The organism is Paenibacillus faecalis (assembly GCF_900289175.1).
Taxonomy (GTDB): Bacteria; Bacillota; Bacilli; order Paenibacillales; family Paenibacillaceae; genus Paenibacillus_AQ; species Paenibacillus_AQ faecalis.
The window spans coordinates 4,634,089-4,749,431 of record NZ_LT985747.1 but is presented as its reverse complement, the minus strand read 5'-3'; the positions used below and the strand labels follow the sequence as shown (position 1 = coordinate 4,749,431).

Below are 115,343 nucleotides of genomic sequence, written 5' to 3'. Positions count from 1 at the left end.
TCCTTATTGAGCTTTAACAGTTCTTTGGTCGGTCCGGTAATCACAACGCCGTAAATTTGAACACCACTTGATTCAATGTATTCGATCGCTTTATCAATCTTCAGGAAAGGAGCAGCCTGTCGGGTAATGGATGAATACTTCTGGAGCAGCTTTAGTGTTTTGATAAAATTATCATTACGCAATTCCCCGCTGCCGTATGTTTCTACAGCAGGGTACACCCCGCTTCGTGAAACTATTTTACCGCTCTTTCCAAATTCCTCAGTAGAGCTTGTAATCGTTAGATCATCGTGATGCCACATTGGGTTATACGGAAAGCCAATGGGATGCTCGTTCAGATCGAAGCCGGCGTCTACGGCAAACCAGACAGGCTCCATATTTTTGCCTTCAAACTTCTGCAGTATTTCATCGGTAGTATAATAGTCATCCAAAGATACATATACTTCAGCTACTGTTCCTTCCGGAAGCTTCTCCAATGTGCGCCAATCCTGCTCTATCACCGCATTGGGATCATCGGGATAATTGAAAAAATACGTCACGTTATCACTAAACCATGTCATCTGCTGAGAATTTGGTCTTCCAAACCAGAAAGACAGTGAGTAATCACCGATATTGTAGCTTTCATCACCTACTTGCTTTTTCATGTCCCCATACAGTTCATAAGTAAAGAATCCGCCCATACTGCTGTTTAAATGAACACTCACATTTGGATAAGTCACTTTAATGGCAGAGGAAGCCACGTCCGAGTATATGTCCATTCGGTTCGGCTCCCCTTCGCCAAAATAAAACGAATTAAATATATTGCTCGCCCACGAAACCAGAATCAATATGACCAAAACACTTAAAACTGTGTTCAGCCGTGCTTTCCATTTGCCGCGCCGTATAATTTTCGCTTCACGCCGCACATCTTCTTTTCTCGAAAATGCCCCGCTACCTTCCTGCCCAAGCAATTCATCCAAATGCGCCTGATACATTTCCAGCTTCTCAAGCTCTTTCTCTATTTCTAGCCGCTCATCTTCAGACAGTTTACCCGCCTCATAATCCTTCAGCTTTTGGCGAAATTCATCACTCATTCTGAATCAACCTCCCTTTTCTGCTGACGAAGATTTTGTCTTGCCCGAAACAGCAGTATTTTAAAATGAGACAGACCCACCTTCATCAATTCAGAAGCTTCCTGATACGAAAACTGATGAAATTCATACAGCACAAGAGCCTGCTTCTGCTTCTCCGGCAATTGTTCGATCGCAAGTACGAGCTCATTCCACCGCTCTTGATCCATCACCTGGTTTTCCAGCGTGCCAGGCTGAGTTAATGAATTGAAAAATCCGATATCCTGAACGGTGGTGCGCTTGTTTTTCCGAATTGCATCGATAAAGGCATGGTAAGCTACCCGAAGCAGCCATGGTTTGACCTGCTCGTCTTTACAATTTTCCAAGTGTAGATATGCACGGTAGAAGGTCTCCTGCAACAAATCCTCCGTTAAATGATGATCACGACAGAGAGAGTACAAATAACGATATACGTCTTTCATATATTTTTGATAGATCCGGTCCAGATCCTCCCGCTTCATTGCCTCCCTCCTCACCCAATACACGTTCAGCACCTGCCAAAAGTTACACTAAAAAACCGTCTATTCGAAAACCTCCATGAATTTATACATCAAAAAAAGACACGGTCAGCCTAAGACCATGTCTTCTTTTCATTAGTGCCTGTTCCTGCTTGCCTAAACGTCTTTTTTGCAAAAATCTAGCGCATCAGCTCTTTGACCAGCTCACGATTGCGCCGATATGATCGGACGCAATTTAGTTGAGCCTGACGGCATCCCAGCTGGAATTATGGTCGCGCTAATCGGCGGGCCTTACTTCATGTACTTGCTGCTGAAAAGAGCGTGAACGGCCTATTGTTTGCTGGTACAAGTATTCGAGCAGGGTAAGAACATAGCCTTACTAAGAGTTTAAATGACAGCCACTTGATATCATCCATTGCTTACACTCTACTTAAGTAAGGTCACATAAAACACCTCACTATCGATTTTTAGCGCATGGTTCCGATTGGTAGTGAGGTTAAAATTCTGAGGGATTCATATTTTAATGGCACATTCGTACTCATCTGCACTTTTTTGAATAGAATCAATTGCATAGATAAGAATTTCTTCCTGACGATGGTCCATAAGCTGATAAAGCCATTTTTTTGAATGCTGTAAGTGCCTCCACTGCGTGTCAATCTGTTTTCCTTCTGCATACTGAATGATCGCTTCCGCCAGATAGCAAAAAGATCTGCCATAGGTATAATTAATATTTTTAATCCGCGTTAGAGTGTCTTCATCAATGTCTGATTTAGACGCCCATCGTAATAAGCCACAATAAAAATAAATCAGATTTTCCATAATCGGACCATCCTCTTTTGTAAGCTTACTACTCAGTTGATCAATTATTTGCAAGGCTCGCTCATAGTTAAGATTTTGTGCGTGGTAATGTATAAGCATCAGGCCCAGGTTATAGCATTTGGAAAGCTGGGGCGTTTCATTAAGTTGCTGCTCGAAATCATCATTGACAGCTTGAGCAGTTAATTTAAAATTCGGATTCAGATACTGGTTGTACATACGATAAAACGACATATTTCGTCCACGAATCAGTTCCCATATTTTTGCTCCATCTGTATATCCACCAAAGGGAATCGCTGTGGCCAAAAATATTGCTATATTCAAAATAATGAAATAACTAGTTATATCCCATAACCAATCGTTTTCAATCGGCATGAATCTGACCAGGAAGGACAGCCCAATGGCAAACAAATTAGCAAGTGGACCACCCAGATAAAGAGGAATCATTTTCTTTTGCAGCACTTCATTAGACAAATTGTTCGAAGGGATGTAGCTGCTTTCCATGCCAAACATCATACTTGGATCGGAGTTTAGAGCAACTCTGAATTTGCCCTGCTTGCCTGGTAAGAGCAAAATCGGGCCAGCTGACATGAAATGAAGCTTTGATCCTACTACATAACCGCCAAAAACATGACCTAGCTCGTGAATTGTTATACAAGCGAAACCTAATACATAACAAGTAACGACAACAAATAAGGCGTCTTCCTTCGTCCACCAAAAAAACAAAAGTAAAATAAGCGGATAAATGATAGTTATCGTAAGAGGATGTAAGAAAAACTGCTTAAGCTTTAACATATTTGTTTACAAGCTCCTCGTAAAATTTGCAATCAAAAAAACCGTGATCCTTTCAAAGTAACGATACTCAAAAAGGTCGCCACTTCATTTTATCACCAATAATTCCATAAAACACAAAACAACTATAAAGAGTAAACAAGTTGATTATCTTGAACTCAGCAGATAAAGCGGTACAAAACTATAACATTCAGGTATAATAGGCCTATATTCTGATTGGATGACTAGATTCGGACTCAATCGTTAAAGCAGCTTGAAAGGGATGATAGCTTGAGTAAGCAAAAAGTTTATTACGGTAAACATATTGAGGTTATGTTTGATTCAGATGTTTGTACGCATTCGGGCATTTGTGTCAAAGGGCTCCCTTCTGTATTTGATTTAAAGAAGCGGCCTTGGATAAATGCTGATGCGGAAAGCGCGGAGGCCATTGCCCGTCATATCGACAAATGTCCAAGCGGTGCACTTACATATAATCGCCTTGACAAGGATAATGAATAGGCAGAAAAGAGGCAGTGAACATGCATATCGTTGAACATGATGCGACCAATAAACGATTTCAAATTATGGATAACGGCAAACTGGCGGCCGAAATGACTTATGTGACTTCCAGTCCTCAGCTTTATATCATTGATCATACCTTTGTAGATGATGCTTATCGCGGACAAGGATTAGGGGACAAGCTATTTTCAGCGATGATCCATCATGCGCGGGAGAACAGCATTAAGCTGATGCCGCTGTGCCCGTTTGCTAAAGGACGTTTTGAACGGCATCCAGAGCACGCAGATTTACTTTTATAATTCATACGAAACAAAAACACTATCCTTTTCCCTTCACAGAAAAAAGAGTAGTGTTTTTTTATATTTAGACACAGCATAATTGTCGTTTCTCCTCTTTTAAAACTAAACATTCTTCCCTCTCCCCCTACTATTTGATATACCATATCATTCAACACCAATGATACATGATATGTACATTCATGTTTTCGCAAGCACCTTACAAATATCCTTGAAATCTTCTGCACATAAATATAGTATGAAACTAATAGATTTTCCGAAAAAAAATGGAGAAATCGACTGTTAGTGAACGCTTAATGGACGAAAAATCATGATAAGGCCCTATAATATTGTTTTTTTGATAACAACACAATTATTATTTTGACATCTTCCACAATAAATGATATATCAAATTTAGGTAAGGGGATCGCATATGGGAAACATTCCACTATATCAACATATCGTGATGGATTTAAAAGCAAAGATTGAATCAGGAGAATTGAAAAGCGGTGACCAGCTTCCAACGGAAGCTGAAATCTCCAAGCAATATAACGTAAGCCGAATTACATCCAAAAGAGCGCTCACCGAGCTGGAGAATGCCAATCTCATCTATCGTATACAAGGCAAAGGCAGCTTCGTCAATTCTTTACCCTTGCTCAAACGCTCTACAGATCAAGCTAACAAAGAGATTCTGCTGATTTTGCCGTTCAGCCATAATCCAGGTCTGGGCGACTATGAAAAGGGGGTTAACGAGTATCTAGAAGATACGGAATATATTCTGAATATTCAATCCAATCGAATAACCGGACAAAGAAAACTGTTGCAGGCTGCGCTGCAAAGCTCGAATTCGGGCATCATTTTCTATCCGATCAACAGCATTACGGACCTTGATATTTTGTACCAATATCATTTATCCCAATACCCGTTTGTAACGATGGATAAATGCATTGAAGGCATTCCGTTTTTGTCCGTTATGTCGGATAACTTTGATGGTGCTTACCAGGCAACCAAACATCTGATCGATAACAATCACAAAAAAATAGCCTTTGTATCATCGCTTAAGATTGAAACTTCTTCTCCCATACGCGAGCGATACTTAGGCCATTTGAAAGCGCTGCATGATTATAATCTGATCGACCAACAAGTAAATGATTTGACCGAGCAATATTTAAAACATGATGATGACGATAACCAAAAAGAGTATTATATCCGTTTCATCCAGGCGATTCAGGAACAAGGAGTTACAGGAATCGTCACCGAGAATGACATTATCGCCATAGAAATCATTCAAATCGCCAAGGAGATGGGACTGAGCGTGCCGGATGACTTCTCCATTATAGGATTTGATAATATTGATCTCGCCAGCTTTATAGAGCCTAAACTGACGACGATTTCACAAGACTTTGTCCAAATGGGGTATCTGGCTGCCAAAAGCCTGGTACAGCTTATTGAGAACCCTCATGAATCATCGGCGAAGAACCTCGTCGTTCCAGTCAAGCTCATTGAACGCCAGACGGTGAAGAAACTATAACACCTATTGCCAACATAAAATAAACACAATTAAAGGAGACTCTAAAAACATGCTGCACTATATCGATACCAGACAAGGCTCCAACAACAAGCATTCATACTCTAACGGCAACACGCTTCCCTACACAGCGGTACCTTTCGGTATGAACCATTTTGCCGTTCAAACCCACCATGAAGGAAGCTGGTTTTTCAATCCAAATGACCGCGTTTTCCAAGGCATACGATTGACACACCAGCCGAGTCCCTGGATGGGGGATTTTGCTCATTTTCTAATGACACCTATTGCCGATCACAGGATCAGAGGCTCCGTATTCACTTGCCAAAGTTCTTATCGTCCGGAAGAAGCCATCTTTAAACCGCATTATGTTCGCATCAAGCAGCAGCGATACAACATAACAACCGAGCTGGTTCCATCCTGCTATGGCGCAGCGCTTCGAATCAAATACAACTCTGCCCAGCAAGCGGGATTTGTGCTGAACGCCAATGGAAAAAGCTCATTGCAGTGGGATGCGGCCAATCGAAAGGTTACCGGCTTTATTAGCAATTTCTCCGGATGCCAGGACGAGAACTTCGGCATTTACATCGTGATGACGTTTAACAAAGATATCGATCTATCGACTTCCGGCTATTATAATGCCGAGGGACAGCTGGTAAACGTGACCGAGCTGGAAGGAACGGATCAACATGCGGTCATCCGCTTTAAAGACTGTGAGAAGGACACACTGGAAGTTAAGCTTTCAACCTCTTTCATTAGCATTGAACAGGCCGAGCTCAACCACGAGCGAGAGATTACAACTTCCTTTGATGAGATGAAGGAAGCAGCGGATGACGCATGGAATCACTATTTGAACAAAATCAAAGTGAGTCATCACAATGAGGAATACTTAAAAACCTTCTACACTTGCTTATACCGTATGTTCTTGTTCCCGCAAAAGTTCTATGAGCTGGATGAGCATATGGAACCGATCCACTACGATACGACAGCCAAAGCCGTCAAAAAAGGCATTCTGTACACGAATAACGGGTTTTGGGATACGTATAAGACGGTTTATCCGCTCTATTCCATTATTGCCCCTGAGGAATACCGAGAAATGCTGGAGGGCTTCCTGAACTCATACCGCGAATCTGGCTTCCTGCCAAAATGGTTGTCTCCAGATGAGCGCGGATTGATGCCGGGCACACTGATCGACGCTGTTATTGCCGACGCTGCTATTAAAGGCATTGCCGATGACATACTGCCAGAGCTTCTTGAAGCGATGCTGAAATCTGCCACAACGCAGAGCGAGATGAGCATTTATGGCCGCCAGGGTACACTGGACTATCTGAAATACGGTTATGTTCCGAACCATCATCACGAAAGCGTCAACCATACGCTGGATTATGCGTACAGTGATTACTGCATCAGCCGGGTGGCCGACGTACTTGGAGATGCTGAACTCGCGGAAAAGTACAGACAAAGCTCGCTGAACTATCGTAATATTTTTGATCAGGAAACCGGGTTTATGCGGGCCAAGGACCAGCACGGACAGTTCCGCCCGGACTTCAAAGATACAAGCTGGGGACTTGATTATGCTGAGGGCAGTGCATGGCAGAACAGCTTTGCGGTCTATCATGATTTTGAAGGATTGATTCAGGCCTATGGTTCCAAGGAGCGCTTCTTTGACAAAATCACCGAGCTGTGCAACAAAGCTCCCGATTTTGATGTAAAGGGCTATGGGTTTGAAATCCATGAAATGAGTGAAATGGCTGCGGTCGATTTCGGACAGCTGGCGATCTCCAACCAGCCAAGCTTCCATATCCCGTACTTGTTCAGCTATGTCGGTCAGCCAGCTTCGTCACAGGTTGTGATTAAACAGCTTCTGACCAACCTGTTCAACAGCGGCTTTGATGGATTCCCGGGAGATGAGGATAACGGCAGTATGGCCGGATGGTATGTATTCAGCTCGATGGGCTTCTATCCGGTATGCCCAGGAAGCGGTGAGTATGTGCTTGGCATCCCGCTTTTCGACAGCGTGACGATCGAGCTGCCTAACGGCAAGCAGATGCAGATCCATACCGACAACAATAACCCTCAGTCTAACTTCGTCACAAGCGTCAAGCTGAACGACGAGGAATACACAAAGCTATTTATCAAGCATGACGATATTATGGCTGGCAAAACGCTGGATTTCCAACTGGGGCTTGCTCCAAGCTATCGTCAATATGAACAGGACGAGATTCCGTTCTCGATTACTAAAAAATAATATAGAGATGAAAAAGGGACTTCCGATACCAATCAGAGCTTTTCTGATCTTGTCGGATGTCCCTTTCTTTTCGAATACAATTGTTTTATCCTGATGCATTAAAGCGCCAAGGTTATTCATCTTCACCATGCAATATGTATCCTTTTCCTCGAATGCTTTCAATCGTAAAAAGCTGGCGAGTCTTCTTCCTTACCCGGTAGATTAAGGCATTCAGCTCCTCTGAACTCACATCCGGTATATCCCCCACGCTGTAACTTCGTTCAGGCCATACCTCCAGCTTCAGCTGTTCTTTCGACACGAACTGCCCTTTATGCTTGATTAACAGTTCAATGCATCTGTACTCTTTTTCCGAAAAAGCGTAAACGTCTTCCCCAAAAACAAATTCCTGCTTGAACGGGTCAAGTCTGACCTTTGCTGGCGCCTCTACGAGCTCCTTATGCTTCATCAATGGTGTAATTTCCATCGTTTCATCCATGCTAAGGATCGAGAACGACAATAGAATCAAATCGCCCGCGAGCGCAATCGAATCGGCATGTTGAAGCGGAGCTTCCCCGCCCGGAACGAGCCGCTCCTGATTCAAAAATGTCCCATGCTTGCTGTTTAAATCTCTGATGAAATAACGCCCGTTTTTATACAATAAAGCTGCATGTTTTCGAGATACAAACACATTATCAAAGGAAATATCGGGGTCCCACTGCTTTCCCTTTCTGCCCAAGATCATCATCTTACTTGTTAGCGGAATCATATCTCCCCTTTTATAGGGATTTCCCCGTTCCACCAACAAAAAGGAGGACTTATCCATCACTTTCCCTCCCCTTTTCTTTATCATTTTACCGCTTTTATCAGATCGTTATCATGTAATTGTTATGGTTCAGCTATTGAGTAAGCTCCATAAATAGATAAGATCAAATAAGAGAGTGTTTACTACTGTTCATTTTAATCAGTTTGCGGAGGATCGGATAGTGAAAAACAAAAAAAGATGGAAGAAACTATTACCATTTTTCTTTATATTGATCATATTTTTATTTTTAAACAATACAACTCTTCTGACAAAAGAGCGTACAGCCGAGCCTTTGCTGCTCGCCCATCGCGGTCTTGGCCAAACATTTCCGATGGAGGGCATCGAGTCGGACACCTGCACAGCCAAGCGGATTTACGATCCAGAGCATAAGTATTTGGAAAACACCATTTCGTCGATGGAAGCCGCGTTTCATGCAGGGGCTGATATTGTCGAGTTCGATATCAAGCCGACAAAGGACGGACAATTTGCCGTATTTCATGACTGGACCCTGGATTGCCGGACGAATGCACAAGGCATGGTCATGGATTATACCATGGAAGAGCTGAAAAACATAGATGTCGGTTATGGATACACAGCCGATCAAGGGGAAACGTATCCTTTTCGGGGAAAGGGAGTAGGTCTCATGCCTTCCTTGGGGGAAGTATTATCCACATTTCCGGAACAATCTTTCCTGATCCATATCAAAAGTAAAGATGCCAAAGAAGGTGAACAGCTGGCGAATTATCTGCAAAGCTTGCCTGAAGAGCAATTAAACAAACTGACCGTTTACGGTGACGACGCTCCAATCGGTGCCCTGAAAGCCCGACTCCCATCTTTACGGGTCATGTCTATGGGTACACTTAAAAGCTGCCTCATTTCTTACATGGGTGCTAGCTGGACAGGGTATATCCCTTCGGTCTGCCGCAACACGCAGCTCCACATCCCCGAGAAATTCGCTCCCCTCCTGTGGGGATGGCCGGATAAATTTCTGAATCGGATGGATAGCGTAAATACGAGGGTCATCCTGGTGGCCGGCAACGGCGGATGGTCGGAAGGATTTGATTCAGCACAGGACTTGGAAAGACTTCCTCACGATTATAGCGGCGGACTCTGGACAAATCGTATTGATAGGGTCGCTCCGATCCTGAAACCAAACGCCCCCAATCCATAGATAACTTTGTAAAAGAGTGCAAAATAAATGGTATAAAACTCAGCGTTGTGGCTGAGTTAATTGGAGCGCTGAATTCACAGTGAAGTGAAGGAGCGCTCTTTTTTCTATCATTATGCGAAATTAGATTACAAACGGACTAGATTTTATCACTACTTCTGGGTAATTATCACCATAAAAAGAGTTGTGCTCTAATCGTGTTCGGTAATTTATGTAATAACTATGAAGTTTTTCTCATGACTTTCTGATACGATATGAAATATAATAAAGAAACTTTAGTACTTTAAAACATTCGACTGGGGGTTATTTTATGAGTTTACAACAAGGGAATCCGTCCGCTCCCGGTAATAATGATCGTTTTTCATCAGCGGGCTTTATTCTGGCTGCGATCGGAAGCTCCGTGGGTCTGGGCAATATGTGGAAGTTCCCGTATATTACCGGAGAGCACGGGGGAGCAGCTTTCTTCCTTCTCTTTATCATCTGCCTGATCATCATCGGCCTGCCTGTGCTTCTGGCTGAGCTCGCTATTGGTCGTGCCGGACGAGGGAGCGCCGCTACTGCTTATGTGAAAGCGGGAGGGCCGAAAGCTTTTGCACCGTTCGGATTGCTGCAGGTCATCGCACCTTTTATCATATTGTCTTTTTACGTCATTATTGCAGGCTGGACGCTTCATTATGCCGTTTTATCTTTTAGCGGCAAGTTATTTTCGGATTCCAATTTTTCAGCACAATTCTCTGCCTTTACCGGTGGGTATATGCCGTTGATATGGCAGCTGATTGCTCTTGCATTAACAGGCTTTGTTGTGGCACGCGGGATATCCGGCGGAATCGAGAAATTCAACAAAATAATTATTCCGGGTCTTATCGTACTGTTGATCGTACTCATGATTCGAGCTGTAACACTGCCGGGAGCCGAAGCCGGTATATCTTTCTTTCTGAATCCAGACTTCTCCAAGCTGTCTGCCGAAGCCGCATTGGTTGCTCTCGGACATGCCTTCTTCTCCCTCTCTTTGGGGATGGGCATACTGCTTACATACGGTGCTTATGTAGATAAACGCCAGTCGCTCGGTTCTGCAACGCTTGCCATTGGGGCCGGTGATCTTATTTATGCATTCATTGCAGGTCTTATTATTTTCCCAACTACCGCGTCCTTCGGTATTGCACCGGATACTGGGCCATCACTTGTTTTTATCGCCCTTCCGGCGGCCTTTTCAGCCATGCCGCTTGGTGCATTCTTCGGCGGTCTTTTCTTTGTCCTGTTAGCATTTGCTGCATTAACTTCAACGGTATCACTGCTTGAAGTACCCGTTTCTTACGTCATGGAACGCTTTGGTTGGGGCCGCACAAAATCAGTGGTCGTGGTTACTATATCCCTTCTGCTCGTCGGTCTTCCATCCATTTTATCCTTCGGTATGGTGCCATGGCTTGATAATATCGCAGGTAAATCGTTCTTTGACTGGTTGGATTTCATCACGTCCAACATTCTGCTTCCGATCGGCGGGCTTGTAACTACGATCTTTGCAGGGTATTACTGGAAGGGGGCAGCCGAAGCCGCAGGGCTAAAATCCGGCTGGTTCAAGGTATGGATCTTCACTATGCGGTATATTGCTCCGGTTCTCATGCTCCTTGTGCTGCTGCACACATCAGGGATTATCAAGTTTGAATAGATAAGAAGCTGGTTAAATCAACGCTAAAAAAAGCAATAGATGCAGGTTATACACACTGCGTCTATTGCTTTTTGTTAATTGTCGTCTGACGGGAATGCCCTCTTGGTCAAATTCGGAAAAACCTCGGGTACAGGCGGTTTTGACGGAAATAAGCCAATTGCATAGCGAATCATTTCATGCCCCTGATAGCGAGAAAGGCATTAGTATCCCGGTTGTGAACGCACTTTCTGAAAAGCTTACTGTTGAAATTCGGCGCGAAGGCAAGATATTCCGTCAGGAATACAAACATGGAATCCCACAAACACCTGTAATGACGGTAGGTATAACGAATGAAACAGGTACAAGTGTTACCTTCTTGCCTGATACCGAAATATTTGGCTCCGCTTTCGACCCTGCCAAAATATCCGAATTAACAAATGAGATTTCGATCAATTATCCTCGCTTATCCGTACAATTTAACGGGTAAGACATGAAATGGGAGCGCCCTAAAGGTCATTGACCAAGGCACTCCCATGTTTAGCTTTTGCTACTGTCCATTACACGTCTCTTGCACTCATCGATCGCTCATGCTCAAGCAACCATTCCTTTCTCCACAAACCACCTGCGTAACCTGTCAATTGTCCGTTTGAGCCGATAATCCGATGACAAGGAATTACGATCCACATCTTATTTTTACCATTTGCATTTCCGACCGCCCTGATGGCTTTCTCTTGGCCAATGGAAACCGCAATATCTTTATAGGAAGCCGTATTGGCGTAAGATACTTCTGTTAAAGCACCCCATACTTTTTTCTGAAAATCAGTTCCTGCCAATCGATAGGGAAATGTAAATTTACGGCGTTTCCCTTTGAAATACTCATCTAGTTGACGATAGCAATCGACCAGCACTCTAGGAGTCTGCTGCTGTATCATATGGACAGCTATATCCCGCTCCTTGAACATCATGGAATGGACCGCTTCACCCGTTCCTATGATTTCGATAACTCCAATAGGTGATTCATAATCTAACCGATATCGTTCATTCATACAGAGACCTCCATAAATAAAAGGTCGCATAGGCCTGCCAGCCTTCCCATTGAGTTGCCAGCTCCCTGATTTCTTCGATCGACGGTTTACGCTCAAGTCCTAGTTGTATTTTCAATGCATTATGAAGCCCTACATCCGTTATAGGAAGTGCTGCAGGCTGTTGCAGGCACTTCATCATCACATAATCAGCTGTCCATGCCCCGACCCCTCTAATCTTCATCAAAGACTGCTTGATGTCTTCATAATCCCGTTTCTGAAGAAGCGATGGTTTCATCAAGTCACCATTCGCCATCGCCCTTGCAATACCGATAACATATTCAGCCTTTCTCGTCGTGAATTGAAGATTTCTTAAATCCTGTACATCTAATGCTGCGATCCGTTCATATTTCGGATATAGCCAATACACATCTCCCCCGAAAGAAAGAGATTGTCCAAAATGCTTCGTAAAACGTTTCTTCAACGTGTAAGCAAAAGTCAGATTGATCTGCTGCCCGATAACTGCCCATGTTAAAGCTTCAAACAAATCTGGAATACATATCATCCGTAATCCGTAATATTTCTGGACAAGCGGCCCAAGTATCGCATCCCGACGGGCCAGGTCATAAAAACCACTTAAGTCTTGGTCCAAATCAAACCATTCACGGACATATGAAGCAATCTCTTCGCTGGCCTGCTTGGATGGCGCTCCCATCGGGAAGTGCACCTGAATCGCTTCTGAGGTACCGACAACTTTCAATAAAATCATTCCGTCATTTGTTTCGACCAGTTTATATACGCAGCCATCTCTAATCTGATGAAGAATGCCATGCTCAGACCTATCCAAGAACGCTAAACACTCAGAAAAAGCAAACTCCGTTGGTGGACAAATCTCTATATAGTATGGTGTGCCGCTCCCCTTCATAGTTGCTCCCCCTTTCTGTTCGAACTTCGATATTCACTGGGCGTGCAATGATGCACTTGGCGAAACACTTTATAAAAATGAGATGGACTCTGAAATCCAGCTTCATAACAAATCTGAAGATTCGTCCCGGATGTGTTCGTTAACAGGTAGGCCGCCTTTTCAGCCCTTATTTTATCCAGATAGGTGCGTGGAGTTTCTGCGGTTTCTTGTTTAAATAGTCGTTCAAGATAGTAAGGACTTACCCCCACATGCTCTGATATATCTTTTAATTCCAGCCGTTGTTTATAATGATTTACTAAAAAAGCAACAACCTCTCTAACAAGTCCAACATGTGGAGAGTAATCAGCTTTAGGCTGACATCTTTTGCAGGCACGATAGCCCGCCTTTTCAATTTCTTCAATATCATCAAAGAACTCCACATTGGTCTTTTTCGGTTTTCTCGATCTGCAAGAAGGGCGGCAGTAAATTTTTGTCGTTCTCACCGCTACATAAAATATCCCGTCATAACTGCGGTCACATGCCACGAATTTCTCCCACATTTCATCAAACGAAAGATGGATATAGGCCACTATTTTACTTTCGCCTCCCTTCGTTATATTGAACCTATTGTATCAAGAAATCTTTGCGAAAAGCGTCCTCATTTTTGCTCTTATGGTCCATCAGAAGCTGCACCCTTATATAGTCATTCGCATATATTGCAACTATGGATAAACACCCAGAGATGGAGGATTTAATGATGAGCATTCAATATACCGCCCCCGGTCCAAGAGAGCACATTTTGTATCAAGCTGGAGAGAACTACTCTCACGGTTTAAAATCTACACGAGATCATATACACCATCTATGCAGAAAACATATGAATCAACTTGTTCGCGTCGAAACGATGGACGGAGATGTTTTCGAAGGGATCATCGTCCATTGTGATCGAGGTATTATGCACCTGAGTTTACCCGCAAGCAACAGTTATCGAGGCTTTAACCCCTTCTTTTATTCGGATGTTATTTTACCGCTCGTCCTTTACGAACTGCTCGTAATTACTCTGCTGTACACCTAGATTCGAAAAGCAGCAGGCTCTTTACACACAAAAAAAGCGCATCTCGGTATCGTATAACGATATCGGGTGCCGCTTACTGGATTCATTTATTTCACATGCTGGGTTTACAATACGTCTTTTAAAGGAGTGATTATTGATGGCATTTATGCCACCACAAGGTCCACAGGGACCGCAACAGGGACCGACATCTCCGCCTCCACAAGCCCCACCTCCGAAGCCGATGACGTCAACACTTGCTGTCGATCCTGGTGCCATTTTTCGCTGTTTGTACCGATACACTTACATTTGGCCGAGATTTGGAATGGGCTTTTGGTTTTTCCCCACGTTTATCGGCCGCACCTCTATTGCCGGCTTTAGATGGACCGGAAGAAGGTGGGTTTACTCCGGGTTCGATTTAAGAAGAATTGAAGCTTTTACTTGTTTCTAATATAACTAGAAAAGCGCCATGCTTGAATGTAAGAATTCAAGCATGACGCTTTTTATTTAACGATATACGGTTTACTGTAAAGCTTTATCCAGCTCTGTAAAAATAACGCCCAAGGCGTAAGCTCCCGCGTCCGGATAACCGATACTCCGCTCACCAACGGTACCTGCTCGTCCCATGCGGGCAACGATGCTTTCCGTCTGCTTTGCTCCTTGAACGGCCGCTTGTGCCGCCTTCGCTGATGCCGTTTTCACATCTTCAGATTGGCTCGCACTTTGTTCCCAAGACTCGGCAAAAGGAACTAACGCATCGATCAAGGTTTTGTCGCCAACGACCGCACCCCGGCCGAATGATCTTTCTCCAGTATCCTGAATTCCCTTGACCACAGCGGACATCATGCCGGCAAACTCCTGCACCGACAGTTCCTTCTTATCCCCGGCATATTTGCTGGCTGCCCGGAAAGCAGAGCCCCAGATCGGACCGGACGCTCCTCCGCAATGCTCCATAATAATCAGAGAGCAAGCATCGAGAAACTCTCCTATATTTCCGGTATGATGTGTGACGATATCCTTCCATTCGGTCTTTAACTGCTTGAAGCCTTTGGCCACACTCATGCCGAAATCGCCATCACCTGCGTGCGCATCCAGCTCACAGAACGGAACCTCATTTTCGATAATGACTTCACTCATCTTGTCGATGAGATATACCAGGTTATTTAAAGAGAACTTATTATGATCAATCGCAGCATATTGCTCATGAGTCTCCACCTTGAAGGAAACTGCTTTATTCTCTTCCGGTTTCAATACAACCTCGGTGTAATTGACTGGCTCAAAAGGCTCTTGAACAACCAGGGCAGGTGTATGACACGGCTCCGCCAGCAATTGCTTCAACTGATCATCAAGCTTCATCAATGTAACCGAAGCGCCGGCCATATCGATACTTGTCATGAAATTGCCGACAAAAACTTTATATACCCGTTTGTTCCGGGATGACAACTCACGGATAACCGAGTTATTTAACAAATACAGCTCCTGCATCGGGGACGCTCCAAAGCCATTGATCATAACAGCCAATTCATGCTCCTGATCGTCCTCTATTTTCAAGCTTTCCAGCAGTTCTTTCACCATGCGTCCGGCCAGTTCATCGGCTGAAACGATCTTTTCCCTGCGAATTCCTGGTTCACCATGGATGCCGACCCCATATTCCATTTCATCTTCCTCCAAGGTGAACATCGGGGTTCCCTTGGCAGGAACGGTGCAGGACGTATACGCGAAACCGATACTTTTGGTATGGTCGATCGCATTCTGAGCAGCTTCTTTCACCTGATCCAACGCCATGCCAGCTTCGGCAGCTGCACCTGCAATTTTGTGAACAAGAACGGTTCCAGCCACTCCCCGTCTACCCACCGTATAGAGGCTGTCTTCTACCGCGATATCATCGTCAACTTTGACAAAATCGACCTGAATGCCGTCTTCGCTGGCCAGATGAGCCGCATTTTTAAAGTTCATAATATCGCCGCTGTAGTTCTTGATAATTAACAGCGTCCCTTTATTGGAAGCCGAGGAGCGGATCGCTTGGTACACTTGAATCTGGGAAGGAGATGCAAACACATCACCTGCAACGGCTACATCGAGCATTCCTTTCCCGACAAACCCCGCATGAGCCGGTTCATGTCCGCTGCCACCACCGCTGATCAGCGTTACCTTTTCCGGGTTGATCTCTTTTTTCTTGATGATTTTATACTTGCTGTTAAACTCTAGTTCCGGATGGGCCAGTACGATCCCGTTGCACATCTCCCTCACTAAAGTTTCCGGTTGGTTCATAATTTTTTTCATCTTATACCTCCTTGCTTGCTTTATACTTCCGACCGAGCTGATCGGCTACCATAATGGCTGCTGCCACCGCTTCCTCCGTGATTGGGAATGGCATGGAATGAATCGATTCCTCCGGAATACAAGCTTTCTTCGCTACTTCCAGCAATTCTTCGTGCGTGACGTTATCAACTCCAAGGTCTGGAAGACAGACAGGAAGACCTATCGCTGTGCAGAACGCCAAGACTTCATTTAGCTCTTCTTTCGGTGCATTTTCAAGAACCAGCTGGGCAATCGTTGAAAAGGCTACTTTTTCCCCATGGTAATAATGATGGGTTCCTTCGAGCGAAGTTAAACCATTATGAATCGCATGAGCCGCAGCCAGCCCACCGCTCTCAAAACCGAGCCCGGACAATAGAATGTTCGCCTCAATAATGTTCTCCAGTGCAGGGGTAACCATATTGTGGTCACAGGATACCTTAGCCTGAACACCATCCTTAAGCAGCATTTCGTAACAGAACTTGGCCAGTGCAAGCGCCGTATTGGTTCCTTTTGCCTCACCGCAAATTCCTTCACGAACACCGCATGGCAGACCGGCATTCACATTCGAGTAAGATCTTGCCGTAGCTCTGGCTTCAAAATAGGTAGATAGCGCATCACCCATACCAGCCACCAAAAATCTCGTAGGCGCATTAGCAATTACGGTTGTATCTATCATTACCACACTAGGGCTTTGTTTAAAATAAGCGTAGTCATCAAATTCCCCATCCGGCGTATACAGAACAGCGGAATGGCTCGTTGGCGCATCGGTTGCTACAATCGTTGGAACGATGATCAAGGCATCGCCTTCAGCCACACATTTTGCGGTATCAATCGCTTTTCCTCCACCCAATCCGATCGTGCAGGCACAGGCTTTTTCTTTAGCCAGCTCTTTCAGCCTTTTCACTTCTTCGCGAGAACACTCTCCTTGGAATCCGCTTTCAACCAATGTGATATTGAATTTATCTATAGTAGATTTCAGTTTATCTTTGACCCGTTTTACATCATCTGAATGGGCAATAAGTAAAGCGGAATCCCCGAATTCTTTTACAAAATAACCCAGGTTTAAAAGCTCATCTTCTCCCTGTACATACTTAGTTGGACAAATAAATGCTTTTCTCATCATTAAATTCCTCCCTTACTTTCTTGGTTTCATTATAGGCTTTCTATAAATTTTAATCATTGGACGAAACATTTTAATTAAAGCGCTTTCAGATGGAGTTTTTTTGTCATATAGCTGATAAATTGTATAATCTTGTCCTTTGTACAAGTGGTCATAGTATAATGAAAGAGGTTGTACCATACAACCGTACTCGCACAGCAAGTTTACAGGGAGTGAGTCAAAGTGAAAAGTTCATTGTTTCAATTGGATAAAATCATTGATTTAGAAAAGTGGCATAAGCTGCAGGACTCCCTTGCGCTCGTTACCAAAATGGCTATTATTACAGTCGATTACAAAGGGGTCCCTGTTACGAAGCACAGCTATTGTCAATCCTTCTGTCAGTCCGTCAGAAAAGATCCGTCACTGTCCCCGTACTGTCAGAAATGTGATGCCAGAGGCGGTTTGGAAGCGGTACGTCTCAATAAACCATACATTTACTTATGTCATTTCAACATTATTGATATCGCTATACCGATCATTGTTGATAATCAATACATCGGCGCACTCATGGCAGGGCAAATCAAGCTGCGTGATGCCGGCCAGCCTCCGCAACTTGAACAGATCGTTACCCGTCCCTCAAATTCAGAAACGAATAAAAAAATTAAAACGTTAAAGCAGGACTATCATTCTCTGCCAACCTTATCTTACGAAGAAGTAACAACCATCGCCGACATGTTGTCTCACTTATGCAATTATATTGTGGAAGAAGCGATAACCAAGACCTCGACCATCGATATGTACAAAAAAGCTCTATCCATGGACGTTGCAGAGCATCCGGTAAAAGATTCGGTGATTAACTCCGATCTTCCGCTCCGCAACATACAAGCGATTCAGCATGAACTGTCCAACACGCTTATTGAAAATAAGATCAAACAGACGACCACCAATGAGTTCCGTTCTACCAACACACTGCTGCAGCCGGCATTTGACTATATTTATCATCATAAGAATAAAAATATAACCCTCAGTGAGATGGCTAAGCTCTGTCATATTAGTCCAAGTTATTTCAGCCGGGTTTTTGTCAAAGAAACCGGTGAGAACTTCTCCGTCTTTGTTTCACGTCTGAAAATTGAATGGGCCAAACAGCTTCTGGAGACAACCGATCTGCCGATTCACCAGATCAGTGATGAACTGGGCTTCTGTGATTCGGGTTATTTTATTAAAACTTTCAAAAAGTTTGAAGCTATAACGCCTACCGTTTACCGTACGGTGTATCAGGAAAAGCATACAGGAGTGAAATAATATAAGTTTGAAAAACGAAAAATATCGGTCATGATGACCGATATTTTCATATAAAAGACCTGTATTATATTGGCGTTACAGGACTATAGCTTTTTTACGAACTCAGATTTTAGCTTCATCGGACCGAATCCATCGATTTTGCAATCAATATTATGATCGCCTTCAATCAGCCGGATATTCTTTACCTTTGTACCGATCTTCAAAACAGACGAGCTTCCCTTTACTTTCAGATCTTTAATGATGGTGATAGAATCACCGTCGTTTAATACGTTGCCGTTGGCATCTTTGACAACCAGGGTCTCTTCACTATTGTTCTCGTCTTCCACGCTCCATTCATGAGCACATTCCGGGCATACCAGAACATTTCTGTCTTCATATGTGTATTCTGAATTACATTTCGGGCAGTTTGGTAAATTAGACATTGTTTTAACTTCTCCATTTCTTTGTTGTTCATATTTCATACTATTCTGCCATAGTCCTATGTGAAAGACAATGAACGCACCCACATAGGGCGACCACGATTTTTTAGCAAAACATTTCAAGTCAGCAGATGCCGATAGTTCAGGCTGATTGCAATGGCAAACAAGCTTTCTCCTAACTCTGATCTCCCGGAAATACATTTCTACTAAGGAGTGGAAAAATGAAAAGGAAATGGACTGCTTCTGATAAGACAATTATTGTAGGTGGCCTTCTACTTGCTGGAATTTTCGCTGTAACAGGTATCCTTTTGCTGTTAGGTATGAAGTACAATATTATTCGATTGAATTAGCGAACTGTTCAAATAATTTTAGGAAGGCGCTAGATCATGAACGCGATATCTTATCGGAAATCCGTGGCATGGGGTAAAGCACTTGGCAGTTTACTGTTTGTGCTGGCCTGCCTGTTTCTGCTGTATGCAGCTTTTTTCATGGATACTTCCTTTATTCGTAAGTTTTTTTGTATCACATCAGCTATAATAGGGATTCCGTTTTTCGGAGGATACTTGGTTATCAGCTTGCCAAAGGCGCTAAAATCAGACACGCAGTTGCTGGCCTACGATCAAAATTCCATTTCAGATGGTACGCGGACCGTAGCCTGGGCGGAGATTACAAGTATTAGCTACAGCGGCCCTTCCATTCGGAAGTGGCTGCTTCCGAAATTTCCTATGCTGATTTTTCATTTGAAAAACAGAGAGACCTGGACTGTGAATACGTATTATTTGTTGACCGATACCGAAATTCAGTCTGTCATGAAGCACCTGCGGGGGCTGATCAGCCGTAACGGAAAGGAAATGAAATAGATCTGTATTGAAGGATTTGCTTACATGAGCGAGCATTCCTAGAGAAACATATCTAGTTAATATGTAACATAATGAGCGTCTATTAGGCGCTTTTTAATATGGTATAATATCCCATGTCGATAGAATGGCTATATGGGCGGTCGGCTAATCTCCCGGAAGGGAGGTGATGCCTGTGGAGGTTAAGGATGCTTTGACACTCATGATTCAATTCGGTACGTTGATTATGACGCTTATCGGGTTGATAATCACACTTGTCATAGCATTGAACCAAAACAAAAAGAAATAGACCGCCCTCGACAAGGAAAACGGTCTATTTCTTGACTTGTTTCCGAAGCCACCGCCCTTATAAGCGGCTGTTGTCAAGGAGTGAAAGATGTTAACGCATCTTCGCTCCCTTTTATTATATACATATTGTACCATAATATTATCCTGTTTCAAGCATTGTCAATACGGGAAACTTCAAAAGACAAGATGAAATACCACATCGCCCTTCGGATTAAAACATCATCATACTTTAGACATGCTTTTCTGTAGCAAACAGGGTTTTAGTGGGTGCTGCTTTGTAATGGATAAGCCTGGTTTCCGAGGATACACTAGGATTATTCCATATTATTAGTCGCGCCAATAACACGCCATATATTGCAAGTACTCACATAAACCAAGAGGATGTTATAATCGTTCCCGACACCTGTTGAGATCATATTATTCAAGGAGGAAAAGCGATGGATAATCAAGTAATACCGGAAATTCGCAAAACGATTGTGCTTAACGCGCCAATCGAAAAAGTATGGAAGGCTGTTGCAACATCAGAGGGTATTGCGGCGTGGTGGATGGAGAACACATTCGAGCCTGTTGCTGGATACGAATTCATCCTTCATGCAGGCCAGTTCGGTGATTCCCCATGTAAAGTAACTGAAATTAGCCCACCGCATCGTGTCTCGTTTGATTGGGATCAAGATTGGCATCTCGCCTTTGAATTAAAGTCGGTGGACGCCGGAAAAACAGAGTTCACTTTAATTCATTCCGGTTGGGACCCGGAAAAAGTTACAGCATTTGGACAACCCCACTCGGTCATTCGTGAAGTGATGAACGGCGGATGGGAAAGCATTGTGAAAGAAAACCTTGTGAAATACGTGGAAGCATAAGATTGCTTCGGAGGATCATCTCCACAGCATGATGAGTTGCCCGCCGACATGTGGCGCACCGCGCTTTGGAAGCATCGCGCGGTGCGAAAAGCTGTCTTTTAAACGATATCAGGCTTTGCCTGAAGCCTCCCATTTCGAAACTTCCTCACGAACACGCGGGGCCACTTCTGTCCCGAGCAGCTCAATGGCCCTCATCACATCGTTATGCGGCATCGTACCAAGAGGCACATGCAGCATAAACCGCGTAATCCCGACGTTTTTCCGAAGATGAATGATTTTCTGGGCAACGGTCTCCGGATCGCCAACGTACAGTGCCCCTTCAAAGCTGCGTGCTAAATCATAGGTGGAACGATCATAATGCCCCCAGCCCCGCTCGCGCCCGATGACGTTCATACTCGCTTGAGTGGATGGAAAGAATTTGTCAGCTGCTAGCTCGGTATCTTCTGCAATGAAGCCATGGGAATGAGACGCTACCGGCAGTTTGGAAACATCATGCCCTGCATGAGCGGCTGCTCTTTTATAAAGCTCCACAAGCGGCGCGAACTGTGTCGGTCTTCCCCCGATAATCGCAAGAACAAGCGGCAATCCAAGCAGACCGGCGCGAATGACAGATTCCTGATTCCCTCCACTACCAATCCATACCGGCAGCGGTTCCTGAACGGGACGCGGATACACGCCCAGATTGTTGATCGCAGGCCGATGTTTGCCCTCCCATGTTACTTTCTCGGATGCCCGGATTTTAAGCAGCAGATCCAGCTTCTCTTCGAACAGCTCATCATAATCACCAAGATCATAACCAAACAGCGGAAAAGACTCGATAAATGAACCTCGACCCGCCATAATCTCTGCACGTCCATTCGAAATTCCATCAAGGGTAGCAAAATCCTGAAACACACGTACCGGATCATCAGACGAGAGCACGGTCACCGCACTGGTAAGACGTATCCTCTTCGTCTGCGGCGCAGCTGCCGCCAGCACCATAGCAGGTGAAGAAGCCGCATAATCCTTCCGGTGATGCTCTCCTACACCAAATACATCTAGCCCGACTTGATCGGCAAGAACAATCTCCTCAACGACCTCACGCAACCGCTGCGCGTGACTTATCACCTCACCAGTATGAACATCTGGCGTTGTTTCCACAAACGTACTGATTCCTATTTCCATGGGCTAACCCCTCCTGTTATCAATATAAAGAAGAAATTTAAAAGAGTAATGAATATTCAAATCCATATATCTTTATATTGAACTATTCGAAAGCAATTTTCAAATTTTATTAGCAGCACAAAATGGACACCCTGAAGGTGCCCAAAACGGGTCTAAACGATTAGCCAAACATATTTAAAAGCCAAGTGGCAACCTACGATAATAAGTTGCCCCTTGGCTTTATAAAAATCGTCACATCTCGCTTTATGATTTCCAAATAGGTGACTCGAACATTTCCTTGGTGCTTGGATAAACCACGTCAGCCCCCGATTGCTTCAGCAAATTGGCATCACCGATACCAATCGCATACATGCCTGCAGCTTTAATCGCTTCGATTCCCGCCTGCGCATCCTCAATGCCTACACAAGCTGCCGGATCAGCTCCTACTGCCGCTGCACCACTCAGGAAGATGTCCGGTGAAGGTTTTCCAGGAATGCCTTCCGGATTCACAATCACTTTAAACAGCTCCGTCAAATCCAGAGAATTAAGAATTTTCGGTGCGTTTTTGCTGGCAGAAGCTACGATAGCAGGAATATTGCGCTCCTGCAGGTAAAGTAGCAATTCGCGAATACCCGGATACGTGTGATCCGGCGTCAAATCAGACAGCAAGGACACGTAATGGTCATTCTTCTCCTGAGCAAGGCGTGCCTTGTCCTCATCTGTATACTTATCCTGAACTCCGCCATGGACAAGAATTCTCTCTAGCGATTCCATGCGGCTAATCCCTTTAAGCGACTCGTTAAATTCCCGGTCTATCGTAATGCCAATGCTTTCAGCCATCTGCTTCCAAGCGATAAAATGATGCTCTGCCGTATCTGTGATAACTCCATCAAGGTCAAATAAAACTGCTTGAATATTCATATCTATGTATCCACTTCCTATTCAAATATGTTCATCTAACTGTTTCATTGTACAACAAAAATAGCCTTTATGGACATACACCGTAACCCATCAGCAATTGAATCACTGCTGCTGAACAATATATTGCATTTTCAAGATACCCCAGGTCCATGTCCATTGACTATGAGATAACATACTCTATTTATTCTAAGAATGATCTTTGCGATATAGTTCGCGACTCTTGTACCCTGCCCGAAGAATCATCTTCATCTCTTCTCGGCGCTTGGCTCTGGTTGCCTCTTGCTTGGCGCTATACACATAACGTGCCCAGTCCTTGCGGTATCCTGGAGTAAGCGACTGGAAGAAGGCCAGCAGCTCCGGCGTATCCTCCAAATCCTTTTCTACACTAGGAATCAGAGAAATATAATCATCGACGCACTGACTTGATCTTGAAGAAGATTTATTCTTTCCTGCTGCATCCTCCTTGAATCCTACAACCGTAAAAACATCATCCAATCCGACCATTCGTGCAAATTTGATATCGCTCGTCCCAATATATCCTTCCTGATCACTGCCGACACCTTCCAACAGGTCATCGCGGTGAATAAAAGTGGAATATACCTTGTTTCCTTTTTTAGGGTATGCCGCAAAGAGATACCCGTTTTTACGGAGAAGATTCTGAGCAATCACATGGTTTACAAGTTCTTTTAAAGACTTTAGATCCAGTACAAACGCAAAAATCAGATTATATGCATCCTTCTTGAGTGTTGTATCATACCCTGTCATCCCGGCAAAATAATCAGAGCCTTCCGGCTCGTTCAAAATAGCAACCTGCTCAAATTTATGCAAATTCAGCTTTTCTACGATCGATTTCGACATAACGCTTGATCCCCTAACTGTTGGTTGAATGTTCTTCGCTGATCCATGCTTATTATATCCAAAAAGGAGAAAATGAAATAATTAGAGGACTGTCATATCGATTTTACGTGAAATGGCATACATCGATGAAAATGTCATTTCCTATTTTGATTACGCATTGGTATGATGAGAATAATTTCCCGCTTCAGGCTGTTCATGTATCGGCTCAAATACATACCGATTCCGCCCGGCTCCGACACCTGCCGCCACTGTTATTACTAACACAACAAGCAATAGCACGATCGACAGAGTCCAGGTTCCGGTATAATCAAACAGCCAGCCCATCAAGATCGGGCCAGTTGCCGCAAGCAAATACCCAATCGACTGGGACATACCTGACAATACAGCTGCTTGTTCTGCATTCACAGATCGAAGTCCCATGAACGCGAGGGCAAGACTGATGCAAGCACCTTGACCTATACCGATAAGAATGACAGATATCGACAAGGCAATCATATTTCCGCCGACGAACAAACCGGCAATTCCCATTCCGTACAAAACCCCAACAACCGCTACAAGGCCTTTTTGGTCACGAAATCTCTCCGCTAATACCGGAGCCAAAAATGTAGCTGGCAATCCGCAAAATTGGGTGATCGACAGCATCCAGCCTGCCGTTGCAACACTCATCCCATAGCTCCGCAAAATTTCAGGCATCCACGCGATAACCGAGTAGAACAGAAATGACTGCAGACCCATAAATACGGTAACTTGCCATGCGATAGCTGATTTCCAGAGTGGAGGGGTTGCCTCCGCTGAAGAATGCTTGTTGTGTTCTATTTTTCTCCCGGCATTGCCAAGCTGAGGAATCCAGATCAACATAGCAGTGATCGCAAGTACAGACCATGTGGATAGAGATAGCTTCCACCCAAGTCCCAAGCCTACAGCTAACGGTATGCTTATCCCCGATGCAAGGGCGGCAAACACATTCATCGCCGTCGTATACATGCTTGTCGTTATTCCAATTTTCGTCGGATATTTCTGCTTCACAAGACTGGGCAATAACACATTTAAGATGGCAATGCCTATCCCGATCAGAACAGTGCCTGTAAATAAAAGAACAGTTCCACCCGCCGACCGAACCAGCAATCCAATCAACAAAATAAGCAGACCCGCAAACAACGTTCTTTCATTTCCAAATCTCACTCCAAACTTCGGAGCTAATATGGAAAATAACCCAAATGAAATGAGTGGCAATGTCGTTAAACTGCCGGCCACCCCATTGGATATCAGTAAATCTTCTCGAATCTCTCCAATCAGAGGACCGACAGCCGTAATAGCAGAACGCATGTTAAATGCGATAAAAATGATACCTAGCATCAACAGTCCCCTGCGGAACATTAACGATTCGGATGATGATCCAGGCAGCTTCACAGATCCCTCACCTCCTCTTATGCCCTAACAACCCATTTTTCGGACTCGATGAAGGACTCGAATTGAGTGAATAAACTTGTCTCGACAGGGATGATCGAACAGCTTTTTTCAACTTCATATCCTACAAAACCTCCCATCAATTAGGCCGCCTCAAAAAGGAACACGTTCTGTTTAACAACCATGCATCTATGTTGGCTGGACCAGCGAAACCAGACACCCTATCATCCAAGCAAAGGAAGTTTGATTTTGCTAAATCTTAACATATCTAACCCGTAAAATACCCCCGGTATTTTAAAAATACATAATAAAAATATTGTGAAAAAATAAACTAGGAAAAAGGATTCATTTAATCAACAAAAACAAGCCCCGAAATGATCGGGGCTTGTTGCATACGGATATGTTGACTTACTTACTGTCTTTAGATGCTTGACCTTCGCTGTATGCTTTTTGGAAGCTTTCAATGAGAAGACCGTAATGTGGCATAATTTCTGAAAAAATCTTGGCAAATTCCTCAGCATCTGGGCGGTTCCATGTTCCCTGAATTTCAGAGATGAGTGCCAGGGTATCAGTCGGAATAGCTCCTGCTTGCACAACGCGAGCAAGCGTAATATCTGTAGCCATTTTACTCCAGTTTCCAGATGCATCAACGACCGTATACACTTTATAGCCGGCAGCAAGTGCGGATAATGTCGGGAATGCCATGCACACGCTAGTCAGTGTACCCGCAATGATCAATGTTTTCTTGCCGGTTTCTTCGATGGCTTTAACAAAGTTTGGATTGTCCCAAGCATTGATTTCCCCGTTACGAGGTACATATACGATATCTGGCAAAATCTCCTGGATTTCCGGAATCAACGGGCCATTCGGACCTGTTGGAACAGAATCGGTGGTAATAGCAGGGATGTTAACCAGCTTTGCCATTTTCGCAAGAGCGATCGCATTTCGGCGCAGCGCTGTCACGTCCATATCCTGTACGGTTTGGAACAGCCCGCTTTGGTGGTCAATCAATAATAAAAGTGCATCATTTGGATCAATAAATACGTTTTGCTGTTGGTTTGTCATAACAAAGACCTCCTTATTTTTTAAAAAATATTCACTTATTAATACCCATTTCATGTTGAGCTATAACTTGTTGTTTAATCCTTGAACTAACTTCCTCCTTCAAATGAAAAACAAATTTACGTTGTTATTCATCACTTTCTTTATGGAATATAGTGCGAATAGGCAACATCACCTTTCATTTGAGTGATTATTATCTTAATATTAAGATATACTACATCAAGCTGTATGTCAACACCTATTTTGTTTTAATATACAAATAGCACCAGAAATAACCTACCTCCGAAAAAGCAGATTACTCCTGGCGCATATCATGAACGAGCTATAGTTCGTTTTATTCTGTTGTAGATGAAGTGGGTGCTATATCACATGAGGATGTACATGTTTTGGATAAAGAACAGCCAGCGCATTTCCCTTTTTTCGTCTTTTTCACATAAGAGAACAGTGTCCATCCGGTATAACCGAAGATCAGAGCACCGATCAAAATGCTTGCCAGCATGACGGTCACTTCCTTTCTTGATCAGCTTTTACTTAAAAGCCAAAAGCCCTTCCGATTGTAACAATCGCCAGAGAAATACTGTACGCAATGACCAGAGAATAAAGGACCGAAAACCAGGTCCAGCGCGCGGACATCGTCTCTTTGCGAATAACCCCGACTGTAGCAAGACAAGGTACATACAGCAGAATAAATGCCATAAAGGCATACGCCTGTAGCGCCGTAAACTGTCCGGCGAGCAAGTCCTGCAAAGCCTGCGTATCCGGAGCGGCATAAATAATGCTCATGGTGGATACGACAACTTCCTTAGCGAAGAAACCTGTGATTAAAGATGCACCAGCTTGCCATGTACCAAAACCGAGCGGTGTCAGCAGGTATCCAACCCCTTTTCCGATCATAGCCAAAAAGCTTTCGTTCATCGGAACATCAAATCCCCCAGGACCCATATAACTTAACAGCCAGATCATAACTGATCCACCGAAAATAAACGTTCCCGCTTTCCGAATAAAGCCTTTTCCTTTATCCCAAGTACTGCGAACGAGCGTCTTCCATTGCGGAATTCGATACGGCGGCAGCTCTACAACAAACATGGATTCCTGCTGCTTTAGTATGGTGGAAGAGAACAGTTTCGCGAGCAGCAGCGCTAAAACAATCCCCATTACATATAGAGACAAAACAATCAAAGCTTGATTCGATTTGAAAAAGATACCGACAAACAGGCTGTACACCGACAGCCTTGCCGAGCAAGACATCAGCGGCGACAAAATAATCGTCAATAATCTTTCCTTCGGCTGTTCAATGGTTCGGGCAGCCATAATACCCGGTACGTTGCAGCCAAAACCGATGATCATCGGAATGAACGCTTTACCGTTCAAACTGACCGCTTCCATCAGCCGATCCATCACCGATGCAATCCGGGCCATATAGCCGGAATCCTCAATAAAGGAAATGATTAAAAATAAAATGAGAATCTGAGGTACAAATACTAGCACTCCGCCAACGCCAGCAAAAACTCCGTCAAATATCATTGACTTAATAAAAGATGTAGCCCCAACACTATTCAACAGCTGCTCGGTAATATTCTTTAGCGGACCATTAATAAATCCGTCCACCATGTCGGATAAGGGAACGCCCAGCCATTCAAAAGTCAGCTTAAACGCCACATACATAAACAGCAGAAATATCGGAATACCTAGATACTTGTTCGTAACAACCCGGTCAATCCGCTCCGTCAGCGTGCTGCGCCCTTCCTTTGTCCGCGTCAGACATTGTGCAACAATTTCTTTGATATACTCGCTCCTCTTGTTGCGAATATAATGGGAAAGTTGTGATACACCATAAGTTTCCCTAACAGACTGCTCTGTGGAATGATAAAATTGTGCCAGCCACTCGGCATCGATCACGTCCTCCAGCACAGCACGCACAACTGGATTGCCCTCCAGGAACTGGACAGCCATCCAGCGCGGGGAGCAGATTTGCTCCGGCAGCTTGGCAGTCAGCTCAGCGAACGCCTTCTCCAGGACCTCCCCGTAAGAAATGTAGTGATTTTTTTCACATATGTTTCCGAACGAATTGTCTGTATCCTCTGTAATCGTACGAAGCAATACATCGCAACCTTTTCCGCTACGAGCTACTACAGGAATAACAGATACATCCAGCAGCTCGGACAATCGTTTTACATCGATCTCCATCCCCCGCTGCTTCGCCACATCCATCATATTCAGTGCAATAACAACAGGCTTGCCATATTCCAGCAGCTGCATGGTCAGGTTTAGATTTCTTTCTATCTGGGAAGCATCCACGACGTTTAGAATACAATCCAAAGAATCATTCAATAAAAAACGGGAAGCTACCTCCTCATCATGTGACAAAGGATTAAGCGAGTATAGACCCGGAAGATCGATAAGCTGACCTTTTCCTTCTTTCAGCTGTCCGACCTTCTTTTCAACCGTAACCCCGGCCCAATTGCCCACATATTCATAGGAACCTGTCAAAACGTTAAACAATGAGCTTTTGCCAGTGTTCGGGTTACCTGCTAAAACGATCTCTCTCATACAGCTTCCACTTCAATCTGATGAGCTTCTTTACGGCGTATAGCAACCTTCTGTCCGTTCGCCTCCAATGTAATAGGTCCGCCAAAAGGCAGCCGTTGTTTAATGCAAATCTGGCAGCCCTCCACAATGCCAAGATCACAAAGCCGTCTTGAGACCAACGGATTTCTGCATCCCAGCTGTACAACCGTAACCAGTGTGTTGATATTCGTGTCAGTTAGCTTCACTTTAAACACTCCATTGAGAATAGTTATCAATTACTTTGGATTATAGAACAACTATTCTCGTATGGCAACAACTTTATATTATAATAATTACATATAAATAATGAGTTTTGACCGTTCCGTAGAAGATTCCTAAATATTTCGACCATTGATTGTAACGAAACACCTATTTACAGGTCTTATATACAAGGAGGTGAACTAGTGACTGACCTGCAGCATATATACGATAAATATTTTCATGAGGTATATCTGTTCGTACTGTCATTAAGTAGAGATGAACATATTGCGGAGGAGATCACGCAAGAAACATTTTTTAAGGCGTTGAAAAGCATTCATTCGTTTAATGGCTCTAGTAAATTAAGTGTTTGGCTGTGCCAAATTGCTAAAAATACATACTTTTCTTATCTCGATAAACAGAAGCGTTATACACCCCATCATAGTTATGACCAGGCCAGTGATCAGGACATAGAAAAACAAGTGATCAATAAGACAGAAGCCTTCCGCATTCACAAATTGGTACACGAGCTGCAAGAGCCATATAAAGAGATTTTTATGCTCCGGGTATTTGGCGAACTCTCTTTTTATCAGATTAGTCAAATTTTTGGCAAAACCGAAAGCTGGGCCAGAGTCACTTTTCACCGAGCCAAACAAAAAGTACAAAACCTTTACAGGGAGGATGAGCTATGAATCGAATCTCATGTGATGTCATTAAAGATGTGCTGCCGCTGTATTATGACAATGTATGCAGTGAAGCGACCAGAGCTATAGTAGATGAGCACATTGCGGAGTGTGAGGCATGCCGCGATTTGTTGCAAAAGATGAGCATAGACATAGCCTTGCCGACAGAAGGCGTTGAGCAGTATAAACGGGAAGGTATGGAGCTGCAGCAAATCGCCAAACGCTGGAACCGTTCCAAGCTCATCGCTTTTGCGAAAGGATTGATTATAGCTACTTCGATTTGTGGTATTTTAATCTTGGGGTATGTCGGTTTATTCAAGTGGAACTTTATAAGCGCACCTACCGATGTCTTTGAGATCACGGATGTCAGCCAACGAAAGGATGGAAATATTTATTTTCAAGCAGCACAAACCGACGGATACGATTTAAACCGAGTCAAGTATACGCTTACTGACGACGGAAATTTTTACATGACTCCACTTCGTCCAGTTGTTAAATCTAAACATCAACAAAAATTAGGGATTTTCCTTATTGGAAATTATAACTTCGATGTCAAACAACAGAGTGCCAGTCGTAACAAAGAGATACAGGCCATATATTGGGGCACTCCTGAAGATCGCATTCTGATCTGGGAAAAAGGAATGCAGCTGCCTCCGGCCAGCGAAGAAGTTGAAGCGGAATATAATAATTAAGATAAAGAACAGGCTCCATACTTTGAGCCTGTTCTTGTTTCAAACCGTCGCTTACTTGATTAACTCGTCAATTGATTTGTGTTAAAATAGTGCAAAAACCGCTGAATAAACATTTGTGACAATTGAGAAACTTTATTCGTATCCGCACGCGCCCACCCTAATTCAATCGGTTTTTGCTTCACACCGTCCATCTCAAGGGTGACGAAATCACCGTTCAAAATACTTGGGCTATTTATGAAAGAGAAATCATACCCAATGGTTGCTGCCAGGTTTTCCTTTAATGCTGTAGTCAGTGCAAACGGATTATTACTTATGAAAAACAAGTCCAACGGACCATGCATTTCATTAAAATAGTGAACGAAATCATGAACATACGTCTCGTCATAAAGTGCAAATAAATAATTTCTCATTTCCTCCGGGGTTACCCTCTTTCTGGAAGCTAGTGAAGAGCTCTTTCCTACCGCAACTACCATCTTCCCTTCCCAAATCGGTTCAAATATCATCCCTGGTCCAATAGGCTCGGAATCTTGACTCATACCAATCAGTCCAATATCAACCTGATTATGCCGTATCTCATCAAGCACTTTTTCGGAGCCCCTTTCATTAATTTGAAATGTAATACTCGGGTACTCTCGTTTAAAACTGGATACCGTTTTTATCAAGGTACTCATCACTCCAGGTATTGCAGAGATCCGCAACTCCGCGTGCATCATTTCCGATAGCTTTAAAGCTCCGTCCTTCATATCCTGCAGCATGGCAACGACATCTGCCGCCTTTTTGATGATCTCCAGACCCTCTTTCGTAGGGACAGCTCCTGCCCGTGAACGAACGAATAACTGAAGGCCCAGTTCAAACTCCAGGTTGGCAATCGATTGACTGACAGCTGACTGTGTAATATGCAAGTTGTTAGCTGCCGTAGAGAGAGATTTGGTTTTGGCTACTTCGATAATGTAATAGAGCTGATCGAGATTCATATCAAACTCATCCTCTTTCGCTTTATATTAATTTTTTTAATATTTCAATAATTATTATTAATTATATTAAAATTAAGACTTGTTGTACAATAGAATCATTCCATGGAAATATTCAAACTAAATAAAATAAAAAATGCGTAATTCATTGACTGCCCCGAATTTGATGAGTACGTATCATTTGTGTAGGTAAGCGCTAACAGTTCTGGCGATATCGCGTTAATCAATGCAGATAAAAATAAACTATAAGGAGTTTAATTAGAATGAAGTTATCCGAAAAAATCGCAATTATTACGGGCGGAGCTACAGGAATCGGGAAAGCAACCGCTGAGCTGTTCGTTAAGCACGGTGCCAAGGTCGTCATTGCTGATCTTTCCGATCAATCGGAAGCAACTGTAGAAGAATTAATCAGCTTGGGCGGAGAAGCCATTTTTGTGAAGACGAACGTATCCAATGAAGCGGAGGTACAGCATGTTGTCGAAGAAACGGCTCGTCATTTCGGCAGACTTGACATCATGATCGCCAATGCGGGGATCGGGCATCCAAGTACGCCTATAGCTGAATACAGCCTGGAGAGCTGGCAGCAAATGATCGATATCAACCTGACCGGTGTATTCCTCTGCAATAAATATGCGATCACGCAAATGCAGAAGCAAGGCGGCGGAGGTACAATCGTCAATACTGCCTCCATCATGGGGCATGTTGGAATGCCGTATACAGCGTCATACAATGCGGCAAAAGCCGGCGTTGCCAATCTCACCCGCTCACTCGGCGTGACCTATGCCAAAGAAGGCATTCGTATTAATGCAGTATGTCCTGGTTTTGTCGATACGCCGATTTTAAACAACGCAGATGAGGCCAAGAAAGCTCAACTTGTCGCCCTTCATCCGCTGGGTCGTCTTGGTCGTCCGGAGGAAATTGCCAATGCCATGCTGTTCCTGGCTAGTGATGATTCTTCCTTCGTCGTAGCTTCTAACCTTCTCGTAGACGGTGGTTATACAGCCCAATAATAAACAAACTGGAGGTATAAAAATGAAGTTCGATTTTTCAAATAAAGTGGCAATCGTTACGGGTGGCGGCGGCGGTATCGGCCAATTAGCTTCTATAGAACTCGCCAAACTGGGAGCTAAAGTATCTGTTGTTGATTTAAACCCCGATCTCGGAACACAAACGGTCGAGACGATTAGAAATAACGGCGGAGAAGCTATGTTCATTAAGGCTGATGTATCCAGCGAAGACGATGTAAAGAACTACGTCAAGGAAACGGTAGATGCATACGGTACAGTTGACGTATTCCTGAACAACGCCGGATGGGAAGGTATGATGAAGTCTCTAGTCGATTACCCGGTAGAAAGCTTCGACAAAGTGATGAATATTAACGTGCGCGGCGTCTTTTTAGGCCTAAAACATGTACTGCCGATCATGACGGCACAGAATAGCGGAACGATTGTAAATACCGCCTCGCTTGCAGCATTGCAAGCCACTCCCAATCTTTCCGCTTACGGTGCAAGCAAGCATGCGGTGCTCGGATTAACGAAAACAGCAGCCGTTGAATCCGCTCCACATGGTGTTCGCGTAAACGCTGTATGTCCGGGTTTCGTGAACACCCGGATGTTCAACTCGATCTCGGAAGGACTCGCTCCGGGAGCTGCCGAGAATGTAAAACAGAAGAGTGTAGCATCAGCTCCTAACGGAAGATACGCTGAACCAATAGATATTGTACAGACGATGATCTATTTGGCATCAGACTTATCTAGCCATATCGTGGGTCAGGGTATTGTCATCGATGGCGGCCGGATACTTATTTAATAGACTCCTCTTTGCAGTAGAAAAATTCAAAAATCACCAATATCTTAAGATGTTGGTGATTTTTTTATGATAAATTCAATCTTCAGGTTCAAGGATTCTAATCCCCCATCCCATAAACTCACGCGGCGGTACCCCCGTAAAAGATGACAAAGCTATAGTTTATAGAACACATTATGGATAAACTATTGGTTATCAGCAGTAAAAGCACGGAGTCATAACCGCCTGTGAGCATTCACAGCTAACGTTATATATGGGAAGGGAGCAAGTGGCATGGAGAAGGAGTTTATGTTGGCAAGTCAGCTGCTGACGATGCTGGATTCAGAGGATCGCTGGTTCACTTTGGCTGAAATTGAAGAGCAGATCGGTGTTTCAGATAAAACCATCCGTAAACTGATCGATGAGACTAAAAAAGAATTACCCCCGTCTATAAAGATTGAAATATCACGCGGAAAAGGCGTACTGCTTCAATATGAGAGACGAAATATAGCGATCGGCGAAGTCATCTCCGCTATGTTCAGACAGAAAACGTTCTTTCAATTGTTTGATTTATTGTTCGCTGAAGGCGGCCGCTATTCATTGGAGGAACTGGCAGATAAACTGTTCATGAGCTCATCATCCCTCAAGAAGTTTATTATCCGCCTAAATAACTCTGGATTAAAACATTATAATCTGCGCCTTACATATGCTGCCCCTGATCTTAAAGGGAAAGAAGTCAACATTCGCTATTTTTACTGGAGACTATATTATGATGCTTACGAGTTTTCCGGATGGCCGTTTCCCAATATAGACGATTCCATAATCCATCAATTGATTACGGATGTAGAAGCGGATAAGGATATCGTTTATTTTCTCAATTCCAAGAGAGGACTGTCTTTTTGGGCAGCCATTATCATCACGCGAACGCAGATGAAGAAATACGTTACCGTTCCTTATGGAAAATATGATTGGAAGAACAATATGTTTCACATATCCATGATCAAATTGGCGGAGGCGCTTGAGCAGCATTTTTCCGTTCACTTGCCCCAGGATGAGATACGATTCTTTCAAGCGTTGTTCAGCCACAATCAATACAACTATTATGATGAGGCCAAAAAGGCAGCGATGTTATCCATAGAAAAGGAAAAGCTAACCCGTCTCACAGAGGAAAAATATCAGATGGTGAATCATTTTTTAATGTTTGCACTAGAGGCTTACCCAGCTATTGATGCAACAGATCGACTCATCTGGGAGATCAGCGAATTTTTTGAGAAAATGCTTGTGGAAAATGCCATTCCGGATTTTGTATATATCTCAACAAGCAGCCTAACCGAATATGTCAAAAGAGAATGCCAGCCGATGTATCAAGGCATCTGGGCTTGTATGAACCGATTGGGGCAGATTTATCCCGAAATAATGTATAACGAATACCACTTAACCAAATTGACATTGCTGGTCAGTTCCAGTTTGCGCTATAAGAGCAAGAAGGCATTTCTTTTAATTGGTGAGGAATTTTCCATTCGGCATTATGTTGCCAAACTGATCAAGCAAGACATCGGGGACGAGCTTACGATCAACACTTCCATTCTCGAAGAATTGACCGATGAGCAGATGCAGCAGCATGGTATTGACTTTGTCATCAGCAACTTCCCTGTTGAGTTGAAAACCGTACCGATCGTGATCATTTCTACGATTCCAACGAAGCGGGATTTGGACAATATCCGCAAGGAACTCATGTAGCGAAGGTACGCTCATGGTTGAATTTTTCCGTTACGCTCCGTAACTATTTGGTCTTGGTTGTTCCTCTTATTCTTATTATGATGAAGTCAGATAGAGAATAAAGCGCTTTCTTAAAGTCAGAGAGCTGGAGGAGGAGCATATGAGCATTCACTTAGGAGCGAAAAAGGGAGAAATCGCTGAGCATGTTTTACTTCCGGGGGACCCGCTTCGGGCCAAGTTTGTAGCAGAACACTTTTTGGAGGAGGTGTATTGTTACAACGAAGTGAGAGGAATGTACGGTTTTACAGGAATGTATAAAGGAGTGCCCGTCTCTGTACAAGGCACGGGTATGGGCAACCCGACTATGAGCATTTATGCCACAGAGCTGATACAGGATTACGGGGTCAAAAAGCTAATTCGAATCGGTACCTGCGGTGCAATGCAGCCAGAACTTAAAGTTCGTGACATCGTGTTGGCACAGGCTGTATCTTCCGATAGCAATTTGATGGAAAAAATATTTTACGGCTGCAACTATGCACCTACAGCGGATTATGGAATGTTAAGCAAAGCCCATCAATTGGCTCAAGATAAAAAAGTCAACGTGTTTGTCGGAAATATTTATAACTCGGATGAGTTTTATCGGGAAACGTTAGACCGACTGCACAAGTTCATGGAGTTCGGTGTACTGGGCGTCGAGATGGAGAGCGCCGCGCTGTACACACTCGCTGCTAAATATGGCGTTAAAGCGTTATCGATTCTAACCGTTGGCAGCCATCTTTTAACCAATGAACGCTCTTCCCATCAAGATAGTGAACAATCATTTAACGATATGGTGGAGATCGCATTAAACACAATTTTAGACGGCGCTGTCTCGGACAATGATCATCAGTAACTATACTTTAGGGGGAATAAATCGTGGCTAACAAAAGAGGTCTCAAATATGATTTTTCCTTGCTTGCCATTTTGTTAATACCCATTGGAATCGCTATCAATTTTGTCGGAGCCCAGATTGTTATGCTGTTGAAGCTGCCGATCTTCTTGAACACGATTGGAACGATTCTAACCGCAATGATTGGTGGTCCTTGGGTAGGTATGGTAACAGGAGCAAGCACCAACCTCGTTGTTGGTATTACCAACCCGGTCTCATTCGCCTTTACACCGGTTCAGATGGCTGTCGGTTTGGTCGTTGGTTTCCTGGCCATGAAGGGAATGTACACAAATATTTGGAAAGTTATTATATCATCATTAATCGTCATGTTTACCGTATTGATTGTCGCATCCCCGATTCAGGTCATCATGTTCGGTGGAGCCACAGGTAACTCCTCCGATGCTGTTGTAGCTACATTCCTAGCTTCGGGTCAACAAATTTGGACAGCTGTGTTTTCTACCAAAATATTAGTTGAAAGTTTCGACAAAATTTTAAGTAACATCATAGCGTTCGGCATCGTCATGAAGATGTCCCCAAGATACTTGTCCAAGCTGAATTATGGCGCAAACTTCATCAAAAAGAAAGCTTAAACTATTCCATGCGCTTTAAAGGAGGGAGAGCTTGTGAGTAACGAACGGACCATATTGAACCGACTATATCCTACGACGAAGTTTATGATTACGTTAACTTTATGTTTGGCTGCATTTATTGTACCAGGATATTGGTTCAGCTATTCCATTCTTCCAATATGTATGGTGCTGGCGTTCTTCGCCGGCTCCTTCAAGGAATTTTCAAACCTGGCGATTAAAGCTCTGCTCATGATCGTTGTATTTATCTTTATCCTGCAGAGCTTTTTCTACCCTGGCACAGATATTTTGTGGAGCTGGAGCATTTTCTCCATTAAACGCGAAGGACTTGAATTCGCCCTGTTCTTAACATCCAAAATCGTTGCAGTCGCCTCAGCATTTATTCTGTTCTTCCGGATCACCAAAGTAAAGGACCTGGTCAATGCACTGGAGCAAGTCGGGTTACCATCCAAAGTAACCTATGTCATCCTATCGACACTTCAGCTAATACCGGAGATGAAAAAGCTGACCCACATCATTATGGATGCACAGAAAACCAGAGGGGTTGAAACGGAAGGGAAACTGCTCGTTCGTATGAAAGCTTTCTTGCCAACCCTTAGCCCGCTCATTCTTGGTTCCATTGCAAGTACAGAAGAACGGGTGTTAACTTTGGAATCCAGAGCTTTTTCCGCGAACGTTAAGAAAACAAGCATATACAAGCTGGAAAAAACAAAAAATGACCGGCGTGTACAAGTGCTGCTAATTGTACTACTTGTTATCTTGATCATCTGGAGAGTGACATTATGAGTAGTATAACGATTAGAAACTTGTCGTATCAGTATCCGATCAGCGAGTCCGACGCTCTAAAGAACGTAAATGTAACGATTGAAAAAGGAAAGCTGTATGCGCTCGTCGGAGCCAACGGAGGCGGAAAAACAACGCTGTGCAATGTGATACGCGGCTTTATTCCTCACTTCTACAAAGGGGATTTGCGCGGAGAAGTATTGATCGAAGGCAAAGACATTCGTGAGTGGGAAATGGGTGAACTTTCGCAGAAAATCGGCTATGTGTTCCAAAATCCGTTTACGCAGATCAGCGGCGTGAAGGATAACGTGTTTGAGGAAATCGCCTTTGGCCTTGAAAATCTGGGGATGGATATCGAGCGGATTAAAGAGAAAGTCAACAATGTCATTCAGATGCTGGAAATTGATTATTTACGAGATAAAAATCCGTTTGAGCTTTCGGGCGGACAAAAACAGCGGGTAGCCCTTGCATCCATTATCGTAATGGAACCGGATGTGCTGGTCATTGACGAACCTACCTCACAGCTCGACCCGAAAGGGACCGAAGAAGTATTCAAGATTATTGAAATGATGAAGAACAAAGGAAAGACGATCATTCTGGTCGAACACAAAATAGAGCTGATCGCTGAATATGCCGACCACATCATCTTGATGAAGGACGGAGAAGTAGTGATGCAAGGCGAAACAAAGCAAATTCTGACGGATGAGCGAGCAATCGAACTGGGTTGCTCCCTGCCCCAATATTCCATGTTCGGGCTGGAAATGCGCAAGCGGAACCTTGATCTTGGCGGTATACCCGTAACGGAGCAGGAAGCCCTTGCCTTCGTGAAGACATGGTTGGAAAAGGAGGGTAAAGCATGAGTTTTCTCACTTTAACCGACGTCTCTTTTGCCTATCCTAACGGCTATAAAGCAGTCGAGAAGGTCAACATGTCGTTTAAACAAGGAGAATCGGTAGCCATTGTCGGTCAGAACGGTGCCGGAAAGACGACAACCGTAAAGATGATGAATGGCTTATTGAAGCCATCTGAAGGAAATGTGATCGTAGACGGCTGGAATACGAGAGATTACACAACCGCGCAAATCTCAAAGAAAGTCGGTTATGTGTTCCAAAACCCGGACGACCAAATTTTCCACGATAATGTATATAGCGAGATCGAATTCGGGCCGCGCAAGCTTGGTCTGCCGGAAGATCAAGTCAAAGCCAACGTCATGAAGGCGGCAGAGCTTGCAGGCGTCGTCCCTTTCCTGAAGGATAATCCGTATAACCTGCCCTATTCCATGCGCAAGTTCGTCACGATCGCATCCGTAATCGCCATGGATTCCAGTGTTATCATTCTGGATGAGCCGACAGCCGGTCAGGACCTCCCTGCGATGGAGCGGCTGTCCAACATGATTAACGTGCTGAGCCAGGAAGGCAAAACCATCATTACGATTACGCATGATATGGAATTTGTCGTGAATAACTTCGAACGGGTTATCGTGATGGCGAACCGTCAGGTGAAAGCTGACGATCATAAACGGAACATCTTCTGGAACCTTCCCGTACTGGATGAAGCGATGCTGAAACAGCCGCATATTAGCCGGCTCAGCAACTCCCTTGGCATAGGGCATAAAATTTTATCCGTACCGGAGCTTGTGGACGAGCTTGAAGCGCGAGTGTTCAAAGAGGAGTGAGAAGATGGAGCAAGTGCAGCGTATACTGATGGACGTAGATACCGGTGTGGATGATGCCCTGGCGATCATCTTCGCCGTAAAGTCAAAAAAACTTCACATTGAAGGTATGACAACGGTATTCGGCAATGTGGATGTAAAGCAAGCGACGGAAAACACGCTGAAGGTGCTCGATTTAGCCCAGCCCTATTATAAAATTCCAGTCGCCATGGGGGCAGATTACCCGTTATTCCGTCCGAGAAGAGAAGCGGTGACCGCCATTCATGGCATAAATGGACTGGCTGGATATGAACTGCCTGCAACGAGCCGATTACCAATCGATGAGAGTGCGGCAGACTTCATTGTTCGAGTCGTCAATGAACGGGTAAATGACCTGACCCTGGTCTTCACAGGCAGGCTGACAAACTTGGCGATTGCACTTGCGAAGGACCCGTCGATTGCCCAAAAGACAAAGCTCGTATTGATGGGCGGAGCCATCAAAGTGCCCGGCAATACAACGCCTGTAGCCGAAGCCAATATTCATGGCGATCCCGAAGCGGCGCACCGCGTATTCGAATCAGGTATTCCGATTACGATGGTAGGCCTTGATGTAACCGGCAAGGCAAAGTTCAGCGAGACTCATTTTCACCAGCTCATGACGGGCATCACCGATGAACAGGCGGAGTTAAAAGCATTTATGGATCATATCTTTACGTTCAGCTTTGAAGCAAGCGATCGGTTAAATGAGGGCAAATATCGACTAATGCATGATCCACTGGCATTAGCTGTCGTGGAAGATGCCAGCCTGGTCCAGACAGAAGATTATTACGTGCACATTGAAACCAAGGGGCCTCTATCCTCGGGGGCGACCTTAGTCGATTTCAGAAGGCCGCAGCTGCGAAGCAATGCTTCGGTGTGTATGCAAGTACGCGCGGAAGACTTCCTCCAGCACTATATTCATACGGTCTTGTCATAACGCCCGGGGAAAGGAGAAACCATATGCAGCGCGTATTATTAGATGTAGATACGGGAATTGATGATGCTTTAGCAATCGCTTATGCCGTGCGCTCTTCAGCATTGGAAGTCATCGGGATTACAACCACCTTCGGCAATGTATCTGTAGACAATGCAACACAGAACACACTCCATGTATTGGAACAGCTTGATGCAGCGGATATTCCTGTGGCAAAAGGGGAAGCCGCTCCCTTGTTTCATCCTTTATTCAAATCATATCCATCCGAAATACATGGAGAGGTTGGGCTCGGCTTGTGGTCTGCTTCAGAACCTGCCAGCAAGCCTGTTTCAACACCTGCTGGCGCGTTTATCGTAGAACAAATTAAACGATATCCGAATCAACTGACACTGATTTGCGTCGGGCCGCTGACAAACCTGGCAACAGCCATCATGCAAGCACCCGAAATAACTTCACTGGTGCATCAAATCATTATCATGGGCGGAGCCGTCAAAGTAGCGGGTAACCGTCAAATGCATGCAGAAGCCAATATATATTCCGACCCGGAGGCGGCCCAATTTGTATTTCAATCCGGAGCACCCATTACGCTCGTAGGGCTTGATGTAACGATGCAAACCGAACTTAACTCAGAAGACGTTCGCCGCTGGAGGGAGCAGGATACCCCATTAGCGACATTTCTGGCTGACGTTACTGAATATTACATCAACGGATACAAGAAATTATATCCGGATCGTGAAGGCTGTGCTCTGCATGACCCACTGGCGGTAGCAGTCGCGATCGATCCAAGCCTGGTAGAGATTCAACCCATGGTCCTTCAAGTTGATCTAGAAGGTGTTCATTCTTACGGAAGAACGGTGGCTGATTTGCGGGAAAGATGCACAGCTCCGCCAAACGTTAATGTCTGTGTTGGGGTCGAGGCGAAGCGATTTCAGGAACATTTTCACCGAACGATTATGGAATAATCCGCATATGAAGGGTGAGCGCTAGATTGCGCCTGCCCTTTTTATTTTTTAAGGCACCTGCCCCCTTCATCCGTCTCCCATTTTTTATGCTCATCTCATGCGATTCCATGAATTCGGCCTAATTATCGTATCTATCCTTACGGTATACTAGGGTTATATCCACAACAAAGATAGGATTGAGAGGTCACAAACATAATGGATAAACTATCGATCGGCCGCATGGCTGAATTGAATCACACCTCTGTACAAACGCTGCGCTACTATGACAAGCTCGGTCTATTAAAGCCGGAATGCGTAGATCATAGAACGGGCTACCGTTATTATGGAATCAAGCAATGTGCCAGGCTGGATATGATCAACTATATGAAGTACTTAGGCATGTCCCTCGACAATATCAAAACATGGTTTGATCACGAAAACGTAGAATCCATCCCTGAAATGCTGAGACAGCAAGCGGTTCTCATTGACTGCAAAATGAAAGAACTCGATCAGATGAAAAAAGCCGTCCAAGTCAGCATCAAAAATTACGAGACTTATATGAGTGCTCCGGATGACGGGCATATTGTACTGCAACATATTCCGTCCCGCAAAATCTACTGCTACGACAGCAAGGTTAATATTTATGAGAACACGCTTGAAACGTATGAATACATACTGCGCGAACTGCGGACCCAGGCGATCGTGAACCATTTACCGATGGCTTATTTTTGCAATGTCGGCTCCATTATCCGGCAGCGTACACTGGAACAAGGCGATTTTGTATCAACAGAAGTGTTTCTATTCGTAGATCCTGATTTTGAAAAACAGTCCGGTGTGGAGATCATTCCTGAGCACGATTATCTATGCATATACTGCAGCAGCTTCTTTCATGAACGGGAGTATGCCGGTAAACTATTCGACTATGTGAAGAAACACGGCTATGAAATAATCGGGGATTACATATGTGAAGTCGTTGTGGAACTTCCTGTATTTCATCATGATGAACGAAATATGTTTATGAAATTACAAGTTCCGGTTAGAAAAGGTTGACTCTATAGCAGCTATAGAGTTTAAGATCAAGACATAGGAGCTCCTGACATGATATTTCCATCATACTTTGTGAAAATAATAACAATGTGGGAGGTTGTTCATTGTGAAAGAAAGAATTAGAGTCATTCAATACGGCTGCGGTAAAATGGGAAAAGTGTTTCTTCGATACCTGTATGAAAAAGGTGCCGAAATCGTAGGTGCGATCGATATGAATCCGGACATCGTCGGCAAAGATATCGGTGAAGTGGCAGGCTTGGACGTGAAGTTTAATATTCCTGTCCGCTCCGACGCTGAGCAAGTATTTAAAGAATGTGACGCGCAAGTGTGCGTAATTTCCACAACCAGCTTAATGACTGATACGTATGACGCATTTGAATTGGCAGCTCGTTACGGCGTAAATGCCATTAGCACATGTGAAGAGGCGTTCTATCCTTGGACAACCTCCCCAGCGCTCACGAACCGGCTGGATCGGCTTGCCAAAGACAACAACTGCACCTTGAGCGGTTCGGGGTATCAAGATGTGTTCTGGGGCAATCTGATTACGGTACTGGCGGGTGCGACCCATGAAATTACACGTATTGAAGGCATGTCCAGCTACAACGTGGAAGAGTACGGCATTGCGCTTGCGGAAGTTCACGGAGCCGGCTTGACCCTGCAAGAGTTCGAAGAGAAAATAGCCAGCAACAACGATCTTCCGTCCTTTATGAGGAACGCTAATGAATGGCTATGCTCCCAGTTCGGGTGGACCATTAAATCCATGGATCAAAAGCTGATTCCCATGACGCATGATAAAGATCTTTATTCCACTACACTTGGAAAAACGATCCCTGCCGGCGATGCCACAGGTATGTCAGCCGTAGTTACCACCGTCACCCATCAAGGCCCGGTCATTGTGACGGAGTGTATCGGTAAAGTTTATGCTGAAGACGAAGTGGACCACAACGATTGGGTCATTAAGGGAGAGCCAAAAACAGAGGTGAACATCGCTTGCCCTGCAACGGTAGAGCTTACATGCGCAACGACCGTTAACCGCATCCCTCAATTGCTTGAGGCTCCAGCGGGTTTCTACACTTCTGAAAAGATGGCCCCGGCACAATACCGGACATACCCTCTTCATTATTACGTAAAATAAAATAAAGAAAAGGCGACAAGAGTACAGCTGTCGCCTTTTGTATTTCCTAAAGAATGATTTGATTGGACCTACTCATTTGTTTGGCAATCGCATTCCACTTGGTTCATAATAGTAATATCAGTATGATCTGTTAACCTGTAGAATGTAGAACACCAAGGAGAAAATATGATGACAGAAATGATCGATTGGAAACATGGGGCCTATGGCCAAACATTTATCGCTTCTTTTAGCGGCGGCAAAGATAGTGTTCTCGCTCTGTATAAGGCGATGAAAGTTGGAAAAGCGATTGGACTTATCGTGATGCTGGAGGAAAAAGGACAACGATCCCGATCCCACGGAATGCCGCCAGAGATTATTCGTGCCCAGGCTGATTCGATCGGTCTGCCCGTATACACAGCAGCTGCAAGCTGGGATGATTATGAGACGGTCTTTATAGGCCTTCTGGAAAAAGCAAAAGCTCAAGGGGCAAAGGTGCTTGTCACCGGAGATCTGGATATGCCAGTGCAAGACTGCTGGCATGATCAAGTAACGAGAAAAGCCGGGCTAAAACTGGCCATGCCTCTCTGGGAAACGAATCATAAAGAGGCCGTTGACGAATTTATCAACCTAGGGTTTAAAACCGTTGTTGTTACGGTCAATCTATCGTTAGGAATGACGGAGGACGATTTAGGCCGTACATTAACTCCTGAATACGTTAAAGAGCTTGAAGACCGCGGGATTGATCCCTGCGGAGAAGGCGGAGAGTTCCATACGACCGTCATCGATGGACCTATTTTCAAACGTCCTGTTCCCGTTCGCAAATGCCGTATTCTGAAGCATGGTGAGTATGCCTTTTTGCCGCTAGAGTTGGATGAGACGGCTAAAAAACGATAGCCTGACCTTTCGGGGGCGAAACTATATTGAATCCGTTCCTTATTTCGCTTTGAAACCGTGGAACAATGTCTCTAGCACAAGGGATGCTGCTGATTTCCTGGCGATAACCCCCTCCTGAACCTGCTGCCAGGTAGCAAAGAAAAGCCAGTACATGACATTCAAAATCCATTCACTGCTCATATCCTGCCGAAGATGGCCTTTTTGCTGCAGCAATTGAATGGCGCGCCGTAACGGCTCCTTCATGTTCTCCTCCGCTTCAGTCATCTCAGAGCTGCAGTTTAGCGAGGCTTCATTCACCAAAAAATAGATTTTGTCCCCTAATGGAATCAGCGCCTCCACCAACTCTGGAATAAAGTTTTCGATGTGGTCCTCGTCCATCGGAATTCGATTGATCGTCTCCCCAACGACCTGCACCGCTCTTAAACCCAGCTGCAGCATCAGCTGTTCCCTGCTCTCAATGTATCGATGCAACGTAGCGATACCGATGCCAGCATAAGCTGCAATCTCATTCAGCGATGCTGTAGGCTTCTCGACCAATATTTCAGTAGCGGCGTCCAATATGGCGTTAAGCCTTGCTTCCTTCATCGCTGATCTGGCATTTTTCATCGTTTACATCCTTCTTTCTGATCATGTTCTGCTATTTCGATTTTCCAATCGACTTGTTCATATAATGCAACGCTTTAAAGCCTGCCTTTGATGTAATCAAGCCGAATTTTTTCGTGTCGGTATGAACGAACCCGATTCGTTCATACAGCTTGCGGGCTTGGGGATTCGTATCTACGACCTCCAGCACAAGGTTGGTCTTGCCCATATCTGACGCAATTTCCTGAACTTTCTGGAGCAGATAGCTTCCAACGCCCAACCCACGGGCCTCGCCTGAAACCGCAAGCCAATCGATCCGCAGTTCATGCGCTTCGGGGCTTCCAACAAAAAATTTGTATGCTTTAAAAGCAACAAATCTCCAACTTGCTCCAAACAGCCCGAACGTTTTCTTAAATAATCTGAATGTTGCGTCAATATAGGCCTCCTTGTCCCTTTGCAACCCAACTATACCGATGACTCGGTCCGCTTTGAGCACATAAAGGCCGTTTCGGATCGTCAAGGCTCTCGTCAGAAAGGAAACGGCTTTCTTTCGACTGCCCGTAAACAGCAACAAGTATTTTACTTTGTACTTGAAAGCGTCGTAATGAATTTCCGCTGCCTGCTCAACCTGTTCCCTTGTCAGTTCATTGGTAATCGTCAACTCCTGATGTTTATCCAATCTGCAAAACCCTCCTTAAAGAGCTGCCACCTACGAATATATGTGTCTATTGCAGGCCCTTATTGATACTTTAATAAATCATATGATAGTATTTACTATCATATGATCGTATCTTAATTTATTTATAAAGTGATTTCAACTTTTCAAAACGCACATTGAACAAAAAAAGACACTCCCCAAGTCCACTAACTTCAGGAGTGCCTCAATAATCCGTGTTTTTTTAAATTCGAATGTCCACAGACTTATGCTCTGTACGCTTCTCGCTCTCTTCCTCGCTGCCTGACTTAACGCCTTGCAACGCACGATTGATGTCTTCACCTTTCTCTTCGTCAGCTCTTGCGCGGCTTGCCTCTGATTCTTTTTCCACCTGCTCTGTCGATTCTGTGATGTTGTCTTGTACGCCTCCAAGCGCTTCCCCAATACTCTTATCCAAATCGTTCATTTGACCTTCAATCTCAAGGGCTCTATCGCTTTTTCTGGATGAAAAATAGCCCCTGTCCGCATCCTGCTTGATCTCCTTGTTGAGAACACGTAATTCCCGTTCAAGACCGCTCTTCGTTTTGCTCATCACTTGGGCCTTCGTATAAGTCAGATCAGCCATCAACACGCTGTTTAGCCCCGCCATCTGCCCCTGGCCTTGCTCTTCCAGTGCTGGATTGGCATTGGTTTCTTCTTGCTTGGAAACCTCTTCACTCTGTTTCTTTTGCATCAATTTCTCTGTCTGCTTCTGCTTGATCTGTGAATCGACCTCTTGCAGCTGACTCTTCAAATCCTTGATTCGAAGCTGCTTCTCTTTCATGTCCATATTGCTCTCAGTTGTCTTATGAATTTGCTCCTGAAGCTGGGATTTCAACTTCATTAACTGCTGAATCTCGCGATCCATTGGATTAGCCAAGGAGCTGCTCGAACCCTTCAATGCATAAGTTCCGCTGTTAGTTGCAGCCGATGAGGAAATATTCATAACATTACCTCCGTAAATATTTGTATATTTACTATACTTATCGGCTTCAATTCTTTTTAATTTACATATAAAAGCTGATATCCTCAGAACTGTAACTATTTCATGTTCACTTTGTTAGTCCTTCATAGATCGTCTTGATGTTCCACTCCATCATCTTGATGTAAGTGTCGCCGTCTTCGCCAGGCTTGCCAAGAGAGTCCGTAAAGACAGTTCCGACAATCGGTATGTCAGTTTCTCTCGAAACCATTTCCATACTGCGAGGGTCGATACTCGATTCAACAAACAAAGCCGATATCTTCTGCTCGTTAATCATATCCACAATCGCACTTACCTGCTCCGGTGTGCCCTGATTCTCCGAGTTAATCTCCCATATATATCCGGCCTCAAAGTCATACGCTTCACTGAAATATTTAAATGCACCTTCACTTGTCACCAAAACCCGCTGCTCTTTTGGAATCAAGCTGTATTGTTTTACAGCATTTTCATGAAGTGTATTCAGCTGCTCGATATACGCCTTGGCGTTTTGCTCATAGGTTTCCTTATGCTCCGGATCAACCTTGATCAAGGCGTCCCGAGCATTCTCTGCGTACTTGATCCCATTGCGAACATCCAGCCATGCGTGCGGGTCCTCTTCGCTCTCTTTTCCTTTTGTCGTCAAATATTTGGGAGTTACCCCTTCACTGAGGCGAAATACCGGAGCATCGTCACCGGACTTGCCTGCGGTCTGCATCAGATTATCGAACCATGAATTTCCGGCCTCAAGATTCAACCCGTTATAAAACACAACATCAGCGTCGGTCGTTTTTTGCACATCTACGGGCAGCGGATCATACTCATGGGGATTGGAGCCAATCGGGGCAAGGCTATGTATCTCCACACGGTCCCCCCCTACATTTTTAACGATGTCATACAAAATAGAGTACGTCGTAATGACCTGAAGCTTACCATTATTGGATTTGGCAGATGGGGTCGCATTTTGCGGAGAACCGCAGGCAGCCAGCATAGCAATAGATAAAAGAAATACGATACCAAGATTCAATTTTTTCATAAACAGACTCCTTTATTTTGAGAGTTGGGCCCGCTTTTGACGCGCCAATATAGATTTCCATACAACCCCGTGCTTGCGGGAGAAGAAAAAAGCAAACAAAAAGAAAACAGTCGCCACAATCACGATGGTAGCACCCGATGCCAGATTATAAGTAAAGCTGAAATACAAGCCGACAATCGAAGATATCATGCCAAAGGTTCCAGCCAGTAAAATCATCACCCACAACCTGTCCGTTAAAAGATACGCTGTCGCGGCAGGGGTAATCAGCATCGCAACGACCAGAACGATTCCTACCGTTTGTAAGGAAGCAACCGTAACCAGTGTCAGCAAAGTCATTAACAAATAATGAATCAGCTTGTTCGGCAAACCGTAAGCAGCTGCCATTGTCGGATCAAACGAAGTGAGCAGCAACTCTTTGAAAAAAGCGTACACCGTCACGATGACAATTCCGCCGATACCAACGGTGATCCACATATCTGACGGCCGTACAGCCAGCACATTCCCGAACAAAATATGATACAGATCGGTACTGCTCTGTAATAACGTGACCAGAACGATCCCCAGTGCAAACGCAGCGGTGAACAAAATACCGATCGCCGTGTCGTTCTTGATCCGGCTGTTCTGACTGACATAGCCAATGCCAACAGCCGTAAGAACCCCGGTGAGGACAGCCCCGACAAAAAAATTAATGCCAAATGCGTATGAGAGGGCCACCCCAGGCAGCACAGCGTGAGAAATGGCATCCCCCATCAGGGACATCCCCCGCAAAATAATAAAACTGCCGACAACTCCACAGATGATTCCTACCACAACAGAAGTAAACAATGCTTTTTGCAAAAATTCATACTGCTGGATCGCTTGCAAAAATTCCATCATAACGCTACCTCAACCTCCTCCAGAAAACGCAGCTGGTGAGCGTAAGCTTTGGACATAACCTCTTGGTTAAGGACGTCCCCGACATCGCCGTACTCAATTAATTCCTTGTTCAACAAGAGAAGCTGGTCGAAATAGGAATTGGCTTTGCTTAAGTCATGATGTACGACAACGATGGTCTTTCCTTCCTGCTGCAACTCCTTCAGAATATGAACGATCGTTTCTTCGCTAGCCACGTCGATCCCGACAAAAGGCTCGTCTAGCAGCAGCAACTCCGGCTGTTGAACTAAAGCACGCGCTAGAAATACACGCTGCTGCTGACCGCCGGATAGTTCTCCGATCTGACGGTTTCGATACTCCGATAGCCCAACCTTTGAAAGTGACTCCAGAGCCAATGCTTTTTCCCGCTTCCTCGGAAACTTGAATAGTCCAAGACTCGGATAAGTACCGATCAGAACGGTATCCATAACCGTGATCGGGAACGTCCAATCGATATTGCTGCGCTGCGGGACATAAGCGATTCTTTTTCTCACTTTATCCAGCTCTTCCCCGAAGAAACGGACGCTTCCCTTATCTTTCTTAAGCAGCCCCAGAATACCCTTGATTAACGTCGACTTTCCCGCACCGTTCGGGCCAATAATGCCAACCATACTGCCTTGTTCAATCGAAAACGTAACATCCCGTATGGCTTCGTTGCCATAGTAAGAAACATGAAGGTCCCTGACCTCTACAGCACTAGTCATTTCATTTTCACCCCTTGAAAAACCTGATAATCCTTGCCGCTAGTGGAACGACATTTTTTATTTACCCAAGTTAAATAATATGTACCAGGCTAATAATGTTTCCCTTGTACAACAAAATAAACGATTTGTTTGTTTCTGTCAATCATGATTTTGAAATTTTCATTGTTGAATACGCCTGCCTCTTCAAAAAACATCCAAACAATAACTTATCTTGATTTATCCTCATATTTCTGAAAAAATGGTAGCTGGATAGGGACGGGACTGACCCTATGAGAGCATATATTTATATATCTGAAAGCGGTATCAAAAAGAGATCCAGTCGGGTGACAAACTGTACAGCCTAAGGAGGTAATAACACTTGAAATCGAACACTTTTTGGTTATCGAACGTTCGCCTGGAAAGCGGATATGTATTCGACAATGGAGTTGTGACAGGCACGAAGAGCGAAACCTGCCATCTTCTCATTGAGGAAGGAAAGATCGCCCGGATCATCTCTGACGCGCAAGCTGTAGAGACGGATCTGCCTGTGCAGGATGCGCAAGGGCTTTTAGCGCTGCCTCCTTTTAAGGAAATGCACAATCATCTGGACAAAACGTATTTGGGCGGTCCTTGGAAATCATGTACTCCTGTAAAAAATTTAGCCCAGCGACTCGAGCTGGAGGCTAAAGAACTGCCGATATTACTTGAGACGATGACTGAACGAGCCAAGCTGCTGCTCAGCCTGTTCGTGAAATCCGGAGTGAATCATGTTCGCACTCACGTGAATATCGACCCCTACATCGGTCTTAAAAACCTGGAGGCTGTGCGAGAAGCATTGGAGGATTTTGAAGACAAACTTACATATGAAATCGTTGCGTTTCCGCAGCATGGATTGCTGCGCGATCAGGTACCTGCTCTGATGAGGCAAGCGATGCGTGAAGGAGCCACGCTGGTTGGCGGGCTCGATCCTGGCGGAATTGATAATCGGGTGGAAGCCTCTTTAAGTCAAATGATGGAGATCGCGGCAGAAGCCGATGCCGATATCGATATGCATTTACATGATCCGGGACACTTGGGATGGTACACTATGAAAAAATTAGCCGATATCACGCGGCAAGCCGGCTGGCAGAACAGAGTTGCTGTCAGCCATGCCTTCGCTCTGGGTGAAGTGCCGCACGAGCGTGCAGACGAACTGGCTGATGAATTGGCCGATCTCGGAATATCGATCATGTCCACAGCTCCCATCAACAGACCGATCCCGCCAGTTCCAATGCTTCGGGAAAAAGGAGTTACGGTTGCCCTTGGATGCGATGGATTTTATGATTCCTGGGCTCCTTTCGGCAACGGTGATGTCTTGGAGAAAGCATACCGTCTTTCCGAGCGCTACCGCTGGGTTGACGAGCTTTCATTATCTCAGGCATTGGGATTCGTCACAGGCGGCATCACACCACTCCGTCCCAATGGAGAGCGTATGTGGCCGAAGATTGGAGATGATGCAAGCATGGTATTCGCTAAAGCCAGCTGTTCTGCAGAGGTCGTAGCCAGAAAAGCGCCTCGTCCGGCTGTCATGTATAAGGGGCAGATGGTTTCGGGAAGCTTCCGTTCGAATTAAGATGTAAATCAAATCCCCAGAGTAATTCCAATGACTTCTTGAAAGGATGAATAAAACGATGGGTTTAACATATTGGTTAATCAATGTTCGGTTAGAGAGTGGTTATCACGTCGAAAGCGGAAGAGTGACAAGTACGAAAACAGAAATCTGCCACATTCGCATCGAAGACGGTAAAATCGCAGAACTTGTATATGGCACACCTCCAACCACCGGTGATTTGCCGGTCCTGGATGCCAAGCAGCTGCTGATGCTGCCATCGTTCAAAGAAATGCATATCCATATCGATAAAACATATTACGGAGGGCCATGGAAGGCCGTTAAACCGTTCACGAGCATTTTCGGACGAATGAAAGAAGAGAAAGAGCTGCTTCCCAAGCAGCTGCCAACAGCACAGGAAAGAGCGGAAAAAATGCTTGCGATGATGCTCGGATTCGGCTCCACGCATATCCGCACACACTGCAACATCGACCCGATGGTCGGACTGGGCAACCTGGAAGCCACGATGCGGGCGCTCGACTCCTTCTCCGGTAAAATCTCTCACGAAGTCGTTGCATTCCCGCAGCATGGTTTGCTGCGCTCCCAGGTTGTTGATCTGGTCAAGCAAGCCATGAAGCAAGGTGCAACCTTCGTGGGCGGTGTCGATCCGGCAACCGTAGACGAAGACATCGAAAAGTCGCTGCAGACGATCATGGATATTGCTGTGGAGGCTAACGCCGGAGTCGATGTCCATATCCACGACCGGGATCATTTGGGCATATTCACGATGAAAAGACTGGCTGAGCTAACCGAAGAAGCAGGCTGGCAAGGACGGGTTACCGTCAGTCACGCTTTTGGTTTTGCAGGTGTTCCGGAAGGCGCCGCTGCCGAGCTGGCGGAGCAGTTTGCCGAGCTTGGGATTTCAATCACATCTACTGTTCCGACCGGTGCGCTAACCATGCCGATTCCGCTTCTGCATGACAAAGGGGTCAAAGTTGAACTCGGCAATGACAGCATCACAGACCACTGGTCCCCATTCGGCATAGGTGATAATTTGGAACTGGCCAGTCGTTTAGCAGAGGTATACCGCTATATTGACGAATTATCCTTATCACAAGCGCTTGGCTTCATTACCGGCGGAAGAACGCCTCTGAATCGCGATGGCAAGAGAATCTGGCCGATGGTCGGCGATGAAGCGAACGTCGTATTCGCCCATGCAAGCTGCTCCGCAGAGGCGGTCGCCAGAAGATCGAAGCTGCAAGCGGTCATGTATCAAGGAAACATTGTGTCAGGTTCGCTTTAATTCAAAAACATAAACCAAGGAGGGTGCAGCAGCCTGATGATCAAATTTGCGCTAAAGTGGCTAGCCTGGATCGTGCTTGCCTTGATTGCCGTGCTTGCCATTTTTCTAATCTATACAACAGTAAAAGATTATAAGCCCCCTGCTCAATCGAAACTCCACGCCAACAATAACGACGGCAGATCAACGCTGAAGCAAGGTGAGCCGTTCACCGTCACGACGTTTAATATTGGCTATGCTGGTCTTGACAAGGGGCAGGACTTTTTCATGGATGGCGGTAAGATGTCCCGCTCCAGAAGCAAGGAACAGACGGAGACTAACCTAAGCGCTATTACCAGCTTTTTGGAAGACACTAGCTCCGATCTATATATCCTGCAGGAGGTGGATGTCAACTCCTCACGCAGCAATCACATTAACGAAGTCAAGGAAATAAGCGACAGCTTGCCTGAGTATAGTAACGTCTTTGCTTTTAATTATAAGGTGCCCTGGGTTCCTGTGCCGATAACCCATCCGATGGGCTCCGTGCAGAGCGGGTTACTCACATTGTCAACGTTCAAAGGTACATCGCATACCCGCTTTGATCTGCCTGGTAAAGAAAACTGGCCTGTTCAGCTGTTTGAACTGGATCGCGGGTTTATCGAAAGCAGGTTTCCCGTCGATAATGGCAAAGAGCTTGTTATGATTAACCTGCATTTATCTGCATACGACAAGGGGGGATTCATCCGGAAGCAGCAGCTTGATTTTCTTGGAGACTATATCGAACAAGAAGTAGAGAAGAACAATTATCTCATTATCGGCGGAGACTGGAATCACTCCTTACCTGGAACGGATGCCACCAAATTCCCTACGAAGCAGCAATATCCAGAATGGCTGCAGCCTTTCCCAGAAAGCTTTGGCCCGAGTGATTTTCAATGGGCGGTAGACCCGAACATTCCTACCTCCCGAGCGTTGGACATCGCATACGAAAAAGGGGTCAATTTTCTTGCGATCATCGACGGATTTGTTGTTTCTCCGAATGTAGAAATCGTGGATGTTACCGGACACGACCTGAGCTTCGAAAACAGTGACCATAATCCGGTAACAGGGACGTTTATTTTAAAGTAAACCTGCTCATCCTTCTCCAACGTTAAAGAAGCCGATACCTCAAAAAAATAGCTGTCGGGATTTCCCCGACAGCTATTTTATATAATACTAGAGCCTAATCCCGATTAGCCAACTTCGCAAGTAAACGGACAATCTCTACGTACAACCATACGAGAGTGACCAGTAACCCAAAGGAGCCGTACCACTCCATATGCTTCGGTGCTCCTTGCTTAGCCCCTTCTTCAATAAAGTTAAAGTCGAGCACGAAGTTCAGAGCCGCAATGATGACGATGACTACCGATATTCCAATACCCAACGGAGTGCTATCATGCAAATACGGTACCGTCACGCCAAACATGCCAAGTACAAAGCTCAGCAAATATACAAGCGCGATGCCGAGCGTAGCTGCGAAGACGCCGCGTTGAAATCCCCGGCTAGCTTTAATCAGGCCGGTTTTGTACGCGATCAGCATGGCCAAGAACACGCACATGGTCAGCAAAGCAGCCTGAAGGGTAATCCCATAGTATAATGATTCATAATTAGCCGATAATGCCCCTAGAAAAAATCCTTCCGCAATCGCATAAATCGGTGCCAAAAACGGTGCAGTCGTTGGAACAAAACTGATGATTAGCGCCAGGATCAAACCGCCAATCGCGCCACCAATCATGTACGGGAATACATTGTAACCATTGAAAAACATGGCCCAAGATATGACAGCTGCCCCGATGAGCAGCGCTAACAGCATGAACGATTTGTTCACCGTTCCGCCGATCGTCATCGTTTCTTTGCCATTGTAATATCCACTCTTCTCAAATGTTTTTTCGCTAAGTGTTGGATTTCCACTGCGACCTATCAAAATGCATGCCTCCAAACTGTTTTATTTTTCATTTTAGCATAATATTAAGTATATTAGGGTAGGCATTATGGTAGTCCCTTTTCCAGAATCTCAACAAATTTTGTTGAGGCTGGCGATAGAGATACACTTCTTAAGGAACATACACCTATGCTTCTTTTAGGTATTGGCGGAGTAAGATGAACTTCATACAATAACCCTTTATCGAGATACTCTTGGGAAAACTCCTTCGTTACGCAAGCTATGCCCAAGTTTATTTTTGCAAATTCCAATAGTAAATGGTGGGAGCCCAGTTCAAAATCCGGAGAAATCTTGATTCCTTTAGACAGCATATAGTCCTCTACATACTTTCTGGAATTGGATTTGGATTCAAGAAAGATGAGCGGCAGCTTTGCCATTTCCTCCAGGCTGACCGGGCCGGATAAGGCGTGCTTGAATTTTTCACCGTAAACAAAAATATCATGAATATCAATACATGGTTTGAGCTCTAGTGCCGGGTCGTCAAGCGGAAAATTACAGACTCCAATATCGACTTCCCCTGATTTTAAAATAGAACAGATTTCAAGTGTCGTACCATTCACAATTTTAAATTTAATATTGGGATATCGAATGTGAAAGGTCTCCAAATAGGGAAGTAAAAAATAACGGGAAATCGTGTCCCCCACACCGATTTTCAACTCGCCTGTCGTCAAGTTTTTAAATTCAAGAATTTTCTCTTCTCCAACGTGAATCAGATTGATCGCGGAATTGGCATATTCGTACAGCAAACTGCCTTCATTCGTTAACGACACCCCTTTAGGGGTTCGTGTAAAAAGACGGGTATCCAGCTCCCTTTCCAGCTGCATGATCGCTTGACTGACCGCAGGCTGTGTCATGTATAAATCTTTTGCGGCTCTGGAGAAGCTTTTACTATTTGCGACTTTGCAAAATACCTTATATAAATCTAATTTACTCACTATATAAGCACCTCTTATGCCTACTATTTGATATATTGATTTCACTTATACCATTAGATTGATGTATATTACAAGTGTATGTGTCACGTCAATCATTAACTTTAAAAGCTGTAAGGAGCGATTACATTGGAAAGAGTCGTTGGAACTGTAGTTAGAGGCCTCCGTTGCCCGATCGTAAACCGAGGGGACAACATTGAACAAATCGTTGTAGATAGTGTGTTAAAAGCTTCTGAGGTTGAGGGCTTTCGCATTCATGATAAGGATATCGTCACTGTAACTGAATCGATCGTCGCCCGTGCTCAGGGCAATTATGCTACAATCGATCATATTGCGGAAGATGTTCGTTCCAAGTTTGGAGAAGAAACGGTAGGCGTCATATTCCCGATCTTAAGCCGAAATCGCTTTGCAGTCTGTCTTCGTGGTATTGCTAAAGGCGCTAAGAAGATTGTCCTGATGCTTAGCTATCCATCGGATGAAGTTGGAAATCACCTGGTTGATCTGGATATGCTCGATGAAAAAGGAATTAATCCTTGGACAGATACTTTAACCGAATCGCAATTCCGCGAGCATTTTGGATATGAGAAGCATCCTTTTACTGGGGTAGACTATATTGATTACTATAAATCGATCATCGAAGAATATGGGACCGAATGCGAGATCATTTTCTCGAATCATCCAAAAACGATCCTGGAATACACCAAGCATGTACTAACTTGTGATATCCATTCGAGATTCAGAACCAAGAGAATATTAAAGGCAAACGGCGGAGACAAGGTCTACAGCCTTGACAACATTTTATCAGAGTCAATCGATGGCAGTGGATATAATGAAGCCTATGGCCTGCTAGGATCTAATAAATCAACAGAAGATAGTGTGAAGCTTTTCCCGCGTCAATGCCAGCCGATCGTGGATAATATACAGCAAATGCTTAAAGAAAAAACGGGTAAGCAAGTTGAAGTCATGGTCTACGGAGACGGGGCTTTTAAAGATCCTGTAGGGAAAATATGGGAACTTGCTGATCCAGTTGTATCCCCAGCCTTTACATCAGGTCTTGAAGGTACGCCTAATGAGATCAAGTTAAAGTATTTGGCGGATAATAACTTTGCTGATCTAAGAGGCGAAGAGCTTAAGCAAGCGATCTCTGAATATATTAGCAATAAAGAACCGGACCTGGTAGGGGCCATGGAAGCGCAAGGGACAACACCTCGGAAGCTGACTGACCTTATCGGCTCCCTGTCTGATTTAACCTCCGGAAGTGGAGATAAAGGCACACCTATTGTCTATATCCAAGGATATTTTGACAACTATACAAATTAATTTTAAGCTTCAATGGAGTAGAAGCTCCGGCATCACATGAAGCGGGAATTTCCCAATGAAAAAGGACTTGAAGGCATGTTGTGTTTACGCCCTCAAGTCCTTATTTTGCTTACTAGACTTCCTTATTTACTAAGCCGCTAATAAAAGATTCAAAGTTGGGAGCAAGCTTGGTGACGGTGTAATCATTCTTTTGATCCACATGAATAACCTCGGGTTCTCCATCATTTCCAGCCGTGCGGTAATCAAGCATAACGACCTCATTCTCGGAAGGACAATCACAAATGACCACGCCAACTTCCGGGTATCCTCCCTGTTCAATCATATACCGGCTCCCTAATTCTCCGCACAATGATCTTTTCTTCTCTCGTCCAATGCCGAGAATGCCGGAAATTTCAATATGGTCCTTCCCTATAGGGAAAAACCTGTTGTGAGGAATTCCTCCGTTATGTACCTTCATCATCTGAATATAAGCTGCAGGAAGCTTAAAGACGAGTTCTTCTTCAACGGACTCAATCAACTCATCTGAAGGCGGATCTGAAACATATTGTTCAAGCGCCTGCTCGCTGTCATCCCAAAAGTTAGTAGGATCAACATTTGTATTCTGTTTGGAAGCCTTTTTTTGTACAGACTTCTTGGCCGTTTTCTCCCGAATCCACTCGAGAAACTCCAGGGTATCTTCATCCCCAGGTTCCAATTGATCCGCAGTCTCAAACGCCTTCTTCGCCTTATCGTACTGCTCCAAATAGTAATAGGCAAGCCCTATGCGGTAATGCCAGAGCGGGTCCTCCTTGCCTTCCTCAGCAACGGACAGAAACTGTTCAATCGCCTCTTCGTAACGTTCAAGGTTATTCATCGCTCTGCCCAAATGGCTGATCAGCTCATAATCCCGTTCATCCTCAGGAATCTCTATAATGGCATCTACGATTTCTTCGTACTCATCTTCCTCATGCCATTCGTCCAGCTGAGCCAATAGATCTTCTCTCATCGTCTGCGCCTCCCTATCTACACCTTTTTAGCATTATACCATTACCTGAGCAGCCCTCTCCAGCATGTCCAGGTTTGCCGAAGCGGCAATGAGCTTCATCACTGAGAATAAACAACTGTATTATTTCAAATCAATCAATAATAATGAATAACAAAAAAGGTGCATTAGTTAGTAAAGCTCATTTTTGGGTCTATTCTGTTTAACTGTTCCTTGATGTAATTATGTAGTTCAGGATTGCGGCAATACAGATAACATCCCTTCATTCCCCTGGAGATTAGTACCTTATAAATATTTTTGATTAATGCCGTCAACTGCTCGTTATCATTCTTCAGCCCACGTTTTCCCATCGTATCTTTGTATTCAGAATAGTCAGCGTAGATCAGCATACTCTGCGGATCATACTTTAAATCGTTACCTATAATAACTCCAACATAATCAAACTCTAACCCTTGTGATGTATGCACACATCCAATTTGATCTATACCGTCCTCATGAATAGCCCAAGTACTTGAAATTGCTCTTCCATTCCAAGGCATTCGGAAATCGTGCTCTTCAATAACGACATCAGCAACCTCACCGTTTCTGTTACCATCTTTATCCCTGGTCCAATTCCAAGCAAACCCGGCAAGCATTCTCGCTTTATATCCGGAACTAACCCTTTCTCTAATTTCCTCATATAGGTCATTAGGGTTATCAATCATCTTAAATTCAAATGACTCTTGATCCCAGCCATTAAAATTTGCCGTTGTTTGAATCTGTAGCACATGATCAATCCAATTGATGAACCCTTCTGCCCCGGAGCAGCGAAACTGAGCGGAAAGAGTATATTCATGAACCTCAGAGCCATATAAGCTCGCGATCCTTCTGATTTCAGATACAGAGCCAATATCATCTGGCCTAATACGCTGAAAATCATCGATAAAAAACACGTTTACTTTTGAAGCTTTTATAATATCCTCAATTTGATTTTCTCCACGATACTGATAAGCTCCCTTTCCTTTAAGACGATGAGCTTCGTCTACAACAAGAACGTCATAGAAATTCTCAGATGCCCCGTAAAATTGTCCAGACCCGGCAAACAGCCCACGAGTTCTTGCTTTGTTTTTAAGTTGCTGTTTTGTCAATGTCTCAACCATAACCGTTCTAAAAGAAGCATTAGGTGCGATAAATTTCACATTCAACTTATGTTTTAACAAACCACCAAGTGCATTCATTGAGATCACTGATTTTCCTGTGCCTGGCCCGCCTTTGACTATGATTGTTTTTTTCTTATCGATATTTTTAGCTATACTTATAATAGTTTCGTAAGCAACCTTCTGCTCATCAAGCAAAATAAATTCAGAGTTTCCTTTAAATAGGCTTTCCACATGATCGATCAGCTTTTTTGAAGGCCGAATCTTTCCGTTCTCAATTAAATAGAGAAGGTTAATACCATTTCCCTTACCAATATGTTTATATAAAAACTCTTGAAGCTTTAACGTGTCCTCAGCCATAAATAACGGTGCTTCTCGAATAAGACCTTGATAACGCTCGTTCCTGAGGGGGTCTGGTTGAGGTACCCGATAATTATGTAAATAAGCACAGGCATGCCCCGTTAAATCATTGCTATGGATGGATTCATTCATATCGTCTAAAAATTGCCGATAGGACCAAGCTTGATAAGAAGGATGCGGGATCTCCCGCTTTCTTCCACCGATATATGCAATCACCAAATCTTCTCGGTCCGTTATTTGAGCAGACTCCCACTGCTTCAGTTCCACAATGACAAAATTACTCTTTCCATCCTGGTTCTGGCCTGCAACAATAAAATCAATACGCTTGCTCGTAGCGGGGATGTTATATTCAATCAAAATGCCACAGTCATCAGCGATCTTGGAGTTTCGAATTACCCGTTCCATAAATTGCATGGAGTTGTTCCAAGCTCTTTTCTCGCCAGGACTTGGTTTCATACCCATTTTATCAATAAAAGCTTTCTCAATCTCAACTGTAATTTTATTATGATCAACTGATTCCCGGAACTTTAATGCATTACTACTGTAAATAATCATGCTGCAGCACTCCTACAACTCGGTGTATTTATTCATTCTTCCGTATGATTTTTCTACAGGATACTTCTCTTCATTCTTCTTCATTTTCTCATAGATAATTTTCTCAATATTAAGATCCATTGTATCAGCCAAATAAATAGAATAAATCAGCACGTCTGCCAATTCTTCTGCAATCTGTACTTTTCTATGGTGAACTGCTTCCTCAGAAGACCTCCATTGAAAATGTTCAAGCAATTCCGATGCTTCGATACTTAAAGAAATCGCTAAATCTTTTGCGTTATGGAATTTCCCCCAATCCCGACTGTCCCGAAAGTCTAAAACTTTCCTTAGCAATTCATCATTCATTTTCATACTGTTATCACCATCCCCAGTCAAAATAACACAAAAAAGAGGCAGTTATCCCTACACGGGTAAATGCCTCTGTATGGTCGCATAGTGGCCATGCTTTGGCCTTTAATCATATTTCGTTTTAAATACGATCTCCGCTTTCTTTACCAATTCGGCCTTTCCCTTGAGCGTAAAAATTTACCTCCTAGTTAATAATTATAACGAAAAAATAGTACATTGGCATCTCCCTCAGTGCTATATTATACTGCTCATATAACTATAATGAATATTATTATATCTTTTAGCTCAAAATTTACGAATGACCCGGCATCGTCAATTGCGCATTCCATTTATGTTTTTTGAGGGGATTCTGATGAAATATAATTTCGAACTTATTGCAACAAATGACTACATCCCATTTCGTCTCCTTTTGCACCGGCCTAATTATGTTCAAATGCATTGGCATGAAGATATGGAGATCCTTTTTGTGCTCAGTGGAAATGCCCAATTGCTGCGCAAACAAGAAAGATTTCTGTTAAAGGAATCCGATATTACAGTCATTAACTCAAAGGAAGTTCACTCCATAAGCGGGGACGAACAATGCTTGTTGCTTGTATTACAAATATCTCAGTCCTATTTGGAGCAGCAGTATGGCTCAATGAAAGATCTCCAATTCATATGTAATTCTTCTCAATATGATCAGAAGCATCAGGAGGAGTTTGATACGATTCGGCAAATGCTTGCTCACATGATGTTCATCTATACAAAGCAAGAAAATGGGTATGAGCTAGAGATGAAGGGGATGCTCTTTCGATTGATCGCTTATCTGGTTAAGTATTTTGCGAAAGAGCGAAGTCCGGCGGATCATTTAACCGACGTAAAATATATGGATCGCCTGATGGCGATTACAGAATATATTCAACAAAATTATTCAGAGCCGATTACTTTAACAGAATTAGCCGAGAAAGAGTATTTGTCGGTTCACTATCTTTCGCGGTTCTTTAAAAAGGTACTGGGCATTACGTTTTCAAACTATTTGAATGGGGTCAGGCTGGAGCACGCCATGTACGATCTGCTGTATACCGATGAGACGATTACACAGATCGCCATAAACAATGGATTTCCAAACCTCAAATCGTTTAACAAAGTGTTTCACGAGGCCTATGGACAGTCAGCCAAGCAGTATCGCTCCAGTCATAAGAAACACGCCTATGTCCATTCCTTTCAGCAATCGACTGTTGCCCCGAATTATCTGGAGTTGAATCAGCAGGAAGCTTTCAAAGCGCTATTTAAATATTTGCCTAAACCAAATGAAGATATTACTTATCGCTCCCAAGAAAAATGGATCAAAAAGAGTGAAACCGTGCAAATGAATGACGGAAGCTCAACAAAGCTTGTACATACCTGGAAGCGCCTAACGTCAATAGGCAAAGCTAAAGAAGGACTTTATGCCAACGTACAAAGGCAATTAACACAGCTGCAAAAAGATATCGGCTTCACGCATATTCGCTTTCACGGCATATTTGACGATGAAATGATGGTCTATCAGGAAGATGAATCTGGAAACCCATACTATCAGTTTGCTTACGTTGACCAATTGTTTGATTTTTTTCTGAGCATTGGATTGAAGCCGTTTATTGAGCTAGGCTTTATGCCAGCAAAGCTTGCATCGAGTGATAGCACTATTTTTATAAAGAAAAGCAATGTTAGCTTTCCCCGCTCTTTGAATCGATGGACGGGTTTGGTGAAAGCATTTGTGGAACACTGCATCGAAAGATACGGCTATGACGAGGTGGCGAAGTGGTATTTTGAAGTGTGGAACGAACCTGATGTGAGCGCCTTCTGGGACGGAACCAAAGAGCAATATTTTGAGCTCCATCACGCTACCTATCAAGTAATCAAACAGTATTCACAATTGAAAATGGGCGGGCCGAGCTTGCTGTCGCCAACGATATTGCGTGACAGGTGGCTGCAGGATTATTTGGAGTATTGCAAGAAAAATAACTGTATACCCGATTTTATTTCGATTCATAGCTATCCCTACGATCAGGTTTTTCACGACTTGCTGCAGCAGCATAACCCGCATGAACATTTTCACTGGAATACCGATGAACTGTCAGACTATTGGGTGATGTCTGAGTCATCTGATTATTTGGCACAAGTGGTTGCAAAAACATACCAGATTGTTGCGGATGTGGATATCAAAATCGAGGAAATTCACGTTACAGAGTGGAATTCCAGCGGCAACCAACGAGATCTTATTCATGATACCTGCTATCAGTCCGCCTATATTGTCAAAAATATTATCGATAATCTGGATCAAGTAGACAGCTTATGTTATTGGACATGTACAGACCTTATTGAGGAGTTTACCGTGTCTGACCATATGTTTCATGGCGGGCTGGGGCTGATGACCATGACAGGTGTTCCTAAAGCTGCTTATTACGCCTATCAATTTCTTGCATTGTTAGGTCATGAGCTCATCAAGAAAGGTAATAACTACTGCGTCACAAGGCGCGGCCAAGAAATTCAGGTGCTGGTGTATCATTATGTCCATACGGATCAGCTTTATCGTCTTAATGAGGTGTCTCATATTAATCGAATGGATCGATATGGCATTTTTGAACATACGGACCCGCTTCAGTTCACATTGGAACTGGTGTCTATGCCGACAGGGACTTATCAGATTCGCAAAATGACGCTCAATCGTCAATGGGGAAGTTCATTTGACAACTGGGTAGAAATGGGACACCCTGAATGTCTTTATCCTGAGGATTTGGCCTATTTGCAAGCCATCTCTCAGCCGAAACGTGAAGTATACAAGATGTTTATTGATTCACAATTTAATGTAAAAGCTGAGCTGTCCCCCCATGAGGTTCAGCTTTATATCCTGAAACCTTTATAGGCAAATATTCACCCTGTTGATCACTGAGAACATCAATCAGTGGTCTTTTTTTGTCTTATGGAAGGTTTATTTTTGATATGTTTCTTACTGGGCGAAAATGTAAGCGCTTTAAAGTGGTTAAATTGTTTAATCTTCGCCGTTAAATAAGGGAAAGCAATAAATGATAGCGCTTTCTATAATGGGTGTATATCCAATAAAGGAGGAATCCTCATGTCAGCTGTGCAAGTACCCTGGAAAGAGAGGATCAGCTATGCATTAACTGATACTGCTTCTAACCTGGTATTTCAAGTCGTTACGACCTATTTGCTGTTCTATTATACGGATTCTGTTGGGATTAGCGCTGGTGTCGTTGGTACGCTTTTTTTAATCGCACGATTCATTGATGCATGTGACAGTCCGATTTTCGGGATACTGATTGACAAAACCAACACCAGATGGGGAAAATCCCGACCGTGGTTTTTGTGGCTGGCCCTTCCGTTTAGTGTTGTAGCCGTTCTAACCTTCTCGGTTCCGGATATCAGTCCGACAGGCCAAATTGTGTACGCCTATGTGACCTATATTCTGCTCGGAATCATCTATGCGGGTATCAATTTGCCGGTAACCTCCATCCTTCCGAGTCTTTCAAGCGATCCGCAAGAACGAACCGTTATTGGTGTGATACGAATGCTGTTTGCTATGATCGGAGCGGTCCTGGTCACCACCTTTACGCTGCCAATGGTAGAGAAGCTAGGCGGCGGCAATGATGCAAAGGGCTTCACACTGACGATGGCAATCTTTGCATCCATTTCGTTCCTGTTGTTCATTAATGCCTTTTTCCAGCTAAGAGAAAGGGTTGGGGCGGGGTCTGCCCAGAAGTCTTTGCCGCTTCGTGAAAGCATCAAGGCGATAAAGGGCAACTGGCCGTGGGCTATTATGCTCTTTCTGAATTTTATCTTCTGGATTGCAAACATTATGAAGACCCAAACAACGACCTATTATTTTACTTATAAGATTAATAATCCCGATCTCATTCCGATCATGATGAGCATGAATATGGTGATGATCATTACTTTGATTACGGTCCCGTTCTTTACAAAAAAGATGGGCAAACGCAATACGATGTTGATGGGCCTGGGAATCTCTATCATCGGCCAATTGATTATGTACATGGGAGACGTCATAGGAAGTGTTGGACTTCTGATCGGTGGAAGCGTCGTCGGAAGCTTAGGTGCAGGATTCGCTGCGGGTTTGCTGTTTATTATGATCGTTGATACCGTCGATTATGGTGAATGGAAGTCGGGTGTTCGGGCACAGGGTTTGTTGACTGCTTCATCGGCATTTGGAGTGAAATTTGGAATGGGTTTGGGAGGCGCATTGTCTGCATGGCTGCTCGCCTTTAGTGGATATGAGGCAGGTGCGGAGCAATCCAGTTCGGCATTGTTTGCCATTGATTTGAACTATATTTGGATACCGACCATCTGCTACGTTCTGGCGTTTATTGCATTGTTGTTCTATAAATTAGACAAAGTTGAGAAAGTAATGGTAGCTGAATTGGAAGCACGCCACGCGTCTAGTTAAAATAACTGACCTTAAAAGGAGACATCATACAATGTTGTATCAAGTAGATTTGTCTAAAAAACCGTTTAACCTGAAAGAGAAGGATATTCAATGGGTAAAAAACACGTTGGAATCCATGACATTGGAGGAAAAAGTAAGCCAGTTGTTCTGCCTTGTTGGCATGGGCGACACCAATATGCTGATTGAGATGGTGAAACAATATCAACCCGGCGGATTGATGTATCGTCCTGGTCCTGCCAAAGAGATTCGGACTGCGCATGAAGCGATGCAGAATCATAGTAAAATTCCGATGCTGCTGGCAGCTAATCTGGAGAACGGCGGGGATGGAATCGCTGCGGAAGGGACCTATTTTGGAAAACAGCTTCAGGTGGCGGCTACTAATGATCCGGAGATGGCCTATAAATTAGGAACCGTTGCATGTCGTGAAGGCAAGGCCGTTGGCCTCAATTGGTCATTCGGTCCAATCGTGGACATTAACATGAATTTCCGTAACCCGATTACCAATGTTCGGACGTTCGGAGATCGCCCTGAAACAGTTCTTGAGATGGGCCGTGCTTATATGCGAGCTGCTCACGAAAATGAAATGGCCGTATCTATCAAGCATTTTCCTGGTGATGGTGTAGACGATCGCGATCAGCATTTGCTTACAAGTATCAACTCTCTATCAACCGAAGAATGGGATGCTACCTTCGGCAAAATTTATCAATCATTGATTGATGAAGGGGCAAACACAGTAATGGTTGGGCATATTATGCAGCCTGCTTATCAGCGCTACTATAATCCTGACTTAAAAGATGAAGATTTGCTGCCAAGCTCACTATCACCTGAAATTTTGCAGGGTCTATTGCGCGAAAAGCTGAACTTCAATGGCGTAATTGTCAGCGATGCAACGCTTATGGCAGGATTTACGATTGCTGAGCGACGTGAAATCGCTGTGCCGAAGGCGATTGCAGCGGGCTGTGACATTTTCTTATTCAACCGGAGTATTGATGAAGACCGTGAGTACATGCTGCAAGGAATCCGGAACGGACTATTAACCAAAGAACGAGTGAATCAAGCGGTAACTCGAATTCTTGGATTGAAGGCTTCCCTTCGCTTGCATGAACATCAGGAAGCAGGAACTCTCGTTCCAGATGAAGCTGCGCTCCATGTTATCGGCTCGGAAGAGCATCAATCCTGGGCAAGAGCATGCGCCGATCAGTCCGTTACTTTAGTCAAGGATACACAGCAGCTGCTTCCAATATCGCCAGAAACGCATAAAAGAATTCTCTTATTTGTACTCGGAGATGAAGAAGGAAGCTTCTCCGGAGGGGGATACCATAAAATATTTTTGGAAAAACTGCGTGAAGCCGGTTTTGAGGTGGAATTACATGACCCAACGAATTTCATGGCAATGTTTTCATCGATAAAAGAATTTGTGAGCAAATATGATTTGGCGATCTATTTTGCAAACTATGCAACAGCTAGCAACAAGACTGACTTGCGAATTAACTACACACCGCCGTTTGGAGCGGATATTCCTTGGTTTATTAAGGAACTGCCAACTCTGTTCATTTCTGTAGGCAATCCGTTCCACTTGCAGGATGTGCCTTTTATGAAGACATTTATCAATGCTTATTCCGGCAATTCCTATTCCATCAACGCTATCGTAGAGAAGCTGCAAGGCAAATCTGCATTTGTTGGCACCAATCCTGTCGATCCATTTTGCGGCTATTGGGAAGCTAAACTATAGCTTATAAGGGGTGAATCAGTTTGTTAGTAACCAAAAAAAGCTACACCCTAATGATGGCTATTGCTGCGTTACTATTACTGATATTCGCATTTACTGATTTGCAAATATCCCAAGCGATCGCAACCACGAAGTCATCGTTCGGAGAATTCTTCTTCATTTATGGAGAATCAGCTATCGTTATCATCATGTTTTTGGCGGGAAATGTGTTCCTGGCATCGGCTGTTAAGGATACGGGATGGGGCAAAAAAACGCTGCTTTACTCATTAGGTTCCATCATGATCATTCTGTCCGTTGTTATGCATATCGGCATGTTTACATTCCGACTTGATCTTGGACATTCAGAGAACCTATTCATAACTTTGAGCGTAATCATCATGCTGCTTATGACACTTGCCATGCAAAGATATGCATATATACGATTTTCGACAGAGGATCGCAGCTACTTGCTAAAGATAGCATATACATCTGTAATCTATATTATGGTTACTATACTTGTGATTGAAGGAATCAAAGCAGGCTGGGGGCGCGTCCGATTCCGGGATTTATTGCCCGATTACTCCAATTTCTCTCCCTGGTATGTAATTCAGGGAGAGGGTGGGTCATCGTTCCCTTCAGGGCATAGCGCAAACTCATTTGCAACCGTCGCCTTATCGCTGTTTGTATTGCCTCAACACAAGCGATTGAAGCAATTGATATTTTACGGTGGTTTTCTGTGGTGGTTCCTTACTGCATTAAGCCGAGTCATCTATTCAGCACACTATGCCTCTGACGTGACAGCCGGATTTATGATTTCGTTAAGTATCCTGTGCCTGTTCTATGCTGTATTTCACCGGAACAGTAGCCCGAAGAATTGGCCGAAACAGAAATCTATAGCAAGATAGAAATGAATGAGTTTGTTTTTGTTTAATTAGAAAGGAGCGTTTACGTAGATGATGAATCAAGATCATTATAACGAACTGCTAAAACTGGTAGAGAATCGGACAGTCACTAAACAGCAGCGTGGTATGGACATGATTGTGAAGCAAATTCCGGATTCAGATGTAGAAGGTACGCTGGACCCTCGTGTACTGAACGTTATGCAACAGCAAGCGGAGGCTATGGCTGGCTTTGAAGCGCCGGATATGTCTAAGATCAACCCGATTGAACTTGCTCATATGCTGCGTAAACAGATGGGATGGCCGAATACAGACGTTACACGCACGGGTATTCAAGTAGATGCGAGAAATATAACAGGACGTAACGGTGAAATTCCCATTCGTATTTACACCCCAACGGTACAGAATGCAAGTGATCGGCTGCCTGTCGTCGTATTTTTTCATGGCGGTGGCTTCTTTGGCGGGACGCTGGATGTTGTGGAGAATCCATGCAAAGCGATAGCTGAGAAAGGACCGGCGGTCGTCGTATCTGTCGATTATCGACTAGCCCCAGAGCATCCATATCCTGCAGGACTGCATGATTGCTTCGATGCGGTGAAATGGACCTACGAGCATGCAGATGAGCTTGGAGCAGACAAAACCAAGCTGGCTGTAGCCGGTGATAGTGCCGGCGGCAACTTGGCGACCGTATGTTCGATGATGGATCGTGACCTTGGAACCGGCATGATTCAATTCCAGGTGCTCATCTATCCAACGGTCAACATGGCTGGAGTCAATACAGATGATTTTGAATGGAAGCTGGAGGAATATACGATTCATGACCATCAGCCGTATATTATGGCTGGCCTTGAAGGTATGCGTCAATCCTCTGACCTGCTGGATGCAATCTATCTGCAAGGACGAGAAAAGCCGATGCACCCTTATGTATCGCCACTGCTGGCTGACTTGAAGGGGATGCCCAAAGCGTTAGTCATTACAGCGGAATATGATTTTCTGCGATTGGAAGGCGAGGCGTATGCCCGAAAGCTGCAATCTTCCGGCGTTCCAGTAACCCTCATACGTTACAATGGATTGGATCATGCGTTCATGGATAAGATCGGTTTGTACCCTCAAGCAGAAGATTGTATGGCCGAGATTGCTAAGCAAGCGGCGAAGCTGTAGAAAAACACCCGAACAATCTCGAAGGTGATCATGCCTTCGAGATTTTTTGGGTATCATTTGCTTAAACACCATCTATTTTTGATTATCTAACCAATAATCTGTGCCGGACGAAAGGACGACGGAAAAGAGCTAGCGCTGGCCTTAAGCCTAAACCGCCCGGACCTATATTGTTTATTCAACAGGAAGTCGCCTGCCGCGCTTAACTGCAAAAGTACATTTGAAAATGTGGGTTTTTCGATTTTGAGAGAATTAAATGCAAAAGTGCACTTAAAATTCAATCTTTTCGCCAAAAAGGTTGTTTCGGGCTGAATCAAATGTATTTTTGCAGGTAAACTGCCTAAAAGAGAAAATATCGCTGAATTAAATGTATTATTGCATCTAAACTCCCCAACAGCGAAAATACGGCTCGTTTAGCGCTTTAAATCCATGGGTCGGGCGGGGATACCGTTAACGCCATTCAACCATGCTTATAATCGGCTCCTTCCTCCAGCCGCATCGCGGCTTGAAAGCTGATATATAGAAAAAACTCACACAAATGTGTGAGTTTTAACAGTTATACCTTTACCGTGATGGCTTCATACGGTTTTAATGTCATTTGTCTGACATCGATTTCTGTACGATTGTAGTTGCTCATCAAAATTTCGGAGACTTCCTCATCTACAGAGAAATCATGCTTCTGTTCCGAAATGTTCGCAGCAACAAGCCATTTTTCTCCTTCATATAGACGGTAGTAAGCAAATACATCGTCAGGAGTATTTTCAATCAGTTCAAACTCGCCCCATACAACAATCGGATTGTCTTTACGCAGTTGGATTAAACGTTGATACGTATAGAAAATGGAATCCGGGTTATCTATATTTTGCTTAACATTAATCGTGGTGTAGTTCGGGTTTACGTGCAGCCAAGGCGTGCCTGTCGTAAATCCTGCATTTTCACGCTCATCCCACTGCATTGGTGTACGAGCATTGTCTCTGCCTTTGGCGTTGATCGATTTCATAATATCTTGAACAGCATAACCTTTCTCAAGACGGTCGTGATACATGTTCACGGATTCAATATCTTCCACTTCATCAATACTCGAAACCGGATAGTTGGTCATTCCAATCTCTTCACCTTGATAGATGTAAGGTGTCCCTTTCATCATATGCAGAAGAATAGCGAACATTTTTGCACTTTGTTCATGATATTCTTTGTCATTTCCCCATCTTGAAACGATTCGCGGCAAATCATGGTTGTTCCAGAACAAGCTGTTCCAACCTTCATCGCCCAGTGACGTTTGCCACTTTGCCATAACCTTTTTGAGCTCCATCACTTCCATAGGCTTCAGATCCCATTTATCCTTGCCTTCTTGCTGGTCTAGACCGACATGCTCGAATTGAAACACCATGGACAACTCATTTCGTTTTGGATCGGAATACAGCTTAGCAATTTCCGGTGTTGCGCCCCAAGTTTCACCTACGGTAAGGACATCATGGGAACCAAATGTTTTTCGGTTCATCTCCTGCAAATATTCATGCAGCTTCGGTCCGTTGCCCGTAATTTTTTCGTCCGGAATTTTGCCGATCAAATCGATCACATCCATACGGAAGCCGCCGATACCTTTATCGAGCCAATAATTCATCATATCATAGATTTCCTGGCGAACCTTCTCGTTCTCCCAGTTCAAGTCAGGCTGGCGTTTACTGAATAAGTGCAAAAAATACTGTCCGCTTGCTTCATCAAATTCCCAAGCAGAACCGCTAAATGTCGAACCCAGATCATTAGGAACGTCTCCATTCACTGGATCACGCCAAATATAGTAATCGCGATATTCATTATCCCGGCCTTTCTTCGCTTCGATAAACCATTTATGCTCGTCAGAAGTATGATTAACGACCAGGTCCATAATGATTTTAATGCCAGCTTCGTTCGCTTTGGCAATCAATTCGTCCATATCGTCCATCGTGCCGAATTCATCCATAATATCCTGGTAATCGCTAATATCATAACCATTATCATCATTAGGAGATTTATAAACCGGTGATAACCAAATCGCCGTAATTCCTAGCAACTTCAAATAGTCAATCCGGTTGATGATTCCTCTCAAATCACCGATGCCGTCTCCATCACTGTCCTGAAAGCTTCGCGGGTAAATTTGATAAACGACAGCCGTCTGCCACCATTTTGCATCCTTTTGTCTCGTTACGGTCTCTCTCTTTTCTTTTATCGCTTCCATGATGAGCTTCACTTCACTTTCCGTTGTCATTATTAAAGGGTAAACAGGAGCAACGTAAACGTTTACGTTGCGCTTAAAAAAATGGCCTCAAACGAAATACGTATTCAAATTTTTAGCTCCAACCTTTTTAAGGTAATTTTTTTACTGATTTGCGTACGACTAACTCATGCGGAATGATTTTGGACGCAATCTTGAGTTTGTTTTGAATAGAGCCGATCAAGTTCAGGCAGCCCTCTCTTCCCATTTCATACAAAGGCTGTGATACCGTTGTAAGCGGCGGGATCGACATGTGTGAGACCTTGGAGTTATCGTAGCCAACGACTGAAATATCACCCGGTACCCCGATGTCATTTTCAAAACAAGTCGAAATGATACCTAATGCAGCCTCATCACTTGCGCAAAACACGGCGGTTATACCTGCATGATGGTCAATGAACTCCTGCATCGCTCTTTTTCCTGACTCAAAGCTGAAATCCCCTGCCTTAATCAGGTTCAAATCTACCTGAATGCCATGGTCCTGAAGCGCTTTAACATAGCCATTAATTCTCGGAGCACCTGCTATCGGATCATCAGGATGGGCTCCTGCCATACCTATCATGCGATGGTTGTTCTCTATTAGATAATGAACAGCCGTATACGCCGCGCTAAAATCATCGACTTTCATATATGGCGCATCTTCTCGATTCGTTTTGGTAGATAGCAAAATAAAAGGAATACCCAGAGATGATAAAGACTCAATCTCTGCCTCGTGAAGTTCAACAGAAACAATAATGAGTCCGTCTGCTCTACGTTCGCCCATCAGATTTATACTTTCATGAATTCGGGAGCCGCTCATACCGGCATGAGTAAGTATTACACTGTATCCGTGCTCGAAAGACACATCCTCGATCCCTTTTATAATGTCACCATAAAACGCTGTAGTGACCTCCGGCATAATGACACCGATGGTTTTGGTTGTCTTCTGCACCAAACTTCTCGCATTTTCATTTTTTCTATATTCCAACGCTTTCGCAACAGCCAGAACTTTTTTCTCGGTCTCCTCATTGTATCCGCCAACCTGATTAATGACCCTGGAAACCGTCGCAATAGAAACTCCCGCAACTCTGGCAATATCCTTAATCGTAGCCGCCATAAAATCACCCCTTAAAAGTAAACGTTTACTTAGAGGCCAAAAAGCTAACATTGTAAAACTATGATTCATAGGAGTTAAACGTTTACGTAAACTATATTATTGTTCTATTCTGCTGCTGTCAATCATTTTGCAAACGTAAATGGCTATTGATCCGCTTATGATCCGTTTATGGTCCGTTTACAAGCTGCTGTCGATATTCAAGCGGCGAGAAACCTGTATGCTGTTTGAATACGCGGCTAAAGTAATACTGACTTCCATAGCCGACCTTGTTGGCTATATCCGCGATCTTGCTTTGACTATAAGGGCTTCGCAGCAATTCCTTGGCCTTCTCCACACGAATAACCGTCAAGTATTCATTAAATGACAACCCAAGCTCCTGCTTCATTCTTGTGGATAGATACGTCTTGTTGAGGTGAAACAACTGTGCCACCTTGGACAAATTCAGTTCCGTATCGGAATAATAGGACTCCACATACGCCTTCACCTGCCCGATAAATAGTGATATATCGTCCTCTTGTTGAGACTGTGCTCTTTTTTCCTCATTGTTTATGGAAACTGGTTTACGTTCGGCCCGTCCGCTTGTAATCAGCTCTTCGTTTAACTGACGAAGTACACGCACCAGATCGCTTTTCGGCACTGGCTTCAGCAAGTAATCGACGACGTGCAGTTGCAACGCCTGTCTGACATATTCAAATCGATCATATCCACTCACGATGACGAGTAGCGCCTCCGTCTTCGATGCGCGCAGTATACGAATCAAGTCCAAACCGTTCATTCCTGGCATATTAATATCAATGATAATCACATCAGGCTCTGCCGAACCATTCAATCGAATGGCTTCTTCCGCTGTCTCCGCCTCCGCAACCACCGTAAAAGGAAGGTGAGAGGACTCTATAAAGCCGCGAAGGCCCCGGCGTATGATATCCTCATCATCCACTAGCAAAACACGCCACTTCCGTTCATTTTGCATCTTCTGCCTCTCCCTTCTTAAGCGGAATAGTAACCTGATTGCAAAACCATCCGTCCCGTTCTTCTACACGCAGACCATATTCCGATCCAAAAGCGACTTCAATCCGGCGATTCACACTATACAAGCCAAAGCCCGTTTCATTCGTTCGTCCAGACGCACTTGCTAAAGCATGGTTTATGCTATTCATACGATCTTGCTTCAGCAGCACTCCATTATTAGCCACTTCAATCACTGCGATCCCGTCTTTGTAATATGCGGATATACGGATATCAGCTGTTTGCTTCGTCGGTTTGATTCCATGGTAAATCGAATTTTCCACCAAAGGTTGGAGTGTAAACCTTGGCAGCATAAGATCAAGCAGCTGCTCATCATACTCAACCGTTACAGCCGCTATACGTTTATAACGAACTCGCTGAATGAGCAAGTAACTTTCAACATGTTCCAGCTCATGCTGCAAAGAGACGAATTCATCTCCTTTTCCCAGGCCTATACGAAAATAAGTAGCCAGCGCTTGCACCAGGTCAACAACTTCATCAGCCCCATATTCGGCCGCCGTCCACTGAATCGTGTCGAGCGTGTTATATACAAAATGCGGTTTGATCTGTTCCTGCAGCATCTGCAGCTCCAGCTTGCGCTTCTCATGTTCCATATGATAGAGCTTTGTGAGCATATCTTGAAAGCCACGCCCCAACTGACCGATCTCATCTTCACGCATCACCACTGTAGACTGGACGTTCCTCTCTCCTTCACCTGTGCGCTTCATATCCGACTTCAATATTCTAAGCGGTTTGACAATAGAAGTGGACAAACTTATCAGTAATAGAACAAGAATGATGCCAATTACGATACCGATCCATATGATGCCCTGAAGCATTTTGTACATGCCGCCGTACAATCTCTGTTTCTCGACTGTAAAATGAAGCTTCCACCCCGGAGTCTCCTGAATCGGGACAGTGAACACAACCTCTTGCGAAGATCCTTTCCATTCCTTCTTTAAGACTTCCTCTTCAACTTCGTTAACCCCGTTTTTGTCCAAAAGCTGACCCGTTTCTCCATATACACGCAGCTCGTTAGCCAGCTCCCGCAATTTTGAGATTGAAACTGCTGCAGACAAATACTCTAGCTGTTTTCCATCGGTTTGAATGGAGGCTGGCAGTCGGTACAATATCGTCACAATATGCTCCTGATTCGAGTTTGAATGCAGGAACTGGCTCATCAGAACCGTTCCCCCGGTTTCTTCGATCTTATTGTAATAAGGACGATGTGTAATCGAAAAGTTGTGACCTGATGTTAATGTTACCTGACCTTCCACATCGACGATGCCAAACGATTCATATATGCCCTCTTTATGTTTTAAATAGTTGGAGAGCATGTCAAGCGACTGCTGTTCCGACATCTTTTCATAGTAAATTTGATGTGCAAGAGCATCCATCTCACCGAATCGCTGCTGCACCCATGATGTGATCTGATCTGCCTGCGATTGTACAAGCTGTCTGGTCAAGTTCTCTTGAAACGGGATGGTCTTGGAAATATTCTCATACATCAAATAGGCTGCGATAGACATAATCAGCGTGATAAAACAGGTACCGATCGTGATGGTTAATCGCTTCTGAATCGTGTTAAGCCACTTACTCATATGGACCTCCCGGGGGGCTTGCAGTTTAACGAGAAGAAAGGGTTTCTCCCACTCTTACAGGACGACTGCTTTCTAAAGGTGATTTTCGAGTGCGATGGGTTAAATTCTTGATCACGCACGAAAGAACTGTACATCTGAAAATACAGACATACAGTTCTTGCGTATGAGCTATTCTTTAACTACATTTTGACCTGCAATTCGGCCAAACACAGTTACATCGGTCACCGCATTACCGCCAAGTCGGTTTGTGCCATGAATACCGCCTGTAACTTCTCCAGCTGCAAACAGCCCTGGAATAACTTCCCCATCTCCGGTTAGCACCTGCGATTGAGGATTGATCTTCAAGCCGCCCATCGTATGGTGAATGGATGGAACCACCTTCTGGATATAGAATGGTGCTTTAGCAATCGGACGAAGTGTTCCTCTGCGGTTGAAATCTGTGTCCTTGCCCTTTTCAACTTGCTTGTTATACGTATCGATCGATTTTTTCATCGTTTGCACATCAATTTCGAAAAAATCAGCCAGTTCCTCAATGCTATCTGCTTTATGCAGCAGCTTGTCATTTACGAAGCTTTCATATTCTTGCTGATGCACATCTGTCATATGACCTACTTCTTCAACTTCCTGGCCCCAAACGAGATATGCATATGAACCTGTTTGATCAAGAATCGCGCGGGAAATCACATCGCGCCGCTCCATTTCCTCAACAAAACGTTTACCTTCCTGATTCAATAGTACGGCTCCGTCAAAACGGGAGTTGGCTACATAAGATATAATTCCCGTCATTGGATTACAAGTTGGGTACGTCTGAATATGTTCCATATGCACGAGATCTGCACCTATTTTTTCAGCCATTACGATACCATCGCCTGTTGTTCCAGGGACATCCGTTGTCATATATTTTTCATCAAATTCCGGGTTATACTTTTTGCGCATCTCAACATTCGATCCGAAGCCTCCGGAAGCAATAATTACACCTTTGGTCGCATGGAATGTGAGCTCCTGCTCAGCGGCATTACTTGCTTTCACACCAGTCACTCTGCCGTTGTCGTCCACTATTAGCTCTTCAGCTTTCGTTTCCATCTTGAACACAACGCCCAGTTCATCCGCTTTCGCCTTCAATTTCTCAATTAAATCGGTACCCTGGTTGTCTTTCGCAATCAAAGCGCGTGGAACGGAGTGACCACCGAATTGTTGCAGACGATCTGGCATAAACTCAACATTAATCTCATTGATTAGCCATTTAGCCGTTGGGAGAGCATTCTCTGCCAACACCTGAACAAGTTCCTTGTCGTTGATGTTATCCCCGCCGTTCATCGTATCTTCTACAAATTGATCTACGCTGTCCGATACCTCAAATTTTTTCTGCTGATCACTGCCTGGAACGTTCAAGCCCCCGCCTGAAACTAACGTATTTCCGCCGACACTAGACATCTTTTCAAGCACAACAACTTTAGCACCAGCTTGGCTTGCTTCTACAGCAGCGCTCAATCCGGCACCGCCTCCACCGATAACTACAACCTCATAGGTTTGCTCGGTTTCAGCTTCTTTGTTTACACTCTTCACTTTAGGATCGGCTGCAAATGTCGCTTCCGAACCTCCAGCTTGCACCAAAGCCGACTTGATCGCTTCAATAACGGCTTCACTCGTCATTGTGGCGCCGCTAACCACATCGACGTTAGTGCTTTTTTCGGACTCCACTAAGCTGACAATACGATTGATCGCTTCATCACTGATCATGTCGGACTCTTGATGTTCAACAACTTCAACTTTGGAAATATCTCCGCCAGATACAGTAACTTTGACGACGATATCTCCCCCCTTACCAGCCGCTTTTCCCTCATATACACCATCTTTATATTTCCCTGCTGCGGCTTTCGTGCCTGTCTGTTCCTTCGTCAAGCTTTCATCGGATGGAGAACAGGCTGTCATAAACGTAAAGCTCATCATAAGTGCAAGCATGCTTAGGAGAGCTTCCTTCAATGGTTTACGCATATGTGTTTCGTCCCCTTCATCTTTGTGAATTTTTGCACAAACTCATTATAGAGGAAGCCATGCCTATTGTATTTGCACGAACGCTATATTTTTTGTCTTAATCCCGCATGTTTGATGGCAGTAAGATGATTTTAGCGTGAATTATTAGCGAGATCATTTGACAACGCTTTCACTTAATTGTAAGATATCATAAAACAACTTAAAATTTGAATGATGATGGAGATTTTGGAGACTCATACCTTTTGGCGCTTTCAATACGGAAAGTGTTCTTAAAGTATGGGTTTTTTCGTAGTTGTTTTTGTTGCTCATTATGATTAAGGAGGTAAATAGATGTTTAAACTGTTTAAACCTGCTCAGCCTATCGAGAGATTGCCTGACGAAAAAATCGATGCTGAGTACAAAAAGTTTAGACTGCAAGTTTTTCTGGGAATTTTCATTGGGTATGCAGCGTACTACTTAATTCGGAAAAACTTCTCGATTGCGATGCCGTACTTAATCGAAGAAGGCTTTTCCAAAACCGAACTTGGTTTTGCGTTGTCAGCGATCTCCATCTCCTATGGGATTAGTAAGTTTGTCATGGCAACAGTGTCAGACCGAAGCAATCCGAGGATGTTCTTGCCCGCTGGCTTAATTTTATCTGCAATCATTAGTTTATTAATGGGATTTGTTCCTTTCTTCACCTCATCCGTTGCCATTATGTTTATTATGCTTTTCTTGAATGGCTGGTTCCAAGGCATGGGATGGCCTCCATCCGGTCGTGTCCTCGTACACTGGTACAGTGTTAATGAAAGAGGAAATAAAACCGCCATATGGAACGTCGCCCATAACGTTGGTGGAGGCTTAATGGCGCCACTAGCTGTTATTGGTGCTGCCATGTTCGCAGGTATTGCCGGAAGCACCTCTTCTGGCTATGAAGGCGTGTTTATTTTGCCTGCTCTCATTGCGATTGTAGTTGCCATTATCGCTTACTTCTTAATACGAGATACCCCTCAATCTGTGGGCTTGCCGCCGATTGAAGAATATCGAAATGATTATCCAAGTAAAGAGAAGAAAACGTTTGAAACCGAGTTATCCACGAAAGAGATTCTTTTTAAATATGTCTTAAATAATAAATGGGTATGGGCGATCGCTTTTGCAAACATCTTCGTTTATTTCGTCCGTTACGGTGTATTGGACTGGGCCCCAACCTATTTAAGTGAAGAAAAAGGATTCGATATGAACAAATCCAGTTTTGCCTATTTTCTATATGAATGGGCTGGTATCCCTGGAACGCTCTTATGCGGCTGGATCTCTGACAAACTGTTCAAGGGACGCCGTGGACCAGCTGGCTTTGTATTTATGTTAGGAGTCATGGTCGCCGTGCTTGTGTACTGGTTCAACCCAGCTGGAAACCCAACCATCGATATGCTCTGCCTGATCGCGATCGGTTTCTTGATTTACGGGCCTGTCATGTTAATTGGTCTGCAAGCTCTGGATTTTGTTCCTAAAAAGGCTGCGGGTACAGCAGCTGGACTCACTGGCTTGTTTGGCTACCTCGGCGGTACGGTAACAGCCAATGCTTTAATGGGAGTCATTGTAGATAAGGCTGGCTGGAACGCAGGGTTTACTTTGTTAACCGCTTCTTGTGTAATCGCAGCTCTCGTCTTTGCTACCACCTGGAATGTGCGTGGTCAAGAGGTTGTGAAATAACATATCTAATTAAACCTCACCTAGAGTTAAATTTGACCGTTAAAAAAAGGACCCCGCTCCCACTACAGTGGGATTTGAGGTCCTTTTTGTTTCCTTTTTTGAGATGTCCTCGTTACTTAAGAGGCAATCTGTTCTTTCGATTCTTTGTTCGCATCCTTCTTTTCACCTGATGCAAACCATCCGATCGCTGCAATGAGCAGCAGCCCCACATAGAAGGTAACCTTCCAGGCAGTGGATTCAGCAAATGATTCAGGCAAGATGCCGAGAGCCGGGTGAGCAAGCGTATGTACCGCTAGCTTAACACCTACCCAACCAACAATGACAAAGGCTGCGATTTCGAGGCTTGGTCTCTTTTCAAGCAGTTTGACAAAAGCCGATGCAGCGAATCTCATAATGATCAATCCTACAAATCCACCAAGGAAGATGACGATAAATTGACCAGCATCCATGCTACCTATCGTACCAAGACCTGTATGCGGCAACGATACCGCCAAGGCAACTGCAGCCAGAATCGAATCAATCGCAAAAGCGATATCGGCCACCTCGACCTTCAAGACAGTCATCCAGAAGCCGGAGCCTTTCTTCTCTTTGACTACGCCAGCGTGCTCTTCGCTCTTCTTGACAAACACTTTTCTAACAATGTGATTGATTGCAATAAACAAGAGGTAGAGAGCGCCAATCGCTTGAACCTGCCAAATATCTACCAAATACGAAATGATAAACAACGAGCCCAGCCTGAATACAAAAGCACCAGCTAAACCATAAAACAGGGCACGTTTTCGAGTTTCCTCGGGCAAATGCTTAACCATAATAGCAAGTACTAGTGCATTATCTGCGGCAAGCAATCCTTCCAGAAGGACGAGTACAACAAACACGCCCCCATATTCCATTAACAATCCCAAATCCATTGAAACCCCTCCATATTTATGTTTATTTTTAACAATTTTACAAAAATAAAGAGACCTCACCTACTTTCATAGGCAAAGGTCTCGCTAACAATGTAACATTGCAATATAGCCGGAGAATAAATTCTCGTAATGACGACTTTATTTGAAATAGCTACTCCCCTTTGGAGCAATATATATAATTTATTGAACCAATCGATCTTTTCAAAGTCTACTCTTGTTTGATTTATATGTCAATAGTTTTTTAGTCTTTGCTTGTTCAGCAAATTAAGTATACTTCAGACCCGTCACTTTGCATGGCAAATCCATCCTGCCATTATTCCTGTAGAATAAAATCGGGTTATTCTCGTAAAGCCGGAGTCAGCCAACAACCCTTCAATTTCCTGCTCAGGAAGTAATGAAAGCTTCTTGAAATTGTTGTTTATCATGTCATCAACTTCAGAAGGTTCACGGCCGCCAGCAATCCAGAAGCTTTTCCATACATCTAATCTTGCTTGAAATTCGGAATCGTCCAAATTCCCATATGCGCTTACGAGAACGAATGGAGCCCCCGATTTTAGTTTATCTTTTATAGATCGAAGCAGTTTCAACTTCTCTTGAACATCATCAATAAAATGAAGTACCAAAATGCAGCTTGCCGCATCGAACTTCGAATCTGACTCGGGAAGGTCATCAATCGTTCCCTGAACGAAGCTGACACGGTCTTCCAAGCCGAGCATAGCGCTTTTATGCCTAGCGATCTTAAGCATCTCTTCCGAAGGATCAACGCCTGTAAATGTCCAGCCTGGATTAGACGGACCCCAAGCGGCAAGTTCACTGCCTCCACCCGCACCGATCACAAGCAAGGATGCTGATTTGCTGCCCAATTGCATTCGAAAATAAGATTGCACCATCACAAATAAAGAATCATAGGTGGGAACCGAGATTCGCGTGTTTTTCTCGTAAGCTTCAGCCATTTTAACATTGATTGTAAGGTCTTCCGTCATCATTGTACCCCCTGCTGTTTTTGAATCACTTAAGAAAGCTTGCGTAAAAAAGTTAGACGGTCATCATCCTTTATCATTTCAGGACGAAAACCGTCTCACACATGTTATGTTACTGTCTACATGACAGATTGAAGTTCATGGCTTAACCCAAGCGTGCGTGATGTTGAAGTGTGAATCTCGTGAATAAGCACTGGATTTTTCAACAAGGACACGCCATACGAAGGAATCATTTCTTTTATTTTCGGTTCCCACGCTTTCATATGTTGCGGGAAGCATTGTTCTATTAGCTCAAGCATGACGGAAACGGCGGTGGAAGCACCCGGTGAAGCACCGAGCAAGGCAGCGATCGATCCATCTGCCGCACTAACAACTTCCGTACCGAATTGAAGCGTTCCCTTGCCGCCGGCAACCGTATCTTTAATCACTTGTACGCGTTGACCAGCAACGATTAAATCCCAGTCCTCGCTTTTAGCGTTCGGAATAAATTCACGCAGCTCTTCCATACGCTTTTCCTTTGACAGCATCACTTGCTGGATTAAATATTTGGTCAATGAAAGGTTTTTGGCTCCTGCCGCCAGCATCGTTAAAACATTATTCGGTTTTACAGAACCTAACAAATCAAACATGGAACCGGTTTTCAAAAACTTCGGTGAGAACCCGGCAAACGGTCCGAAGAGTAGCGATTTCTTATTGTCGATAAATCTTGTGTCAAGATGCGGTACAGACATAGGAGGTGCACCGACCTTGGCTTTTCCATATACTTTGGCATGATGCTGCGCTACAACTTCCGGATTATTACACACCATAAATAGGCCGCTTATCGGGAATCCTCCAATATTTCTGCCTTCCGGAATACCGGATTTCTGAAGCAAAGGAAGACTTCCTCCACCACCGCCGATAAAAACAAATTTTGCCGTATGGCGCTCTACCTCACCCCGACCATTCCGCACTTTTAATTCCCACGAACCGCCGCTAGTACGTTTAATATCATGGACTGAATGGTTGTAATGGATATCAACGTCTTTATTCTTTAAATGACCGAACAACATGCGCGTTAAGGCGCCAAAGTTGACGTCTGTACCAGAGTCAATTTTGGTTGCTGCTATAGGCTCATTGGATATACGATCTTTCATAATAAGCGGAATCCATTCCATCAGCTTCTTGGGGTCATTGGAAAACTCCATCCCTTGAAACAGAGGATTGTTTGACATCGCTTCAAAGCGCTTTCTCAAATACGCTACATTTTCTTCCCCTTGCACTAAACTCATATGAGGCAACGGCATTATAAAATCTTGCGGATTACGAATCAGATTGTGGTTCACAAGATAAGACCAAAACTGCATGGAAACTTGAAACTGTTCATTTACTTTTATCGCTTTGCTAATATCTATGGACCCGTCCGGCTTTTCGGCCGTGTAGTTAAGCTCACACAGTGCAGCATGCCCCGTTCCTGCGTTATTCCATTCGTTAGAGCTTTCCTCTCCTGCACTTGGCAGCTTTTCAAACACAGTAATTTTCCAGTCCGGTACTAATTCTTTCAGCAATGTCCCCAAAGTCGCACTCATAATTCCGGCACCAATCAAGATAACGTCTGTTTCGGTTTGTCTGTCGCTCATTTTTACCGTCCTTACACGCTAATATTTGATGAAAAGATGCAGACCTCTGCCTGCTTTTAGGCACTCACTATTATAATGCACAAAAACCAAGGCCTTAACCCAGCTTGTAAAAGGGTTGTGACTTTGGTCTACATTATTCGTGAAGCCGTCCTTCGAGTTCCTTAGCCTACGCTGTACTGATTCATTTTGAAAATGAAAAATACTTTACTTCTGGTTACGGTTACATACCTGCAGAATCAACAACAACCTAATACCATTCGTTTTCGATTGTCGATCATCCCCAATTAATTTTACTTGGCCAACGACTGAGAAATATAATCTTAACAGCAAAAATCAACCTGAGCGTTGAACCATAAATTCTCAGGAGGTGCTATTGTAAAAGAAACTGTTGGACTCAAAAAAGATTTGAGCCACCTCCATTGCTGATAAAATACACAGTATTTTTATCATTGAGGCTTATTCATATATCATATCACAAAAATAACCAATTGTTTGTATTAATTTTGAACACCGCTGCTAAAGACGAAAAACACCACTGTTATTTATGATATGGTTCACTGCACGACTAAAACGATAAGTTCAAGAAGAAGTATAACCTTTAAATATGTCCCGATAAGAAGCCAAACTTTGTTTAATAAAATGTGTTTATATTTTAGATACTTGAAAAAGTCTTAGTTGGAGGAGAAGCCATGCAGGAAAAAAGAAAATCAACAATTTTGATTGGAATCTTAATTTGTCTTATAATAATCGCTTTTAAGCCAGTCCCCTCATTTAATAATAATGATCCTGATCCTAATCCATCATTCGTCACCGAGACGGTTATACAACTAGCTGAGAACAGAATAGCTATAGTTGAAACAGAAACTAATTCTGGACTGAGTGGAGAAGTAATTGTTTTGGAGTTCAATGAGGATCAGAGAACCTTTGTACCGATTGGAAGATATAATTATCGCGACTTTTTTTTGAATCCTTAAAAATACAATTTCTAATGATTTGGGGGACCATTTCTCTCCTACCTAAATTTGATATCGAGGACTTTTCCTCTTTCTACAAAGCCTACGTTTTGGTAAACCTTATTCGAAGCGGGATTCTTTAAATCGGCATACAGCATCGGCTCTAGTCCCTCGGATTCAAGGATGGAACATAGCTCTGCCACTACCGCACTGGCATAACCTTTCTTGCGAAAGACGGACGGAGTATATACTGCATTGATCCTGCCATGTCTCGGAGAACGATGTGCAATATTAGCCATTGATACAGGATGGCTATCCACAATCCAGAGATATAAATTACCTGTCTCAATGAATTGTTCTGCAGCTGAAATTTGACTGGCCGGGTCAACCGTAATCCCGAAAGCTCCTTCTGAGAAGCCAGCCAGAAACTCCGCTACGGTCCCCACATGCTGTCTTGCAGCTTGATGCAAGGTTCCCTTTATATGAAGTGGCTTCTTTACCTCTGGACAAGCATAGGATTCCATGATCATATAAGGGGAATATTGAAGGTCATAAGCCTCGGAATACACCTGTGCAAAGCGTTCTGCGGTCGTTGGATCTCCGGATACACCTGGTATAGTAGTTCCCTTAAGGTATTCTAAAAGCTCTTGCATAAGATTATTGGTTTTATCATCTGCAAGCTCCTTATAAATCCATAGCCAGGCATTGCGACCTTCTGACTGGGCAAAGATCATAGTTTCATCAGATGTTTTTAGACATATTGAATTCTCTGATTCACAAATACGATGAATGAGATTATATTGAACCTCATCAGCAACAAACCTATTTTGACGAAGCACGCGATCATGTACATCAAACTTTTCCAACATCCAGGTTCCTCCTTTGATTGATTTCAAACACAAAAAACTCCGTCCCATTTAGGGACGAAGTGAACTCCGCGTTACCACCCTGATTGGTGCATGAATAAATACACCCTCTCTGCCATCGTCCAACAACGATGCTTCCTTATAACGGTAGAATCCCGGGCCCGTCTACTATGATTTCGGGGGCCTGCTCTGAGGCGACTTTTCGAATCGAATATCCGCTGCCTCGCACCAAACGGCAGTTCTCTGAAACGGCATTTTTCGGATCTACTTGTCCTCTTCTTTGCATTTGAATGTAATTAGATACACTATATTTTATCAGGAATATTCTGTCAATAGAATTAATTAACATCTTACATATTTTCGCTTGAAGCCAAGTTGCCCTTTGTCAACCGCCTTTTGAATATTATCAGAAGCGTTCAAGAACTTGCTTTTTTTATCGCGATTAACTTCTACCGGGCCTACTTCCTTCGCGATCTTAACCGCCAGATCATGGAGCGGCGAATAAGATACTGCCACCGTGTAAATGAAATTGTTCATCGCGTGTTTCGCGCGTTCAGGGGCATCATGAATCGTATTTTTTACAAGTTCCAACATATTAGCGATTTTCTCTTCGGAAAATTCACTGTCCGGACGATTGCCGAGCAGCCAGCAGTAACAGCTCCAGCCTGCCGACATTTTCAGCTCCACATCGCTTGCAATCCATTTGTCAGCAACTTCTTGCGCTATATCCGTTTCTGCTAAAGTTACGGCTACCACATAATCCGATAGCATATAAAAATAAGCTTGATCTATCCATCGTTCAAAATCCGCCTCAGACATGGCTTTCGGATCTGCAATGACTCCGGCAAAGTACATCGCATCATAATTCCCCGTAGCATAAAGTTCCTCGGCCAATGCTTGATTGCGTTTTATTTTCCTAAAGAGAGGCTTCATATGGCCCGTAGCCACGCCAAAAAGCGGTTCGTGTGCGCCATTGGACAGGTATTTCTTCTTGGTACGTTCTTTGCCGAGAGCTTCAAGCTCTTGCATGACCATTTCTAGATTCATTATTGGCACATCCTTTTAATGTTTTGTCATTAGTTGATTAAGCCTCGCCATACTTTTCTATTTATCATGATAACTACAGCGACCATAAATTATCCATAACTCCATATGAAATAAGCACCTGCAGAAATCTCCTGAATATTGGCGACTGCAGGAAAGCTTAATGAAGGACTTTTCTCTCAACTTATTTTGATAATAATTGGTTTGCTAAGTTACGGTCTTCTTTATCTTTTGTCGTAGTTGAGATATTGTTGAGAGCGGTAAGTATTTTAGGTTGCTTCCATATAGAAGGACTCCATTCTTCAAGTACGCTTAGTGCCTGGTATTGCAATACCCCTGTATCCGATTCGAGAGCAGCTTGAAGCAAAGGTAATCCCACGCCTTCATGCTCATGTAAATCTTGAATAATATATTGCAGACAATCTTCTTCCTCATCTGAGGGGCTTGATAACGATAAATGTTTTTCTGCAAATACGCAGAGGTCTATGATATGCTGGCGATGATTTGTATCCATAATGGCAAAATATATTTCACTGTTTGTCGGATATTTCTCTAGCAGCTCAAACAAATTCGGAATGATATCTAATTCGTAAAATCGAGCGATTTCAAGTGCCTTTAAATCGATATCCTGTTGTAGTGCATCCGTGGCAAGCTGTGACCATTTGGGTTCATTTATAAACGGTTGAATTGCTTGCTGAATAGAAATGCGTTCTTGCTGCTTCCATGGATCATCCGATCTTTCTTCCCAAATTTCTTCATCATTTAAAAATTCACTGATTTTCATAATGGTATAAAAATCTTCAAGTGTTTGGCAGTGGATACGAGCATGGTTAACAAAGCGAAAAAGAATCGCGTTTTCAAATAAATAGTCTTCGATATTATGGTCTTCATCTTCAATTTTATGAAGTAACGATTTAATAATTAGACCTGCACCATCGTATAGCTCTTTTGAAATCGTCTCTTGGTATAACGCTACGGCAAGTTCTCCTTTGAGTGCACACGTATAGGCTAAATAATCACTCATGATGATATTTTCACAGCCCTTTGTCAGCAACCAATGCTTTATTTCTGGTGTAGTTGCTTCGAGCTGTTCAACGGCAGCCATTTTGCCCCAACCATGCACAGACTGAGCGAGCTGCCAAATTTGGTTATTTGCTTGCTTTGTTCCATTTTTCAATGCATATATGACATATGGTGTAAATTCTTCATGCTTACCTATCGTGAATAATAGCTCTTTGTATTTTTCACAATTCGTACAACCAAGTACCGTGATGGAAAATTTCACAACCTCTCGATGTGCTGCATGTTCAAGAAGCCATAATGCTTCATGCTGTACGAGAGATTCATCCAATTGAGCTTGTTGCAATCGTTCAATGAATGCTTCACCGTAGCTGGCGATATTGTCAGAAATAATTTCTTCGTATGTTGCTTTTCGTGTTTTGGTTGTAGGATGATTGATTTGTTTTTCAAATAGCTTTAGCAGTTTTTTTACATATAATGGAGTAGGTGTATCGTCTGCAAAATGATCAGATAAACCCGCAGCCAAACGCGGATGATTTTCATCGTATAAATACTCGTCATCTGGTAAGCCATCATCTACTATTTTGTTGTGTGTTTGAATTTGTTGTTGAATAAAGGGAACGATCTTTTCTTTATGGTTCCACGGAAGAAAGTCCAGTTTCAGCGAATCATCCAACACCGTATCATTGTCGATTTTGACAATACATTTAAAGCTTATATAACCACCAAGTTTGACGGAAACCGTGCGCTTTACGCCATCTTCCATCTCCAGAGTTCCTGATAATTTTGAATAAGGAATCATGTGTGAGAGTAAAGATTTTCGTTTATTTTTATCAACCGTAACCCCATCAATGATAAGAATCTCTTCTTTTAACTGGTTTATAATTTCAATACAATGCCCTTTATAATCAATCTTCCACGTTTTGTGAACCTCTTTTTCTACATCTTTCATCACGTTACGCATATCACGTTTAAATTCATCTTTAAAACTCATCAATGTCCTCCTTCATGTGTAACTTTATCGTAAAGAGTATAGATGATACATTGAATTTTGACTATAGAAAGCCCTCTGCTTTATAACCAGTTCTTACATTTTCTTCTTGCCATAAGAATTTGAAGTAGGCTTAAAGAATATACTGCTTTCTGAAAGGTAATAAAACTAAAAAGGAGTATGCCGATGAAAGCTGCTGTAGTCAAAAAATTTAAAGAAAAATTAGAAGTGCAAGATGTACCTAAACCAAAACCCGGACACAAAGAAATCCTTGTCCACATTCAGGCTTGCGGGGTGTGTCATACGGATCTGCACGCCGCTCATGGCGATTGGCCTGTTAAACCGAAACTCCCCCTTATTCCGGGACATGAAGGCGTTGGAATTATTGAAGAAGTGGGTGAAGGCGTTACTCACTTAAAGGTAGGAGACCGAGTAGGGATTCCGTGGTTGTATTCAGCCTGCGGTCATTGCGATTATTGTCTGACAGGAAGAGAGACCCTTTGTCTGGATCAACAGAATTCCGGATATTCCGTCGATGGCGGGTATGCAGAATATTGTGTGGCCAATGCCGATTATGTCGTGAAAGTGCCTGATAATCTAAACTTCATCGAAGCTGCACCTTTATTTTGCGCTGGCGTTACAACCTATAAAGCTTTAAAAGTATCGTGTGTTAAACCGGGGGAATGGGTAGCCATTTTCGGTATCGGAGGATTGGGTCATCTTGGCATCCAATATGCAAAAGCGATGGGAATGAACGTAGTGGCGATCGACATGTCGGATGAAAAGATGGAACTTGCCAAACAACTTGGCGCAGACAAAACCGTAAATGCATCAAAAGAAGATGCAGCAGCATGGATTCAAAATGAAATCGGCGGTGTTCACGGCGTCATTTGTACAGCAGTTGCGAAAAAAGCATTCGACCAAGCCTATCGTGCCATTCGTCGCGGCGGCACCTGTGTCATGGTTGGGCTACCTCCTGAATCGATGGATGTTCCGATCTTTGATACGGTATTGAACGGGACAAAGGTCGTCGGCTCGATTGTCGGCACTCGCAAAGATTTGCAAGAAACATTGCAATTCGCTGCGGAAGGGAAAATAAAAACCATCATCGAGACACGTAAATTAGAAGATATAAACGAGATCTACGATCTTATGTTAGAAGGCAAGATCAATGGCCGAATCGTGCTTGATATGACGGATTGATCAAGAATTGTATCCTAAATTCAAGATGGCTCTTGTTTCTCCCGCTCCAATCAAAAACTTGCCGTTACTTGTGGTACAGCTCATCGTATCATCCATAGAGCTAAATCAAAAAGGCTGTTTATAAAAGTCAATTTCTCATGACCTATAAACAGCCTTTTACATATTTCAGAAAAAAATTATAAAGTTCGAAAACCTAGATCTCAGCTACCTTAATTCAAATCAAAACGATCTGCATTCATTACCTTTACCCAAGCATCGATGAAGTCGCGCACAAACTTTTCTTTGTTATCGTCTTGAGCATACACTTCTGCAATGCCACGCAGAACAGAGTTTGAGCCAAATACAAGGTCAACGATCGTCGCTGTACGCACGACTTCGCCAGTTTGGCGGTCACGTCCTTCGTATATGCCTCCGTCAATTGGTTTCCACTGAACTCCCATATCAAGCAAATGAACAAAGAAGTCGTTCGTGAGTGTACCTACGCGATCGGTGAATACGCCGTGCTTGGTATCGCCGAAATTTGCACCTAGCACACGCAGGCCGCCAACGAGTACCGTCATTTCCGGTGCGGTAAGGTTTAACAGCTGCGCCTTGTCAACTAGGAGCTCCGCTGGGCTTACGCTATACTGCTTTTTCTGATAGTTGCGGAAGCCATCAGCGATCGGCTCTAGCACCGCAAAGTTTTCTACATCGGTTTGCTCTTGTGTTGCATCACCGCGTCCGGCAGCAAATGGAACGGTCACATTAAAACCTGCATCTTTTGCTGCTTTTTCAACGGCAGCACTACCACCAAGTACGATCAAATCAGCCAAGCTTACTTCCTTGCTAAAGTCATCTTGAATAGCTTCCAGTATAGCAAGCACTTTAGTAAGCTGTTCCGGCTCATTTACTTCCCAGTCTTTCTGTGGAGCAAGACGGATTCTTGAACCATTCGCGCCGCCGCGCATATCAGAGCCGCGGAAAGTACTAGCCGAAGCCCATGCCGTTTTTACCAGCTCGCTGACCGTTAGTCCAGATTCAAGGATCATTGATTTGAGCTTTTCGATATCTGCGTCTGTTAATTCATAATCTACAGCTGGAACAGGATCTTGCCAGATCATAACTTCTTCTGGAACTTCTGGACCTAAATACCTTGCACGAGGACCCATGTCCCGGTGTGTAAGCTTGAACCATGCCCGAGCAAATGCATCCACAAGCTCTTCTGGATTCTCATAGAAGCGGCGAGAAATCTTCTCATACTCTGGGTCCATACGCAATGCCATATCCGCCGTGGTCATCATCGTCGGAACACGAATGGACGAATCTTCTGCATCCGGTGCAAGATGCTCTTCAGCAGGGTTTACAGGAGCCCACTGAAATGCGCCTGCTGGGCTCTTCGTAAGCTCCCACTCATATCCAAACAATAATTCAAAGTAACCATTGTCCCACTGTGTCGGATTAGCAGTCCAAGCACCTTCAATACCGCTGGTAATGGTGTCACGGCCTTTTCCTGAGCCGTACGTGCTTAGCCAACCTAAGCCTTGTGCTTCAACAGGAGCAGCTTCCGGCTCTGCACCAACATGTGCAGCATCGCCTGCCCCATGGGCTTTACCGAATGTATGTCCACCGGCAATGAGTGCCACCGTCTCCTCGTCATTCATCCCCATCCGTTTGAAGGTATCTCGGATATCGCGAGCACTTGCCAGCGGGTCTGGCTTGCCATTCGGGCCTTCTGGATTCACATAGATCAGACCCATCTGAACCGCAGCAAGTGGATTCTCAAGCTCACGATCGCCTGTGTATCGCTTATCTCCCAGCCACTCCGTTTCACTCCCCCAGTAAATATCTTCTTCCGGGTGCCATACATCTTCGCGTCCGCCACCGAATCCGAAAGTCTTGCCACCCATGGATTCAATAGCGACATTACCCGTCAGAATGAACAAATCGGCCCAAGAGATCTTATTTCCATACTTTTGCTTAATCGGCCACAGCAATCGACGTGCTTTATCAAGGTTACCATTGTCAGGCCAGCTGTTAAGGGGAGCAAAACGCTGCGTACCCGTTCCTGCCCCACCGCGGCCATCGCTTGTACGGTAAGTGCCTGCGGAGTGCCAAGCCATACGTATAAATAATGGACCATAATGCCCATAGTCGGCTGGCCACCAATCTTGACTGCTTGTCATTAGATCTTGAATATCTTGCTTAAGCGCGTAGTAATCCAATTTTCCGAATTCTTCTGCATAATTAAACTCTTCACCCATTGGATTCGACTTCCGATCGTGCTGGTGAAGAATGTTCAAGTTCAACTGGTTCGGCCACCAATCTTTATTTGTCGTACCACTAGACCCGTGACTCGTCGCACTGCCGTGCATGACCGGACACTTTCCTGCATTCGCACTAACCATTTCCATTCCTTACACTCCCCCATATATAAAATTAATATCAGTTAATAATAATTATAATCAAGATGGGAGAGAAAGCAACTTTTATATTTTTCTTCTAGGGTAATTCTGTACTATTTAATATATGTACTTCTTAACGATTCTGATTATTTTATGATGCTGAAAAAAGCACAGAACCTTTTTTAAACATGAAAAGGTTCTGTGCTTTTCGTTATTTATTGGTATGGTTTACCGTGTTAGCCAAACGTCAAGTTTTAGAACAGTCCAGTTAAGGACGTATCCTTCCAAGTCATCTCGTTTTAAGCTGACGCATTATGGAGAAAGACAGCGATATATTGATAATCAATATAAAAATCATTACCACGATGAATTAACATACCATATTGCTCATTTCGCCGCTCAATTAAACCAACGCCTGTAAACAAGTACTCTTTATGTCTATGCACTAAAATTTTCAAACCCTCAAAATAACCTCTGAAGTTAACTGGAGCATTATCAAAGAAGAACTCCTCGAAATATACTCTAAAGGTATGATTACCATCTCGTAACATAAGGACAACCCTTTTGTCACCTATTTCAACATTTTGAATATAGCCTTCAATACTTCTTACCCAACCCAAATCATCATCAGTCAGATTGATTAAAGACCTATTTCTAACAGAAGGTTCTCTAACATTATTCTCTCCGCTTGCCAAATCAGCATCCGGACCTGTTGTAGGAACAATGTTAAGAACAGTATTCTTACCGGAATTTAGACCTACTGTGGGTCTAGGCTTTTTCTTGTTACTGGATTTCAGTTTGCCATTGTTTGATTCCTTTTCTCTTCTCTTTCTCTTTAAATTATCAAGCACATTTTTAACATGTTTCCCGCTTAGTTCCATAGTGGAAGTGGCAACTGATTTTTGTTTGTTTGCTGTCGCTACCCTCTCAAAATAGTCCACACAGTCCTGAATATGATCTTCTTTGGGCCAGGTTTTGAAGTAAGCCCTTACTTTTCCTTTGGGTACGTAGGATAGCCTAGCAGTACATCCATCGTAGGTACAGTACAAATTATTTTTAATATCAGTGTAATTTTTGTGTTGTTCAATATTAAAAACCGTTACCATTTCTTCGCTTTCATCCGATCTGTAAATTGCTTCATAAATAGACATATATCACAATCATCCTTCCTGTTTTTTTATGGGACAGGAAGAAATCCTCTCTATGTGTCCCCTTACTTTTTGCCGTTCTTACAAAAAACCGTCTCTTGCTTCCGAACGAAAGGCGAACATTAAATGAACATTTCATAATGATACTATTTTGTTCTTGCCTAGTATGACTGAAATCTGTTAGTATAAACTCATCGTGAATGGAAACGGATAGTTATATTAAGTATGTAATCTCAATGTCCCCACATTGAGAAACCTACCGAACGGACATAGGAATACTTCTGTCCCATTTTAATTGTATGTTTTACCATAACCAAAATCAAAAAGGCTAAAATCGCTATTGCGCGATTTTAGCCTTTTTTCGTCCAAATTTGTCCAAATATCTTGGTTAACACACATGAAATCTCTCTGTATCTCATCAGCACTCTCCTTTATAGAGTGCTAACAAAAATTTTTGGAGGATTTTCTTATATCCTCTGTTTCCAGAGGATAGCACATGAATACCATTCAAACACAGAAAAGACATTAGCAGCCTGGTTCAAGACCCCCTCATTCCTGCAGTTTTAGTCGCTTATCTAAATGACGAACGAAAAAGTAAACTTTTCATCCCTTTCGCTTCCAGTAGGAAGTGGGAAGGGCATTATTTGTGATTTCCCTATGCGCCTCGACGGGAATTTGCCATCCCGAGAGTGGCCCAATCGGGCATTCCCAGTGCCCGAAGTCGGGCTGGCGACGCCTACCCTTAGCCAAGGGCAAGGATGTCCATCGTAAGATGGAATCTAAAGGAAGCCGAGGGCAAAAGCATGGGCTGGGACTTTCACCCTAGAGATAACGCCCATACTGGGCGTACTAGTATTTGAGCCTCAATATACTGAAGCTCTCTCTAACAAAAATCGCTTCACCCCTACTTATGATACGGCTCACCGTATCTATTGATATGGTAAACTAACTTGCAGTCAATTAATAAACTAAAACAGGTGCCTTTTACCGGTCACCTGTTTTAATTACTTAAGAAATGTCTTGAGTATTTTTCCTGAGATATGCCTACCTATGGCGATTTGTGTTATTATGGGAAAAGCTGGGCCCCATCTGATGTTTATTAGTTTATTTGCTTCTTAAACAAGCCTGATCGACTATTTTTTGTTTTTAAATATAGACATATTGTCATAGGTATCTCTTTTCTTTCGTAGGTATATTATACTTTCTCGCCCATACGGAAATTTGATACCTCTTCTAGTTAATTGCCTAGCTACTACAATCTTTTCGACTTCAAAGTTTAAATCTCTTGCAATTTCTGCAATTAGTAAATCAGTAGCAACCGGCATCAAGTTCTCTTTATCCTTTGAGCCAAACAGGGAGTTTGCCACTATGCAAGCAACTGTACTATTAGCATCTGTTACTGAGCTGAGTCTTATAAGAGTCTTGTATATATCGTCAATATAATCTCTTATTGTTTTATAGAACACTTCTTGTTTACTCGCACCATCAAGAGAATCAACAATCTCTTTTATAACAGATGTTCTAAAATTAGAATATAGATTGGTCTTCTCAAATTTAACACTAGGATGTGACCTAAGCGTCCTGTAGCGTAAATCTCTAAACTCAGAATAATTAGTAACAAAGTCAAGCATCCATAATTCAACTTTATATACTTCTGTGTAATCAAAGTGATTTAAGTAAGGAGGAGAGAAAATAACCATGTTAGGTTTTTGAATATTCTTAGCATTGAACTCCCTTATATCTTTATTCTCAACTCTAATTTCAAACTGATTCAAGTTTCTTTGGCATGTTACTACATCGTTTATCATCTGAACCAACTTTTCAACATATAATGCCTTAACATCATAATCTTGAAGTTCCTTTACAATTTTAAGAGCTCTACCCGACTTTCTCATACAACTTGCCTTTTCAAGAATAGAAGCATAAGCGAGTAGACAAAACTTATATTCATATTGTGATTCATGAAAAAAATCTCTAATAATAGATTTCAAGTATTCCAACTGAAGATAAGTATTTACAGAGTAAGCTCTTCTTATTGTGCTCAATTCAGGAAATTCTTTAGTTCGATCATTCATTTCGATGTTTTTTCCAGATACATACTTAATGAATCGGCTTATTTTACCCATATCGATTCTATAAAAATTAACCTTTGTTTCTGCTACAAAATGAATGAACGGATTTACTTCAACCCCTAATCCTGAAGAAATTGTTATGTCACCATCATAATCAATTAATGCAGATAATAAGGTAGTACCTGATCCGCAAAATGGATCAAAAATATTTATCGAATCAGTAGCTATCTCGGAAGTATCTATCACATAGTTCAATAAGCCGGGAGCAAAACCTTCTTTGAAATGATACCAATTATGTATTGGTGCGAGTTGTGATGAAGAAGGATGAACTAGATTTGAAACCTTACTATCGTGAATTACATTTATGTTATTTTCTATTTCTTCATAGAACGCATTTAATTGCACTTTTATGTACCCTTTCTCGGAGAAATTCAAAAACATGACATATTGGATTATCATATCATCTTTTCGTCGTGTAAGAAAAGGAGAGTATTTATGGTCAACATTCCTAAACTATTAAGAGTTCGAATTTTTTCACATCCCATTTATAAAACTGATATTGATTGGAACATTCAAACTGGTTTCAACTTTGTAATTGGAGCTAACGGATTAGGTAAAACGACTTTTTTAAACTGTATTCATTATGGCATAACAGGAAACTCAAATATTTATGAGCAGTTTATAAAATTAAATAAACAGCGGAAATTGAAAACTGAAATTAAAATCATAGTTACACTTTTGGTTGATGAGACAGAAATAGAAATAGAAAGAAGAATCCCTCATGCTAAACCATTCCTGAAAATTAATAACAAGTCAAGTGTCTTAGAGTACACTGATCCAGTGTCGGTCAACCAGGAAATTGCCTCACTGATTGGTGTGGATGAAATCAATGATTTGGATTTTTTGCTTGGAAATTTTCTCATACGACAGGAAGAAGCGGAAAACGTTCTCTGGAGTTCAAGCGTTCAGTCAAAAGTCCTACATATTCTTTTCCGTACATCGGAGTTTCGTCAAGAGTATAATTCACTAAGAGCAAGCCATGGTGATTATCATACTCAACATAACCAAAAAAGATATCATGCATCAAAACTAAAAAGTGACATTGAAAAAATTGTACAAGAAGCCGAAGAACTTCAAAAACTTCTTGAAGAAAGGGGAATTAAAGCTGAAGAAGACAACTTGATAAATGATCTTAACAGAGAACAAATTCGATACAATCAAATATCAGAGATTATTGAAGAATTACAACATGAAGTTTTTCAACTAAATGATAAATATGAAGAGATTTTAAATGAGATGGAGATAATTGAAAAAGAACGATCAGAACTTGAGATGAGAATCGAAAGCACAGAAAGTAATATATACACGGATGTATATAGACTATCGCCTATAGATACGATGGCATATGATGAGCTAACCAGACTTAACCACTGTGTTTATTGTGACTCGACTGTAAAACAAGAAATTGTAGATGCAATAATAAATAAGTCGAAGCATAATTGTTTCTTTTGTGAAAGTGATTTACCCTCTCATACTGAAGAGACCGGTAGCATTATAGACGAACATGATCTCAAGAGATACAAGGTTCTTGAAAGCAATCGACGAATCCTTGAGAGTGAAGAAAAAAAGATAAAAAACGAAAAACAAAAACTATTTGAGGAACTTAAAAAATTTTCAAGAGATCTATCTGATTCAGAAATCAAACTTGATAAGTATAAATATCAACTTGAATTCTTACCAAGAGAGATAACGGATATTAACAATAACTTGTCAGCACTAGAACTAAGAAAAGAAGTCTTGGAAAAACAATGGGCTTTAGCAAGAGAAGAGCAGGGAGAACTCGAAAACCAAAGAGATCACGCAGAACAAAAATTAATTGAAATGGAAGAACAAAATAGAATTGCTTTGGAGAAAATAGCTGATGATTTAGGAGAAGAAATCCAAAAAATATCAAAGTTTATGGGCTTAGATGTTTCTCTGATTACAGAAAAAGTACCCCATGAGACTGAAAAACGGGTTGATGTCCATATTTTCGTACCTATTGTAAACGAGATAGTAAGAGCTTCACCTGATCAGTTATCAAAATCACAGTCCATCCTTTTAGATTATGCTTTTCGAATGGCCATAATCAATTACTACCATAAAGACAGCTCTAAAACTAATAATGGCATGTTTTTACTTGAAACATCCGAGGGTTCTTTTGATGCCGCGTATGTAAAGTGGTTAGCTGTAGCATTAGTCGATTTTTCTAAAAATAACACCTCATTTATTGTAGTGGTGAACTTAAGCAACAAGGAATTTTTAAAATCTCTATTTAGTGAAATTGAGCAGTCTGAAAGAGATTTAAGAACTTTAAATGTATTCCAACACGGGGAATTACAAGAAGCACATATAAAAGGATGGCCTGATTATGCAGAGATTTGGAATGAATTATTTGGAACAAAGTCAGTTTTCTGAAAATGATTACTACAATGTTAATGATGCAATCCTTTGCTGGTTGTGGCATACTGAGAGGCTAAACTGGGGATATCAATCAAAAATTCAAATGCAAAAAGGTGTATACTTAATACAGATACTCTCACCTCTATACAATTTAGCTGAAGAGTATGTCAAATACTTTAGTTATAACTACGGTCCCTTTTCTGCACAATTGCAAGGAAAGATTCACCATCTTTGCAGTATTGGATTAATAGATTTATTATATTATGAACCAGGCAATAATGGTAAAGCTAAATATCGAATTTCCGAAAAAGGTAAGCTTGCATTGAAAAAACTCGAATTACTACCAAAATTCGAAAAAATGATGGATTTATCCAGAATAATATCCAATATGATTGATATCTACGGCTTGGATAACCTAGTAGCAATTGTCTACGAAGAACCGACATTTAAAAAACTAAAGACCGAAGGACATTTTAGTCGCATTATAAAATTGCAAGGTGAAATGAATCTTTCAGCGAAGATCGTCGAAGAATTCAATATAATTTCACATCAAATGTTTAAGCGTGAGCAAATTACTGTAGAATCATTAATCGTAGCTTACTTTGATTATCTAAGAGCAAGTCTTGCGAATAGCAAGGAGGAAAGATAAAGAATGCCTTCAACAGCCGTTCATATACTGCCCTTACTTCGAAGTTTTGAACATACTATTTCTGATCTTTGTGGCGACGCAAGTTTTCCTTCTTCAGATTTAAGACGATTATTCTCTAAGCTAAAAGCAGTTGCAAAAGCTTTCAGCACAAATGATTTTCCAGTCTGCATAAATTGGGAATGGGGGAACGAAGAAGAAGCTACTCCTTGCGTTTGGACCACAGATGATCTTTATACTTCAATTAGTGGGTATACTAAATTTGATTTATTTAGCATAGTAATCAATCGACATGGAAATATTTTAGGTAACAGAAAATATGAAATGGATGGGGCCACTTTGCGAGACCCTGTCTTTGCAAGCCATGTTTCACTCGCTAGTGATAATTCCGTTGTATTCTATTTCTATAGTACTCAGTTTTTTGTATATTATAAAGGTTGTATGGTTGAACATTTACCTAATATTTTTAAAGAATCCGATATACGAGGTGCAACCAATAAGTATAGTTATGAAGCTAAAGATTACTCTAATCTTATAAGAGAACATTTTTCCGATTATGTTGAAAATGAACAAGTGACGAAACACTGGCAAAATAGGAAGGATCGTATCCTCCGCCCAGCTCCTGAAGCTATATTTCGAGATTCTTTGTGGAAGTTCCTTGAGGAGAATGTTGTAGATGCAATACTCGTACAGAAAGAACAAGTTATTAAGGGAACAACAAGTAAGGTCGATATTTCTATTCAAACTGTTAATTCTAGCTATTTAATAGAAATAAAATGGCTCGGACGGGCAAGCAAAAAAGATTCTACCGGTACCAGTAATGGACTCAAAAGAGCATTAGCAGGGGCGAGGCAAGTTATACGTTATATTGAAATGAGTAAAGGAGAAATTGTTAAAGGCATCCTTGTTATGTATGACGCTAGGGAAAATAATGAGGATATACCGTGGGGGGATAAGGAAAGTCACCACTTACTCGACAGGAATTTCAGATTATGGCTAAGATCAGATAGTGCTTCACAGGCTTAAACATAAGTAGGAATAATCGGCTCTATCTATCCGGTCGTTCCTACTTTAAATTTATTACCTAAATAAAACGGAGTTAGTATGAGAATAACAATATACACTATTAGTGAACGAATCGAAACGTTTTATATTGAAGCCATTAAAGAATATCAAAAGCGATTAGGTAGATATTGTACAATTAATTTTTTTCCTTTAAAAAGGGCAAACATGCTCGAGAATAAAATAAAAAATAACAGTTATAAAATACTAATAAATAACACCGGTAAGACATCTCCTTCCGAAAAACTAGCATTGAAACTAAACCAGCTAGGTGTAACTGGAACATCCGATCTATCTTTTATTATTGGTTCAGACAGCACAATCTATGATGAAACAATAACACTAAGTCAAATGGAAATGGACATTGGACTTAAAACAACCATATTGATTGAACAGCTTTATCGAGCGTTCCGTATTATCCATAATCATCCTTACCACAAATAGAATATGAGCTACTCGGTCAGCTTTCCATCTATATATTAAGTTCATTGGTCTTTTGTAACGTCTATTGGGAGTCAATTCGTTAAGTTTACCATATTTCCTCGATGTGCCGCGGTACTTCTCACTCAATTCATATTTGACGCATGGATTCGTAAATTAAGTTGAGTACATTACTAAAATATAACTTTTCTTACTTCATATATCGCTGTTTCCTCGAAACTGTAACGTAACAAATAAGCTGAATCTTAGGATTCAGCAATCAATTAACAATCTATTTGATTAGAAAGAATACCACTATAGATATCGATGAAGCGATGCAATCCAGATACCCAACCTCCCTGCCACAGGTTTCTTCCGTATACGCCGCGTATCGCGAATCATCTGCACTTGTTCATACAGAAACTCAATGTGCGATGCTGTTCGTGAATGTACACCTTTGGCTTTATCCAGCTCATCTTGAATTTCATCCATAACCGCAATATTCTGAGCGTGATACACAGCTAAAGTCAGTACAAGCTTGATGGTCGTCTGCTGAGCCTGCATTAAGTCCCTCATGAGCGTAATCAGTTCTCGGTTCGTGGAGCCGGTAATCGATCCAATCACTCGCCCTACAACAGCCGGTCAAGTCGATGCTCAATGGACGAAAGTTGGTTAAGCGATTGTTGCACAATATCCTTTACCTGTGTCTGATCAACCAGCTTTGGATTTCCCTTCACTGACTCAGCCACTTGTCGCTGATCAGGCCATTTCATGATTTGTTGTCCACTTATCGCCATCTGTTTAACGGCCACCTTTCATACGGCTTTGCAGAATATCTAAATGAGATAAAATATCTTCAGCGGACTGGCTATAATCAATCCGCAAACCGTTGTTGTTGTTAACCCGCTCCACTTTGTTGTAGATCGCATCAGCCTGCAATCAGTCAGCACTCATATCATCAACAGTAGAGACAGCTCGTGCTAGTGCTCGTCCATTCATCTCGGTAATTTGAGCTACATAAACGGTGCCGTTCGCCAGCAACTGAACATTAGCATGAACAGCTTTCGTTGTACTCAAAACCTCTCCGAACATGCCATCACCGTATTCTTCATCCAGCAGACGGCGAAGCGATGTGCCGACTACAAAACCGACTCCGAAGCCGATGACGCCACCGGGAATGAATAACGATAGGCCTGCCAGTTGCTCCGCCTGTAATCGCTCTTTTACTCCGTCTTTGGCAATTCTTCTTTTCATTTCCTCGAATGTGATTTTCCCATTTTTGTATTGCAAATAAGATAATAGGCCGGATATCCCTACAGAAATGGCCGCACCCATCACATATCCAAGAACAAGCTATCCAGAAGGGAAAGCCGCCACATAGAGCGAATTATCCTGCACTTTGATTTTACAATCGAATCGCTTCAAAGCGACACGGCAGAGCTTATAAGACGAGTGGCAAGCTACTCTGAATTCATTGCTCCGATTCATCCATCCACCTTGGATTATATGAACAACTTAACAGAAAGAGCTACGGGGACTTGATGGAGGCCCTTTCTATTTCGCCCTACTTATGATACGGCTCCCCCCGATTTATCTTCACCGCCCGATAAATCTGCTCCACCAGCACCAGCCGCATCAGCTGGTGCGGCAGGGTCATGCGCCCGAAGCTGAGCTTCGTCTGGGCGCGCCTCAGCACCTCATCGGACAGGCCGTTCGAGCCGCCGATGACAAAAGCGACGGTGCTTGTCCCATACGTGCCAAGCTTGTCGATATGCGCAGCCAGGTCCTCGCTGGACCACAGCTGGCCGCCAATAGCGAGCGCGATGACATGCGCATCCTGCTTAATATGGCCGAGGATGCCCGCCCCCTCCCGCTCCTGCACCTGCCTTACTTCCGCCTCACTCATATTCTCCGGTGCTTTCTCGTCTGGCACCTCATGCACAGAAAGGCGCACATATGGAGCAAGGCGCTTGCTGTACTCCGCAATGCCCTGCACCAAGTACTTCTCTTTCAATTTACCAACACATACAATCTGTATATTCATAAGCGCTATCGCTCCTTACACTCTGCTGTTTTGACGTTCATTCCAATATTGTAACACCGATCACCCATGGGAACACCTTGCCCATCCCTGCCCTATTTAATGATCCTCAGAACAATCAAGCATATACCGCCATATAGTAGACCACCGTCACGTTAGCGCGATACGACAACGCGCGCAGCTCCCAGCGGGCGTTATGAACGCACCGAATCCATTCTTTCCTATATTCAAAAAAGGGGCTCTCCCATCCAGTCTCTTCAGACCTTCGGGAATGCCCCTTCTCCAAAGCGTGAACCCAGCACGCTCTTCGCTAAATCGCATCTATTTCATCGTCAAATATAGTTATACAATCAAGTATTCCGAATGCTTCTCGCACTCCGCGCACTTCACTGGCGGGTCCCAATCCGAAAACTTCGTCTCCTTCAGATCGACAATGTCTGGAGCTTCCTCGTATTCATCCACGAAATCATCGATCGCCAGTTCTACATGTTCCTTGCATACGACGTACATTCATAAGCATCCTTTCTGTCTTTCGCATCTGCTGCACCATATTCTTTGATAAAATGATGGCCACTATTCTGTTCTACCACACTATGTCGAAAAAATAAATATTTTTATCAGCCACATGTCGACATATGCCATTTTGTAAAAATTATACTCACCACCACATCCAAAACAGCAAAAGGGCGCATCCCGCGCCCTTTTCTTTATTCCTCCGGCTTCTCTTCTAGCTTCGCCTTCAAAGTCTCTTCCTTCCCATCACGGTAAAAGGTAACCTTCAGATCATCACCGATCTTCGTCTCGTTATAGAGATGCTTCCGCAGCTCCAGCGTCGAATGAATCGGCTTGCCGTCAAACTTTGTAATCACATCGTTCAGCTTCAAGCCCGCTTTCTCCGCCGGTCCCAAGGCATCCAGTACAATAACACCTTCGGTTACGTGCTTCGGCAGCTTCAGATCCTTCCTCTCCTGCTGGCTAAGCGGAGCAAACGGGTTGCTTAGATCAATCGTATATACGCCAAGATAAGGGCGAGAGACCTTGCCTTTTAGCATAAGCTCCTTCACAATCTTGGTTGCCTCATTCGTAGGAATAGCAAAGCCAAGCCCCTCTACTCCCATATCCGAAATCTTCATCGTGTTAATGCCGATCACTTTACCGTTCAGATCCACAAGAGCACCGCCGCTGTTGCCTTCATTGATCGCAGCATCCGTCTGAATCACCTCGGCCTCCCAATCGAATATGCCGTCCTGATTGATCGATACCGGAATTACCCGATTGGTATAACTGATAATTCCCGATGTCAGCGTATCGCCAAGTCCTAGCGGATTGCCGATCGCAATAACGGTCTCACCTAAGCGCAGCTTGGAGGAATCCCCAAACTCAGCTACTTCGCCTACACCTTTGTTATCAATGGCCAACACCGCAAGATCACTGATACGATCTGTTCCGACAAGCGTCGCTTCCTTGGTATCCCCGTTCACGGTTACTACTTCAAGCGAATCCGCACCTTCAATGACGTGATTGTTCGTCACTACATAAGCCTTATCTTCAATTTTCTCGAATATTACACCAGATCCCAGCTTCGATTCATCCTGTGCTCCGCCGAAATCATCACCAAAATCAAAGTCAAAATCTTCATCAAAAAAATCAAAATCCTCCGGCTGCTCTTCCAGCGGAATATCGCCTTCCTCAAGCTCACCTTCCGGCATAAGCTCTGGCTCCGATTCCTGATGAGTCACAATGCTGACCACCGCGGGGCGAACCTTCGCTGCCGCATTCACCAACCGTTCATACGGATCGCCCTCGGTCTGTGCCACCGGATGTCCGTTTGTTGTTGCTATTTTCAACGAAGTAGATGGATGACCCGTCAAAAGACTAAATAATAGTACGGCAATGAGTGCACTGCACACCGAACTGATCGCTGAAATCTGAAACGTAGACAAACTTTTACGACGACGGGTGGAACGCCATTTAGTCCGCTCCGGACGACTCTCACGCATCTTTTTACTGCGCCTGGATATTCTCGTTGAATAAAAATCATCATCAAACAATCCCATAAACGATCCCTCCCCTTTGTCGTTATTCGTCAAGACACCGCTCTAAAATCCCTGTCTACTTCCGATTGATCATCTTGCCGATATAACAACCCTCGCCAACAGGACCCGTTTATAACTCTAAGGTTCCGGCGTCAGCTCAAGGCTATAGCCGAGTATTCATTGGTAAACATCCTGGTAATTACTAAACACAAATACGAACAAAAAAGTTGCACTGAAACAGCGAGTTCAACGTATTATTACTCAAGTTCATCGTTAAAAACGATTAACCCCTCCTAAGAAAGTATGTATCCAATTATTCAGAATTTATATTTTCCTAGATTTTTACAAAGCCTTTATCTCTTTATACCACCATAATGAACAATATAAGCACTTCATACGGACCAGGAACCGCCTAGGTTTCAATTCTCCTGATCTATTGAAAAAATTTACGAAAAACAAGAATGTTTTTCCACAATGAAGACTACAATAGAAACAAGCCTCTATGACAGACATAAGGTATTGCCAGATTCATAGATTCAGACCTGCATCTATACAATGATCTGCCTCTTGGTTCATTCATTGTACCATAATGACGGGGGCCGGTTTACCTTTTCCAAACAAAAATAAACGGCAAATTCAGTTAATAAAAGTGCTGAAACATGACCCTTAATACGGGGTTTACGCCCTTAGCGCATCATCATAAAAAAGGAGGAATCCATGATGGAACGTTACAGTTCAGGTACAGCGATGGATATCGTGCATATGGTTGCAAAACTTGGGGATTTAAAAGACGAAAATTATCGAAATACCCTCGCCTTGAGTACGATCATCGAACTGCTAATCGACAAAGGCATCCTCACTCGTGAAGAGGTGGAGCACAAAGCCAAGGAACTAGATCAGTTCATGTCTCATCCTTCATATCCGAATGTATAAATCTATAACGTTTCTAGACCATGTTAAGTTTGAACGGGATTGAAAAAATAATGACCGCCAAGCCGGCCATAGAATATTACGGCCTAATCTTTAAGCCAGTCCCATGGGGTTGAGCGGTCGTAATACGTATCGCACAATTTAAATTCGCTTTCCTTAAAAAAACATCCGTTATCTTCCATCGTGTCGCGCACCGTCATTTTAGCCAAGTCCATCATGTTGTGATCCCGGCTAAGGTGAGCCAGGTATGCTCGCTTGGTATCACCTGTCAGCAGCTCGCTCAACGCATCTCCTGCCGACACGTTGGACAAGTGTCCCTTGTCACCGAGTATCCGGCGCTTGGTGTTCCATGGATATCGCCCCATACGGAGCATCTCAATGTCATGATTGGCCTCAAGGACCAGCACATCCGAGCCCTCAATCGCTTTTTTCACCTTGTCGCTGACATAACCTAAATCTGTCGCTATGCCCAGCTTCTCATCACCGTCATAAAAGCAATAACCTACGGGTTCTGCCGCATCGTGAGAGATTTCAAAGGGCTCTACGCGCAGCGTACCGAAATCCATCACCTCATGGCTGTCCAGTACGATCCGGTTCTCCTCTGCAATCTTCCCAACCGACTTGTTCATCGCTTCCCATGTTTTCTCATTAGCATAAATCGGCAAATCATACTTGCGTGCTACCGCACCAAGACCTTTAATATGATCGGAATGCTCGTGTGTAACCAAAATCCCGTCAATGTCTTCTCCTGACATATCCAGTTCTTTGAGCAACTCATCAATCCGCCGTGCACTCAGCCCGGCATCAATCAATAGTGTCGTATTCTCATTACGAACAACCGTTGCGTTGCCCGTTGAGCCGCTCGACAACACGCTAAAAGATATCCCCATCCGTCTGCTACTCCTTTACTTTGTCCGACTTGGGTGTGAACACATCTCCACTAATCCCCTGGACATAGATCATTTCTCCATTATCCAGCGTAAAACGCCAGGCCGGTGCTGCCATCTCCACATCTGTATTAAACATCTGGCCGTAGTAACCGAGCTGTATATCCTTTACTGCCGTTTTCGGCGGAATAAAATTCCGTTCAATAATCGTTTCAAGCGCCTTCGACGCAGATAATACCTTTTGTTCCTCTGTATCCGTAGTAGGCTGGACTTCAAGCACAGGCTTGCGATAATACTCGATTTTTTGGTTCTCATGAAACAGTTCCAACTCGACATTGAACAACGGCCACTTTTCATAGATAAGCGGGCGGAACACAAAAGCATTTTCTTTATCCGACTCCGGATCATGACGGAACTGGTCCAGGTTCGGAATATATTCGGCCAGTTCCACCTGCAGCTCCTTCAGGTCGGAATAGACCAGCTTGGTATCGACGGGCCGGTCCAATTTGATTGGCTTGCCCTGATCTTCGACACGATACGTATAGGTGATTTTCGGCAGTTCCGGCGTCTCTGACGGAATCGGGCTCAGCACCTGAATCCGGTTCTCCTCCATAACCCTCTGCGTACTTTCAGACAAGGAGGTAAAGTCCAGACTGGAGCCTGCCTGCTCCTGATAGTCGACCCATAGCTGATAGGCCAGCACCAGATTCAGCAGCAAAAACGCGTAAATTAGCACATTTTTGGCCCGTCCCCAATCCATAAACTTTCCTCCCTTATCATTAATTCTATTTTCATTCCAGAACCTTGATACTTCCGTTTGAAAGCTGCACCGACCAAACCGGTTTCAACCGCAGTCCAGTGTCCGTAACAGATGGCAAGTACGCAGGTTGAAGATCGACTATTTTTTCATTATCAGGAAGCTGGTTCAGCTTCGCTCGCAGCTCATCACCTGCAGGAAGATTTTCAAGTTTCTTCTTCTGCTCCTCCGCTTTTACATATACCAACGAACGCTCATATGAGGTCACAATACCGTTTTGCAGTTCCAGCCTCATCATCCCGTAATTTAAGCCCGGTGTATTCAGCAGTGGAAAACCCCGGTGATATTGCTGGAATTCCACCAATGTCCGATCCTCGTTATCTTTGGATTGGTTCAAGCGATAGCTGCCATTCCAGCCTCCGTGCTGGTTTACAAAATCTATCGCTGATTGCACATCTTTACCAGGATTGCCCTCGCCTGATGGCGGAGCTGCCGGATCTGTATATTTCATCCAGTTCTGTCCCCGATCAACCTGAAGACTGCGCTTGCTGTCCGTATACAGTTCAGTTCCGTCACGCTCTCGTATATTGCGGGTGATACCCGGGTCGAAAAATAAACTGCGCTGCATCTGTTCGACCGTATACATTCCGATCGGCAGCACCAGACTTACCATTTCAACCGGTTCCTCCGGTATATAAACGTTTGTTCCATCCTGTACTGTATAAGGAATCCAATCGTTACCGAAATCAACGAGCTGATGAACATCCTGAACCGTCAAGTCAACCTGTGTGGCCTCATAGACAACATTTCCCTCTGTACTGAAAAATAGCGCATGTACCTTTGGCTCACCCTCGATGCTGTACAACCATATTTTGTTGATGCTTTCTCCTTCAAAAAGAGAGTCAGGATTAATTTGCATCACCTTTTGCAGAATGGTAACAGGTATCCCGGAGCCAAAGCTGAGCTCAATGCCTTTGCTGTTGGTACGAAGCTTGGACCAATCCATATTGTTCAGCGTCTGGCGCTGGAAATTTTCAAAGGTCCGACCTTTCACCCGGTTATATACGATGTCGTAAAACATTTGTCCAGGATAAAAAATCGTATGCTTGTCTCCGCCAAGATGTACAATCATCTTTTTCGGGTAAATAAGATCATCCACCTTCGCTTCAGGCCCCATATCCTCCGTCTTGACGTAGGAATTTTCAGCCTGTATCACGGAGTCGCTGCCGGGGAGTCGATAGATGAGAAAATAGCTTTGAACGAGGCTGCTTACGACTAACACCATCAGTAAAGCAGTTTTCAACCGTTCTTTCATGCGCTCTCCCCTCCTTCCCCATACAGAGGCAGCGTGAAGGTTACCTTTGTGCCTTTATTAAGCTCTGATTGTAAAAATATAAAGCCACCATGCATTCTAACAATTTCCCGGGCAATGGACAAACCAAGGCCCGTGCCGCCCATATTGCGCGTTCGGGCCTTATCGACCCGATAAAATCGTTCGAATATTCGCTCCAGATCTTTTTTGGGGATTCCAATTCCAGTATCTTCGACAGACAGGGAAAGCATACCGTCCTCAGTCACATCAGCTTCCATCGTAATGGTTCCGCCGTCTGGCGTATATTTAAGCGCGTTAGAAACCAAATTATCCAACACCTGATCGATCCCATCCCGATCCAGCATGGCGATAGATGCACCCGGCTTCACGTTAATAACCGTATTCACATTTTTTTGTTTCATTTGGAAAGAGAATCGGTCCTCTACATCCTCTAGCATTTCAGCTACATCTACCGGCTGTTTGCGCATAGCCGCTTCCTGGGAATCAAAGCGCGACAAATGAAGCAGATCGGTAACCAAACGAATCATTCGGCCCGTCTCGTTCTGGATCACCCCAACAAAACGGGATGCCAGCTGTTTATCCTCCAGTGCTCCATCCTCGAGCGCCTCGGTATAACTCTTGATCGTTGTGAGCGGCGTCCGAAGCTCATGCGACACGTTGGCTACAAACTCCCGCCGTGAAGCTTCGAGTTTCTCCTGCTCCGTTACGTCCTGCAAGACGGCAATCGTTCCCGTGATACCAATCTCCCGCCGATGAATCGGTGTAAATGTGACCCGCATCATGAAAGGCTGTCCATCTTCGCGCGGCGTAATCTCCAGCAGCTTCGAGTCAGTGCCGCCATGGACTAAGGATTCCGTATCCAGCGCCTCCATTTCCAACAAGGAAACGATATCTTGACCCGCCAGGTCCTCACCCTCTATACCAAGCATTTGCCCGGCCCGGCGGTTCATTAAGATAATCCGACCTGCTTCGTCGGTCGCAATAACGCCATCACTCATGTTCGTCAGAATGGACGCCAGCTTCTCCTTCTCCTCTTCGTTCTGCGACAGAGCCTCATGCAGCCGGCTGGTCATATAATTGAATGTTTCACTCAACTGCCCGATTTCATCACTGCCGAATACCGGCGCTTTCTCTGTAAAGCGTCCTTCCGCTACCGCTCTGGCATGACGGGTCAATTCCTTGATCGGATTTGTGATCGTATGGGACAAAATGACCCCTAGCACCGCCGTCAGACCAAGCGCAAGCAGGATGCCTGAGATAAATATGCTGTTGATTCGCTCCATAGTCGCATACAGTTCACCCATACTGGCTTCGATATAAATAGCTCCGACGATTTTATCGTTATGAATGACTGGCTTGGCTACAACCTTTTTGCGAACCCCGTTATTGTCAATAATATATTCCTCGTTGTCCTCGATGCCTTGCAGTGCCCGGCTGACAACGGTTTGTGTGTTCTTCTTGTTTATATAGTCCGCATGCGACAGCATGGATGTTGTCAGCACCTTGCCCGTCGCATCCAGCACCTGAATCTCGGCACCGTTGATATTGAACAGATTGTTAACCATGATCTGAAGGCTCTCAATGGGGTCCTCATCTGGATCTCCCCCATCAGCCAGCGTCTTGGCCGCAAGCACCGACATCAGCTCCGCCCGCTCCTTCAGATCGGTCGTAAAATTGCTCGTTAAAGAGTTTTTCATGGCGCTGACAAAATAGACGCCAATCAACTGCATGGCGATTAAAATCAGCAACACATAAATGATGATGACCTTCGCCTGAATTGTCCGGAAGAAGGACAGCCACTTCATTACAAACCTCCGTTTTTGGAACTTCGCATTAAATAGCCAAGCCCTCGGCGAGTCAGGATATATTCCGGCTTACTCGGGTTCTCTTCGATCTTTTCACGCAGTCTCCGAATCGTCACATCCACTGTACGCACATCTCCAAAATACTCAAATCCCCATACCGCTTGCAGCAGATGCTCACGGGTCATTACTTTGCCGGCATTTTTGGCTAAGTAATAGACAAGCTCAAATTCGCGATGGGTCAGATCAAGCGCCACCCCGTTTTTATATACCATATACATATCTGTATCAATAAAAAGCTCAAATAAACGAAGACCCTGCTTCGATTCCGCATCTGCCGAATTGCCAGTTCCCGCTGAACTGTCATTTTTGTGCTGACGCCGCATTTGCGCTTTAACCCGCGCCAGTAACTCACGTGTACTGAACGGCTTGGTCACATAATCGTCTGCTCCGAGCTCAAGACCCAGCACTTTATCGATCTCTCCGTCCTTGGCAGTCAGCATGATGATCGGGATATGCAAGTTGGCAGCCCGCACCTCGCGGCATACATCCATTCCGTCCTTACCTGGCAACATCAGATCAAGCAGCATCAAGTCAGGACGTTTTGACAGCGCAAGCTCAACGGCACTGATTCCGTCAAATGCACATATAACCTCATAGCCTTCTTTTTCAAGATTGAACTTTAAAATATCGGCGATGGGCTGTTCGTCATCCACCACCAGAATGGTTCCCTGCATATAACTTTTCACCTCATACCTTCTACTAAAACGGTCTTCCATCTATTTTATCATACCTGACGTTCCGGTACATCTGCCTGGCCTGTTGCGATGCTTTCAAAAGAAAGACATGGCCGCCCCGAATAGGGCGGCCATGTCAAGTTATGATATATGAACCAATAATGGCTTATGTCGTCATTGGTAAACCTAGTATACCACAAGATTATAAATAATTCATCGGATTTTGCTGAACTCCATTGTTACGAATTTCGAAATGGAGATGGACCCCGGTCGAACGACCCGTACTGCCCATAATGCCCAGCGTGCTACCTTGCTCAACCTTTTGGCCGCTGCGGACAGAAATGCTGCTCATATGACCATAGAGCGTTTGGAAACCACCTCCGTGATCGATGATGACAGCGTTACCGTAACTGCCTTGGTATCCAGCGAATACAACGGTTCCTCCAGCTGAAGCCATAATGGTGCGATTGCCGACCATATCCAGACCTTCATGAGTCCGACCCCAGCGCTGACCATACGAGCTCGTAATGCGCGCACCGCTGACCGGCCAAGCAAACATACGGCCTGAGTTATTGGACACCGAACCTGAATCATTGGAAGCCGATGATGACGGAGTCACTTCCTTTTTCTTCTCCGGCTTTTTCGTCCCTTTATACACAACCTCAGGCAAGGCAGGCTCCACAACCTTCTGGCCTGTCCATTGCTTCGAAACGACCTCACCATTCTCCTTCGTCACCACGTAATCGACCATTTTTACACCATCACGTCCCGGACGAACGACTTTACGTTTACCCAGCGGCAGCTCATCGCTTTTACGAACAATGGTCTCCGGCTTACTCGGCATTTTCTCTGTAACGGTCTCCACCGTACGAACGGTCAAAGGAGCAACCGGTCTGCTCAGCTCAAGCTCTGATCCGATCTGGAGATATTTCTCTTCCAATCCCGGATTCAAGGCCATAACCTCAGCTGACTTCATATTATGCTCCTGTGCAATGGAGGAAATCGTGTCCCCCTCTTTCACCGTATAAATAACGGGCTTATCTTCCGTAGTGGTCAGTGCGTCTACAGCACCTTGCACATCTACAATTTTATTTGGATCGGCCTTCGTATAAGAAACTGACACATCTTCTTTAATCTTGACCGATTTCACTTTATTCTTTTCATCCGTGCTTTTCTTTCCAGCGGAAGCCGATACGTTCTTGATCTCAGGCTTTCCTGTCTTGGCAGCTGATTTAGGAATATATTTCTCCTTGGCCGCTTCGACAGCAGCTTTAGCTGTCTTCTCATCCTTAACAACCGCTACCGTTTCACCGTCCACCTTCAGCTCTACCCCGCGTGCGTATGCCTTCAGCATTCCATCCAGCTTCGCCAGCGTTTCCTCACTGTTCACATCCGGCTTGTAGGCCCGGTCCGCTTTCGTTGTAATGCCTTCGGTATACAGAACCATCATGGCATCTGGATACTTTTCCTGATAATATTCCTGCTTCGCTTTGAACAGTTCATCCAGCTGTCCATCATCCTGGATGGTACCTATATTCTGTCCGTTTACATAAACGTGATAGAATGGGAAGGTATTTGCATTTACATATTCACGTCCTGCAAAAAAGACCGATCCTGCAACAAGCAGTGTTCCTGTCGGTATCAAAATCCACTTGTGAGATAAAACCCATCCTTTTTGCGTCGCCTCAGTCTGATGATCGGATTCATGTTTGGAGTTTTCACGATCTTTGGCGGAGCGGATAGCATCGAGGCTTTGTTTGATACTTCCATACCACCTCGTATTTTTAAATCCTTTCATGTTCTTCTCCTTTTTCAGTCCAGTGTCCTCATGTGCGAACCAGTTGTTATGTAGGTAAACGACAAACGGACAAATATTATTCCACATTTTGTATAATTAATGATATTTGAGTCATTAAAAGGTTTCAAAATCTTAACCTTTTCAACACTAGTTTACTTTAACACAGCTTTTACAATCTTATCAAGTCTCTTGCTCACATAAAAAAAGCCGCGAAACACGCGGCTTTTATCGAAATATAATAAGCAGAGGTTTTATTAGGCGTTTTTACCTATATTTCTTATTCTTTAAGCATGGTCATTAATTTTTTAAACTCCTCTTCACTCAAATATTCGGAAATCCCGCTCTCAATTTCCTCCAGCTCGGCAGCGGTTAATCCGTCTTCCATCGCTTCGGAAATCTTCTGCATTTCCGCTTGTGGAAGCTTGTTCATGAAGATTGTGAAGATCTCTTCTTTCTCTTTCGTGGTCAGACTGCTCTTCCTGCTAACCATATCATCCGGAGTCATTACCACCTGTTGATCCCCTTGATCTGTTACCGATTCACTCAGATCTCGTCCCATAACCGGCAGTGAGTCTTCTGGCGGGGCATTCTCCTCTGCTGTTTGATCATCCCTGTTGTCATCGCGATCTCTTGAAGCTCCTCCCGCTTCAGAATCCTGCTTTTTCGAATCACTGTCTTGCGCTCCCACACGATTCTCTGGTGACATGTTATCTTTCTCCGTGTCAGATGATCCGGTTGAGGCGTCATTATTTTCGCTATCATTCTTGATAGTCTCCCCCGCTTCATCCGAAGCTGTATCCTTGTCTTCCTGCTGGCTTGAATGATTAAAACCGAGTAAATTTTTCATGATGCCTCCAAACCCCAACGGCTGAGCCTCCAACTGAATATTAAAGCTGGCGAGCACCGACTGAAGATAAGCATTCACTACAATTCCTGTAGTTAGAATCGTAAGTGTACTTACTAGCACTGCTGTAAGGCTGATTTTAAGCAGCCATTTCATCAGCTTCATATGACTGGCCCTCCTTCTCATGCATGTTACAAAAATGACATGATGAATATTTTCCTGTCTTATTTTCAGTATGGACGACATGCCGAAGGTTCAACCTCTTAAAATGCCCTCTTTCTCACATTTTTATTACACTTTCTACAAGACAAGCTGCAAAAAACAAACAGAACAAGCCAGTCTGAAGTGAAGTGACCCCCAAAAGTTAGACACGGTTATTTCATCAGGCAGCTTTTTCAAAATGAGTTCGGTACTGTACCGGACTCATTTTGAATTTTGCCTTCAACCGTTTAGTATTGTAGTATTCAATATATTTTTTCAGTTCTTTCTTGAAATGCTCCACATTTTCAAACTCTTTACAGTACAGAAACTCCGACTTGAGAATACCGAAGAAATTCTCTATGACGGCATTATCGTAACAATTCCCTTTTCGTGACATGCTTTGGAGAATGCCTCTCGACTTAAGCGCATGGCGATACGGCTTCATTTGGTAATGCCATCCTTGATCTGAATGAAGAAGAAGATGGTGCTCTTCCGGCAGACGCTTCAGTCCTGCATCCAGCATTTCAGATACCAGAGAATATGTTGGTCGTGAACCAATGGTATAGGTGATAATCTCCCCGTTGAATAAGTCCAAAATGGGCGATAGATACAGCTTTTCTCCAAACAACTTAAACTCCGTGATGTCCGTCACCCATTTCTCATTTGGCGCCTCCGCCGTGAACTGGCGGTCCAGATGATTCGGTGCAATCTTGCCCACTGTCCCTTTATACGACTTATACTTTTTCATGCGGACTAGGCATTTAATGCCTAGCTTTTTCATGAGCCGCTGAACCTTCTTATGGTTTACTTTCCATCCACGGGTTACCAGTTCATCACGAATACGGCGATATCCGTAACGCCCCTCATGTTCCGCGTAAATTGACTGAATTTCAGCTTCCAAATCGGTATTCAAATCTGGTTGATTTATACGTGCTATAAGGTTGTAATAGGTGCTGCGCGGGATACCAGCCAGCTGTACGAGTGCCATCACCGGATATTTATGCCTCAGTTCCCAGACGACTTGTGCTTTGTCTTGTTTGGTGATTTTTCCTTGTTTCGAACTAAGGCATTCAACTTTTTTAGATACTCATTTTCCATTTCAAGCTGCTTGATACGTTCTTTAAGTGCTTCGTCAGACCCTTCAACTACGGATCGTTTGATAGACGAATTGGAATCTTTCTTCATGGATGGACGCCCCTTCTTTTTTGGCTCAAGGGCTTCTAGACCGCCTGTCTCCATCTTTTTCTGCCAGGAATACAACATGGAGAAGTCCGGAAGGTTGAACAGAGCAGCGGTATCCATGAGAGAAGCGTCTGATTGAGCCATATGATTGAGTACGTCCAGTTTAAAGCTTGCCGGATAATTTGTATAGCCGTTAATAAAGGCTGACTGACCATGCATCTCATAGAGCTTCAACCAATATTGGAATTGGGACTTAGTAACGCCCATTTGATTTGCGTATTCCGTCTGCGATATAAGATCAGGGTCATACCCTTGAATTATCGCCAATTTACTATCTTTCGTAAATTTAGTCATAAAAAAACTGCACCCCCAACTGTTAGAGTGTGTCTAACAATTGGGGTGCAGTTCAGTTCTTTATTTAGCTGCATAGAGCTTATACACAACGGCAAGCGGCTTTCCGAGCGATCCCCAAATCCCATTGCAACATATTTCTGAACCGCTTGCAGCGTCTGTGACTGGTATATTCTCCATTTTCGTTAGCTCAGATGTACTTGGAAAACAACTTATTAAGCGCTTTCACCTATTCATCTTCAAATACTCGAACGGAGTTTATACATATTATTATATTGACTATATTACGTTTTCCAAGGGATACATTCCCCACATCATGGGATAATTTTCTCCAAGTCAGCCTTGTTACAGGTATCTATAATATAAGAAAAAAGCCTGCCAATATACTCATATGACAGGCTTCACAATCCAAGTCACTTTATTCATAAATCGGAAGGATTTGATTCGTTTGTTCGCGATTACGTCCTACGGAGAAGATCGCAATCGGAATTCCGGTCAGTTCAGATACACGTTCTACGTAACGACGTGTGTTCTCCGGAAGGTCCTCCAATGTCTTCGCATTTGTAATATCCTCATCCCAGCCGGGAAGCTCTTCATACACCGCTTCGCACTCAGCCAGCATCTTCAGGCTGGCCGGGTAATGGGTAATCTCCTCGCCGCGATACTTGTAAGATGTACAGATCTTCACAGTGGCAAGACCGCTTAATACATCAAGAGAATTCAGAGACAAGCCTGTAATACCGCTGACACGACGGGCATGGCGTACTACGACGCTATCAAACCAGCCGATACGGCGGGCGCGTCCGGTTACTGTACCGTACTCATGCCCTTTTTCCCGAATATATTCACCAATTTCGTTGTTCAGCTCCGTTGGGAACGGTCCATCCCCGACACGGGTTGTATATGACTTAGCTACACCGATAACCTGCTGAATCTTAGCTGGCCCAACACCAGAACCGATACAAACACCGCCGGCAGAAGGGTTCGAAGAAGTGACAAATGGATACGTACCATGATCGATGTCCAGCATGACGCCTTGAGCCCCCTCGAACAACACCTTTCGACCAGCATCGATCGCATCATTGAGAACAACGGATGTATCACGTACATAAGGGCGAATTTGTTCGGCATACGCAAGATACTGCGTCAGCGTCTCCTCAACATCCAGCTCTTGGCCACCATACACCTGCTTAATAATATCATTCTTTTCTCTCATTATATGGCGCAGCTTTAGCTCAAACTCCTGAGCATCCATCAAATCCGCAATACGAATACCGTTTCGTGCTGCTTTATCCATGTAACATGGTCCAATGCCTTTACGGGTCGTCCCGATCTTGTTAGGACCTTTGCGGTCTTCCTCCAGCGCATCAAGCAGCATGTGATAAGGCATGATCACATGTGCCCGATCGCTAATAACCAGATGATCTGTCGTAAAACCGTGATCGTGAATATAGCTAATCTCTTCCATCAATGCAGACGGATTAACAACCATACCATTGCCGATTACACAAGTCTTGTCTTTATAAAATATACCGGATGGAATCAAGCTCAGCTTGAACTTCTTACCGTCAATCAGAATCGTATGGCCGGCGTTATTACCGCCCTGGTAGCGGGCCACCACGTCGGCTGTCTCAGCCAGATAATCCGTGATTTTCCCTTTTCCCTCATCTCCCCATTGTGTTCCCACGACGACGACTGTTGACATCTTCATTCCTCCGTTTCGGATTAAAACACCCTAAATTATTCACTTTAACTAAAAAATTCTGTTTCCTGTCATTAAATGCTACCTTCAAAAAGCAATATTAGTGTAACAGCCCGCTTTTTCAAAGTCAATAAAAAAACGAACGATCACACAATAAATTGTATGATCGTTCGGAATTAAGGCGAAACTCGGCAGAAATTCATTCAGTTATTAGTTGAAATAGTATAAAAAAGATCGATTCAGGTATTCTAACCGGCTGCAAAAGCATCGGCATGTGTCCTTTCGTAATTGACGAACTTGTTAAAGTTCTTCAAGAACACCAATTCCACCGTGCCCACCGGACCGTTACGCTGCTTGGCAATAATAATCTCGATGATGTTTTTCTTCTCTGTTTCCTGATTGTAATAATCATCGCGGTAAAGAAACGCGACAATATCAGCATCCTGCTCAATCGAGCCGGACTCCCGCAAGTCACTCATCATCGGGCGTTTATCCTGACGCTGTTCTACACCCCGGCTGAGCTGAGACAGTGCAATAACCGGCACTTCCAACTCACGTGCAATTTGCTTTAGGGTACGGGAAATTTCCGAAACTTCCTGCTGCCTATTCTCTCCAGGCTTGCCTCGCCCGTGAATGAGCTGCAGGTAATCGATAACAATCATCCCCAGCCCCTTCTCCTTCTTCAGGCGGCGGCATTTGGCCCGTATATCCGCAACCGTTACACCCGGCGTATCATCAATATAAATTTCAGCCTCCGACAGAGCGGCAATGCCCATCGTCAGTTTGGACCAATCATCGTCACTCTTGAAATCACCGGTACGCATAACCCCGGCGTCAAGATTGGCTTCGGCACAGATCATACGCTGCACCAGCTGAGGCGCAGACATTTCCAGACTGAAGATCGCCACGGTCTCTTTGGCCCGAATAGCTACATTTTGAGCGATGTTCAGCGCAAATGCCGTTTTACCGACAGACGGCCGAGCCGCTACGATAATCAGGTCACTGCGCTGAAATCCGCTCGTCATTTTATCCAGGTCTACAAACCCTGATGGAATGCCTGTCGTATTCCCCTTGTTTTGATGAAGAACCTCTACCTTTTCGAACACTTCCATCAGCACATCACGAATCGCAATAAATCCGCTGCCTGTTCGACGGTTGGATATTTCCAAAATACGACGCTCGGCCTCGCTTAACATGCCTGATACATCATCGCCGGCGGTATATCCTTCACTGACAATCTGCGTGGCTGTGCGGATTAGGCGACGCAGCATCGATTTCTCTTCGATAATCTGAGCGTAATAATCTACGTTAGCAGCTGTCGGTACAGCATTGGCCAGCTTAGCCAAGTAGCTTACACCGCCGATCTCCTCCAGCTGCCCTTTATCTTGAAGTCGGGAAGTAAGTGTCACCAGATCGATCGGCTGGTTCTCTTCTCCAAGCTGCACCATTACTTCGTAG

At 43.7% G+C, this 115,343-nt stretch carries 105 protein-coding genes, 1 pseudogene and 1 other annotated feature (2 of these 107 only partly in view); of the genes and pseudogenes, 45 read left to right on the top strand and 61 right to left on the bottom strand.

Annotated features, from left to right (window positions below):
• Both C8268_RS22230 and C8268_RS22225 read right to left on the bottom strand, forming a co-directional pair.
• A protein-coding gene (locus tag C8268_RS22230) for an anti-sigma factor (RefSeq protein ID WP_106769706.1) crosses the window boundary here: on the bottom strand, positions 1-1,070 show its 5' portion. It extends 58 nt beyond the left edge of the window; only the first 1,070 of its 1,128 coding nucleotides appear in the window; the start codon lies at positions 1,068-1,070; the stop codon falls past the left edge of the window.
• The gene (locus C8268_RS22225) at positions 1,067-1,567 is read right to left on the bottom strand and encodes a sigma-70 family RNA polymerase sigma factor (protein WP_106769705.1); all 501 of its coding nucleotides are present in this window, start codon (positions 1,565-1,567) and stop codon (positions 1,067-1,069) included. The genes C8268_RS22230 and C8268_RS22225 overlap by 4 nt, the downstream gene beginning before the upstream one ends.
• Positions 1,568-1,778: 211 nt before the next feature.
• Between C8268_RS22225 and C8268_RS22220 the strand changes: the two are divergent.
• Positions 1,779-1,889 (top strand): annotated as a pseudogene (locus C8268_RS22220) (iron chelate uptake ABC transporter family permease subunit); the annotation flags it as partial.
• A 188-nt stretch (positions 1,890-2,077) separates the two neighbouring features.
• On the opposite strand, the gene C8268_RS22215 reads toward C8268_RS22220, so the two are convergent.
• The gene (locus C8268_RS22215) at positions 2,078-3,175 is read right to left on the bottom strand and encodes a M50 family metallopeptidase (protein ID WP_106769704.1); all 1,098 of its coding nucleotides are present in this window, start codon (positions 3,173-3,175) and stop codon (positions 2,078-2,080) included.
• A gap of 267 nt (positions 3,176-3,442) precedes the next feature.
• On the opposite strand from C8268_RS22215, the gene C8268_RS22210 reads away from it, so the two are divergent.
• The 4 genes from C8268_RS22210 to C8268_RS22195 all read left to right on the top strand — a co-directional run bounded on the left by C8268_RS22210 (position 3,443) and on the right by C8268_RS22195 (position 7,718).
• Positions 3,443-3,670, top strand: coding sequence for a (4Fe-4S)-binding protein (locus C8268_RS22210; protein ID WP_106769703.1), 228 nt, complete (start codon positions 3,443-3,445; stop codon positions 3,668-3,670).
• 20 nt (positions 3,671-3,690) lie between these two features.
• On the top strand, positions 3,691-3,969 hold the full coding sequence (locus C8268_RS22205; RefSeq protein ID WP_106769702.1) for a GNAT family N-acetyltransferase: 279 nt from the start codon (positions 3,691-3,693) through the stop codon (positions 3,967-3,969).
• Positions 3,970-4,378: 409 nt separating this feature from the next.
• Entirely contained in the window at positions 4,379-5,476 is a 1,098-nt protein-coding gene (locus tag C8268_RS22200) for a GntR family transcriptional regulator (protein ID WP_106769701.1), read from the top strand.
• Positions 5,477-5,525: 49 nt separating this feature from the next.
• Complete coding sequence (locus C8268_RS22195) at positions 5,526-7,718, top strand: GH92 family glycosyl hydrolase (RefSeq protein ID WP_106769700.1); 2,193 nt, start codon at positions 5,526-5,528, stop codon at positions 7,716-7,718.
• Positions 7,719-7,830: 112 nt separating this feature from the next.
• Here C8268_RS22195 and C8268_RS22190 read toward each other — a convergent pair whose 3' ends face one another.
• Positions 7,831-8,520 carry an FHA domain-containing protein gene (locus C8268_RS22190; RefSeq protein WP_106769699.1) on the bottom strand — a complete coding sequence of 230 codons (690 nt, stop codon included), beginning with the start codon at positions 8,518-8,520 and terminating at the stop codon, positions 7,831-7,833.
• Between the two features lie 160 nt (positions 8,521-8,680).
• Here C8268_RS22190 and C8268_RS22185 point away from each other — a divergent pair, with 160 nt between their 5' ends.
• The 3 genes from C8268_RS22185 to C8268_RS22175 all read left to right on the top strand — a co-directional run bounded on the left by C8268_RS22185 (position 8,681) and on the right by C8268_RS22175 (position 11,799).
• Positions 8,681-9,670, top strand: a complete 990-nt coding sequence (locus C8268_RS22185) for a glycerophosphodiester phosphodiesterase family protein (RefSeq protein ID WP_106769698.1) — start codon at positions 8,681-8,683, stop codon at positions 9,668-9,670.
• Positions 9,671-9,977: 307 nt separating this feature from the next.
• On the top strand, positions 9,978-11,333 hold the full coding sequence (locus C8268_RS22180) for a sodium-dependent transporter (RefSeq protein ID WP_106769697.1): 1,356 nt from the start codon (positions 9,978-9,980) through the stop codon (positions 11,331-11,333).
• A 139-nt stretch (positions 11,334-11,472) separates the two neighbouring features.
• Positions 11,473-11,799: a hypothetical protein gene (locus C8268_RS22175; protein ID WP_199794892.1), complete on the top strand. Its 327-nt coding sequence runs from the start codon at positions 11,473-11,475 to the stop codon at positions 11,797-11,799.
• Positions 11,800-11,869: 70 nt separating this feature from the next.
• On the opposite strand, the gene C8268_RS22170 is transcribed toward C8268_RS22175, so the two are convergent.
• From C8268_RS22170 to C8268_RS22160, 3 genes are read right to left on the bottom strand one after another with little or no spacing between them, the layout of a single operon-like run.
• Positions 11,870-12,358: a methylated-DNA--[protein]-cysteine S-methyltransferase gene (locus C8268_RS22170; RefSeq protein WP_106769696.1), complete on the bottom strand. Its 489-nt coding sequence runs from the start codon at positions 12,356-12,358 to the stop codon at positions 11,870-11,872.
• Positions 12,351-13,259: a DNA-3-methyladenine glycosylase family protein gene (locus tag C8268_RS22165; protein ID WP_106769695.1), complete on the bottom strand. Its 909-nt coding sequence runs from the start codon at positions 13,257-13,259 to the stop codon at positions 12,351-12,353. Before C8268_RS22165 ends, C8268_RS22170 begins: the two co-directional genes overlap by 8 nt.
• Complete coding sequence (locus C8268_RS22160; protein WP_420094259.1) at positions 13,256-13,828, bottom strand: bifunctional transcriptional activator/DNA repair enzyme AdaA; 573 nt, start codon at positions 13,826-13,828, stop codon at positions 13,256-13,258. The genes C8268_RS22165 and C8268_RS22160 overlap by 4 nt, the downstream gene beginning before the upstream one ends.
• Before the next feature lie 164 nt (positions 13,829-13,992).
• On the opposite strand from C8268_RS22160, the gene C8268_RS22155 reads away from it, so the two are divergent.
• Entirely contained in the window at positions 13,993-14,313 is a 321-nt protein-coding gene (locus C8268_RS22155) for a hypothetical protein (RefSeq protein WP_234032929.1), read from the top strand.
• Positions 14,314-14,811: 498 nt separating this feature from the next.
• On the opposite strand, the gene dhaK is transcribed toward C8268_RS22155, so the two are convergent.
• Positions 14,812-16,572 carry a dihydroxyacetone kinase subunit DhaK gene (gene dhaK, locus C8268_RS22145; protein ID WP_106769691.1) on the bottom strand — a complete coding sequence of 587 codons (1,761 nt, stop codon included), beginning with the start codon at positions 16,570-16,572 and terminating at the stop codon, positions 14,812-14,814.
• Between the two features lies 1 nt (position 16,573).
• The gene (locus tag C8268_RS22140; RefSeq protein WP_106770069.1) at positions 16,574-17,710 is read right to left on the bottom strand and encodes a glycerol dehydrogenase; all 1,137 of its coding nucleotides are present in this window, start codon (positions 17,708-17,710) and stop codon (positions 16,574-16,576) included.
• A 222-nt stretch (positions 17,711-17,932) separates the two neighbouring features.
• On the opposite strand from C8268_RS22140, the gene C8268_RS22135 reads away from it, so the two are divergent.
• Positions 17,933-18,991 carry a PocR ligand-binding domain-containing protein gene (locus C8268_RS22135; RefSeq protein WP_106769690.1) on the top strand — a complete coding sequence of 353 codons (1,059 nt, stop codon included), beginning with the start codon at positions 17,933-17,935 and terminating at the stop codon, positions 18,989-18,991.
• A gap of 83 nt (positions 18,992-19,074) precedes the next feature.
• Here C8268_RS22135 and C8268_RS22130 read toward each other — a convergent pair whose 3' ends face one another.
• Positions 19,075-19,413 carry a zinc ribbon domain-containing protein YjdM gene (locus C8268_RS22130; RefSeq protein WP_106769689.1) on the bottom strand — a complete coding sequence of 113 codons (339 nt, stop codon included), beginning with the start codon at positions 19,411-19,413 and terminating at the stop codon, positions 19,075-19,077.
• 383 nt (positions 19,414-19,796) lie between these two features.
• On the opposite strand from C8268_RS22130, the gene C8268_RS22125 reads away from it, so the two are divergent.
• The 3 genes from C8268_RS22125 to C8268_RS22120 all read left to right on the top strand — a co-directional run bounded on the left by C8268_RS22125 (position 19,797) and on the right by C8268_RS22120 (position 21,415).
• On the top strand, positions 19,797-20,270 hold the full coding sequence (locus C8268_RS22125) for a DUF5381 family protein (protein WP_106769688.1): 474 nt from the start codon (positions 19,797-19,799) through the stop codon (positions 20,268-20,270).
• Positions 20,271-20,442: 172 nt separating this feature from the next.
• Positions 20,443-20,556 carry a putative holin-like toxin gene (locus C8268_RS23270; protein WP_234032928.1) on the top strand — a complete coding sequence of 38 codons (114 nt, stop codon included), beginning with the start codon at positions 20,443-20,445 and terminating at the stop codon, positions 20,554-20,556.
• Positions 20,557-20,992: 436 nt separating this feature from the next.
• Positions 20,993-21,415, top strand: a complete 423-nt coding sequence (locus C8268_RS22120) for an SRPBCC family protein (protein WP_106769687.1) — start codon at positions 20,993-20,995, stop codon at positions 21,413-21,415.
• A gap of 108 nt (positions 21,416-21,523) precedes the next feature.
• Here the strand turns inward: C8268_RS22120 and C8268_RS22115 are convergent, their stop codons facing one another.
• The 8 genes from C8268_RS22115 to C8268_RS22080 all read right to left on the bottom strand — a co-directional run bounded on the left by C8268_RS22115 (position 21,524) and on the right by C8268_RS22080 (position 29,580).
• A complete protein-coding gene (locus C8268_RS22115; RefSeq protein ID WP_106769686.1) occupies positions 21,524-22,579 on the bottom strand; it encodes an LLM class flavin-dependent oxidoreductase in 1,056 nt (351 codons plus the stop codon).
• 243 nt (positions 22,580-22,822) lie between these two features.
• A complete protein-coding gene (gene pgmB, locus C8268_RS22110) occupies positions 22,823-23,479 on the bottom strand; it encodes a beta-phosphoglucomutase (protein WP_106769685.1) in 657 nt (218 codons plus the stop codon).
• Positions 23,480-23,665: 186 nt separating this feature from the next.
• Complete coding sequence (locus C8268_RS22105; protein ID WP_106769684.1) at positions 23,666-24,337, bottom strand: YdeI/OmpD-associated family protein; 672 nt, start codon at positions 24,335-24,337, stop codon at positions 23,666-23,668.
• Between the two features lie 150 nt (positions 24,338-24,487).
• Entirely contained in the window at positions 24,488-25,714 is a 1,227-nt protein-coding gene (locus C8268_RS22100; RefSeq protein WP_106770068.1) for a CynX/NimT family MFS transporter, read from the bottom strand.
• A 438-nt stretch (positions 25,715-26,152) separates the two neighbouring features.
• Complete coding sequence (locus tag C8268_RS22095; RefSeq protein WP_106769683.1) at positions 26,153-26,809, bottom strand: hydrolase; 657 nt, start codon at positions 26,807-26,809, stop codon at positions 26,153-26,155.
• A 331-nt stretch (positions 26,810-27,140) separates the two neighbouring features.
• The gene (locus tag C8268_RS22090) at positions 27,141-27,305 is read right to left on the bottom strand and encodes a FeoB-associated Cys-rich membrane protein (protein ID WP_106769682.1); all 165 of its coding nucleotides are present in this window, start codon (positions 27,303-27,305) and stop codon (positions 27,141-27,143) included.
• A gap of 32 nt (positions 27,306-27,337) precedes the next feature.
• On the bottom strand, positions 27,338-29,356 hold the full coding sequence (gene feoB, locus C8268_RS22085; protein ID WP_106769681.1) for a ferrous iron transport protein B: 2,019 nt from the start codon (positions 29,354-29,356) through the stop codon (positions 27,338-27,340).
• Positions 29,353-29,580 (bottom strand): FeoA family protein, encoded by a 228-nt coding sequence (locus C8268_RS22080; protein ID WP_106769680.1) that lies wholly within the window; start codon positions 29,578-29,580, stop codon positions 29,353-29,355. The genes feoB and C8268_RS22080 overlap by 4 nt, the downstream gene beginning before the upstream one ends.
• A 198-nt stretch (positions 29,581-29,778) precedes the next feature.
• Here C8268_RS22080 and C8268_RS22075 point away from each other — a divergent pair, with 198 nt between their 5' ends.
• Positions 29,779-30,264, top strand: a complete 486-nt coding sequence (locus C8268_RS22075) for an RNA polymerase sigma factor (RefSeq protein ID WP_106769679.1) — start codon at positions 29,779-29,781, stop codon at positions 30,262-30,264.
• Positions 30,261-30,947: a zf-HC2 domain-containing protein gene (locus C8268_RS22070; protein WP_106769678.1), complete on the top strand. Its 687-nt coding sequence runs from the start codon at positions 30,261-30,263 to the stop codon at positions 30,945-30,947. The genes C8268_RS22075 and C8268_RS22070 overlap by 4 nt, the downstream gene beginning before the upstream one ends.
• Positions 30,948-31,006: 59 nt before the next feature.
• On the opposite strand, the gene C8268_RS22065 is transcribed toward C8268_RS22070, so the two are convergent.
• Positions 31,007-31,921, bottom strand: coding sequence for a LysR family transcriptional regulator (locus C8268_RS22065; RefSeq protein ID WP_106769677.1), 915 nt, complete (start codon positions 31,919-31,921; stop codon positions 31,007-31,009).
• A 260-nt stretch (positions 31,922-32,181) separates the two neighbouring features.
• Here C8268_RS22065 and C8268_RS22060 point away from each other — a divergent pair, with 260 nt between their 5' ends.
• The 13 genes from C8268_RS22060 to C8268_RS22000 all read left to right on the top strand — a co-directional run bounded on the left by C8268_RS22060 (position 32,182) and on the right by C8268_RS22000 (position 44,340).
• Positions 32,182-32,928 (top strand): SDR family NAD(P)-dependent oxidoreductase, encoded by a 747-nt coding sequence (locus C8268_RS22060; RefSeq protein ID WP_106769676.1) that lies wholly within the window; start codon positions 32,182-32,184, stop codon positions 32,926-32,928.
• A gap of 22 nt (positions 32,929-32,950) precedes the next feature.
• Entirely contained in the window at positions 32,951-33,727 is a 777-nt protein-coding gene (locus tag C8268_RS22055) for an SDR family NAD(P)-dependent oxidoreductase (protein WP_106769675.1), read from the top strand.
• Between the two features lie 270 nt (positions 33,728-33,997).
• The gene (locus tag C8268_RS22050; protein ID WP_106769674.1) at positions 33,998-35,443 is read left to right on the top strand and encodes an AcpB/EbpR/MafR family transcriptional regulator; all 1,446 of its coding nucleotides are present in this window, start codon (positions 33,998-34,000) and stop codon (positions 35,441-35,443) included.
• Positions 35,444-35,582: 139 nt separating this feature from the next.
• The gene (gene deoD, locus C8268_RS22045) at positions 35,583-36,314 is read left to right on the top strand and encodes a purine-nucleoside phosphorylase (protein ID WP_106769673.1); all 732 of its coding nucleotides are present in this window, start codon (positions 35,583-35,585) and stop codon (positions 36,312-36,314) included.
• 23 nt (positions 36,315-36,337) lie between these two features.
• Positions 36,338-36,940: an ECF transporter S component gene (locus C8268_RS22040; protein WP_106769672.1), complete on the top strand. Its 603-nt coding sequence runs from the start codon at positions 36,338-36,340 to the stop codon at positions 36,938-36,940.
• 33 nt (positions 36,941-36,973) lie between these two features.
• Positions 36,974-37,723 (top strand): energy-coupling factor transporter transmembrane component T, encoded by a 750-nt coding sequence (locus C8268_RS22035; protein ID WP_106769671.1) that lies wholly within the window; start codon positions 36,974-36,976, stop codon positions 37,721-37,723.
• Positions 37,720-38,580 carry an energy-coupling factor ABC transporter ATP-binding protein gene (locus C8268_RS22030; protein WP_106769670.1) on the top strand — a complete coding sequence of 287 codons (861 nt, stop codon included), beginning with the start codon at positions 37,720-37,722 and terminating at the stop codon, positions 38,578-38,580. Before C8268_RS22035 ends, C8268_RS22030 begins: the two co-directional genes overlap by 4 nt.
• Positions 38,577-39,395, top strand: coding sequence for an energy-coupling factor ABC transporter ATP-binding protein (locus C8268_RS22025; RefSeq protein WP_106769669.1), 819 nt, complete (start codon positions 38,577-38,579; stop codon positions 39,393-39,395). The genes C8268_RS22030 and C8268_RS22025 overlap by 4 nt, the downstream gene beginning before the upstream one ends.
• A gap of 4 nt (positions 39,396-39,399) precedes the next feature.
• Positions 39,400-40,347: a nucleoside hydrolase gene (locus C8268_RS22020; protein WP_106769668.1), complete on the top strand. Its 948-nt coding sequence runs from the start codon at positions 39,400-39,402 to the stop codon at positions 40,345-40,347.
• A 23-nt stretch (positions 40,348-40,370) separates the two neighbouring features.
• Positions 40,371-41,306, top strand: a complete 936-nt coding sequence (locus tag C8268_RS22015; RefSeq protein WP_106769667.1) for a nucleoside hydrolase — start codon at positions 40,371-40,373, stop codon at positions 41,304-41,306.
• 195 nt (positions 41,307-41,501) lie between these two features.
• Positions 41,502-42,335: a MerR family transcriptional regulator gene (locus C8268_RS22010; protein WP_106769666.1), complete on the top strand. Its 834-nt coding sequence runs from the start codon at positions 41,502-41,504 to the stop codon at positions 42,333-42,335.
• A gap of 103 nt (positions 42,336-42,438) precedes the next feature.
• On the top strand, positions 42,439-43,467 hold the full coding sequence (locus tag C8268_RS22005; protein WP_106769665.1) for an NAD(P)H-dependent amine dehydrogenase family protein: 1,029 nt from the start codon (positions 42,439-42,441) through the stop codon (positions 43,465-43,467).
• Between the two features lie 168 nt (positions 43,468-43,635).
• Positions 43,636-44,340, top strand: coding sequence for a Dph6-related ATP pyrophosphatase (locus C8268_RS22000; protein ID WP_106769664.1), 705 nt, complete (start codon positions 43,636-43,638; stop codon positions 44,338-44,340).
• Positions 44,341-44,379: 39 nt separating this feature from the next.
• On the opposite strand, the gene C8268_RS21995 is transcribed toward C8268_RS22000, so the two are convergent.
• From C8268_RS21995 to C8268_RS21970, 6 genes are all read right to left on the bottom strand, one after another.
• A complete protein-coding gene (locus C8268_RS21995; protein WP_106769663.1) occupies positions 44,380-44,946 on the bottom strand; it encodes a TetR/AcrR family transcriptional regulator in 567 nt (188 codons plus the stop codon).
• Between the two features lie 31 nt (positions 44,947-44,977).
• On the bottom strand, positions 44,978-45,601 hold the full coding sequence (locus C8268_RS21990; RefSeq protein ID WP_106769662.1) for a GNAT family N-acetyltransferase: 624 nt from the start codon (positions 45,599-45,601) through the stop codon (positions 44,978-44,980).
• A 220-nt stretch (positions 45,602-45,821) separates the two neighbouring features.
• Positions 45,822-46,562 carry a FlxA-like family protein gene (locus C8268_RS21985; protein WP_106769661.1) on the bottom strand — a complete coding sequence of 247 codons (741 nt, stop codon included), beginning with the start codon at positions 46,560-46,562 and terminating at the stop codon, positions 45,822-45,824.
• Positions 46,563-46,668: 106 nt separating this feature from the next.
• Positions 46,669-47,610 carry a metal ABC transporter substrate-binding protein gene (locus C8268_RS21980; RefSeq protein ID WP_106769660.1) on the bottom strand — a complete coding sequence of 314 codons (942 nt, stop codon included), beginning with the start codon at positions 47,608-47,610 and terminating at the stop codon, positions 46,669-46,671.
• Between the two features lie 12 nt (positions 47,611-47,622).
• Positions 47,623-48,483, bottom strand: coding sequence for a metal ABC transporter permease (locus C8268_RS21975; protein ID WP_106770067.1), 861 nt, complete (start codon positions 48,481-48,483; stop codon positions 47,623-47,625).
• Positions 48,483-49,226 (bottom strand): metal ABC transporter ATP-binding protein, encoded by a 744-nt coding sequence (locus C8268_RS21970; RefSeq protein WP_106769659.1) that lies wholly within the window; start codon positions 49,224-49,226, stop codon positions 48,483-48,485. Before C8268_RS21970 ends, C8268_RS21975 begins: the two co-directional genes overlap by 1 nt.
• Positions 49,227-49,584: 358 nt before the next feature.
• Here C8268_RS21970 and C8268_RS21965 point away from each other — a divergent pair, with 358 nt between their 5' ends.
• Genes C8268_RS21965 through C8268_RS21955 form a run of 3 tightly spaced genes read left to right on the top strand, consistent with a single transcriptional unit; the run spans position 49,585 to position 53,197 of the window.
• Positions 49,585-50,817: an amidohydrolase family protein gene (locus tag C8268_RS21965; protein WP_106769658.1), complete on the top strand. Its 1,233-nt coding sequence runs from the start codon at positions 49,585-49,587 to the stop codon at positions 50,815-50,817.
• Between the two features lie 58 nt (positions 50,818-50,875).
• Positions 50,876-52,096 carry an amidohydrolase family protein gene (locus tag C8268_RS21960; RefSeq protein WP_106769657.1) on the top strand — a complete coding sequence of 407 codons (1,221 nt, stop codon included), beginning with the start codon at positions 50,876-50,878 and terminating at the stop codon, positions 52,094-52,096.
• Positions 52,097-52,132: 36 nt separating this feature from the next.
• Positions 52,133-53,197 carry an endonuclease/exonuclease/phosphatase family protein gene (locus tag C8268_RS21955; protein ID WP_106769656.1) on the top strand — a complete coding sequence of 355 codons (1,065 nt, stop codon included), beginning with the start codon at positions 52,133-52,135 and terminating at the stop codon, positions 53,195-53,197.
• 94 nt (positions 53,198-53,291) lie between these two features.
• Here C8268_RS21955 and C8268_RS21950 read toward each other — a convergent pair whose 3' ends face one another.
• Positions 53,292-54,032, bottom strand: a complete 741-nt coding sequence (locus C8268_RS21950; RefSeq protein ID WP_106769655.1) for a Bax inhibitor-1/YccA family protein — start codon at positions 54,030-54,032, stop codon at positions 53,292-53,294.
• 65 nt (positions 54,033-54,097) lie between these two features.
• The gene (locus C8268_RS21945) at positions 54,098-54,988 is read right to left on the bottom strand and encodes a LysR family transcriptional regulator (protein WP_106770066.1); all 891 of its coding nucleotides are present in this window, start codon (positions 54,986-54,988) and stop codon (positions 54,098-54,100) included.
• Between the two features lie 123 nt (positions 54,989-55,111).
• Between C8268_RS21945 and C8268_RS21940 the strand changes: the two genes are divergently transcribed.
• Positions 55,112-56,302 carry a coenzyme F420-0:L-glutamate ligase gene (locus C8268_RS21940; protein WP_106769654.1) on the top strand — a complete coding sequence of 397 codons (1,191 nt, stop codon included), beginning with the start codon at positions 55,112-55,114 and terminating at the stop codon, positions 56,300-56,302.
• 112 nt (positions 56,303-56,414) lie between these two features.
• Here C8268_RS21940 and C8268_RS21935 read toward each other — a convergent pair whose 3' ends face one another.
• The 3 genes from C8268_RS21935 to C8268_RS21925 form a co-directional block, all read right to left on the bottom strand.
• Entirely contained in the window at positions 56,415-57,287 is an 873-nt protein-coding gene (locus tag C8268_RS21935; RefSeq protein WP_106769653.1) for an SMI1/KNR4 family protein, read from the bottom strand.
• Between the two features lie 164 nt (positions 57,288-57,451).
• Positions 57,452-59,335 (bottom strand): DUF2075 domain-containing protein, encoded by a 1,884-nt coding sequence (locus C8268_RS21930; protein ID WP_106769652.1) that lies wholly within the window; start codon positions 59,333-59,335, stop codon positions 57,452-57,454.
• Positions 59,336-59,347: 12 nt separating this feature from the next.
• Positions 59,348-59,680, bottom strand: coding sequence for a nucleotide pyrophosphohydrolase (locus C8268_RS21925; protein ID WP_106770065.1), 333 nt, complete (start codon positions 59,678-59,680; stop codon positions 59,348-59,350).
• A 355-nt stretch (positions 59,681-60,035) separates the two neighbouring features.
• Here C8268_RS21925 and C8268_RS21920 point away from each other — a divergent pair, with 355 nt between their 5' ends.
• From C8268_RS21920 to C8268_RS21900, 5 genes are all read left to right on the top strand, one after another.
• Complete coding sequence (locus tag C8268_RS21920) at positions 60,036-62,567, top strand: GH39 family glycosyl hydrolase (protein WP_158702803.1); 2,532 nt, start codon at positions 60,036-60,038, stop codon at positions 62,565-62,567.
• Positions 62,568-62,777: 210 nt separating this feature from the next.
• Entirely contained in the window at positions 62,778-64,124 is a 1,347-nt protein-coding gene (locus tag C8268_RS21915) for a glycoside-pentoside-hexuronide (GPH):cation symporter (protein ID WP_106769650.1), read from the top strand.
• Positions 64,125-64,155: 31 nt separating this feature from the next.
• Positions 64,156-65,856 (top strand): glycoside hydrolase family 3 protein, encoded by a 1,701-nt coding sequence (locus C8268_RS21910; RefSeq protein WP_106769649.1) that lies wholly within the window; start codon positions 64,156-64,158, stop codon positions 65,854-65,856.
• A 20-nt stretch (positions 65,857-65,876) separates the two neighbouring features.
• Positions 65,877-66,737, top strand: coding sequence for a phosphatase PAP2 family protein (locus tag C8268_RS21905; protein ID WP_106769648.1), 861 nt, complete (start codon positions 65,877-65,879; stop codon positions 66,735-66,737).
• 48 nt (positions 66,738-66,785) lie between these two features.
• Positions 66,786-67,892 (top strand): alpha/beta hydrolase, encoded by a 1,107-nt coding sequence (locus C8268_RS21900; RefSeq protein WP_337441798.1) that lies wholly within the window; start codon positions 66,786-66,788, stop codon positions 67,890-67,892.
• 553 nt (positions 67,893-68,445) lie between these two features.
• Here C8268_RS21900 and C8268_RS21895 read toward each other — a convergent pair.
• From C8268_RS21895 to C8268_RS21875, 5 genes are all read right to left on the bottom strand, one after another.
• Entirely contained in the window at positions 68,446-70,107 is a 1,662-nt protein-coding gene (locus C8268_RS21895; RefSeq protein ID WP_106769647.1) for a glycoside hydrolase family 13 protein, read from the bottom strand.
• A gap of 127 nt (positions 70,108-70,234) precedes the next feature.
• Positions 70,235-71,239: a LacI family DNA-binding transcriptional regulator gene (locus C8268_RS21890; RefSeq protein WP_106769646.1), complete on the bottom strand. Its 1,005-nt coding sequence runs from the start codon at positions 71,237-71,239 to the stop codon at positions 70,235-70,237.
• 166 nt (positions 71,240-71,405) lie between these two features.
• Positions 71,406-72,209 (bottom strand): response regulator transcription factor, encoded by an 804-nt coding sequence (locus C8268_RS21885; RefSeq protein WP_106769645.1) that lies wholly within the window; start codon positions 72,207-72,209, stop codon positions 71,406-71,408.
• On the bottom strand, positions 72,199-73,845 hold the full coding sequence (locus C8268_RS21880) for a histidine kinase (RefSeq protein ID WP_106769644.1): 1,647 nt from the start codon (positions 73,843-73,845) through the stop codon (positions 72,199-72,201). Before C8268_RS21880 ends, C8268_RS21885 begins: the two co-directional genes overlap by 11 nt.
• A 168-nt stretch (positions 73,846-74,013) precedes the next feature.
• Positions 74,014-75,840: a flavocytochrome c gene (locus C8268_RS21875; protein ID WP_106769643.1), complete on the bottom strand. Its 1,827-nt coding sequence runs from the start codon at positions 75,838-75,840 to the stop codon at positions 74,014-74,016.
• Between the two features lie 330 nt (positions 75,841-76,170).
• On the opposite strand from C8268_RS21875, the gene glpT reads away from it, so the two are divergent.
• Entirely contained in the window at positions 76,171-77,529 is a 1,359-nt protein-coding gene (gene glpT, locus C8268_RS21870; protein WP_106769642.1) for a glycerol-3-phosphate transporter, read from the top strand.
• A gap of 116 nt (positions 77,530-77,645) precedes the next feature.
• Here the strand turns inward: glpT and C8268_RS21865 are convergent, their stop codons facing one another.
• The 3 genes from C8268_RS21865 to C8268_RS21855 form a co-directional block, all read right to left on the bottom strand.
• Positions 77,646-78,437 (bottom strand): TerC family protein, encoded by a 792-nt coding sequence (locus C8268_RS21865; protein ID WP_106769641.1) that lies wholly within the window; start codon positions 78,435-78,437, stop codon positions 77,646-77,648.
• A gap of 284 nt (positions 78,438-78,721) precedes the next feature.
• Positions 78,722-79,423, bottom strand: coding sequence for a class I SAM-dependent methyltransferase (locus tag C8268_RS21860; protein WP_337441797.1), 702 nt, complete (start codon positions 79,421-79,423; stop codon positions 78,722-78,724).
• Between the two features lie 113 nt (positions 79,424-79,536).
• Complete coding sequence (locus C8268_RS21855) at positions 79,537-81,036, bottom strand: malate:quinone oxidoreductase (RefSeq protein ID WP_106769639.1); 1,500 nt, start codon at positions 81,034-81,036, stop codon at positions 79,537-79,539.
• 689 nt (positions 81,037-81,725) lie between these two features.
• Between C8268_RS21855 and C8268_RS21850 the strand changes: the two genes are divergently transcribed.
• Positions 81,726-82,010, top strand: coding sequence for a hypothetical protein (locus C8268_RS21850; protein WP_106769638.1), 285 nt, complete (start codon positions 81,726-81,728; stop codon positions 82,008-82,010).
• Between the two features lie 38 nt (positions 82,011-82,048).
• Here C8268_RS21850 and C8268_RS21845 read toward each other — a convergent pair whose 3' ends face one another.
• The 3 genes from C8268_RS21845 to C8268_RS21835 all read right to left on the bottom strand — a co-directional run bounded on the left by C8268_RS21845 (position 82,049) and on the right by C8268_RS21835 (position 85,913).
• Complete coding sequence (locus C8268_RS21845; protein ID WP_106769637.1) at positions 82,049-82,858, bottom strand: GNAT family N-acetyltransferase; 810 nt, start codon at positions 82,856-82,858, stop codon at positions 82,049-82,051.
• A gap of 47 nt (positions 82,859-82,905) precedes the next feature.
• Positions 82,906-83,145, bottom strand: a binding site (T-box leader).
• A gap of 52 nt (positions 83,146-83,197) precedes the next feature.
• Positions 83,198-83,902 carry a DNA alkylation repair protein gene (locus C8268_RS21840; protein WP_106769636.1) on the bottom strand — a complete coding sequence of 235 codons (705 nt, stop codon included), beginning with the start codon at positions 83,900-83,902 and terminating at the stop codon, positions 83,198-83,200.
• 181 nt (positions 83,903-84,083) lie between these two features.
• Entirely contained in the window at positions 84,084-85,913 is a 1,830-nt protein-coding gene (locus tag C8268_RS21835) for a hypothetical protein (RefSeq protein ID WP_106769635.1), read from the bottom strand.
• 183 nt (positions 85,914-86,096) lie between these two features.
• Here C8268_RS21835 and adhP point away from each other — a divergent pair, with 183 nt between their 5' ends.
• Positions 86,097-87,113, top strand: coding sequence for an alcohol dehydrogenase AdhP (gene adhP / locus C8268_RS21830; protein ID WP_106769634.1), 1,017 nt, complete (start codon positions 86,097-86,099; stop codon positions 87,111-87,113).
• 209 nt (positions 87,114-87,322) lie between these two features.
• Here the strand turns inward: adhP and katG are convergent, their stop codons facing one another.
• The 3 genes from katG to C8268_RS21810 all read right to left on the bottom strand — a co-directional run bounded on the left by katG (position 87,323) and on the right by C8268_RS21810 (position 93,119).
• Positions 87,323-89,497, bottom strand: a complete 2,175-nt coding sequence (katG, locus tag C8268_RS21825) for a catalase/peroxidase HPI (RefSeq protein WP_420094293.1) — start codon at positions 89,495-89,497, stop codon at positions 87,323-87,325.
• Positions 89,498-89,793: 296 nt separating this feature from the next.
• Positions 89,794-90,645, bottom strand: a complete 852-nt coding sequence (locus C8268_RS21820; RefSeq protein ID WP_106769632.1) for a hypothetical protein — start codon at positions 90,643-90,645, stop codon at positions 89,794-89,796.
• A gap of 1,130 nt (positions 90,646-91,775) precedes the next feature.
• Positions 91,776-93,119, bottom strand: a complete 1,344-nt coding sequence (locus C8268_RS21810; RefSeq protein ID WP_158702802.1) for a TRM11 family methyltransferase — start codon at positions 93,117-93,119, stop codon at positions 91,776-91,778.
• A gap of 90 nt (positions 93,120-93,209) precedes the next feature.
• On the opposite strand from C8268_RS21810, the gene C8268_RS21805 reads away from it, so the two are divergent.
• The 4 genes from C8268_RS21805 (at position 93,210) to C8268_RS21790 (ending at position 97,308) form a co-directional block, all read left to right on the top strand.
• Positions 93,210-95,171 (top strand): AAA family ATPase, encoded by a 1,962-nt coding sequence (locus tag C8268_RS21805; RefSeq protein WP_106769630.1) that lies wholly within the window; start codon positions 93,210-93,212, stop codon positions 95,169-95,171.
• Entirely contained in the window at positions 95,125-95,805 is a 681-nt protein-coding gene (locus tag C8268_RS21800; protein WP_106769629.1) for a hypothetical protein, read from the top strand. The genes C8268_RS21805 and C8268_RS21800 overlap by 47 nt, the downstream gene beginning before the upstream one ends.
• Before the next feature lie 3 nt (positions 95,806-95,808).
• A complete protein-coding gene (locus C8268_RS21795; protein ID WP_106769628.1) occupies positions 95,809-96,828 on the top strand; it encodes a hypothetical protein in 1,020 nt (339 codons plus the stop codon).
• Positions 96,829-96,906: 78 nt separating this feature from the next.
• Positions 96,907-97,308, top strand: a complete 402-nt coding sequence (locus C8268_RS21790; RefSeq protein WP_106769627.1) for a 23S rRNA (pseudouridine(1915)-N(3))-methyltransferase RlmH — start codon at positions 96,907-96,909, stop codon at positions 97,306-97,308.
• Between the two features lie 291 nt (positions 97,309-97,599).
• Here the strand turns inward: C8268_RS21790 and C8268_RS21785 are convergent, their stop codons facing one another.
• From C8268_RS21785 to C8268_RS21765, 7 genes are all read right to left on the bottom strand, one after another.
• On the bottom strand, positions 97,600-97,848 hold the full coding sequence (locus tag C8268_RS21785) for a hypothetical protein (RefSeq protein ID WP_106769626.1): 249 nt from the start codon (positions 97,846-97,848) through the stop codon (positions 97,600-97,602).
• Between the two features lie 65 nt (positions 97,849-97,913).
• The gene (locus tag C8268_RS22825) at positions 97,914-98,081 is read right to left on the bottom strand and encodes a hypothetical protein (RefSeq protein WP_158702801.1); all 168 of its coding nucleotides are present in this window, start codon (positions 98,079-98,081) and stop codon (positions 97,914-97,916) included.
• A gap of 4 nt (positions 98,082-98,085) precedes the next feature.
• The gene (locus C8268_RS22820) at positions 98,086-98,223 is read right to left on the bottom strand and encodes a hypothetical protein (protein WP_158702800.1); all 138 of its coding nucleotides are present in this window, start codon (positions 98,221-98,223) and stop codon (positions 98,086-98,088) included.
• Positions 98,224-98,619 carry a hypothetical protein gene (locus tag C8268_RS21780; protein ID WP_106769625.1) on the bottom strand — a complete coding sequence of 132 codons (396 nt, stop codon included), beginning with the start codon at positions 98,617-98,619 and terminating at the stop codon, positions 98,224-98,226.
• A gap of 229 nt (positions 98,620-98,848) precedes the next feature.
• The gene (rlmH, locus tag C8268_RS21775; protein WP_106769624.1) at positions 98,849-99,328 is read right to left on the bottom strand and encodes a 23S rRNA (pseudouridine(1915)-N(3))-methyltransferase RlmH; all 480 of its coding nucleotides are present in this window, start codon (positions 99,326-99,328) and stop codon (positions 98,849-98,851) included.
• Positions 99,329-99,667: 339 nt separating this feature from the next.
• Positions 99,668-99,835: a CxxH/CxxC protein gene (locus C8268_RS21770; protein WP_106769623.1), complete on the bottom strand. Its 168-nt coding sequence runs from the start codon at positions 99,833-99,835 to the stop codon at positions 99,668-99,670.
• A 197-nt stretch (positions 99,836-100,032) separates the two neighbouring features.
• Positions 100,033-101,382, bottom strand: a complete 1,350-nt coding sequence (locus tag C8268_RS21765) for a S1C family serine protease (protein ID WP_106769622.1) — start codon at positions 101,380-101,382, stop codon at positions 100,033-100,035.
• 696 nt (positions 101,383-102,078) lie between these two features.
• Here C8268_RS21765 and C8268_RS21760 point away from each other — a divergent pair.
• Entirely contained in the window at positions 102,079-102,294 is a 216-nt protein-coding gene (locus tag C8268_RS21760) for a hypothetical protein (protein ID WP_420094258.1), read from the top strand.
• An 83-nt stretch (positions 102,295-102,377) separates the two neighbouring features.
• Here the strand turns inward: C8268_RS21760 and C8268_RS21755 are convergent, their stop codons facing one another.
• From C8268_RS21755 to dnaB, 10 genes are all read right to left on the bottom strand, one after another.
• Positions 102,378-103,181 carry an MBL fold metallo-hydrolase gene (locus C8268_RS21755; protein ID WP_106769620.1) on the bottom strand — a complete coding sequence of 268 codons (804 nt, stop codon included), beginning with the start codon at positions 103,179-103,181 and terminating at the stop codon, positions 102,378-102,380.
• Between the two features lie 7 nt (positions 103,182-103,188).
• On the bottom strand, positions 103,189-103,938 hold the full coding sequence (yycI, locus tag C8268_RS21750) for a two-component system regulatory protein YycI (RefSeq protein ID WP_106769619.1): 750 nt from the start codon (positions 103,936-103,938) through the stop codon (positions 103,189-103,191).
• Between the two features lie 31 nt (positions 103,939-103,969).
• Positions 103,970-105,250, bottom strand: coding sequence for a YycH family regulatory protein (locus C8268_RS21745; protein ID WP_106769618.1), 1,281 nt, complete (start codon positions 105,248-105,250; stop codon positions 103,970-103,972).
• Positions 105,247-107,073 carry a cell wall metabolism sensor histidine kinase WalK gene (gene walK, locus C8268_RS21740; RefSeq protein ID WP_106769617.1) on the bottom strand — a complete coding sequence of 609 codons (1,827 nt, stop codon included), beginning with the start codon at positions 107,071-107,073 and terminating at the stop codon, positions 105,247-105,249. The genes C8268_RS21745 and walK overlap by 4 nt, the downstream gene beginning before the upstream one ends.
• Positions 107,073-107,807 (bottom strand): response regulator YycF, encoded by a 735-nt coding sequence (yycF, locus tag C8268_RS21735; protein WP_106769616.1) that lies wholly within the window; start codon positions 107,805-107,807, stop codon positions 107,073-107,075. The genes walK and yycF overlap by 1 nt, the downstream gene beginning before the upstream one ends.
• 202 nt (positions 107,808-108,009) lie before the next feature.
• The gene (locus C8268_RS21730; protein ID WP_106769615.1) at positions 108,010-109,605 is read right to left on the bottom strand and encodes a peptidoglycan DD-metalloendopeptidase family protein; all 1,596 of its coding nucleotides are present in this window, start codon (positions 109,603-109,605) and stop codon (positions 108,010-108,012) included.
• Between the two features lie 277 nt (positions 109,606-109,882).
• A complete protein-coding gene (locus C8268_RS21725) occupies positions 109,883-110,614 on the bottom strand; it encodes a hypothetical protein (protein WP_106769614.1) in 732 nt (243 codons plus the stop codon).
• A gap of 217 nt (positions 110,615-110,831) precedes the next feature.
• A protein-coding gene (locus tag C8268_RS21720) for an IS3 family transposase (RefSeq protein WP_106765786.1) occupies positions 110,832-112,186 on the bottom strand; the annotation gives its coding sequence in 2 pieces (ribosomal slippage) (positions 110,832-111,733 and positions 111,733-112,186; 1,356 coding nt in all).
• 415 nt (positions 112,187-112,601) lie between these two features.
• Entirely contained in the window at positions 112,602-113,888 is a 1,287-nt protein-coding gene (locus C8268_RS21715) for an adenylosuccinate synthase (protein ID WP_106769613.1), read from the bottom strand.
• Between the two features lie 245 nt (positions 113,889-114,133).
• Positions 114,134-115,343 carry the 3' portion of a replicative DNA helicase gene (dnaB, locus tag C8268_RS21710; RefSeq protein ID WP_106769612.1) on the bottom strand. The gene runs 155 nt beyond the window's last position, so only the last 1,210 of its 1,365 coding nucleotides appear in the window; the start codon falls outside the window, past its right edge; its stop codon occupies positions 114,134-114,136.

Excerpts from the sequence above, each read along its gene's own strand:
- C8268_RS22225 (WP_106769705.1), bottom strand. The coding sequence starts at position 1,567 with ATGAAGCGGGAGGATCTGGACCGGATCTATCAAAAATATATGAAAGAC.
- C8268_RS22215 (WP_106769704.1), bottom strand. The coding sequence starts at position 3,175 with ATGTTAAAGCTTAAGCAGTTTTTCTTACATCCTCTTACGATAACTATC.
- C8268_RS22205 (WP_106769702.1), top strand. The coding sequence starts at position 3,691 with ATGCATATCGTTGAACATGATGCGACCAATAAACGATTTCAAATTATG.
- C8268_RS22200 (WP_106769701.1), top strand. The coding sequence starts at position 4,379 with ATGGGAAACATTCCACTATATCAACATATCGTGATGGATTTAAAAGCA.
- C8268_RS22195 (WP_106769700.1), top strand. The coding sequence starts at position 5,526 with ATGCTGCACTATATCGATACCAGACAAGGCTCCAACAACAAGCATTCA.
- C8268_RS22190 (WP_106769699.1), bottom strand. The coding sequence starts at position 8,520 with ATGGATAAGTCCTCCTTTTTGTTGGTGGAACGGGGAAATCCCTATAAA.
- C8268_RS22180 (WP_106769697.1), top strand. The coding sequence starts at position 9,978 with ATGAGTTTACAACAAGGGAATCCGTCCGCTCCCGGTAATAATGATCGT.
- C8268_RS22170 (WP_106769696.1), bottom strand. The coding sequence starts at position 12,358 with ATGAATGAACGATATCGGTTAGATTATGAATCACCTATTGGAGTTATC.
- C8268_RS22165 (WP_106769695.1), bottom strand. The coding sequence starts at position 13,259 with ATGAAGGGGAGCGGCACACCATACTATATAGAGATTTGTCCACCAACG.
- C8268_RS22155 (WP_234032929.1), top strand. The coding sequence starts at position 13,993 with ATGATGAGCATTCAATATACCGCCCCCGGTCCAAGAGAGCACATTTTG.
- dhaK (WP_106769691.1), bottom strand. The coding sequence starts at position 16,572 with ATGAAAAAAATTATGAACCAACCGGAAACTTTAGTGAGGGAGATGTGC.
- C8268_RS22140 (WP_106770069.1), bottom strand. The coding sequence starts at position 17,710 with ATGAGAAAAGCATTTATTTGTCCAACTAAGTATGTACAGGGAGAAGAT.
- C8268_RS22130 (WP_106769689.1), bottom strand. The coding sequence starts at position 19,413 with ATGTCTAATTTACCAAACTGCCCGAAATGTAATTCAGAATACACATAT.
- C8268_RS22125 (WP_106769688.1), top strand. The coding sequence starts at position 19,797 with ATGAACGCGATATCTTATCGGAAATCCGTGGCATGGGGTAAAGCACTT.
- C8268_RS22120 (WP_106769687.1), top strand. The coding sequence starts at position 20,993 with ATGGATAATCAAGTAATACCGGAAATTCGCAAAACGATTGTGCTTAAC.
- C8268_RS22115 (WP_106769686.1), bottom strand. The coding sequence starts at position 22,579 with ATGGAAATAGGAATCAGTACGTTTGTGGAAACAACGCCAGATGTTCAT.
- pgmB (WP_106769685.1), bottom strand. The coding sequence starts at position 23,479 with ATGAATATTCAAGCAGTTTTATTTGACCTTGATGGAGTTATCACAGAT.
- C8268_RS22105 (WP_106769684.1), bottom strand. The coding sequence starts at position 24,337 with ATGTCGAAATCGATCGTAGAAAAGCTGAATTTGCATAAATTTGAGCAG.
- C8268_RS22100 (WP_106770068.1), bottom strand. The coding sequence starts at position 25,714 with ATGTTCCGCAGGGGACTGTTGATGCTAGGTATCATTTTTATCGCATTT.
- C8268_RS22095 (WP_106769683.1), bottom strand. The coding sequence starts at position 26,809 with ATGACAAACCAACAGCAAAACGTATTTATTGATCCAAATGATGCACTT.
- C8268_RS22090 (WP_106769682.1), bottom strand. The coding sequence starts at position 27,305 with ATGCTGGCAAGCATTTTGATCGGTGCTCTGATCTTCGGTTATACCGGA.
- feoB (WP_106769681.1), bottom strand. The coding sequence starts at position 29,356 with ATGAGAGAGATCGTTTTAGCAGGTAACCCGAACACTGGCAAAAGCTCA.
- C8268_RS22070 (WP_106769678.1), top strand. The coding sequence starts at position 30,261 with ATGAATCGAATCTCATGTGATGTCATTAAAGATGTGCTGCCGCTGTAT.
- C8268_RS22065 (WP_106769677.1), bottom strand. The coding sequence starts at position 31,921 with ATGAATCTCGATCAGCTCTATTACATTATCGAAGTAGCCAAAACCAAA.
- C8268_RS22060 (WP_106769676.1), top strand. The coding sequence starts at position 32,182 with ATGAAGTTATCCGAAAAAATCGCAATTATTACGGGCGGAGCTACAGGA.
- C8268_RS22055 (WP_106769675.1), top strand. The coding sequence starts at position 32,951 with ATGAAGTTCGATTTTTCAAATAAAGTGGCAATCGTTACGGGTGGCGGC.
- C8268_RS22050 (WP_106769674.1), top strand. The coding sequence starts at position 33,998 with ATGGAGAAGGAGTTTATGTTGGCAAGTCAGCTGCTGACGATGCTGGAT.
- deoD (WP_106769673.1), top strand. The coding sequence starts at position 35,583 with ATGAGCATTCACTTAGGAGCGAAAAAGGGAGAAATCGCTGAGCATGTT.
- C8268_RS22030 (WP_106769670.1), top strand. The coding sequence starts at position 37,720 with ATGAGTAGTATAACGATTAGAAACTTGTCGTATCAGTATCCGATCAGC.
- C8268_RS22025 (WP_106769669.1), top strand. The coding sequence starts at position 38,577 with ATGAGTTTTCTCACTTTAACCGACGTCTCTTTTGCCTATCCTAACGGC.
- C8268_RS22020 (WP_106769668.1), top strand. The coding sequence starts at position 39,400 with ATGGAGCAAGTGCAGCGTATACTGATGGACGTAGATACCGGTGTGGAT.
- C8268_RS22015 (WP_106769667.1), top strand. The coding sequence starts at position 40,371 with ATGCAGCGCGTATTATTAGATGTAGATACGGGAATTGATGATGCTTTA.
- C8268_RS22010 (WP_106769666.1), top strand. The coding sequence starts at position 41,502 with ATGGATAAACTATCGATCGGCCGCATGGCTGAATTGAATCACACCTCT.
- C8268_RS22000 (WP_106769664.1), top strand. The coding sequence starts at position 43,636 with ATGACAGAAATGATCGATTGGAAACATGGGGCCTATGGCCAAACATTT.
- C8268_RS21995 (WP_106769663.1), bottom strand. The coding sequence starts at position 44,946 with ATGAAAAATGCCAGATCAGCGATGAAGGAAGCAAGGCTTAACGCCATA.
- C8268_RS21985 (WP_106769661.1), bottom strand. The coding sequence starts at position 46,562 with ATGAATATTTCCTCATCGGCTGCAACTAACAGCGGAACTTATGCATTG.
- C8268_RS21980 (WP_106769660.1), bottom strand. The coding sequence starts at position 47,610 with ATGAAAAAATTGAATCTTGGTATCGTATTTCTTTTATCTATTGCTATG.
- C8268_RS21975 (WP_106770067.1), bottom strand. The coding sequence starts at position 48,483 with ATGGAATTTTTGCAAGCGATCCAGCAGTATGAATTTTTGCAAAAAGCA.
- C8268_RS21970 (WP_106769659.1), bottom strand. The coding sequence starts at position 49,226 with ATGACTAGTGCTGTAGAGGTCAGGGACCTTCATGTTTCTTACTATGGC.
- C8268_RS21960 (WP_106769657.1), top strand. The coding sequence starts at position 50,876 with ATGGGTTTAACATATTGGTTAATCAATGTTCGGTTAGAGAGTGGTTAT.
- C8268_RS21955 (WP_106769656.1), top strand. The coding sequence starts at position 52,133 with ATGATCAAATTTGCGCTAAAGTGGCTAGCCTGGATCGTGCTTGCCTTG.
- C8268_RS21935 (WP_106769653.1), bottom strand. The coding sequence starts at position 57,287 with ATGAGAGAAGATCTATTGGCTCAGCTGGACGAATGGCATGAGGAAGAT.
- C8268_RS21930 (WP_106769652.1), bottom strand. The coding sequence starts at position 59,335 with ATGATTATTTACAGTAGTAATGCATTAAAGTTCCGGGAATCAGTTGAT.
- C8268_RS21925 (WP_106770065.1), bottom strand. The coding sequence starts at position 59,680 with ATGAATGATGAATTGCTAAGGAAAGTTTTAGACTTTCGGGACAGTCGG.
- C8268_RS21920 (WP_158702803.1), top strand. The coding sequence starts at position 60,036 with ATGAAATATAATTTCGAACTTATTGCAACAAATGACTACATCCCATTT.
- C8268_RS21915 (WP_106769650.1), top strand. The coding sequence starts at position 62,778 with ATGTCAGCTGTGCAAGTACCCTGGAAAGAGAGGATCAGCTATGCATTA.
- C8268_RS21910 (WP_106769649.1), top strand. The coding sequence starts at position 64,156 with ATGTTGTATCAAGTAGATTTGTCTAAAAAACCGTTTAACCTGAAAGAG.
- C8268_RS21900 (WP_337441798.1), top strand. The coding sequence starts at position 66,786 with ATGATGAATCAAGATCATTATAACGAACTGCTAAAACTGGTAGAGAAT.
- C8268_RS21895 (WP_106769647.1), bottom strand. The coding sequence starts at position 70,107 with ATGGAAGCGATAAAAGAAAAGAGAGAGACCGTAACGAGACAAAAGGAT.
- C8268_RS21890 (WP_106769646.1), bottom strand. The coding sequence starts at position 71,239 with ATGGCGGCTACGATTAAGGATATTGCCAGAGTTGCGGGAGTTTCTATT.
- C8268_RS21885 (WP_106769645.1), bottom strand. The coding sequence starts at position 72,209 with ATGCAAAATGAACGGAAGTGGCGTGTTTTGCTAGTGGATGATGAGGAT.
- C8268_RS21880 (WP_106769644.1), bottom strand. The coding sequence starts at position 73,845 with ATGAGTAAGTGGCTTAACACGATTCAGAAGCGATTAACCATCACGATC.
- C8268_RS21875 (WP_106769643.1), bottom strand. The coding sequence starts at position 75,840 with ATGCGTAAACCATTGAAGGAAGCTCTCCTAAGCATGCTTGCACTTATG.
- glpT (WP_106769642.1), top strand. The coding sequence starts at position 76,171 with ATGTTTAAACTGTTTAAACCTGCTCAGCCTATCGAGAGATTGCCTGAC.
- C8268_RS21865 (WP_106769641.1), bottom strand. The coding sequence starts at position 78,437 with ATGGATTTGGGATTGTTAATGGAATATGGGGGCGTGTTTGTTGTACTC.
- C8268_RS21860 (WP_337441797.1), bottom strand. The coding sequence starts at position 79,423 with ATGATGACGGAAGACCTTACAATCAATGTTAAAATGGCTGAAGCTTAC.
- C8268_RS21855 (WP_106769639.1), bottom strand. The coding sequence starts at position 81,036 with ATGAGCGACAGACAAACCGAAACAGACGTTATCTTGATTGGTGCCGGA.
- C8268_RS21850 (WP_106769638.1), top strand. The coding sequence starts at position 81,726 with ATGCAGGAAAAAAGAAAATCAACAATTTTGATTGGAATCTTAATTTGT.
- C8268_RS21845 (WP_106769637.1), bottom strand. The coding sequence starts at position 82,858 with ATGTTGGAAAAGTTTGATGTACATGATCGCGTGCTTCGTCAAAATAGG.
- C8268_RS21840 (WP_106769636.1), bottom strand. The coding sequence starts at position 83,902 with ATGAATCTAGAAATGGTCATGCAAGAGCTTGAAGCTCTCGGCAAAGAA.
- C8268_RS21835 (WP_106769635.1), bottom strand. The coding sequence starts at position 85,913 with ATGAGTTTTAAAGATGAATTTAAACGTGATATGCGTAACGTGATGAAA.
- adhP (WP_106769634.1), top strand. The coding sequence starts at position 86,097 with ATGAAAGCTGCTGTAGTCAAAAAATTTAAAGAAAAATTAGAAGTGCAA.
- katG (WP_420094293.1), bottom strand. The coding sequence starts at position 89,497 with ATGGTTAGTGCGAATGCAGGAAAGTGTCCGGTCATGCACGGCAGTGCG.
- C8268_RS21820 (WP_106769632.1), bottom strand. The coding sequence starts at position 90,645 with ATGTCTATTTATGAAGCAATTTACAGATCGGATGAAAGCGAAGAAATG.
- C8268_RS21805 (WP_106769630.1), top strand. The coding sequence starts at position 93,210 with ATGGTCAACATTCCTAAACTATTAAGAGTTCGAATTTTTTCACATCCC.
- C8268_RS21800 (WP_106769629.1), top strand. The coding sequence starts at position 95,125 with ATGCAGAGATTTGGAATGAATTATTTGGAACAAAGTCAGTTTTCTGAA.
- C8268_RS21795 (WP_106769628.1), top strand. The coding sequence starts at position 95,809 with ATGCCTTCAACAGCCGTTCATATACTGCCCTTACTTCGAAGTTTTGAA.
- C8268_RS21790 (WP_106769627.1), top strand. The coding sequence starts at position 96,907 with ATGAGAATAACAATATACACTATTAGTGAACGAATCGAAACGTTTTAT.
- C8268_RS21785 (WP_106769626.1), bottom strand. The coding sequence starts at position 97,848 with ATGCAGGCTCAGCAGACGACCATCAAGCTTGTACTGACTTTAGCTGTG.
- C8268_RS22825 (WP_158702801.1), bottom strand. The coding sequence starts at position 98,081 with ATGGCGATAAGTGGACAACAAATCATGAAATGGCCTGATCAGCGACAA.
- C8268_RS21780 (WP_106769625.1), bottom strand. The coding sequence starts at position 98,619 with ATGGGTGCGGCCATTTCTGTAGGGATATCCGGCCTATTATCTTATTTG.
- rlmH (WP_106769624.1), bottom strand. The coding sequence starts at position 99,328 with ATGAATATACAGATTGTATGTGTTGGTAAATTGAAAGAGAAGTACTTG.
- C8268_RS21770 (WP_106769623.1), bottom strand. The coding sequence starts at position 99,835 with ATGTACGTCGTATGCAAGGAACATGTAGAACTGGCGATCGATGATTTC.
- C8268_RS21765 (WP_106769622.1), bottom strand. The coding sequence starts at position 101,382 with ATGGGATTGTTTGATGATGATTTTTATTCAACGAGAATATCCAGGCGC.
- C8268_RS21760 (WP_420094258.1), top strand. The coding sequence starts at position 102,079 with ATGATGGAACGTTACAGTTCAGGTACAGCGATGGATATCGTGCATATG.
- C8268_RS21755 (WP_106769620.1), bottom strand. The coding sequence starts at position 103,181 with ATGGGGATATCTTTTAGCGTGTTGTCGAGCGGCTCAACGGGCAACGCA.
- yycI (WP_106769619.1), bottom strand. The coding sequence starts at position 103,938 with ATGGATTGGGGACGGGCCAAAAATGTGCTAATTTACGCGTTTTTGCTG.
- C8268_RS21745 (WP_106769618.1), bottom strand. The coding sequence starts at position 105,250 with ATGAAAGAACGGTTGAAAACTGCTTTACTGATGGTGTTAGTCGTAAGC.
- walK (WP_106769617.1), bottom strand. The coding sequence starts at position 107,073 with ATGAAGTGGCTGTCCTTCTTCCGGACAATTCAGGCGAAGGTCATCATC.
- yycF (WP_106769616.1), bottom strand. The coding sequence starts at position 107,807 with ATGCAGGGAACCATTCTGGTGGTGGATGACGAACAGCCCATCGCCGAT.
- C8268_RS21730 (WP_106769615.1), bottom strand. The coding sequence starts at position 109,605 with ATGAAAGGATTTAAAAATACGAGGTGGTATGGAAGTATCAAACAAAGC.
- C8268_RS21725 (WP_106769614.1), bottom strand. The coding sequence starts at position 110,614 with ATGAAGCTGATGAAATGGCTGCTTAAAATCAGCCTTACAGCAGTGCTA.
- C8268_RS21715 (WP_106769613.1), bottom strand. The coding sequence starts at position 113,888 with ATGTCAACAGTCGTCGTCGTGGGAACACAATGGGGAGATGAGGGAAAA.